This window comes from Moraxella sp. VT-16-12 (assembly GCF_002224245.2).
Lineage (GTDB): Bacteria > Pseudomonadota > Gammaproteobacteria > Pseudomonadales > Moraxellaceae > Moraxella.
This window is the reverse complement of sequence record NZ_NKHK02000003.1, coordinates 1-113,367: the sequence shown is the minus strand read 5'-3', so window position 1 is coordinate 113,367 and position 113,367 is coordinate 1. Positions and strand designations below refer to the sequence as shown.

Here is a 113,367-nt window from a genome sequence, read left to right as displayed (position 1 = left end):
TGGGAAACATGCGATGAAATCGTTTTTTATTTGTACAATCACTTTGTGCTTATTTGCCTGCAATGAGAACAAAACTCATTTAGAGACACGAGTTACCACAAGAGACGAGATGATTGCTTACTACAACAAAATGAATGATGATGAGATAAGGCGAGTTTTTATAGAACAAAATATTGGGCAATGTTTTAGTGAATTTCAAAAGCAACAAATACCAAATGCCGGTCTTGCTTGTAATTGCGTCATGAATGACATTGCAAGACAGATGTCAATCTTAGATTTAAAAACTATGCTACTGCCTGCCGAATATGTTTCAGGACATATCATACATGATATTAGTAGTCGGTCAAATATGGCAATGCTACAAGCTGTAATAAACCGCCAAAAATAAATGATAAATAAAAAACACACCAGTTAAGTGTGTTTTTTTCTTAATACAACGTTAAGCTTCTTGTGTCCAACGCTTTTGACTTCCTTTAATGACTTCTTTGGCTTCATCAATTCCAAAAAAACCCTGCACGACGGTTGTGCCTGCTTTTTTTAGGTCTTTATAGTGATTAAAATGAAATTCTAGCTGTTTGATGAGTTGTTTTGGCAAATCATCAAGGCTTTGATAAGCATTGCCGTTATTGCGGTCATCGGCAGGCACAACAATAATCTTATCATCCACTTCGCCATCATCAACAAATTTCATCACACCAATCACACGAGCCTTTAAAAACACCCCTGTCGTTAAAGGTTGCTCAGTGATGATAAGTGCGTCCAACTCATCGCCATCTTCATCTAAGGTTTGGGGAATAAAGCCATAATTGCAAGGCTTAGCAAAAGCAATCGGCTCAACACGGTCAAGCTCAAAGCACGCCAGTTTGCGATTCCACTCAATTTTGTGGTTTGAGCCCGTGGGAATCTCCACCACCACATTAATCTCGCCTGCGTCCACATCGCCTGCATCTAAGATTTTGTTAAAATCTGCCATAACATCTCCAAGTAGATTGCAAATAGGTCATTGTAATATTAAATTATCCCAAGTGCAATCGCAATTTTGTATTTTATGCCCCATGACAAGCACAAACAAATCTAGGGTCTCTTTATCGCTACCTAAAATCATCAATCATCTCAAAGAGATTTTTCCTTGGTGTCTTTTTTGAATATTTATGATAAATTTATAAATAAATTCATGAACTTGTGTGTCATTAAATTTGCCAAACTGAGCTAGTTTTACCATTGCCATGCCTGCATAACCACATGGGTTGATGGCGTTAAATGCACTCAAATCATTGATAAGATTGATTGCAATACCATGATAACTGTGCCCTTGCTTAATTTTAAAACCCAAAGAAGCGATTTTGCCCAACATATCACCTTGATGATTATAAATATACACCCCAGGGGCATCTTGGCGTGCTTTGGCGGTTAAATCAGAGGGCAGATACTCACTCACCACATCTTCTATGGCCTGCTCGGCATGACTGACCAAATCTCGCACCCCCATACCAAGATGATGTAAATCCCACAGCCAGTACACCACAAGCTGTCCTGTGCCGTGCCAAGTTACCTGCCCGCCACGGTCGGTTTTGATAATCGGAGTGTCAGTTCGGTGCAAAATATGCTCTTCTTTGCCAGCTTGCCCCAAAGTATAAACGTCTTGATGTTCCACAATCCACAGCTCATCGGCTGTTTGTACGCCCCCTTTTTTGTCATCAATGCTGTGTAACACACGACCAAGCATGGCATCATGTGTGGCATTGTATTCAGCGTTGGGGTGAATGCTTGTGTGTAGGTCATCCCATTGCAGGGCGGATAAATCTAATGTATGCAAGTTTAGGTCATTCATGATAATACGTCAGTAAAAATTTGGGATATTTTACGCCAAATTATGATTTTTCCCAATAAAATTTAACGTTTCCCATTATCTCATAAATTTGTTATCATAGTTCAAACTTTTTAAAAGAATCCCACCATGACCAACCAACCCATCATCACTTCGCTTTTGGATAATGATTTATATAAATTTACCATGCTCCAAGCCATGCTCCATCAGTTTCCCCAAACGCATGGTGTGTACCGTTTTCGCTGTCGCAATAATGATGATTTGGCATTTAATCTAGCTGACATCAAAGACGATTTAGAGCATCAGCTTGATTTGCTATGTCAGCTTAAATTCACCCAAGATGAGCTTGATTATCTGCGGTCTTTGCGGTTTATTAAGCCTGATTTTGTGGATTATATGGAGCTGTTTCAGCTAAAACGGCGTTTTATTAAAGTCTCTATTGATACCGATGGTAGGCTAGACATTGAGATTGAAGGGGCGATGATACAAGCGATGTTTTTTGAGATTTTTGTACTGTCGCTTGTCAATCAGCTTTATTATGAACGCTTAAACAGCTCAAACGCACTGACAGAAGGGCAAAAACGTCTTGATGAAAAAGTACAAATCTTAAAACATTATGAAATGTTGGAGCTGTCAGAAGTGGACAATCCCCCTTTTGTGGTGGCGGATTTTGGGACACGCAGACGCTACTCAAAAGATTGGCATTATCATGTAGTAAAGACGCTCACCCACGCTTGCCCAGCGATTTTTCGTGGAACATCCAATGTATATCTTGCCAAAGAGCTGGGCATTACCCCCATTGGCACGATGGCACACGAATTTTTACAAGCCTTTCAAGCCTTAGATGTGCGTTTGCGTGAAAGCCAAAAAGCAGCCTTGGAGTGCTGGGTGCGTGAATATCGGGGGGATTTGGGGATTGCCCTGACAGACGTGGTAGGCATGGACGCATTTTTGCGAGATTTTGATTTGTATTTTGCCAAGCTGTTTGACGGCTTACGCCATGATAGTGGCGACCCTTATGCTTGGGGTGATAAAGCCATTGCTCATTATGAAAAACTTAAAATTGACCCAAAAACCAAAAGCCTGACATTTAGCGATGGGCTAACGCTTGAAAAAGCATGGGATTTGCACCAATATTTTAAAAAGCGTATCAAAACCGCCTTTGGGATTGGTACCAATCTCACCAACGACATGGGGCTCACTCAGCTTAATATCGTGTTAAAACTGGTAGAATGCAACGGACAACCTGTCGCCAAGCTTTCAGACAGCCCTGGCAAGACAATGATTGATGACGACACTTATTTGGCCTACCTAAGACAAGTGTTTGATGTCAAATAGCACACAAATACTGGCTAATGACATCAAACTGCTGGGCTCTGGGTAAATTACAACCCTGCTTTCAAACTTGCCACGATAAACTTATCCAAATCGCCATCAAGTACCGCTTGCGTGTTGGAGTTTTCAACGCCTGTGCGTAAGTCTTTGATACGAGAGTCATCTAGCACATAAGAGCGGATTTGACTGCCCCAACCAATGTCAGATTTACTGTCTTCCAAGGCTTGCTGTTTTTCCATGCGTTTTTGCATTTCTAGCTCATAAAGTTTAGCACGGAGCATTTTCATGGCGGTGTCTTTGTTGGCGTGCTGAGAGCGTTCATTTTGACACGCCACCACAACCCCTGTGGGCTGATGGGTGATACGCACCGCAGAGTCTGTGGTATTGACGTGCTGACCACCCGCCCCACTTGACCGATAGGTATCAATGCGTAAGTCGCTTGGGTTGATGTCAATCTGCACATTATCATCAATCTCAGGTGAGACAAACACGGCTGCAAAAGACGTGTGCCGACCGTTATTACTATCAAAAGGCGACTTACGTACCAAGCGATGCACACCAATCTCGGTACGCAGCCAACCAAAAGCATAATCACCCTTGACAGCGATGGTAGCCGATTTGATGCCTGCCACACCCCCTTCGGACACTTCCATGACTTCTGCCTTAAAGCCGTGGCTTTCGCACCAACGCAAATACATGCGAAGGAGCATTTGCGACCAATCTTGAGCTTCGGTACCCCCTGAGCCTGCCTGTATGTCAAGATAGCAGTTGTTGGCGTCCATCTCACCACCAAACATCCGCTTAAACTCCAAATCTTCCACACTTTTTAGGGCTTCATCTAGCTCAGCTTGCACATCAACCAGCAAACTTTCGTCATCAGCTTCTAGTGCCAATTCAAGCATGGCTGATGCATCATCAAGACGTGCTGACAAGCCGTCCACCACACCCACAATACCATCTAGCACTGATTTTTCTTTGCTGATTTTTGTGGCAAGCTCAGGATTGTTCCAAAGCTCAGGATTTTCAAGCTCTAAATTGACTTCTTCTAGACGTTCTTTCTTGGCTTCAACGTCAAAGATACCTCCAAAGCTCATCACCACGGGTGCGTAAGTCTTTGATTTGTTCGGTATAAATTGCAATTTCCATGATTTTTCTCACAAAATAAAATGACTATTATAACAAATTTCACACCAAGACAAAATCCAACATTATAATTCAATCAACTCACCCGCTTGGTCAAAATTTGCCAGCCTTTTTAAGATTTTGATACTTTCATTCTTTTGGGTGATGATTTCATCTTTGTGAGCATGATAAGTTTTAAACGCTCATTTTCAGCTTGTAGGGCTTCATTGTTGGCATAGTGGTTATAATGATAATTAGCATGATGATTTTGGGTTTGTAGCACCACGTTTTTATCACTCACACGAATCAGTTCAAGCACGCTCACATCAAACACTTTGGCAATCTCATCAAGCCGCTCCAAACTTGGTAAACTTTCACCCCGTTCAATCTTGGCATAGCCATTTTTTGACATACCCAAACGCTCCGCCATTTGTTCTTGCGACCAGTTACGCTCTTCTCTTAATTCCTTAATAACATCATATGCAATCATAATGACCTACTGCTGGTGGGTGAATAAAACTACTGTGGGTTGGTTGATAAAGATTTGTTTCATTGTATCATGGGTGTTACAAAAACTTAATCTAATGGCAAAAACTGTTCAAATACTGCCCAAAAATAAGCAAGTTTTGTGCCATTTATTAACAAATCAAGAGGATTTCATGAAAAACGATGAAAAATAGTAGGCATAATGACAATGGTAATGTTGCTATCATCTATTGGCACATGGCTTGGTTCGGGATATTTATTATGGCAAGCCATTGATGTTAATAGTTTTGGCATGGGCATTGTTTGGTTTGTTGCTTGGGGAGTTATGGGCGGCATTGCCCAATCTTTTATTGCCCTACTAATTTCTATGGCAATCATTGCTGTTTTATCTATTTTTATAGGAAAATAATACATGATTTGGTTAATTGTTGTTATTGCGATTATTGGTTTTGTTTGGTGGGTAAATGCAACCGCAAGTAGCAGAGATGCACAAAAAGCACTTAACATCATTGGCGACAGTCATAGCCTAATCGTAGACCACTTTCCATACAGTCAATTTAAAACTGCTTGGCAAGATATTATTTGTGTAGAAAGTGCTTATTTAACGTTGATAGTTTTTATTCATGGCATGACAATAGACGGCAAAGGTAGTCAGCAAAAACAGGATATGGTTAAAATTATCGTTGAGCGATGGTGTGGCTTTATTTTGAGGGTGTCTACTTTGCCAAATACAACAACCAACATCAATATGGTTAAACAAAAATTAATGACCAAGCAAAATATTTATTTACCTTTGATTGAAAAATATTTCAAAGACATATCATCAAACCATAAATTAAAAAATAATACAGATATTATTACTTATGAAAATTATCAGTTATATGAAAATTTTATGAAATTTTGCTTAGAAAATTATCAAGACATTATGTCCAATGAGCAATCTTGCTTAACCTTTCATAGAAATAAAATAGACAGCAATCATTTTTATGCCATTCATGATAGCATAGCTGATGAAGAAAGACATGCTGGACAAAATAAACACGATTATTACCAAGATTTGAGACGAAAGGGAGAAGGGAGCGATAGAGATATAAAAATAGACGAAAGAACAAAGTTTATCCGCCATCATATTACACTACTTTTGTCTTGTTGTTATAATTACAAACAGCAAAGACGTATCAGTTAGCAATTTTTATTGTATAGGATTTTCTAGTTAATGAGTAAAAAATTTCGCACCCATTACGACAATCTAGGTGTCTCTCGTAATACCCAATCTGAAGTGATTAAGGCAGCCTACAAAGCCCTTGCTCAAAAATACCACCCTGATAGAAACCCCAATAATCCCGATGCTGAACGCATTATGAAAATCATCAATACCGCCTATCAGGTATTGATTGACCCTGTACGTCGTGCTGAACATGACCGCTGGATTGATGAGCAAGAAGCTAAAATTTATAATCAATCAACCCAAAATCAAAACAATAGTTCGGAAAATCATAAAAATCAATCCAACAACCAAGATTATTATGATAATTCTTATACAAAAAATCACCAAACGCAATCAACCACCAATCAACGTTATGATTATACAGGAAGCAACAATACACGAAATAATAATGCCAACAGACAAAATAACCATGCCAAATACCAAAACTACCAAGAAACTTATGCAAAAGAAAAACCATCATTTTGGTCTTTTGGACGTATGAGACGTACAACTTATGCCCTATTATCTATTCCTACATTATTTGTATGGATGATAATCCGCATTGGTATGGAAGGTGCTGTATCATCAATGGATGATTATGATATAGCAACATTGTTTTTTATGACAATGATAGAGTTAATACCCCTTTATTTTTTGGTATTTATTGGCATAAAAAGACTGCATGATTGTGACTATAAGGGCTGGTGGATTTTAATTCCATTTGTTATTTGTGTAATATGGTTTGTAAGACCAACACAAGGAACAAATCGTTTTGGCACCAACCCAAGAGATAGCTACGCTGATGATGAAGCAGAAACAGAGGAAGATTATTCTTTTTTTGGCGTCATTGTGGTGAGTATTTTTATAAATTTAGCAATGATTTCCAACATTAATTCACAACAAAATGAAAGCAACAATACAAACAATACAGCACGAGATGGTTATCAAAAACCAATCCAAAATTTACCACAAACATCAACCATACAAACCAGTGCACCTAATAACCCCCAACAAACGTTGGATACCGTCCAATTACTCAATCAAACAAGGTTAGATTATAAAAATGCAGTCGCCGAGATTAATCGCGTCTGGGAACAGTTACACCCAAGTGTGCAAGACTATCTAAAAGATGAACAGGTTGAATTTAACAAACAACGTGAAAGCCACTGCAAAGAGCAATCACTCACGCTTAATGTTGATAATAATGGGCGTGAAGCCTATCGCTATCATTGTGCCACACAATTACTCAATGAAAGAATAGCACATCTTAAAACCCAAATAAATACTGTCATATCCAGTCCGTTAAACAATATTCCAAGCAAAGATGAATTTATACTATCTGCAATGATGAATATTTATAATAATCCAGAGTCAGCACCACCAATAAATATTTGCCAAAGCAATATATACTGCAATGCATTTTCGGCATTATCTCAATACTGGATTGATATTCCTGATGATTATCGTTATAAAGGTCAATTCAATATCAAATATCAAGCCCAAATTGGTGACGGATATGGTCTCAACAAAGGCTTTACACTAAATCAAGAACAATCCATCTTATTAGCAGAGGGAGGTGATTTAGTTTATTACAACTCTGGTGGTGGAAGTCCTGAGCAAGAAAAAATATTTGCCGAAGGATTAGTTGTGCTATTGTACATTGAAGAGATGAATGGTTGGCTATAATTAATTTTAATAAATTAAATTTTAAGGAAATTTCATGAAAAAGTTAATTCTATCAAGTTTATTATTGGCAAGCAATCAAATGGCAATGGCAGCAAACTGGATACCATCACAATCTAGTAGCACAGAACACAAAGAAACCACCCATATAGATTGGGATAGCATTAAAGGCTATTACTTTAATAGCTATGACAAAAATAACTACTATGTCAATGCTTGGGTAAAAAAGAACTATCCAACCGCTCAAAAATTAACAAACGGCAAACTCTACCGAGAAGAAAAATCTTTTTGGTACGTGGATTGCTTAAACCAAAAAATGCAAATTAGCGAAGCTCACTTTCATACCAGCACAGGTAAATATGTTGGTAGTCAAACCAATTACGTTTCAAATTACTCTTCTAGTAATTGGAATAGGATAGTACCAGGGTCAGTTGGTGAAACAATTGCAACAGACGTTTGTCTATACTACAACTTTAAACTCTCCAATCAAACAAAATAAATAAGCATAGGGGCTAGTTATGGAAATTCTGCTGTGGACAATCGGTGCAGTTATTGCTTTTTTTTGCTTGGGCGTATTATTCTGGTTATAAGCATGAGCTTGCCTATCGCCAAGTAATTGCCGATTTACAAACACAACTTAGCCAAAATCCTGTTAAGTTTTTTCAACCACATTATCATTTTCATCCCAATAATTATATTGGTAATGATGAATTGATTGCCCTACTGATAGAAAAAGTGATTATGTTATCACTACAAAGAAATATTCGCTCCAATTTTAATGCGAATATTATTCCATCAGACATTCAAACCCTACCAGATGCCAATCAAGCCTTTCAAAGGCTTTATAGCTTGGCATATTCCATCGCCAATGACAGACACTAGCTACCAATCCACCACTTGCCACCCTTTTTCCACCGCATGAGCTTTTAACATCTCATCAGGATTGACGCACACCGCCACATCAGCATACTCTAAAAGTGGTATGTCATTTTTAGAATCCGAATAGGCAATGAGCTTATCAAAATAAGTGCCTTGGGCATTTTTTTGGGCAATCAGTTTTTCTAAATGAAAAATCTTACCTTCTTTAAAATTGGGTCTGTCTGCCACCTTGCCCGTATAGGCATTATCCACCACTTCTAATCGTGTCGCCAACGTATGCTCATTATCAATACCAAATAAAGCAGCGATTGGCACGACCACAAAATCATTGGTGGCACTAATCACTACCACCGTATCGCCTTGATTTTTATGATGATTGATTTGCTCTATGGCTTTATCTCGCATGGCAGGTTTTATCCATGTATCAAGATACTCATGACGATAAGCAACAAGCTCATTCATGGACTTAGTCTTTAAAAAACTTGCCACAAACTCATTATACTCTACCGCATCTAGCGTACCTGCCAAATAATCATGATAAAACTTATCATTCATAGCTTTATAAAACTTGCTGTCCACCAAGCCATTTTCTACCAAAAACTGCCCCCAACTGTGGTCGCTGTCCACATTTAACATGGTCATATCTAGGTCAAATAACGCCAAATTTGCCATACATTCCCCCACATAAAAAAGATAAAATTGTATCAGTTTTTATAAAAAAACAGCAATATTAAAAAACAAAAAAGAGCAAAAAGCCCTTTTTATTGTCATATCAATGAAAAATTGCCCCTAATACCACAAAAGAGATGGCACTAATGACGGCTGCTGCTGGCAGAGTAATCACCCACGCCATGCCAATTGGCTTCATCAGTTTCCAGTTGGTATTTTCATTAACCAGCCCAATCCCCAATACTGCCCCCACCAAAATGTGTGTGCTAGATACAGGAATGCCAAGGCTTGATGCTCCCATCACCACCGCAGCTGCTGCAAGTTCAGCCGAAAAACCTGATGCTGGGTGCATCTCGGTTAAATTTGTACCAACGGTTTGAATGACTTCCTTACCAATAAACCACAAGCCCACAATGAGCGACACCCCAAAGGTTACCATGACAGGCGCTGGCACAACCGCTTTGGCAGCGATGGCGTTTTCTTTGATGACGTCCATAATTGCCACAAAGGGCCCTACTGCATTAGCAATGTCGTTTGAGCCATGACTAAACGCAAAGGCACAGGCGGTAAATACCTGCATCCAGCTAAACATGATGAAAGTTGCTTTGCCCAAATCTTCTTTGTGTTTACCACGAATGGTCTTGGTATAAATAAAGGCCGTCAGCCACACCATCGCCCCAATCATACCCATCACCAACGCAGAATGCAAGGTGGATAAATCTAGCCCTGTATTTTTTAATCCTTTAAACACCACCATCGCGGTCATCACCACTGCCCCCAAGGCCGCAATGAGTGGCACCCATGTTTTTAAAGCCTTTAAGGTGTCAAGATTGCCTCGCTGATTTTCTAAGTCATAAAGCTCTTTATAGTACTCAGTTTCAAACTCATCAGCACTTGCAGCCCCTTCTTTATACAAGTCTTCATCTCGTAAAATGGCGGTTGTATAGTGCAATTTACCTTCATGACTTAAAGACTCTAAGTACGTTTTTTGTGTGGTTTTTAGACGCTTTTTTTCGGCTTTTAGATGCTTAACCTTGGTTTCCATCTCATCATTATAGGCTAGGATATTTTTCTTGATCAAACCATAAATGACATAAGACAACGCCCCACCCAGCACAGGTGATAGCACCCATGAGATGGCAATCTCACCAATTTTTGACCATTTGACTGTCTCAAAAGCAAGATTTGTTCCTCCCAAATTTATCCCCAAAACGATGGACGACCCCACAATCCCCCCAATGATGGCGTGTGTGGTAGAAACAGGCAAGCCCCGTTTGGTGGCAAATAACAGCCAAAACGCTGCGGCAATCAAGGCTGATAACATTAAATAAATAAACTGTTCAGGCGATACGCCCAAATCTGAAATGTCCACAATACCACTGCGGATAGTATCTGTAACCGCTGCCCCAGCCAGCACCGCTCCAGACACTTCAAAAATCGCCGCCACCGCCAAGGCTTGGGTAACCGTCAGCGTGCCTGCCCCAACAGACGTACCAAAAGAATTGGCGACATCATTGCCACCAATATTAAACGCCATAAAAATACCAAAAAAAGCGGCGACCAAAAATAATGCCACCTGCTGATGATTGGTATAATCCAAGCCCCAAATCACAAAATAAATGCTCATACCTGCCATCAAAAGAGCAAAAAAGACATTTGCCATCATGGGCGTGGATTGTTTTGTTGAATTTACCATAAAATCCGCCAAAAAGGGTTTGTTTTTAAAATAAAAATCTACCAAATTGCACAATCATTCATCATTGTACTTAGTGTCATATTATAAAAAGTAATTATGACAGTTATATGACAATTTTAACATATTCAGCAACATTTAGGGGAGTTATCAAACCTGCCGTCATCATGTTTAGCATTTTCATGCTTCACATCAAATTCATTACTTTTTATTATGATTAAACATTTGACCCATTCCATTAGGATATTTTTAAATGATTGTGCTGTGATGGCTTAATGTGCCTTTAATATCTCTAACACACCTTGCTCTATACGTAGCACATAATTAATGTCATTCATAATTGATGACGCTTGGGTGTTTTCTAGCTCACCTTGACCCAAACGCTGCAAAATATTGTAACGCATCTCTTCAAGCTCATCTGTTCTTTTGTCCAAATCCGACAGTTGACTGGCATCAGGCGACTGATTGAGCTGTTTTAAAAAAAAGAACAAATGTTCTCTAAGAGCTAAGTACTCATAATGAGCAGCGTTGTCAGAATCTGCCAAAAAATACGCCATGTTTTTTTGTAGGTGTTTACCATCCTTGACCATACCAAGCAAAGTAAATGCCACCAAATGCACCACCGTTAGTTCATCTTGGCGACTGTCTGCTTCATCAATATCCATTTTACTGGTAAAGTCCAAAATCTCACTATAAAGCGGTTTAATTTGCCATTCATATAATGCTTGCACATCAAGCTCAAACGGTGCAATGGGCTTATCTGGGGTGTAGCCATCTTGGTAGAGCTGTTCGTTTTTGACAAAAATGGCATGACAAATGACTTCGGTGGCAAGACTCATCAAATGACGAACTTCTTTTACCACCGCACGCATGGCAATGTCTGATGACAACAACGCATTTGGGTCAAGATAGCGTGGCATGACCGCTTGTGAGCCATCAGGCAAGGTTTTGGCTGGTTTTTTATCAGGAAGCATTTTGGTTAATACATCAGCCAATTTGTCTTGCCAACGCCAAAACACCACCACGCCAAACACGTTAAAAAGCGTATGAAATAACGCAAGCTGTATGAGTGGCGAAAAGTTGGCAGCTTGTGAAATGCTAGACACAATGGTCGTCATTGGCATCCACAACACAAAAGTTAATAATGCAGTAATGGCATTAAAAAACAGATGAGCCAACGCAAGCCGCTGTCCTGCTCGTTCACTGCCTATCGCCCCCATAAGTGCGGTCGTGGCAGATGAGCCTAGGTTTGAACCCACAGCAATGGCAAAGGCTTGTGGGAGTGTAATTTGCATACTCGCCAACGCTGTCAAGGTCAAAATTAAGGTTGCATGAGATGACTGCAACACGCAGGTCAATAAAAAACCAATGCCTGTAAAAATCAAAACTTCCATGGTGGGATTAAACTGCAAAGACGCAAAATCCATTTGCCCACCAAACGCCCCAAAGCCTTCTTTGATGGCATCAATCCCCATAAAAATCAGAGCCACCCCCACCAAAATCCGTCCAACCGCTTGGGTCTGCCCCCCAAAAAAACCCATCAAAATTCCAAAGACCAACATGGGGATTGCCACAGGCGACAAACTCACGCTTTGCCCTGCCAAAGCAAGTAGCCAAATGCCTGTGGTCGCTCCTAAGTTTGTCCCAAAAATGATGGCGATACCACCTGCCAGACCAATCATGCCTGTGCTGATAAAAGCAATGGTCAAAAGCGACACCAAGGTGCTAGATTGCAACACAAAAGTAGAGCCTACTCCAAACAAAAATCCACGAGCGGGCGTGGCAGTGCTTTTGGTCATCAGTCGTTCAAGCGTCCCGCCTGCGGTGCTACGAAGCCCTTCTTCTATACACTGCATACCAAACAAAAACAATGCCAAACCATAACACAGTTTTAACCATGCTAAGCTGTGCCAAAATGAAAACCCCAAAGCCACGATAAAAATCACAAGCAATAGGTAATTTAGGTATTTTTTTGAGCGATTGGAAAAGTTCATGGCGTGATGATAAAATTTTTAACCACAAAAACAGTGGGCTTATGTTAAATTTTGTCAAATAACAACTTTTAATTTGTGTTCATTTGTTAGTTGTCATCAAATGGTCATCATTTAAGGCGGTCATCATACCAATATTGATTTAATTTGGCAAATTGAAATTTTGTGGCAATCTGATATGCCCTAATAAACACATTCACCCATCATCTTTACCAAAACCGCCAACAAAAAACTCAAAAATGCAGACAGATTCTTGAAATCCCTTTGCACACCCCCATTAAGCGTATTTATTTGATGTAAGTACCACCATGAGCCAAATCCAGACCCTAGTAGACACCCTAAATGCCTACAAATCACTGCCCCACCATCAAAATCCCACCCTAAAATCCACACTCACCCAAATCCAACACTGGCAAAAACAACGCATCAAACACACTAATCACGCCCTGTTTAGTAACGACAAAACCGCCCCCCTAGCCAACTATTTGATAGATAGGATTTATGGTGATGATGATTTTGATTTGTTGGCTGACCAACTATTAACCGCAGGCAACAATGCCCTAAATGGCTCAGGCAAACTTGAAAAGCTCATTCCCAAAAATGCCTTAGGTGCAGGCGTTTTAGGGGTGCAATCTGCGGTACAAGCGGTCAAACTTGATTTAATGCTTGCCCAAATCCACCTAGCAGAACATCAGCACGCACCCCTAACTGATGCACTCATGCAAATACTATATCAAAAAGCCAATGCCAAAGACGCTCGTATCACTCAAATTCACGACATCAAGGACGTATGTCGCCAATCAGATAAATATTTTAACTCTTTTATCTTGCAAAACGCCTTTAAGCTTGCCAAAGGCATGGCTTATGATAATGGCTATCAACCCTTGTATGATTTTATCGGTGATGGGCTGTCTGCCATGAAACCCTTAAAAAACATTGATGATTTTGTTGCCCCTTTTGTGGCAAATGAACTTGCTGTTATTGAAAAAATCCATTTGACCTAACACACCATGAATTTATCCAACGAACTTATCCGCCTTGCCACGCAATTTTTTGCCGAACGCACCCAAAAGCCCATCACGCTTGACCCAACTGTTTTGGCGTATCGTTGGGTGGGTGGACATACAGGCACGCTTGTGCCCATTGATGTTCATTTATCGGTCAGTCTTGATGACCTGCTTGGCATTGACACCCAAAAACACAAACTCATCCAAAACACTCGCCAGTTTTTAAACAACTTACCTGCCAACCATGTGCTGATGACAGGCACTCGTGGGGCGGGCAAATCATCACTGATTCGAGCCTTATTAAACGCTTATCACCAAGATGGTCTCCGTATCATTGAAGTATCTCGTGATGATTTGATGTTTTTGGACAAAATCCGCCACGCCATCACACAAAATGGCAATAACTGTCGCTACATTGTTTATTGTGATGATTTGGCGTTTAATGGCCAAGATGAAAACTATCGCACCCTAAAAAGTGTGCTTGATGGGGCATTAGACAGCGAGCAAGAGCGTCTTTTGGTGTATGCTACCAGTAACCGCCGTCATCTATTGCCCCAACTGATGAAAGATAATGTCAATATCTACAACGGACAAACCGATGAAGTCAATCCCTTTGAGACCATTGACGAAACCGTTTCGCTGTCTGACCGCTTTGGGCTGTGGCTGTCGTTTTATCCAATGAATCAAGACTCTTATTTGGATATTGTCAGCCACTACTTACACAAAGCAAACATCCGCTTTGATGAGACCGCCAAAGCCGAAGCACTCAAATGGGCAAGCACTCGTGGTGGTCGCTCAGGGCGGATTGCCTATCAGTTTAGCCGTCATTGGGTGGGTCAAAGTCTATTGGGCTAACATTTGTATTTTATTTTATAAAACATAAATTTAATTTTTTATTAAAAAATCAATCTTTACAAACTCCTTAAATTTTTGTATGATAAAACCCTAATATATTTAGGGCTTGGGCTTGATTTTTCATTTAAAAATGAGTATCATTATCATTTAAATTCCTTATTCTAGATAAGGTATTTAAATGAAAAACTTAACCCATAAGGACCATTTATGAAACCCTTAAAAACCCTAATGCTTGGTTTTTCTTTGTGTTTGGCATTGGTAGGCTGCAACAAAACAGACACTCAAACACAGCAAACACAGCCCCAGCAAGACAAATTTACCGTCGTTACCACCTTTACTGTGATTGCTGACATCGCCCAAAATGTCGCTGGCGATGCGGCAGTGGTGGAGTCCATCACCAAGGCAGGGGCAGAGATTCATGACTATGAACCCACCCCAAAAGACATTGCCAAAGTGCAAACAGCCGATTTGATTTTATACAATGGCATGAATTTAGAGCGTTGGTTTGAAAAATTTTATCAAGATGCCAAAAACGTGCCTGCGGTGGTTGTTACAGATGGCATTACCCCCTTGCCCATCAAAGCAGGAGCTTATAAGGATTTGCCAAATCCCCATGCGTGGATGTCGCCAAGTAATGCCCTTGTTTATGTAGAAAACATCAAAAATGCTCTGGTACAGTATGACCCTGCCAACAAAGACACCTACATCAAAAACGCCCAAGAATACAGCCAAAAAATTAAAGACTTAGATGCACCTTTGCGTGCCAAACTGGACAAAATTCCCCAAGACAAACGCTGGCTGGTTACCAGTGAAGGGGCGTTTAGTTACTTAGCAAAAGATTATGGCTTACAAGAAGCCTATTTATGGGACATCAATGCCGAGCAACAAGGCTCGCCAAAGCAAGTCAAAGCCTTGATTGACATTGTGCGTACCAATAAAATCCCTGTGGTGTTTAGCGAAAGCACCATCTCTGACAAACCTGCCAAACAAGTTGCCAAAGAAACAGGGGCAAGCTATGGTGGCGTGCTGTATGTGGACAGTTTAAGTGAAAAAGACGGAGCTGTACCGACTTATCTTGACCTACTTAATGTTACTGTCAGCACAGTCGTCAAAGGTTTTGAAGACGCTCAGGCTCAAAAATAAAGCCCTTTGATACACCTGCGATAAAACCACCACATGACAGCATGGTAAAAGTGATGACTGGTTTTATCGCTAGATTTTTTATTGATTGATGTGCGATATTGGTTTTGGTATCAAGTTAAATGAAATATTCAAAATATCTGGCAATATCATCGGCTTGGATTTTTTATGTGGCTTATGGTATTTATGCTTATAGCAATTCAGATGTTGGGTTTTTTGAGCTGCTATCATCGCTTATCACAGGCATATTTTTACCATTTTATTTAATTCCCACAAGTCTTTTAGCTTTGGCTTTAATATTGGTTGCTGTACTTGTAAGCATTAAAAAATGGCGATATAAAATTTGGCTACTGGCGGTGATAAATTGGCTCTATGTGGGATTGATATTTTTTGTGGCGATGGCATTTGCTAGCGTTTGATTTAAAAAACATACAAATAATTCATATTTTTATCTTTTTTAAATTAATCACTATGGTTTTATGGAACTTTCTCAGCAATCTGTTGCCAAGATAGACGTACAAAATATCAGTGTACGTTATAATAATGGTCATACCGCCCTGTATGATGTCAATTTTACCCTAACAGGTGGGACGACGTGTGCCTTGGTGGGTGTCAATGGCTCAGGCAAATCCACACTATTTAAGGCAATCATGGGGCTAATCAAACCACAGACAGGACATATCCATCTGTGCGGACTGCCCACCAAACACGCCCTTAAACAAAATCTTGTTGCCTACGTTCCCCAAAGCGAAGAGGTGGACTGGCAGTTTCCTGTGTCGGTGTTTGATGTGGTGATGATGGGGCGTTATGGTCATATGAATTTTTTGCGTATCCCTAAACACATTGACCGTCAAAAAGTGGCAGACGCCATGGCTCGTGTGGACATCAATCATCTGGCTGACAGACAAATTAGTGAGCTGTCAGGTGGTCAAAAAAAACGAGTATTTTTGGCACGGGCTTTGGCACAAGAAAGCAAAATCATCTTGCTTGATGAGCCATTTACAGGCGTGGACGTTAAAACCGAAAAAGCGATTATGGCACTGCTTGATGAGCTTAGAGCCGATGGACATTTGATTTTGATTTCTACGCATAATCTTGGCACCATTCCTGAGTTTTGCGACCAAGTGGTAATGATAAATCGCACCGTGCTGGCTGCTGGCACCACCAAACAAACCTTTACCCAAGCCAATCTTGAAAAGGTCTTTGGTGGTGTGTTGCGTCAGATTCATTTAGCTGGTAAAGATTTGCATGATGATGATGACACGCGTGCAGTTACCATCTTGGCAGATGATGAAGTGCCTGCGGTGTTTTATGGGGTGCGTGAAGGAGAACCTGAAAGTACGCATTGTCATGAAGAGCCGTGGGCAAGTCGCACAGGACAGGTCAATATGAACAGCCCCAAACAAAAACTGACAAATCGCTCACACAGTACAACAAATGTCGTGGGTATTTTTAACCCCAAAACCCAAACTCAAACAAGCACAGCAAAGGATGACTCATGAGTGATTTTTTTATCCTGCTTGCTGAGCCATTTACTTATGATTATATGGTCAAAGCCATCGTATTATCATCTTTGGTGGGTGGCGTGTGTGCATTTTTGTCTGCTTATTTAATGCTCAAAGGCTGGTCGCTGATTGGCGATGCTCTATCACACGCTGTTGTGCCTGGGGTGGCGATTGCCTATGCTTTGGGCTTACCTTATGCACTTGGGGCATTTTTTTCAGGCATTTTGGCAAGTCTTGCGATTTTATGGATAAAATCACTCACCAAACTCAAAGAAGATGCGGTCATCGGCTTTATTTTTACCACTTTTTTTGCTTTGGGGCTGTTTATCATTTCCATCAATCCCACGTCTGTCAATGTTCAAGAGATTATTTTTGGTAATATTTTAGGCATATCAGATGGCGACATGATACAAGTGAGCATTGTCATGGCGGTATCTTTGGTGCTATTGTTAATTTTTTGGAAAGATTTACTGCTTGTGTTTTTTGATGAAATTCATGCCAAATCAGTAGGCTTATCACCCAAAGTCTATCAAGTGCTTTTTTTTAGCCTACTGAGTGCGTGCGTGGTGTCAGCACTACAAACCGTTGGAGCGATTTTGGTCATTGCCATGGTAATCACCCCAGGGGCAACCGCTTATCAACTGACAGATAAATTTCGCCCCTTGATAATGATTGCAGGTGCATTAGGCATCATCACAAGCGGACTTGGGGTGTATTTAAGCTATTATTTAGATGGGGCAACAGGTGGGGTGATTGTTTCTTTACAGACAGCATTATTTGTTTTGGCGTTTTTGTTTTCACCAAAGTTTGGTTTATTGACACAAAAAATAAAAAGCAAAAATGCTTAACAAACAATAAATTTCGCCCATCAATCATGCCCAAACAACCAAAATATTTTAGCACCCAACACAAAAAAGGAGCACATCATGAGCTGTCAAACCACCCCACTGACCAAAGTCCGTGCCGATAAATGGCTGTGGGCAGCCAGATTTTTTCGGACTCGCACACTTGCCAAAGAAGCGATAGAAGGCGGCAAAGTCCACATGAATGGTCAAAAAATCAAAACCAGCAAAGAGTTACAAGTGGGCGACACACTCACCATTCGCCAAGGACACGCCAGCGTTGCTGAACAAAAAACCATCATCATTAACGCACTGTCAGACAGTCGTGGCAATGCCACCATCGCCCAAACACTCTATACTGAGACCGAAGAGAGCATTGCCACACGAGCTTTTTTTGCTGAGCAACGCAAACTACAAAACCTAGCAAGACCTACCACCAAACCTGACAAAAAACAACGTCGTGATATTGAAAAATTTAAAAATCAATGGTGAATTTTGAATTTAAAAAACTCAATAAAAATGCTAAAATAACTCCTTTTTACCAAATCTCAGTCAAACCATGATGTTAATTTCGCCCCCTAATTCTGTGTTATTTGTTTGCCTTGGTAACATTTGTCGCAGCCCATCTGCCGAAGCGGTCATGAGACACATTGCCAAAAACAACAACCTTACCATACGATTTGATTCGGCAGGCACGGCAAATTATCATATTGGCGACAGTCCTGACACACGAGCCATACACGCCGGCAAAAGTTTGGGCTATGACTTATCCGACCTAAAAGCAAGGCAGGTAAACAAGCAAGATTTTTATGAGTTTGATGTGATTTTTGCCATGGATAACAGCAATTTAACCACACTACATCAGCTTATGCCAAACGATGCCACAGCCAAAGTTATGATGTTTGATGAAAGCGCTGTTGCCGACCCTTATTATGGCGATTTAAACGATTTTTATGCCATGTTTGAGCATATCCAAAAAGCAAGCAACTCTTGGCTTGACAAGTGGGCAATGGTACAAAAAAATGACTGATACTACAAAAATTTTAACCCATTATGACCTATCGCACGCCAACACCATGGCACTGTCTTGTGTCGCTCGTCATGCAATGATATTAGACAGCGACCAACGGCTTGCGGATGATTTGGCTGTTGCCTTGGCGTTTGCCAAAAATGCCAATTTGCCCATTTTTGTACTGTCAGGTGGCAGTAATGTCATCTTACCAAGCACATTAAACGCCCTTGTACTACTGCCCAAAACAACAGGCACTCAGCTCATCAGTCAAACCGAGCAAAGTGTAACGCTACAAGTTGCTTGCGGAGAAAACTGGCACCAATTTATCCAAACTTGCCTAAACCAAGGTTATTATGGGCTTGAAAATCTTGCCCTTATCCCTGGTCTGGTTGGGGCTTGCCCTGTTCAAAATATCGGTGCTTATGGCGTACAAGTATCTGATTTTATTGATAAAGTCATTGCTTATGATTTGCAAACTGGGCAGGCTTGCACCTTTGACAACACCGCTTGTGATTTTGGTTATCGCCACAGCTTTTTTAAGGACAACCCCAATCGCTACTTGATTAGCCATGTGGTGTTTCGCTTACAAAAAGCCCCTAACATTCTTACCAATTATGGCGATTTGGCAGATGTTTCTGGTAAGATTGCCAGTAAAAATGGACGCACCACACCCACGCCAATGGACGTGTTTGATGCAGTGGTACAAATCCGCCAAAGCAAACTGCCCGACCCTGCTGTTTTGGCTAATTGTGGTTCATTTTTTCAAAACCCCATCATTCCCATCAAACAGTTTCATGAGCTAAAAGCCAAATTTTCCGACCTGCCAAGCTATCTGGTTAATGATGATTTTATCAAACTTCCCGCAGGCTGGCTGATTGATAAAGCAGGTTTAAAAGGCAAAGGCATATTTCCGATTTTAACCCATGAAAAACAAGCCCTTGTGCTAACCAACCACCACCCACGCCATGCCAGTCAGCATGACATCAAGACTACCCAAGACTTTATCATCAACGCAGTCAAAACCATGTTTGGCGTAAGCTTGGTGCGTGAACCTGTGTGGTTAGATGAGCACATCTGATGAAGGGGTTTTTAAAAAAAATCTGGCGAATCATCAAACTGTTATGTCTTGCAAGCATCATCTCAGCCTTGCTGGTACTCACCCCGCTTTTTGCCGATATGGGCGTGATTGCTCTTAATCTATTTAGTAAAATCACCCTAAAATCCACCGCCACTCCTGCCAATGCAACGGTTGTGCTTGGTGGCGGTTTAACCAAAAAAAACGGTAAAATCCTTCTCAATCATTATAGCCGAAGCCGTGCAGACGCCGTCATTGCCCTACATGAACAAAACGCCCTACCCATCATCACCAGTGGTGCAGAATCACCGTGGCTACAAGACTATCTTAAACAGCACTTAGTCAGCCGTGGCAACCGCCCCATCATCATCAGCGACAATGCCAGCATGAACACTTGTGAAAATGCCATTTTTACCGCCAAACTGCTGTCTCACCATGAAATTGGCACAACGGTAAACCTAATCACTGACCGCTACCACATGGCAAGAGCCAGACGACAATTTGCACGAGCAGGCATTGACACCATCGCACAGCCAGCCAACCTTGATATTGCACCAAGCTGGACAGATTTTCGCAAAAATTTGGTGCATTCACGGCGAACTGCTTATGAGATGGCGGCATTGGCACGAGATATTTTTCGCCCCCAAAACAACTGCCGAAACAGCGACCAAATCACCCTAGAAGAAATCAGTACGCCCAGACGCAAAGCCAAAGTTTTCTCATTAATAACATATTGATTTTATTATAAATACTAAAATTTTAGAAAAATTTTCAAAAAACCACTTGCAATCTAATCAAATTTGTATATAATACGCACTCATTGGAAGCTTGGCAGAGCGGTTGAATGCACCGGTCTTGAAAACCGGCGTGGGTTTGTAGCCCACCGAGAGTTCGAATCTCTCAGCTTCCGCCATATAAAATCACCGTCCTATTTGGGCGGTTTTTTATTGAGTAAATTTAAATTTCACCTTGACAAAATCCCCCCAAGTCTTAAAATAGAGCTTTTAATCAGCAAAGCTCACCGCCATGACCACACAAACTTTAACCATCACCGCCCCAGATGACTGGCACATCCATTTGCGTGATAATCAAGCCTTAGACACCACTGTTCCCCATGCAGCAAGCAGCTTTCACCGTGTCATTTGCATGCCAAATTTGACCCCCCCCGTCAAAACCACCGAGCAAGCAGTTGCTTATCGCAAACGCATCTTAACCGCTCTTGCCAAAGCAAACATATCAGATGACCGCAAAGCAAATTTTGACCCACGCATGGTACTGTACTTGACTGACCATACCATGCCTGATGAGATTGCTGTTGCCAAAACATCTGGGATTGTCTCTGCCGTCAAACTCTATCCTGCCGGAGCAACCACCAACTCAGCAGACGGCGTAACGGACATTTTGGGGCGGTCATCTGTCTTTGAAGCCATGCAAAAACATGGCATACCACTACTGGTACATGGTGAAGTTACTCATGCTGATGTGGATATTTTTGACCGTGAAAAACGCTTTTTGGATGAAATTTTAAGTGTCATCATCAAAAATTTCCCCAAGCTGAAAGTTGTCATGGAGCACATCACCACTGCTGATGCTGCTGATTTTTGTTTGGCTCAGGCAGATAACATCGCAGCAACCATCACGCCACAGCATCTACTTTTTAACCGCAATCATCTGCTGGTTGGTGGTGTCAAGCCCCACTTTTATTGTTTGCCAATCTTAAAACGTGAACGCCACCAAAAGCGTCTGCTAGAAGTTGCCACATCAGGCAACCCCAAATTCTTTTTAGGCACAGACTCCGCCCCCCATGCCACCCACACCAAAGAAGCTGCTTGTGGCTGTGCTGGCTGTTACTCCGCTCCCCATGCCCTACCCTTATATGCCACCGCTTTTGAAAGCGTCAATGCTCTTGATAAACTGGAAAATTTTGCCAGTATTTTTGGGGCAAAATTTTATGAGCTACCCATCAATACCAACACAATCACTCTTGTCAAAAAAGAGCAAGTTATCGCTAATAATTATCCTTATCTTGATGGCAAAACCCTAACTCCGCTACTTGCAGGACAAACATTGGCGTGGTCATTGCATGAATGAATTAACAAAAAACGCGCAAAGTCCCCTTGCCAAACGCTTTCGTGGTTTTATGCCTGTGGTGGTGGACGTGGAGACCGCAGGTTTTAATGCCAAAACAGATGCACTTTTAGAGATTGCCTGCATTCCTATTTTGATGAATGATGATGGCAAACTGGTGCAAGGCGAAGCTCTAAACGCCCATATTGAGCCGTTTGTCGGCGCAAATTTAGAGCCGTCCGCCTTAGAGTTTACAGGCATCAAAGTAGATAGCCCGCTTCGCAAAGCCATCGCCCAAGATGAAAAAGTCGCCATTCGCAAAATTTTTAAAGCCCTAAAAGAGCTAAAAAAACAGCACGGTTGTCGCCAGTGCATTTTGGTGGGGCATAATGCTCATTTTGATTTGGCGTTTTTAAATGCCGTCATCGCTCGCACCAACTCCAAAAACCATTCGCCTTTTCATGCGTTTAGTGTGCTAGATACTGCCAGTTTGTCCGCCCTTGCTTATGGACAAACGGTACTGGCCAAAACCTGCTTACTAGCTGGGATTGAGTTTGACAACAGCCACGCCCACTCAGCACTTTATGACACCCAAAAAACTGCTGAATTGTTTTGTAAGATTTTTAATGAATTGCCCATGCTGACCACAAAATCTGATTAACTTTAATCAAAGTAAGGAAAAATCATGCCATCATTTGACATCGTCTCAGAATTAAACGTCCAAGAAGTGCGTAACGCCATTGGTAACACCGAAAAAGAAATTGCCACTCGCTTTGATTTTCGTGGCAGCAACATCACCGTAGAGCTCAACGACAAAGCCAAAACTGTTACCATCACCTGCGATAACGACCTGCAAGCAGATAATGTCTACGCCATCTTTGAAAAACAACTCATCAAACGCGGTGTGGATTTGCAATCACTTGACCCACAAGACAAAGCCCAATCAGGCAAGACCACCAAACTTATCATCAATCTAAAAGATGGGCTAGACAGCGATACCGCCAAAAAAATCAGCAAAGCCATCAAAGAGAGTGATTTAAAAGTATCCGCCAGCATTCAAGGCGATAAAATCCGTGTTAATGACAAAAAAAGAGACAATCTTCAAGCCTGTATGGCATTTTTAAAAGAAAAATCTTTTGGCATGCCATTGCAGTTTAACAACTTTAAAGACTAAAAGCAAAGCAGAATTATTTTAAACATCAATGAGTTAAAAAAATATTTAAATTTTTTTTAAAAACTTATTGACTGGCAAAAATAATCTGCTATAATAGCCCCACTTTTGAGAGATACGGTGAAAGCGTTCAAAAGTTAGTAAAACGATGTCAAATAATCAGTTTTACACCTTGTGCTCCATTCGTCTAGAGGCCTAGGACACCGCCCTTTCACGGCGGCGACAGGGGTTCGAATCCCCTATGGAGTGCCAATATTCAAAAACCATGTTGCTGACAACATGGTTTTTACTTTTTAGGTGGCTGTTGAATATGTCAGCATATTATCTGCCGAATGATACCACTAAATATCATCTCTTTTTTATCATTTTCAACAAACAATATCAACCAATTTTACCACTGGCACACTTTGAAAGTAAAAGCAAAATTTGTTTATTGGTTTTTATCTTTTGATGTCAAAAAATTTACAAAAACAATAAAGTCGGTCAAATCTGTTTTTGTTAAACTATACCCCCACCCCAAAAAGCCAATACCATGACAAGCCCCATACTTCCTACTCAATACCTGCTGTATGGCGATGATGGCTATGACAGCCATGTGGTCTGCTTGCTTTTAGAAGAAAAGGGTTTGGATTATCATTATCGCCTTATTACAGAACGTCCAGAATTTTTGGCAGATTTAAACCCCTATAACACCCTGCCCATACTCGCCACTCGGGATTTGATACTGTATGAAATCAATGTCATTTTTGAATACCTAGAAGAGCGACACAAAGCCACGCCCCTACTGCCTGACACACCCCAACAAAAAGCTCAAATCCGACTTTTGGCATGGCGGTTGCAGCAAGATTGGCTTAAACTTGGACGAATTTTGCTCACACATCCCGACAGCTTTAATACAACACAAGCTCAACACGCCAAAAAATCCTTATCAGATTCACTCATCACACTATCGCCTTTATTTGCTCGTCAGCCATTTTTTATGAGCGAACAGATTGGTTGGTGCGATATTTTGCTTGCACCCTTATTGTGGCGGTTATCTGACATGGGGCTTGATTTGCCTTGCCAACTTTGTCGTCCTTTGTTAGACTATGCACAAAGACTCTTTGATAGACCAAGTTTTATGCGTTCTATCAACCCACCCTTGCAGGAAGATGATGATGACCTCTAACCCAAAACGTCCCTACTTTGTCCGTGCCATGCACGAATGGCTAAGCGATAACGGCTTTACGCCTTATTTGATGGTGGACATCAATACCCCAAATCTGCTGGCTCCCACCGAGTACGCCCAAGATGGACGGTTGGTGCTTGCCATCTCATATCAAGCAACCAACAACCTTCTGATAGATAATGATGGCATTTCTTTTGCAGCTCGTTTTGGCGGTGTCTCCAAAGATGTGTGGATACCCATGCAAGCAGTTCTTGGTATATACGCCAAAGAAGACACCGAACACAGCTTATTTTTTGACCCCAGCGAATACGACAATCACACACCGCCCACCCCACCCAACAACGATAAACCCAAAGGCGGGCATTTAAAATTTGTCTAAACCAATCAACTCGCTGATAAAGCGAGTTTTTTATTCAAAAGCAACATTCCGATTTTCTATCGCTCTTTTTATCAAAAACAGCACGCCACCTGCCATCACCACCATGGGTAATAAAAATACAAAGCACGCAAACCACTCTTCTTTGGACATATAAACCAACGCAAACATCGCTGCAAGCAACACGCATGGGCATAAAATATACATCATCAACCAAGAAAAAACGCCCATATAATTATAAAAACCCACTGACAAATATTCTGACAACTCACCCACATCATCACCCATCATCTCATGATATTGTGCCACCTCTGCTTTGGCATTTTTTAAGGGCATTCTTGCCAAATAACACAACACAACCATCATCACCAAAAATACGCCAACGCCAATAAAATGGCTGATGGTAAACATTAAAAATGCGATGATTAAAGATAAAACTGCAAGCAATCCAAATAAAATCCGCCATGCCCAGCCACCTGCACCAAGGCGAGAGTTGATTTGTTTGGATTTTAATTTTTGAGCAAGCTGTTGTTCTTGCTGGTTGGCTTTTAATTGTTCATCGCTGATAAATGCCATATCGCGAATCACTCTTTTATTGATAAAGAAAAATGCCGCAGATGGTATGCCAAATAAAATCATTGCCCAGATAAATTGTTGCATTTTTTTATGCTGAGTGGCTTTAAATTTATCAGCTTGGTGATGAAATTCATAAATCTTTTGACCACCAACATCTATTTCATAAGCCAAACCTTCATAATGATATACGGTGGCGGTTTGACCTTTATGGGCATATGCTAGCTCACAATCATCATAATTATCATCATCACAATGCAACCGTGTGCCATTGATGGTTAAATAATAATAGCTTTTTGAATTTTTACCACTGCCACGCACATATTCATGTTCATTGGGGATAATGCCTGTCAGCACTTGGGCTTGGGATTTATCGCTAATCAGCTCAGGCTGAAACAATAGCCCTGAATTAAATATTCCTGCATATAAAAGCCCAATCAAGGGCATTAAAAATACAGTGTTGTTTTTAACGATTGGGGGATTTTTATATTTATAAACAATAATCACGCTAACAATCAACATTAGGGCAATCATAAAGACATACAATCCCCCTGCCAAAAAATACCCCAATATCAATAAAATCGTCCATGTCCCCAGATAAATCCAGAAAAATTGAGCAGGACTAATCTCATCAATAATGTCTAAAATTTCATCAAATAAAGCCATTCGTATTTCCAAAAATTTTTGGGTATCATAGCACAGCCATCGTGGCGTTAAGAGTGATTTTAGGCTATAATATCCGCCATTTATCCCAAAAGCCCATCAAAAAGGTACGCCATGACAACAAAACGCCAAATTCTTGTAACCAACGCCCTACCGTATGCCAACGGCTCAATTCATCTGGGACATTTGCTGGGCTACATTCAAGCTGATGTTTGGGTGCGAGCCATGCGCGCGATGGAACATGATGTGATTTATGTGTGTGCCGATGATGCTCATGGCACTGCCATTATGTTACGAGCCGAAGCAAATGGCATTAGCCCTGATGAGCAAATCAAAAATGTACAAGTAGAGCATGAGCGTGATTTTGCAGATTTTGGCATCTCTTTTGACCACTATGACAGCACACATTCAGACACCAACCGCCAGCTTGCAGAGTCCATTTATCTGGCAAATCACCAAGCAGGCAATATCAGCATACGCCCTGTAACACAGCTATTTGACCCCCAAAAACAAATGTTTTTGTCCGACCGTTTCATCAAAGGCACTTGCCCCAAATGTCAGTCAGGTGACCAATACGGCGACTCCTGCGAAGTATGTGGCACAACCTACAACGCCACTGAACTCATCAATCCCCGCTCCACCCTAAGTGGTGCAACACCTGTGCAAAAATCTTCTGACCATTATTTTTTTAATCTGCCAAATTTTAGCCAGTTTTTGCAAAACTGGACACGAGATAAAGGTCGCCTACCCACCTCCATCGCCAACAAATTAGATGAATGGTTTGAAGCAGGTCTGACAGATTGGGACATTAGCCGAGATGCCCCCTATTTTGGCTTTAAAATCCCCAATACTGATGATAAATATTTTTATGTGTGGGTGGATGCCCCCATTGGCTATATGGCAAGTTTTAAAAATTATCTAAACACCTGCCGTCCTGATGTCAGTTTTGATGATTATTGGCAAAAAGACAGTCAAGCCGAAGTGTATCATTTTATTGGCAAAGACATTGTTTATTTTCATGCCTTGTTCTGGCCTGCCATGCTGTCAGGAGCAAACTATCGCACACCAACATCACTGTTTGTCAATGGTTTTTTGACTATCAATGGTGAAAAGATGAGCAAATCTCGTGGCACATTCATCAAAGCCGAAACCTATCTAAAATACCTAAATCCTGAATATTTACGCTACTATTTTGCCTCCAAGCTTTCTGACAAGGTAGAAGATTCTGATTTAAATTTGGACGATTTTATCGCCAAAGTAAACTCGGATTTGGTGGGTAAAGTGGTCAATATCGCCAGTCGCTGTGCCAAATTCATCAACACCCAGTTTGACAACCAGTTATCTAACGAGTGTGCTGAGCCTGAGCTTGTAGAGCGGTTTATCAAAGCAGGCGACAGCATTATCACCCACTACGAAAACCGAGAATTTAGCAGTGCCATTCGTGAGATTATGGCACTTGCCGACCTTGCCAATCAATACATTGATGACAAAAAGCCGTGGGCTCTCGCCAAAGACCCTGCCAATGCCAAGCAAGTGCAGGCGGTATGTTCGGTTGGGCTAAACCTATTTCATAAAATCATGGTGTATCTGTCGCCTGTGCTACCAACTTTGGCACAAAAATCACAGCAGTTTTTAAATGTAGATAACTTTGATTTTAGTGCCAGATTTGACATTTTGACACATGCTATCCACGAATTTACACCACTCATGCAACGCATTGACCCCAAAAAAGTGCAGGCGATGATTGATGATTCTAAGGAAAATCTACAACCTGCCAATCCCAAATCTGGTAAAAACGATAAAAAAGAGTGCGACAAAATGGAAAACCAAAACGAATTTATTGGCATTGATGACTTTGCCAAAGTACAAATGAAAGTTGCCAAAGTACTTGAATGCAATAAAGTAGAAGGGGCGGATAAACTGTTGCAGTTCACCCTTGATGTTGGTGATGTTGATGAAAATGGCACACCCAAAACCCGCAATGTGTTTAGTGGCATTGCCAAGTTTTATCAGCCAGAAGAATTGCAAGGCAAAACGGTGATTTGTGTTAGCAACCTTGCCCCCCGCAAAATGAAATTTGGCGTGTCAGAAGGCATGATTTTATCGGCTGAAAAAGACGGGCAATTGACGGTCGTGCTACTGCCTGATAGCATGGTGGCAGGAGCGACATTCGCCTGATTAAGGCTAACTTAGGTCTGCCATCTTTTTTCCAAATCAAGTAAGGTTTGTTTGATGGTCAAACCACCCGTATAGCCACCAAGTGTCCCATCAGACGCTATCACACGATGGCAAGGGACGATGAGCGAGATAAGATTTTTGCCATTAGCATTGGCACAAGCACGAAAGGCGGTTGGTTTGCCGATTTGCTCTGCCAATGCTTTATAACTGATGGTGTCGCCATAAGGAATATTTAACAACGCTTGCCATACTTTGATTTGAAATGGCGTGCCATGTGATATGTCAAGTGGTATGGTAAAGTCTTGACGCTCACCCTTAAAATATTCGTCCAGCTCCTTGATGGTTTGTAAGGCGATTTTATGATTGTCATCATGGGGGTCAAGCTTGTCAGCAGCGACAAAAACCGCTTGTTGATTAATGTCATCAAGCAGTTTTTGGGTTTTATCATGATACCAATCCAAAACCAACAATTTGCCTGCTTTGATTGTCAGGCTTATCATGGGTAAGTTATTTGGTGGATAATAATGGGTGCTTATCATGGCTTATCCTTATACATCAAATCATCAACTAAAATAAACTGCCGTTCCACATTAACAACTTTGAAAAATCTGCAATCATTGACAAGCCCATCATCATCTACATACCAAAACGCAAGCTGATTATCCACTTACCATTACTAACAGCCCAAACTGATATCACTCTTGAAAACCGCCAAACCATACCCATTTAGTCAGATATCAGATTTTGGAGTATTATCATGAACATACCACGCACTCACATACAAAAACCTGAACTTTGGCAGTTTCCGATGGACTATCCCATGAGTATCATCGGACATGAAGGCGAACATGACAGCCTACGCCATGAAGTTACTTTGATTTTGGCAGAGATTTTTCCTGATTTTGACCACGCCAGCATACAAGTTCAACCATCTAAAACAGGGCGTTTTCACTCATTAAGAGTGCGTTTGCACCTACAAAATGCCGACGAAGTAAATCGCTTATACACAGCACTTGACCAAGCAAAAACGGTCAAAACTGTCGTATAATCCCACAACAAGGGCGTTATCATACGCCCTTTTATGACGTAGCCATCACACGCATATTGTCATTATAAAACTCACAAAAACTGGCTAACCAAATGATTGACATAACGAAAGCCCATTTTTGTAGGAGCAATGACATCAGGATGAAACACCATAAATCCTTGGTGTTGCAAAGGCAGCATTTCATTATCAATGGTGCTAATCAGTAGCCCTGTCCGCTTTTCAAAAGTATCCACGCTAACCCCATCTGCCAAACGTAAAGCATTCATCATAAACTCAAAAGGCAAATTTTCCTCTTTGATACGCTCAAAACTCACCATCTTTGGGTAAAGCTCATAACTTAGATAATCCTTGGGCGTGCGTGATTTGTAAAACCGATACACCCCATCAGCAAAACGATGGCTGTTCAACAAAGTTACCTTACCATGAGCCCCTGCCCCAATGGCTAAATAGTCGCCAAATTGCCAATAATTGACATTGTGCCGACAGACTGTGTCGTACTCCCCTACCCATGCTGACACTTCATAATTCACAAATCCCGCCTGCGTCAGACTTGCCCGCCCTGCATTTTCTATGGCTTCCAAGGTCTTCTCATCAGGCAGACTTGGTGGATTGCGATAAAAGGCAGTGTTTGGCTCCAAGGTAAGCTGATACCACGACAGATGTGTCGCCCCACACATTAAAGCTGTTTGTATGTCAGTAACTGCCAAATCAGGGGTTTGCTCAGGCAATGCGTACATCAAATCCACATTTATCCGTGTAAATCCTGCCTCTTTGGCTTGTATGATGGCGTTTTTGGCTTCATCTGCCCCATGCACTCGCCCCAACACTTGCAACGCTTTGTCATTAAAACTTTGCACGCCAATAGAAACACGATTAATGCCCAAGGATAAATATTCGGCAAATGGGGCGTGTTCTATGGTGGCAGGGTTCACCTCCAAACTAATCTCACAATCATCACTAAAATCAAACAGCTCTCTTAGTCCAGCAAAAAGCTGTTTATAATGACGCACAGGCAACAAAGATGGCGTGCCACCCCCAATAAATACTGAGCTGATGGGTCGGCGTTGCACAAATTCAAGCTGACTGCTGGCATCTGCCAACAATGCTTTGACATAATCATCAAATTGCCCATCTGCCAAAGCATCATCGCTTTTGATGGCGTGTGAATTAAAATCACAATATGGACATTTTTTGACACACCACGGCACATGAATGTATAACGCCAAAGGTATAAAGGCAGGGTCAAGGGTTAAATCGTGGTCGCTAGGGTCGCCAAATTCGCTCATGTCTATTTCCGTGTTTATGCTTGGTTATCTGATTCAAACTGCATTAAGCAAAATTTTGTGTCCAAATGTTGCTCCAAGGCAGGCAAGTTAAATGCATCATTTTCACCCACCAAGCTGATGGCAACGCCTGTTTGCCCTGCTCTGCCTGTCCGCCCAATGCGATGTACATAGTCATCAGGCAAATCAGGCAATGTGTAGTTAATCACATGACTGACATCGTCCACATGAATGCCGCGCCCTGCTACGTCGGTTGCCACCAATACTTTGACATCGCCATCTTTAAACTGCTGTAAATATCGCTCTCTTTTACTTTGAGCAACATCGCCTGACAACATGGCAACTTGTACATGACGGCGTAAATTGTCATACAAACGTTTGACTTGGTCTTTACGATTGGCAAAGATGATGGTCTTTTTTACATCTGCTTGTGCCAAAAACTGTTTAATGGCAACAAATTTTTGTTTTTCGGTCAAAAGATAAAACTGTTGCTTAATATTTTTGTTGGTGCGACTTTCTGGCATAATCTCCACAAATGTGGGGCGATACAACCAACGATAAGCCAAATTCATGACATCGGTATTAAATGTTGCTGAAAATAGCAAACTTTGGCGATGGGTATTTGGGGGCATTTTGCTAATGATGCGTTTGACATCAGGAATAAACCCCATATCAAGCATACGGTCAGCCTCATCAAGCACCAACACCTCAGTGCGGTCAAGAAACAATTTACCACGACCGACCCAATCTATCAGTCGCCCCGGTGTGGCAATCAAAATGTCAAGTGGTCGGCGATATAACTGAGCTTCTTGTTTTTCAAAATCTGCCCCACCCGTCATGCACAAAGCATATAACTTGCTAAATTTGATAAATTCTCGGCAATCAGTAAAAATCTGCTGAGCCAGCTCTCGGGTAGGTGCCAAAATCACCGCCCTAGGTTCTGCCAAATAACGTGTTTCATCTTTGGCAAAGGGGCGAGCGTGCAAAGCCTCTATGAGCGTGATTAAAAAAGTGGCGGTTTTGCCTGTGCCTGTTTGGGCTTGACCGATGGCATCTTGACCAGCTAGGGTGTGTGGCAAGATTTGGGCTTGAATGGGAGTTAATTTATCAAAACCCAATGCTTCTAAGGCTTGGTGCGTGGTGGGCGACAAAGGCAATTCACAAAATCGCTCAAATTCTAACTTATCTGCCGTTTGCATCATGCCCCCAAATCATCCAAACACGCCACCAAAGCCGTATCCACCACCTGACTGATAAAGGCTTCTTTGTCTTCTTTGGTGTTTTGTACAGGCATTGTATAGATAATATCTAGCCCCTTTTTCCAAGAATCGCCCACAAAGCCCACAAAGTTTTTATCACTAAATCGCTTGGACAGTTGCTGAATATCTCTTTCTAGCTGTCTTTGGGTTTTTTGTTTGCTGGTGCCTTTTTGATGCTCAACAGCGACATTATAAACACCACTTGTTACCACCATGCACATGGCAACTGCTTGTTCATTGACCTGTACTTGTGGGTCGTTTGCATAAGTAGGCAGTACAGACAACACCCCCAATGCCCATAAAAATCGTTTCATCTCATACTCTTTTTTGGATAAAAATAGCATTGTACCACAATTTAAAGTATGCCCGCCTTTTATAAGATATTTTACAAAAAAGAAATAATTTAGCAAAATTAAGTCGCCTTTGCTTGATTGTCAAAATACGAAATAAAACTCAATACGCCACACAAACCCCTTAAAAACACGTGTTAAATTTGTTACAATACGCCATCAATTAAGGACACCACCATGACTCAACTTAACCGACATCTGCTCATTATTAATGGGGCAAATCTGCACCTACTTGGCAAACGTGAACCCCACATCTACGGCTCAACCACCCTATCTGACATAGAACATCGCCTAAATCAAACCGCCACCGCCCACCAAGTTCGCCTAACTTTTATCCAGTCCAATCATGAAGGCGTGCTTGTAGATGCCTTAGGTGAGTTTGGACTGTTTGCTGGCAATGAGTGTGTTGATGGCGTGATTATCAATCCTGCTGGCTTTACTCATACGTCTGTGGTACTAAGAGATGCCCTGCTTGCGTGCAACAAACCTTTTATAGAAGTGCATTTATCCAACATTCATGCTCGTGAGCCATTTCGTCATCATTCTTATTTTTCAGATAAGGCGGTTGGGGTCATCTGTGGGCTGGGCGATATTGGCTATGACATGGCTTTAAAATGGTTTTTAACCCATCTATATCAATCAACACAGGATAATTAACATGACAACGATTGTGGCATATACAGATGGTGCTTGTAAAGGTAATGGCAAAGATGGTGCCAGTCAAGGCGGTTATGGGGCTCATATTCGCTACCCAAATGGCGACATTCATAACCTATGGTCAGGCGAAAAAGACACCACCAATAATCGCATGGAAATTTTGGGAGCGATACTTGCAGTTAAAAATACACCTGCCAACCAACCTTTAACGATTTTTACCGATTCAGGCTACGTTAAAAACGCCATGACCAAGTGGCTGGCAGGCTGGAAGAAAAACGGCTGGAAAAAAGCAGACAAAAATCCCCCTGAAAATCTAGACCTTTGGCAAACATTAGACACACTTTGTCAAAATCGTGATATTACTTGGCAATGGGTCAAAGGTCATGATGGGGATTTGGGCAATGAAACTGCTGACCGTTTGGCAAATTTGGGTGTATCAGACACAGGTGATGAATTTATTAAAGCGGATAATTTTAATGACCCACCGCCACCATCTGTGCCATCAACACCACATCAATTTGCCAGACACCATCAGCAAAATCCTGATTATGATGGCGATACGTCTCGGCTAAACCCTAACTTTTGGGCAGTAATTCCTGACCCCATTAACCGTGACAAGTCAGAACGTCAGCTTATCATGGATACTGAGACCACAGGACTTCATGCCGACAAGGGCGACCGCATTGTAGAAGTAGGTATCATTGAAATGGTGGGGCGTAAGTTTACAGGGGTACAACTTCATGTGTATCTTAATCCTGACAAACTTATGGACGACGAAGTCATCAAAGTTCATGGCATCAGTAATGAGTTTTTGAGTGATAAACCCAGATTTTCTGATGTTGCCAAATATTTGTATGAGTTTATGAAAGGCTCAGAGCTGATCGCTCATAATGCCACCTTTGATATGAACTTTTTGCAGATGGAGTTTCAAAAAGCAGGTTTTGATGATTTTTTGCAGACGGTGGACGTTACCGATTCACTCGTATTGGCCCGCAAACTCTATCCTGGTCAAAAAAACAGCTTAGACGCCTTGGTTCGTCGTTTAGATGTAGGCAAAAGAGACCGCACCTTTCACGGGGCATTATTGGACTCAGAGATTTTGGCAGAAGTGTATCTGGCGATGACCAGTGGTCAGATTGCTCTTGCCATAGAAGATGACAGCCAAGAAACCCAAGAAACCCAAGCGGTTCATTTTAGTGATTTGAGCAAATATGCGTCCATGTTGGTTCAATCTCAATCCGATGACAACGCTGATTTGGCTTGGCGACAAACGGTATTAAAGGCGTAAACCGACACAAAACCTTACCAAAGGTCATTTTTAACAGATAAAATTCTCGTTTTTATTATCATTAAATGATACAATAGGTCATTTACTAAATTGTTACAAAAACTTACAAGAATAGGAAAATACTTACACTATGTTAAAAATTTTTAATAATACACTTGCAGTTTTGATAAAAACCTGTTTATAATGCACACATACGTCTATTTTTTAATCAGACATTTAACAAAGGTTGCTTATGACATCACCATTACAGACGAATAGCTCCACCAACTTTGACTTTGCATCATTACACCTACTAAATCATGAAATTGACGTGGTTTTAAAAGACGCTGAGGTCAATTTAAGAGAATTTTATGATGACGCAAGTCAAGCTCCTTTATTGCTAGACTCCGCCAAAAATCTTAGCCAACTTTCTAAGGTATTTAGCCTTATCAGTTTTGATGGAGCAGACTTTTTGGCTTGCACCCTATCAAGAGCCTACGCCAAAATCAGTCAATCAGCAGAAGATGACCAAGAAGACTTTATGACTGATGTCTCTGAGGCGGTGATGGTGCTTGACCGCTATGTAGAATTTACGCTATTGACAGAACAGTTGCAGCCTGCTTTACTGCTAGACATCATCAACAAACTACGCAAGCATTTAGGTGGCAACCCCATTACCAACGACACACTTCGCCAAAAAAGTCATAGCGTGGTCATCTCCAACCCCCAAGAACAATACGCCCCTTTATCAAGTCTTGGGTTAGACACAAAGGCATTGATTTTGGCGTACCGTCAGGGTTTATTTGTGCTACTGTCTCACCAAGAAGGCACGCCATCAGCAAAGGATTTACAAAAAATCCAAGGGTTATCGCAAGTTTGTGCAACCATTGCGACACATTCAGACACGCTGTTTTGGCAAAGCGCCAAGTCTTTGACACAAGACATCGCCCAAGATTTGCCACTTAGCAACACCAAAAAACGCATTTTAATTTATCTAGAACAACAGCTGTCATATCATGCTGATGTCAATGACACACGTTTTGCTCAAATGGTCAGCATGGCGTGCCAAAAAGATGTGGAATTTGCCCTGCTTGCCACTCAAAAATACGCCCTAAATCAGATTAATGGCGATGAGTTTAAAGCAATGCAACGCTTTTTGTTTGGTCCAAACCGTGAGATTGTCTCTACAATAAATACACTGGTTCAAGAAGAGATAGAAAGCATCAAACGCCAAGTAGATACGCTTGTTCGCACTGATGGACAAGTGGCAGATGGCGAACCCATTACTCCCAAAGACATCGCTTTGCACTTGATGACACTTGCTAAAACTTTACATTTATTAAAGCTGACAGATGCTCGTGATGCTCTGATGGAAGCTAGCAAGCAGGTCAGCACTTGGGAGAGACCCACGCTTGATGAGCTAGATGCTCTACTAGATAAGCTACTTATTGCTGAGAACGCTGCCATCTTTTTGGCAAAAACACACACACCAAAAGCGATCAAATTCCAAAGACACGACCAAGACATCTCACTGCACTTATTAGATGTGGCATATGAAACCCTTGTCAAAGAAGCTCGCTATAACCTGCTTAACATCTCATCAGTATTAAGCGACTTTCTAAACAACCAGCAAAACGACAATCTACAAGCCACGCCACAGCTCATCCGCCAAGTCTCAGGAGCAACCGCCTTTTTACAAATGCCATCTGTCTCCAAACAGCTTAGCAAACTTGCTCATAAATTAGAGACAGGATTATTAAATAGACTGACTGAAATGCCAAACGACAAGCTGTCTTGGCTGACTCGCCACTGGGCAGATGTTTTGGTAACGGCAGACATAGAGCTCGAAAACTTCACCGAAAACCGCCCAACCAATCAGCAAGCCCTTTTGGTGAGTGAACGCAGTCTCAATAAACTGCTGACCGCTTGATGGCTACATGGGCATGGGTTATTGATGGGCAAAGTGTCTATTGTCAAGATGGTTTGCCCCATCGCCATTTTATCCCCACAGACAGCACAGCCATTGACCATCAAAGTGCCTTGGCACTCAACATAGATTTGTCAGCAGGTGAGTTCATCAGCTATCGTATGCTTGTTAGCTCGCTAGACATTCATCTTGCTTGTCAGCTATCGTGTGCCATACAACAGATTCATCACCAAAATACGCACAAATACTGCTCTTATTGTGGGACGGCTTTTTTAACCGCCACTTCGCACACTTGCCCAAACTGCCATCATCACAGCTACCCCATCATCTCGCCTTGTGTCATTACCGCCGTAATACGCCCAAATCCCACCACCCAAAAAACACAAATCCTACTTGCCAAACATCATCGTCATACCAGTATTTATAGCTTGATTGCAGGCTTTGTAGAAATGGGTGAGACTTTGGAGATGGCAGTATGTCGTGAAGTGGCAGAAGAAGTGGGTATAAAAATAAACACACCAAACTACTCAGGCAGTCAGGCGTGGCCTTATCCCAGCAATCTGATGGTAGGTTTTGTCGCTCGCTATCACTCAGGAGATATTGTTTTACAAGCTGATGAGCTTGCTGATGCTCGCTTTTTTGACATAGACAACTTGCCTGCCATCGCCCCAAAAGGCACCATCGCTCGCAAAATCATTGATAAAATTTGCTCATCTGATGGCTGATGGTGGTCTTTTATGCTTTAAACGCTAAAATCCTTGCCCAAGTACACTTTTTGTACCAACTCATTATTTAAAATGTCTGTTGGTGAGCCTTGGGCGATGATGTTGCCTTCAGAGACGATATAAGCTTTTTGACAAATGGACAAGGTCTCTCGCACATTATGGTCGGTGATAAGTACACCAATCCCACGCTGTTGCAAAGTGGTGATGACTTCTTTGATGTCGCCCACCGAAATGGGGTCAACGCCTGCAAATGGCTCATCAAGCAAAATAAATTTAGGATTGCTCGCCAATGCACGGGCAATCTCACACCGCCGTCTTTCGCCGCCTGAAACGCTCATACCAAGTGAAGTACGAACGTGTTCTAAATGAAATTCACTCATTAATTTTTCAAGCTCGGCAATCTGTGCTTTTTTATCCAAATCCTGACGAGTTTGCAAAATAGCCAAGATGTTTTGTTCAATGGTGAGTTTACGAAAAATAGAAGCTTCTTGGGGCAAATAACCAATCCCAAAACTTGCTCGCTCATGCATGGCTTTTTTTGAGATGTCTGTTTCACCAAAAAATACCTGCCCTTTATCCATCGGCACAAGCCCAATCACCATATAAAAACTGGTGGTTTTGCCAGCCCCATTTGGTCCTAAAATCCCTACCACTTGACCTTGTTCAATGTCAAATGACACGTCTTTGACCACCCAACGCTGTCCATAGCGTTTGCCCAAATGACGCATACTCAAAGTCAGCATCAGCGTATACCCACATGGCCATCGCCACTGCTAGGCGGAAACACCAACTCCACACGGCGACCACTACCTGCATTGGCTTCCACATCGCCCAACTTCAAACTATAACGAATGGTATTGCCTGAAAAACTCGCCCCCGCTTGGGTCAGCTTGGCGTTGCCTGTCAAAGTAATGATGCCAGTTACAGCATTATAATCAATCTTATTTGCTTGACCTTTGGCAAGCCCCTTTTCTTTGGTAACCACTTGTTGCATGGTGGCGGGACGACCTGTGGCGACAGCCGTTTTTATGCTACGTTTATCATCTAAATTTAGGGTAATGTTATCAGCAGCAATTTTTAGCGTGCCTTGCTCAATGGTAACATTGCCTGAATAAGTGGTTACCCCCGTACGCTCACTATACGTGGCACGGTCAGCCAGCAGACGAATGGGCTGATTGGCATCAGAAGGCAAAGCTTGTACCATCATGGGTACACTTGCCACCAACGTGGCGAACATCATAAAACGCTTCATGTTAATATCCAAAAAAATAATTAAAATAATGGTTTGTCTTCACGCTTGGGCGGGCTAAATTGTACTTCTATCTGAGAAAATTCATACTCACCTTGTGCCAAATCCGCCACAAAACCCTGTGCCAAAAAACGGTCTTCGCCTTGTTCTACCGTAACTGCTTCATCGCTTTTGACAGTACGTTCTTTGGTGTTGCCCATCAAAAGATTGCCTTTGATGACCATGTCAGCTTTGGTATCATCACCTTTGCGAGTTAGCACAAAGCCATCAGACAAACGCAAATCGCCTGTGGTTTGGTCTAGGCTTGCTCTGTTGGCGGTTAGGTTGTAACTTTGAGCATTGGGCGGTGTCCAGTCCATTTTTGCATTCACCATCTCATCAGAGCCTTGGGCATTTTTTACCAATGAATCGGCAGTTAGCGTGTATTCGGTTTGTCCTGTTTCAGGGCTGGTTTGTACCGCTTTAATCTCAGTAATCTCATAAGAAGTGGTGGGCACTTCTGGGGTGGCAGGCTTGACTGACACATCTTCTTTATAAAAAAACCATGCTGCCACCATCAGTGCCATCACACCCAACACCGCCAAAATCTTTGCGTTCATGCCTATTCAAACTCCGCCACAAATGCCGTATAACGCCCCTGTGATTTTAGTATCAGCTCACACGCTTCACGCACCGCTCCCATGCCGCCACACTTAGTAGTAACAAAATCTGCCACTTGACGCACTTCATCACAACCATTTGGTACGCTAATGCCCACACCTGCCGTCTTGATGGCTTTTAGGTCGGGCAAATCATCACCCATATAAGCACATTCGTTCATTTCAAGCCCTAATGACACCGCCAGCTTATCCAGTTGAGTAAATTTATCGTCCTTGCCTTGTATGACATGATGAATGCCAAGCTCTTTGGCACGGCGTTCTACCATGGGTGATGAGCGACCTGTAATGATAGCAAGGATAATACCACTATCTGCCAAACCCTTTAAACCCACGCCATCTTGCACATAAAAAGCTTTGGTTTCCACATCATATGAATTATAAATAATCCGCCCATCTGACAAAATGCCGTCCACGTCCATAGCAAACAGCTTGATTTTTTGAAGTTTTTGGGTCAAGGTAAGTGCCGTCATTATTTGTCCTTAGTTTACGCCTTTGGCTAAAATGTCATGCAATGCTATCACGCCTTGCAATTTGCCATCATCATCTAACACCAGTAACTGACTGATACTTTTTTGATTCATAAAGGTCAAAGCATCAGATGCTCGCACATTTGGCGTGGTGGTTTTGGGATTTTTTGTCATGACATCGCCAATCTTAACCGTCAAAGGCACAGCACCAGCAAGCTGTCTGCGTAAATCGCCATCGGTAAAAATTCCCACCACTTTTTTATCATCATCAACCACCACCGCAAGCCCAAGCCGCCCACCTGTCATGGCAAATAGCGCTTCATTTAAAGGAGTGTTTACACCAACTGTTGGTAAATCATCCGTATGCATGACATCTGACACACGCGTTAATAATTTACGCCCCAATGCCCCAGCAGGGTGCGACAAAGCAAAATCATCACTGGTAAAACCACGAGCATGAAGCAGTGCCACCGCCAAAGCGTCTCCCAAAGCCAGCGTTGCTGTGGTGCTAGACGTGGGAGCAAGTCCAAGCGGACAGGCTTCTTCAAACTGCCCCAAAGTCAAAGCAATGTCTGCTGATTGTGGTAAAAATCCCCGTTTATCACGACTGATACTAATCAGCGGTATGCCAAGCTGTTTGACGACAGGCAAGAGCATTTTTATCTCGTCAGACTGCCCAGAGTTTGAAATGGCAATCAGCACATCACCTGCCACCAGCATGCCCAAATCACCATGCCCTGCTTCACCAGGGTGCATAAAAAACGCCGGCGTGCCCGTGCTTGCCAATGTGGCTGAAATCTTACGTCCAATATGCCCTGATTTACCCATACCTGTAACAACCACACGACCACGACACGCCAAAATCGCACGACACGCCCGCACAAATCGCTCATCAAGCTCGTTTTTTAAAAGTTCTAGGGCGTGTTGCTCGGTATTGATGGCTTCTTTGGCAAGCCCAATAAAATCTACATCCGTCATCATTTGATTATCACACAAAATTTTTGCCGTTATGATACCATAAATCAAACGTTTTTACCCAATTTTACCACCACCCATCACAAAAAAACCCACACAAGGTGGGCTTTATCGTGCTAACAAAATTAACTGTCCGTATTAAATCTGTCTTCAAAATCTTTACTATCAAAGTTCGCTCTATCAAAGGTACGATTATCACTTTTGTCCAAACCTTTGCCATCAAAACCACGCTCTTCATAGCTTGAACGGTCAAAACCTTGACGATTATCATACACGCCTTGTGGGTAGCGGTCAAAACCCCCTTGACGCTCAAAACCTGTGTTTGGCGTGCGAGTAAACCCACCAATCGCTCGGGTGCTGCCTGTACCAAACCCTGTGCGTTCAAAGCCTTGGCTAGTAGTACTTGGATAGCTTGTGGCTGATTGATAGCCAGCACCACTCATCACACCCACCGCTCCTGCTGTGGTATATGACGCATTTGGGGTAGTACCGTCCGTGCGTGGATTGCGAGTAGGAACAACCGTTGAGATGGCGTGCTTATAAACCATTTGGCTGACGGTGTTTTTGAGTAATACAACATATTGGTCAAAAGATTCAATCTGACCTTGTAGTTTAATGCCATTTACCAAAAAAATAGAAACGGGGATGCGGTCTTTGCGAAGTGCGTTTAAGAAGGGGTCTTGTAAACTTTGCCCTTTTGACATGATATTCTCCAAATAAATCAGCAGTAAAACAAACAGCCAAACAATGTTAAATGTGCCATGATTGATGTTTTATTTGATATAAAAAGTTCATCCAAATGACCAAAATTTTGGTAAATCACACAAGCACCATAAAAGCCGAACACACGCTAAGGCAATAAATGTTTTTCTACTTCTTTTATGCAATGAAATGACACCTTAACAGGTGAATGTGTCATAAAGTCCTGATTGGTATCTGTTATTGTTGGCGTCCTAAGACGAGCAAGGCTACGTTGCCAAGTGGCTTGACGTTTGGCGAGCTGTCTTGTAGCATATAATGCCTTATTTTTCATGTCTTGGCAAGCCATATCTATACAATTTTTAAGTATTTTTTGGGGATTTTTGCTGTTTTTGGTATTTTTTTGCCAATTTTGGCGTACATCTGTGGCAAATCGCTCCCAGCTAGGCGATATGTGCATCACATCATGCCCCATTATCGCCAAAAATTCCAACACTTGCCGATAACCCACACACCGCATGGATGGCATATCAGGCTTAAGTGTTGGGTATTTGTATAACAAACCAATCACTTCATCAACCAAGCCTTGCGCCCACATCATATCAAGGCGTTTGGCGATACGCTCATGCAGCCATGCTCGCTGTGGCTCAACCGACAATGCAAGCCAATATTGATTGGGATTTTGGCTGATGGCACGTTTTGGGCTTTGTTGCCACTGACTCATTGCCGTGCCAGTTTGCAAATGCACTTCTACGGCTCTGGTAATTCTTTGGGTGTCAGACAATTTAAGACGCTCACAGATTTTGGGGTCATAAGTTTGCAGATACGCATATAACTCACCAATGCCATCGCTTTGTAACCAGTCCATGACTTTTTGGCGAATGACAGGGTCGGTGTCAGGCACGGCAGACAAACCGTCAAACAGTGCCATATAATACATCATTGTACCACCGACCAAGAGCGGTATTTTGCCACGTTCGTGGATTTGTTTAATGAGCGTTTCAACGTCCAAAACAAAACTTGCGACATTATAAGTTTGTGTTGGCGTGATGATATTGACCAAATGATGTGGGTAGCTTGCTAGCTCATCGTCAGTGGGCTTTGCTGTGCCAATATTCATGTCTTGATAAATCAAGGCACTATCCACCGAAATCAGCTCAAACTTGCCTGTATCATACAGCCGACACGCCAAATCAGTCTTGCCACTGGCGGTAGGCGCAATCAAGGATAACACGGTATTATCAGGCAGATTTTTATAAGATAAATTCATAATTAAATCAGCAAGGTGGTAACAGACAACCAAATCAAAAACGTCAAAGGCACAAGCCAAAAAATCAGCTTGTAACACTTGTGCTTTATTCCCATCATGACTTGGTAAGCAAAAAAGGTACAAAGCAATAACACCAACGCAACCAAAGAAAAATACTTTATCTTACTTTGCAATCTTTCATTAGTTGGCAAACTACTTGCTATCAATGTTTTTCCATATAACAGATGATTTTTGTCAGCAACCCTAGCAGAGACAAAATGGTAATAATATTCTGATGAAAACTCAGGATAATGATGAGTTTGCGGTGTAAAAACCCCAAAATGCATACCATCAAGTTTTTTTGCTTTTAGCATAGCAACATGGTCTATCAAAATAAAACTTTCTTGCTTATCACAAGGCAGGTTGTGTTTATTTTTTTTAAAACTTTGGTGCAAATATACTGATGGTGTGGTTTTAAAATCCACACCATTTAGGTCATCAGTCAGCCAAAATCCAACATCACAGTTGCCATCATATCGCTCATGAATCCTTAATACATAGTGTTGATTGGGCTCAATCTGATGAGTCTGCCATGTTAAAAAATGATGGTATTGGTAATCATCAGCCACACCATCGAAGATGACATACGCCATCACCAGTGTTGTTAAAAATAACTGTGGTACTTTTGCCCATATCAATGCTACCAATCCTAAGATGGAAAAAACAAAAATACCATATTTTGACCGTTTAACCGTCAAACGGTTATTGGGTGGCGTGGGTGTCATATCATTCAAGACGGATACCACTTATCTCAACTTGTCTTTTGTCGTCATCAAGACGTGTGATATTTATGGTAATATCAGGTTTTGGCAAAATCTGCTCGGCTTTACTTGCCCACTCTATGATGACCAGCGAATTTAGCTCATCAAAATATTCAAAAAAACCAATAAAATCAAGCTCATCAGGGTCATTCAGCCGATAAAGGTCAGCATGATACACCGCCCTATCACAAATGCAATATTGCTCAACCAAAGTATAAGTGGGGCTTTTGACCGCTCCTGTATGACCCAGTGCCTGTAAAAAATAACGAGTAAAAGTCGTTTTGCCCGCCCCCAAATCCCCTGACAGCCACAGACTGCCAACCGGATTGGTTCTGGCAAGGGCAGACGCCAGACGCATGGTATCGTTTTCGTCATTTAAAATCACTGTGGTCATCTGTCTTTACCTGTTTTAATGGTGATGGATTGACAAATTTTTCGCCACGTTTTAATTTATCAAACAGTTTATCATCGCTCCACTCCGCCTTGACTTGTTCACTAAATTCAAACATGTCTAGCGACAGTCTGCCCATGCGAGCGTTTTCTACATCTTCACGAAAACATTGGGCATAACCTGTGTCAGTTTCATGGACAATGACCGAGTAGATTTGTACATCTTTCTCACCGTTTTGGGTGATGGTGTTTTTTAAAACACAATCCACCCAATAAAAAATCACTCGGCTAAACTGCTCAGCAGATGGCGACACTGGCAAACTCACCCAACGTGCTGAAAACGCCTTACAAGCATTGATGTAGTCTGTGTTGTCCTTGTCCCAAAAGGTGATGGCATGGTCAAAGCTGTCAATCAGCTCTTTAATGTGTGATTTAAGTAGTCCAAAATCATAGACCATTTGTCCGTTGTCAAGAGCATGAGCTTCTAAAATCAGCTCTACTTGATAGCTATGCCCATGAATAGAGCGACTACAACGCTGTGATGTGCAGTTACGCACGATATGGGCATTTTCAAATTTAAACAGTTTTCGGATACGCATGATTTTTATATGGTTAAATTTTTAAGTGTATCACAAACGCTGGTTTATCAAAAGTATTTTTCTACAAAAATAAACCCTTACTTGTTGTAAGGGTTTGATGTGCTTTTGATTTATCCGTACTATTCATTGACAAAAGCAATCTTGGTCAATCCTGCCCCGCTGGCGGTGGCTAACACTTGGGCAACCATGTCGTATTTGCCTTCTTTATCAGCACGCAAATGCACTTGTGGGTCTTTGCCTTTGGCAGCTTCTTGGACAAAGCGAGTTTCTAGCTCTTCTAAACTCATCGGTGTTTTATCCCAAAAAATCTGACCATCAGCATCAATGCTAATTTGTAGCACATCAGGTGGCATTTCATTAACTTCGGCACTTGTTTTTGGTAAATCAAGTGGCACGGTTGGATTAAGCACCGTAGCAGTTACCAAAAAAATAATCATCAAAACCAACATAATGTCAATGAGTGGGATTAGGTTAATCTCATTCATGCCCCCATTGTCATTATCACCAAGCTCAAACGCCATATCGCCCCCTATCGCACCACATTTGCCAGAAGTTGATGAGCGGTATCATTTGCCTGATGAATGGCTCGTCTGTTCATGCGAGTGATGATATTATAAAACACCACCGCAGGAATCGCTACCGCCAAACCTAAGCCCGTCATAATCAATGCCTCACCCACAGGACCTGCCACCTGAGCCAAGCCTGCCTGACCGCTTTTAGCAATGGAGTGTAGGGCGTGAAAAATCCCCCATACCGTACCAAACAGCCCAATAAAAGGAGCGATGGCAGCAGTCGTGCCCAATATTGGCAAACCCTTTTCTAGCTCAAAACGATAATTAGCAATGTGCTTTAACAAAAATTGCTCGGTGATGGTCTTTTTTTGAGCAAAGTTAAGCCCATCCAGACCTTTGGTATCGCTGGCGATTTTTTGGCTTAGGTCGCTGGCGATGGCGGTAGTAGCTTGGCGAGATTTGAGCAAACGAGCCACACCCACAATCCACGACACCACAGATAACATAATCAGAATAAAAAATAATGTCTTACTGACCGCGTCAGTATATTGCCAATAATGTGCAAAATCCACGATAAAACCTCATTGTTAATTAAAATAACCGCTTGCCCAACAGTAATTGATGAACCATCATCAAAATACAACAGGGAAAGTTGCTGTGCCTGACAGCACTTGACCTTTGTCATTTTTAAAGGGATGAAAACTTGCCCGTCTGATGGCACTTTTAATCTGTTTGTCCAACTCTCTATCACCCGTACTTGCAAAAGATACACTGGTAATGCTACCTTTGGCGTTGATGGATACCGTTACTTGGATGGTACCACTTTTAACCGTATCTGATGTTAAGCCTTTTAATTTTGGCTTACTTTTCCAGTTGGCATTTGCTCGCCCGCTTAGGTCTTGACCTTTTATTTCACCGCCACCACCTGAGTCTTTGTCCTTGCCATTACCTTTATCGCCCTTATCGCCTTTATTGCCCTTATCATTACCATCGTTTTTATTTTTGCTCTGGTCGTCTTTGCCTTTACCACCTTGACCTTTACCTGATTCAGAACGAGCTTTTGCCTCAGCATCAGCTTTGGCTTTTGCATCCGACTCGGCTTTTGCCTTAGCACGAGCATCTGCTTCGGCTTTTGCCTTAGCACGAGCATCTGCTTCTGCCTTGGCTTTTGCATCCGACTCGGCTTTTGCACGAGCTTTCGCCTCAGCGTCAGCCTTTGCTTTTAATTCAGCATCAGCTTTGGCTTTTGCATCCGACTCGGCTTTTGCACGAGCTTTTTCTAAACGTTCTTGTTCTTCTCGCTGTTTTTGCTGTTGAATGGCAAAATCTTTTTGAGCTTGTTGTTGAGCCAGTAAATTTGCCTTAGTTGTGTCTGGCTTTATTGATTGTGGTTTTGGCTCTATCTTGGGCTCAGTTTTAGGTTCAGTTTTTTTAATATCAGGCTCTGTTTTAGGCTTAGACTCTGTTTTAGGTAACTCTTGCTTGATGGGTTCTTTTTTTGGTGGCTCTACTTTTTTTGGTTCTGCCTTAGGTGGCGGAGTAATCGCAGGAGCAGGACTTGCTTGGGTCTTAGGAGCAGGGGCAGGAGCAGGTGGTTTTGGAGTGGGAGCAGGTTTTGGTGTTACCACAGGTGCGACCACAGGTTTGGGTGGCTCAGGAGACTCTTCATGATTTGTGATGGTCAGCATTTGTATTTCAATGGGTGGGGTGTTTTTAGGCGGTTCAATGGTGAGCATTTTCATGGTTGCCAAACCCACCCCAGACAAACCATGCACCACCAACGCCACAGCAACCGCCAAAGCAGTGTATTTTGCAGAATTTTCACCCAATTGATTCATGTAAATGCCCCAAAATTGAACACACTACCATCACCAAAAAAATACCATCAGATGATGGTAATCTTTTGCTTTTAAAAACCACATTCAAAATAAAAACGATAACAATTATCAGATGTATATTATCTGTGATTTTTTGCGAAAAAACAAGGGTAAAATAAATAATTTTTAGGGTTTTGTCATATTTTGTAACATATATTTATGATTGTGTAATATTATCCCATGGCACTAAATACCACCATTAAAATCGGCGACACCACATTGGTAATAAAACCAAAACTGACCACCAAAGGCGTGATTTGAATACCGCCCGCCTGTGTCAAGGTTGGCAACGTAAAATCAAGACTGGTTACGCCACCTAAGCCTATGGCGATTGTGGGATAATACCGCATGACATAAGGAATAAATAACAACGCAATCATCTCACGCCCCAAGTCATTAAATAACGCCACGCTCCCCCAAATCACCCCATAAGCGTCCGTCATCACCGTCCCTGATAATGAATACCAACCAAAACCCGATGCCAACGCCAAGCCTTGCCACAGCGACACTTCATGAAACAACAGTGAAAACACCACGCCTCCTGCCAGTGTCGCCCCCATAAACACAAGGCTCATCATTAGGCCATAGCGATTAAACATCACCTGTTTTAGACCAACGCCCGACCCCCTAAGACAAATACCCACCAACAGCAGCAGTAGCATTAATAAAATGGTGATGGTATGTTGTGGCAGATGAATGGCAGGAAATGCTTTTGCCAGCACAAAACCCACACCAATACACGCAGGCTGTATCAGACTGGATAATACATGGTGAGATGATGAAGTTGCATTGGTGCTTTTTTGGTAGGGGTAAGTGGTTATTTTTTCAAAAATAAGCAGTCCAATACTGCCAAATCCTATCGTTAGGACAAGTAGACACCCCAGATACATCAAAATACCGCCGATTTTTTGGGAAATATTTTCCACAAAACCCAGCTCAATGCCAATTACGCCCAAAATGATAAATACCAAATAATTTAAACCTTGCTCGGCTTTTTTAGTCAGATGGGGCGTATTTGGCAAAAAAAAGCCCACAAACATCGGCAACAAAATCAGCACTAATGTAAAAAAATTTTGCATATTTATCCGTTGTTTTTGTGCATATTTTCAGCAAATTCTGCCAAACTTTGCTTAAATACTTTTGGTGTATTGTTTTTAACAACAACAGGCAGCAAAGGTGCTTTTACCAAAAAATCATCGCCTTGTTTAATCAAATGCCACGCCAAAACAGCCGTTGCTTCTTTGGGCAAATGTGCCACAGAATATTTATGAATGGTGGTATTTTCATTGTCATTAAGACGAAAAATGCCTTTTTTTGCCAAACAAAGCTTATGCTCATGAAAACTGCTGACAAAAAACAACATCTCACAAGCACAACTTGGCAGCTTAGGCAAACGCACATGAATCTCTTCTTGATGGTGCAAACTTTGCTCAAAATCCACCGCCCCCATCAACGCATCGCCCACATGAATAATGCTGTCATCATCATTGCGTAACTGACCATACCAAATGGTTTGGACTGCTTTTTTGTTGTCATCTAACACCACACAAGACAAATCCAAATCCATCTCCACCATGGTTTGCTTGACAGGGGTAAAACCTTTGATAGCGGGCAATTTACGCCCAACGCTCCCCAAAAAAGCATTCATGCCTGTTTTTTTAAAGGATGTACTCATATAAGAAATAGATGCAATCAAGCTAACACCTGCCACCCCAAGCTGTGTCAAAGTCTGTGGGGCAAAATGTTGTGGCAACGCCATTTTATCTTGCTGACTCATACTCACTCCTTAACATCATCAAATGCCTTATCTAATGCCTGCTCTACGGCTTGAATGCGAGCCAAACAAATCTTGTAGGCATCTATGGATTGCTCCACGGTCTGCACCAAACCATCAATGTCTAACACATCGCTATTTTCTATGGTTTGGGCGTTGGTTTGTAAGATTTGATAGGCTTCTTGAAAAGTGCTGGGCGTACTCATGAATTCTCCTGACATAAAAGCGGTATTGTAACATAATTGCAGTCAGTCGCCTAATTTTGCCAAAGTGTTGAAAATATGCTATTTTAACGCCTAAATCTTTGTAGGAAACCTTATGAACACACTCACCAAACTTAGTCAATACACCACCATCGTGGCTGATACGGGTGATTTGACTGCCATTGCTCGCCTAAAACCCAAAGACGCCACCACCAACCCCAGTTTGGTAACAAGTGCTCTACTGTCAGGTGAACACGAAAAACTTATCAAACAAATCAAAGACTTATCGCTTGATGATGACAAAACCATAGACCGCCTAACTGCCGAGCTTGGCAAACAAATACTCACTCACATAGACGGACGAGTTTCCACCGAAGTGGATGCACGCCACTCTTTTGATACCAACAAAACCATCAAAAACGCCCTAGAATTTATAGAACTGTACGACAAACTGGGTGTGGATACCAGCCGAATTCTCATCAAAATCGCCGCCACTTGGCAAGGCATTCAAGCTGCCAAAGAGCTAGAAAAACAAGGCATTGGCTGCAATCTTACCCTACTATTTACAGACATCCAAGCTCATGCTTGTGCAGACGCTGGCGTTACGCTCATCTCGCCTTTTGTGGGGCGAATCACCGACTGGCAAAAACAAACGCAGCAAAAGCCCACCATCGCCATCGCTGATGACATGGGCGTAAACTCTGTCAAAGCCATTTATCACTTTTATAAACAGCATGGCTACACCACCGAAATCATGGGGGCAAGTTTTCGCTGTGTTGAGCAAATTTTGGCATTGGCAGGCTGTGATTTATTGACCATCTCGCCTGCTTTGCTTGATGAGCTTGCCAGCATGAACACACCTGTATCACGCCAGCTCATTGATAACGGCAACCATACGCCAAAAACGCCAGTGATGACCATGACAGAATTTATGGACACTCAAAACAGCCACCCACTCAATCAATTACTACTATCAGGTATTGATGGGTTTGTCAAAGCCAGAGTAGCATTGGCAAACCAACTATTTACCTAATGGCTACAACTGTTCTTATAAATGGCTTTTTTGACCGATTTTTAAGTGATTAGCATCATGAAATATCCATGTATTATCAGTATTTTAATGACATCTTTTGTCATGCTCGCCCATGCCAACCCATCAAGTGTTGTTTATCAGGACGGCTTGGCAGAATACACCTGCCACAAACCCACCATCAGCGACCCCAAGTTACAAAACGCCACGGTGAGCTGTTTATTTCATGATGATGGCAACATCGCCCAAATCAAACATCAAGACAAATTTGGCTTAATCAACAAAGACGGTAAACTCATCAGCGACATTCGTTATGATGACATCAGTTTTTATGATGATGAGCACCACACCGCTTTGGTACAAATTGACAACAAATATGGGCTGATTAGCACCAAGACAGGCAAAGAGCTGACTGCTGTTCATTTTGACAAAATGCATCTGTTTAGCCAAAACCGTATGGCAGTATCCCTACGTGGCAAATCAGGCTATATTGACCCCGCAGGCAACATGGTCATCACCCCAAAATACGGCAATGCTTATCGCTTTGAAGATGGGCTTGCCATCGTCAGCAATGATGGCAATGTCAAAGACGACACATACAGAATGGGCGTGATTGATACAGCAGGCAAAGAGATTTTGCCACCCATTTATAAAAGTGTCAGCATCAATGACAATCTCATTTATTTTGCTGATGAAACAGGCTATCATGGCGTGATGGACAGCCAAGGCAACATCATCATCAAGCCAGAATATCCACACATGGACAGTTTTCATCATGGCTTTGCTGTCGTTTCTTTGACAAGAGACCTAAATGGCTATATTGATAAAACTGGTAAAGAAGTGATACCCCCACAATACCTATACGCCAAAACGCCTGTCAAAATCGGTGATAAGGTGCTGTTTATCGTCGCCAAACGCCAAGGAAACAAATGGCAATTTGGGGCGGTGGACAAAGACAATCGTGTCTTGATTGATTTTATCTATGACCACCTGATTGGCATTGAAAAAAGCAACATCATCATCGCCAATCAAGATAACCATCAGCTGATATTAAATCACGAATTTAAAGCTGTTACCCCACACCTTTATGACGCCATCATCTCTTTTGATGAAGAGATTGGCATTTATCAAAAAGACAATAAATACGGCTTTATCAAAACCGATGGCAATCAAATCACCGAGCCGACATTTGATGACATCAAACCACTATACAGCCAGCGATACACCCTATCAAAAGCACACACCACCTATTATGGCTACAAAGTGCGTGTGGGTGATAAATGGGGATTTGTTGATTTAGATGGCAAAGAGCTGCTACCTGTCGTCTATGATGAGATTGTTAATTGGAATGACAATCATTTATTCATCAAACAAAACCATCGCTACGGCAGAGCAAACAGCCAAGGCAACATCATCACACCACCTGTCTATGAGCAGTACCGACCGCTCAATGATGGCTACATCAAAACCAAAATGGATGACACTTGGTATCTGATTGACCCCACAGGCAATAACTTAGGCAAAACATCGCCACCAAAATCTGCCAACTAGCCAGCAACCAAGCTGACCAAAAAGGGCTTTACAAAAAATGAAAACGGTTGTAAACTTACGCCAATTTTTATCAATCAAAGAGCTGTCGCCATGAAAAAATATCAGTGTATCGTCTGTGGTTGGATTTATGATGAAGCGGTCGGTTGCCCCGAAGAAGGCTTGCCTGCTGGCACTCGCTGGGAAGACATTCCTGATGACTGGACGTGTCCTGAATGTGGCGTAGGCAAAGAAGATTTTGAAATGGTTGAGATTTAAACAAACCACAAACAGCCATGAGTGAGTTTAGCCCATTTACCACTTTGCCCAGTGTACCGCCTGACAGTTGGTTAAAATTTAATCAAAACTGGCAACCATCTGACCTATCGCCCCATTTATATCAAGCCATGATAGATGTGGGTGATGGCATCAAGTTGTGTGTGGAAGCTGGGGGTAACCCTGACAATCCGCCTTTGTTGTTTGTGGCAGGCTTTGGCTCACAGATGATGTTTTGGTCAGATGGCTTTTTAAAGCAGTTTATGGACGCTGGATTTTTTGTCATCAGATTTGACAACCGAGACACAGGACTTTCTAGCAAAATCAATCACCTAAGCAAACTGCCCCGCACCAATATTGTCAAAATGATTGCCAAAAACACCATTGGTCTGTCCAACGCCCGTGAAAAAGTCGCCTACACCCTACCCGACATGGCACAAGACGTTGCAGGGCTGATACAAGCGTTAAACCTACCCAAAGCCAACATCATCGGAGCAAGCATGGGGGGCATGATAGGTCAAATCTTGTCCGCCAGATATCCTGATTTGGTGGATAGACTGATATTGATATTTAGCAGTGCCAACAGTGCCTTTGCCAGACTACCAAAGCCTGTGCAGTTTTCCACCTTTTTTAGAAAACCACAAAGCCACTCCGAGCGAGACATGGTGCGTCATGCTGTGTGGTTTATGACGGCGGTCGGCTCACCGGGTCATCTTGACATCAAAGGCACGCGAGCGGTGGCTCACAGACGCTATCAACGCTGTTTTCACCCACTGGGTATGGCTCAGCAGATGAATGCCATACTTGCCACTGGCTCAATAGAGTCTTATACTCGCCAAATTACTGCCCCCACGCTCATCATTCATGGCACCAAAGATGGGCTGATTCACCAAAGCCACGGCAAACACGTCGCCAAACTCATCAAAAACAGCCAATTTGTGGCGGTGGACGGCTTGGCTCATGATTTACCTGTGTATTATCAGCCGTATTTGGTCAGTTTGGTCAAAGAGCATTGCTTGGGTGTGTAGCTACTGCAAAGCTAGGTCGCTTGCTTGCTGTCCTTGTTTGTTGATTGTCAGCCACTCGCCATCTTTTTTAACCACTGCCAAACCTTCGTTAAAGCTATCAGCAAAATCATATTGCAAAGGTATGACCACTTGACCAGTTTTATCAACAAAACCCCATTTGCCATGTTGCTTCACAGCTGCCAAACCATCACCAAAATGCCGAGCGTCATCGTATTTTAAAGAAACAGCCACTTGACCTGTTTTATCAATAAAACCAAATTTGTTATTTTGTTCAACTTTTGATAAACCACCATAAAGACAAGAAACATCATCATAACCACCAACTTGTGGCTTTTCACAGATTTTTGATGACCCCTGTGCGATAACCGACACACCTACCAAGGCAAGTATTAAGCATGATTTAGCAATAAAATGTTGGGGAAGTTTCACAAATCGCTCCTAGTGATAAATAAAGTGATGATTTTATCCTAAATAATTTTATTGGCTGTGGCAAATGCTTTTATGACAGACGTTTTTTATTGGGCTGATTTGTGCTATGATAAGATTTTTGCAAAAGTATCGCCATGCCCCAGATTACATTTACCGATGGTGTCTCTTATGCCATCAACACCATTTATTGTATCGGTCGCAGTTATGTAGAACATATTGCCGAGCTTGGCAATGCCGTACCTGATGAGCCGTTGGTATTTTTAAAACCAAACAGCAGCGTCTGTACTGGCGATACACTGCATTTACCAAAATTTTCTGACAATGTGCATTATGAAACGGAGCTGGTGCTACTGATTGGCGATGATAAACGAGTCGCAGGCTATGCGGTGGGGCTTGATTTGACCGCCCGAGACATACAAGATACTTGCAAAGCCAAAGGGCTGCCTTGGACAAAAGCCAAAGGCTTTAAAGGAGCATGCTGGCTTGGTGCGTTTCAGCCCTTTACCAATCGGTCTTATCATCTGTCTTTGACCATCAATGATGAAATCCGCCAAAATGATAGCACTGACAAAATGATGTACACTTTTGATTACCTAGTGGCGTATTTGGATGATTTGTATGGCTTACAAAAAGGCGACATCATCATGACAGGCACACCAAAAGGTGTGGGGAAATTGAATGTAGGTGATAGGCTTGTGGCGTGTGTGGACGGTCTGTGTCATACACTGCTGATAAAATAAATTAGGGCAATAAGCCCTTTTTTGTTATAATGATAAAATTTACATATCAAGGGGTCATCATGAAAATTTTAGTAACTGGCACAGGTGGGCGTGAGCACGCATTGGCGTGGGCGTGTGCCAAAGATGATAAAGTTACCACCGTATTTGTCGCCAAAGGTAATGCTGGCACAGCACACGAACCAAAGCTGTGCAATGTGGATTTGGACATCAGCGACCATAAAGCCGTGATTGACTTTTGCCAAAAAGAAGAGATTGCTTTTGTGGTGGTGGGTGCAGAAGCACCACTGGTGGCAGGCATCACCGATGATTTAACCAAAGCAGGCATCAAAGTATGGGGCTGCTCAAAATACTGCTCACAGCTAGAAGGCTCAAAAGCCTTTGCCAAAGAATTTATGCAGGCCATCAACGTACCAACCGCCTTTTATCAAGTCTTTACCCAAACAGATGGTGCCAAAGCCTTTGTCAAAGAAAAAGGAACACCAATTGTCATCAAAGCCGATGGACTGGCAGCAGGCAAAGGCGTGATTGTTGCCATGACTGAAACAGAAGCCTTTGCTGCCATTGACGACATGCTCTCTGGCAATAAATTTGGCGAAGCAGGCAGCCGTGTGGTGATTGAAGAGTTTTTGGCAGGTGAAGAAGCGTCATTTATTTGTATGATTGACGGCGATAATATCCTACCAATGGCAACCAGTCAAGACCACAAACGCATTTTTGAAGGCGATAAAGGGGCAAATACTGGCGGCATGGGTGCTTACTCGCCTGCCCCTGTGGTAACCGCTGATGTGCATGACAAAGTGATAGAGCGTGTTATCCGCCCTGTGGTGGACGAAATGAAACGCCGTGGCACACCCTACACAGGCTTTTTGTATGCAGGGCTGATGATTGATGACAATGCCGACCCTTATGTGATTGAGTTTAATTGCCGTTTTGGCGACCCTGAAACACAGCCAATTATGATGCGGTTAAAATCATCATTGGTGGATTTGATTTTGGCAGGGCTTGATGGTCATCTGCCCAAAACGGCTGATTGGCATGACGACGTGGCATTGGGCATTGTGCTTGCTAGTCGTGGCTATCCTGACAGCTCATCAAGCAATGATGTGATTACTGGTTTGCCACAGGTGGGTAGTGTAGAGAAAGTCAAAGTCTTTCACGCAGGCACCAAACAAGGCGATAACGGACAAATCCTTACCAATGGTGGACGGGTCTTGTGCGTTACCGCCCTTGGCAAAGACGTGGCAGAAGCTCAGGCTCGTGCCTTGCAAGCGTGCGGTACGATTGCTTTTGATGGTATCCAATACCGCCGTGATATTGGCTGGCGGGCGATTGGGCGTTAATATCAAAAAACCAAAAAGCCAAATGTCGTATTTGGCTTTTTTTGTCGCGTGATTAAAGTGCGATGCCATGCCTGATTGCTCAAAATACCACCTAAATTTTTATTAATGATTGACAAACATGACTGATTTACAAATATCTACAAAATTCTAACTCTATTGTGTTGTATGATGGTCAAAATTATAGACCATAAAATTTATGGACATTCATCGTTTGACACATACCCAAACAAGCAAAACCAATACAAAATTACTGTTGCTTTTTGTTATAATAGAGCTGACAATTCATCACAGTTATTTTTATTTTAATTTGTCAAAAATTTGATTATCATTATACTTTTGCAGATTTTAGATGCGCCATCATGACCGACCAACAACACCCCTTAAACACCCTAAAAACATCCACCCTAGACCGTCAGCTTTCCCTTGCCAAAACTTCCCTAACCATCGGCAAAAACTGGGCAAAAACTGGGTTGTCTGGACTGTTTTTATCCAAGGAACAAAAAGCTCAACAAAAAAACGCCTTTATGCAAGAACAAGCAGACTATCTTGCCTTTGAGCTTGGCAAACTAAAAGGGTCGGTCGTCAAAGTTGGTCAAATGTTGGCTCTATATGGTGAGCATATGCTCCCCCCACCTGTGGTGTCAGCACTGCACACCCTAGACGATAAAACCACGCCGATTGCTTGGCATTTGATTTATGAAAGCTTACAAGCACAGCTTGGGGATAAAGTGGCGGATTTTGAAATTGAACGGACACCGATTGGCACAGCAAGTCTGGCTCAGGTACACAAAGCCACCCACAAATACACAGGGCGGCAAGTGGTATTAAAGGTGCAATACCCCAATGTGGCAAATGCCATTGATGCTGATTTGGCGGTATTTAAACGACTGTTAAAAATCACCGGAGCAATCCCGCAAACCAAATCGCTGGATGATTGGTTTGATGAAATTCGTGCGTTGCTACACCGTGAAGTAGATTATCGCATGGAAGCAGACACCACCAAACGCTTTGCCAATCACCTGATGAATGATGAGCGGTATGTCGTGCCAACCATTTATGACAACTACTCTACTGACCGCTTAATCTGTATGAGCTTTGAAAGTGGCATCGCCTTAAATGACCCACAAGTACTCGCCTTATCCCAAGACAGACGAGACCGCTTGGGGCAATCAGCCATTGAGATTGTCATACGCGAGATTTTTGATTGGGGAGAAATGCAGACCGACCCCAATTTTGGCAATTATTTGGTCAGACTTGATGAAAATGGTCATGACAAACTGGTTTTATTGGATTTTGGGGCAATTAAACGGTTTGATGACAAGTTATTAACCATCGCCAAAAACTTGCTGATTGCTGGCTATCACCAAGACAAATCCATGATGAACAGCGCCATGACTGGCTATTCATTTTTTGATGACTTAACTGGCAAACCCAAAGATGATGTGTCAGACGTATTTTTGTTGGCGTGCGAGCCCTTTGCCAAAAGCGATGTCATCACACAACAGCTGCTTGATGAACGTGGTCATTACATCTGGTCAAAATCCGACCTATATAACCGTGTGATGATACGCACCAAAAATGGCATGACGTCAAAAGAATTTGCCCTACCCCCAAAAGAGATGATGTTTATCAGTCGTAAATTTATTGGGGCGTACGCCATGTTGTCCACCATAGATGCCAGAACTGACAGCAACAAGATTATTGGCAAATATGTCATCTAAAATAAACTAAAATAAACAGATGTTTTTATTGTATTTATCAAGCAACCAAACCATTTATCCATCACAAAAGAACTGATTAATATGAACATCATCATCTTGGGTGGGGGCGTGATTGGCACCACCACCGCTTATTATCTTGCTCGTGCTGGGGCATCTGTTACCGTCATAGACCGCCAGCCTGATGTGGCAATGGAAACCAGTTTTGCCAATGCAGGACAAATCTCCCCTGGCTATTCTACGCCGTGGGCTGCCCCCAAAATCCCCCAAAAGGCAATCAAATGGCTCATGCAAAAGCACGCACCCCTTGCCATCAGCCCTGACGGTTCGGGTTTTCAGCTGTCATGGATTTGGCAAATGCTTCAAAACTGTAATGCTCGCCGTTACCAAATCAACAAAGAACGCATGATGAGAGTGTCCGAATACAGCCGAGATTGTATTCGTGCTTTGCGTGATGACATTGGCATAAAATACGAACATCGCACAGGTGGCGTGTTACAACTGTTTCGTACCGATGCTCAACTTGCTGCCATGGCACTTGACACCAAAGTATTGTCAGAGCTTGGCGTGCCTTATGAAACCTTAAATAAAGATGAACTTGTCCGTGCTGAACCTGCTTTGGCATACAGCACTGCACCGCTTTTGGGGGGACTAAGGCTACCCAATGACGAAACGGGCGATTGTCATTTATTCACCAAGCGACTGGCAGAACATTGTAAGACGTTGGGTGTTAAGTTTTTGATGAACAAGCACATAGAGCAATTCACCCTAGAAAATGGCAACATCACTGGCGTGATGGTAGATGGTGAACGCCACACGGCAGACCGTTATGTGATGGCGATGGGCAGTTATTCTCGTGCCATGCTACTGCCTTTGGGACTAAACATTCCTGTTTATCCTGTCAAAGGCTACTCTTTGACCATTCCTATTGTTGATGAGAAAAAATCGCCTGTCTCTACGGTGCTTGATGAAACCTACAAAATCGCCATCACCCGTTTTGACGACCGCATTCGTGTGGGGGGCATGGCAGAATTATCAGGTTTTGATTTGTCCTTAAAACCTGCTCGCCGTGAAACTCTTGAAATGGTAACTCGTGAGCTGTTTGATGGTGGTGATTTGTCTGGTGCTAAGTTTTGGACAGGACTTCGCCCCATGACCCCAGATGGCACACCCATCATCGGCAAAACCAAATTTGACAATCTATTTATCAACACAGGACATGGCACGCTTGGCTGGACAATGGCTTGCGGTTCTGGTAAAGTAATCGCCGACATCATCACACAGACCACTCCCCAAATCAGCCTTGACGGGCTAGACATGGGGCGATATCTTTAATTTAGGAGCTTTTATGAACATTCAAAAGATTGACAGTACCGATGCCATTACCGAAATCGCCATCTATAATGGCGTGGTTTATTTGGCAGGGCAAGTGCCCAATGATGACAGTCTTGACATCACAGGACAAACTCGTGAAGTGCTTGACAATATTGATAAAGCCCTAGCAAAAGCTGGTACAGATAAATCCAAACTTCTAAGTGCACAAGTATTTATCAAAGATTTGGCAGATTTTGATAAATTTAATGCCGAATGGGTACATTGGCTAGCAGGTAACACACCACCCACTCGTGCGACCATCAAAGCAGATTTGGTCAATCCAAAATGGCTGATTGAAATTGTGGTAACAGCCGGCTTATAGTACCAACAGCACTCCCAAACAAGTAATCATTATGAAAAAATTTATCGCCTGTCTTGCTTTATTTATCAGCACACACGCCCTTGCCATCTCTGGCGGTCAGCTTGTGGTGGATGCACGCACCCAAATCGGCAAAACCATTCGCTATGACCCTGCTTATACCGCCCTTAGCTATCCTATGGGCGATGTGCCCATCAGCAAAGGTGTTTGTACTGATGTGGTCGTCAGGGCATTACGCCATCAAGGCATGGACTTACAAGAGCTGATTCACAAAGACATGAAAGCCAATTTTTCTGCTTATCCCAAAAAATGGGGGCTGAAATCTCCTGATAAAAACATTGACCATCGCCGCGTGCCAAACATCGCCACCTACTTTAAACGCCAAGGCTATGCCGTCAAAAGCACCCACAAGCCACAAGAGTTTCGTGCAGGAGATATTGTTACTTGGGATTTGGGTAAGGGTTTGGTGCATATCGGTATTGTCTCTGATAAAAAAACCTTAACTGGCATACCGCTCATCATTCACAACATCGGACAAGGCACCAAAGAAGAAAATATCCTATACCAATTTAAAATCACAGGACATTATCGCATTCGTTAATTCCATCAATCACACAAAAACAAAACCCCAATCTGGGGGTTTTGCCATTTTATCAATCATCAGTAAGCACAAAATTTAATGCTACTGCTGCCACCATTGACGCTGGCTCGGTTGATTTTAATGGTGTGATTGCCTGTTCTTTTAATGTCGTAATTAAAATTTTCAAGCCCAACTTCTTGTAATCGTTTGCCCTTTGAGTCTTTGACCACCACACCATCTACAACATCATCTATGGTGATTTCAAGTGCCTGTCCTTTTAACAGATAAATGTTAAACACACGGTTGTGATAATAACCATCAAAACTTGTGCAGTAGCTTCCTTTGGCAAATTTTAAGGTGGTGGTATTTTGTTTGGCATAGGCAGGAACTGTCGCCAATAGCACAAAAAATGCCAGTAGTAATTTTTTCATAACTGCTCCTATTGGTCATATCTTCTTGTACCATCACCAAGCCTTTATGTTGCCCATTACAGATAAAACATTAAAGCATGATGATGGTAAGGCTTATCTATTTTTTAAAGAAGGTGAACAACTAAGATACTCACGATACACCCAACCAATATCTTCTCTCGTATCAGCATCTCTTACGTATGCCCATTTTTTGTTTTTGCTGTATTTGACAATGGTAACAATAATGCCGTTATCAATGGTATATATCACTTTGCCTTTGTTGCCTGGTGCGGCACGAACATTCAGTGGTGTGTCTGTGGGGTCAGTAACCATGCAAGTCTCGGCTGCTAATGCAACATTTGGCACAGCAACTGCAACACTTAGCCCCACCGCCATCAGCAAAGATTTTAGACGTTTCATCAATCACTCCTATTTCAAGAAAGACACTTTTAAACAACTCAAAATCTACTACCACACCCACTAGGTGCATCAATCAATATTTCATCTATATTCATTGACATCTTTATCATACGCCCGCCAATTTTTATTGTCAATATCAATTATCATAATGATACATTTTTAACCATTGCACACAAACCATTACAAATACTCACCGTCTTATCATCGCTTTGTTTTGATAAAATAAAAAGCAGACACTCGTAGTATCTGCTTTTAGTCATTGATTTAAAACAAATCAGTCATTCTTTGCCATCGTTTCGGCGACACGAATCACTTGGGTGCTATATCCCATTTCGTTGTCATACCACACATATAAAGTGGCACGGCTGTCGGTGGCAATGGTGGCTTTGGCATCAAAAATCGCCACTTTTTCACAACCAACAAAGTCGGTAGAAACCGCTTCTGAGCTGTCTGAATAAGCAATCTGCTCTTGCCATTGGTCGCTTTGTGATTTATCTTTGATAAAGGCGTTTAGCTCATCGGCTGAACCAACTGGCTTTTCAAAGTTTAGGTTTAAGATGGCCAATGACACATTTGGTGTGGGTACACGAATTGCATTACCTGTCAGTTTGCCTTTTAGCCCAGGAATCGCCTTAGATACCGCAGATGCTGCCCCTGTGCTGGTCATCACCATATTTAAAGGTGCGGCACGACCACGGCGGTCAGATTTGTGGTGGTTATCTACCAGATTTTGGTCGTTGGTAAAGGCATGAACGGTTTCCATGTGTCCATTAACAATGCCGTAAGTGTCATGCAAAACTTTAAGTGTTGGCGTGATGGCATTGGTGGTGCAAGACGCTGCTGATACGATGGTGTCGCTACCGATGGTGTCATGGTTTACACCATAAACCACGTTTTTAATCTCACCTTTGGCAGGGGCGGTGAGCAATACTTTTTTGACACCTTTGCTGGCTAAGTGCTTGCCAAGTCCTGCTTCATCTTTCCATTTGCCTGTATTGTCAATAACAATGGCGTTATCAATGCCATAAGCTGTATAATCCACTTCTGATGGGTCAGATGCATAGATGAATTTGATAAAGCGACCATTCACCACGATGCCGCTATTTTTGCCATCTACCTGCACGCTGCCATCAAACCAACCATGTACACTGTCTCTCTCCAACAGACTGGCACGCTTGGCAAGGTCGCCTTCCCCTGCTGGTCTTACCACAATCGCTTTTAATTGTAAGCCCTTATCAGAAGCTGGACGGCTCATCAAAAGGCGTGCCAAAATGCGACCAATCCGCCCAAAACCATACAGCACCACATCAGTTGCGGGCACTTCTTGACCATCTGCAAAATCACCAGCTTGTTTACCTGCTTTGAGTGCCTGACCCAAATCAAGGGTAGTGTTAGACACGCTTAACGCCTTGGCAAAATCCGTGCTGTCTGCAACTGACAGACCTGCTTTGTCGTGTTTGGCAAGAACATCGGCCACCGACAAGCTCACACGCTCACCAAAAAACAGCACATTAACATTTTGGCTTGCTAGGCGAGCAAGCTGGGCGACAAGCTCCACTGCTTGACTTTCATCTGCTTGGCGTTTGGTAAGGTAGGTTTGGTAAATGCTCATGGAATTATCCTTTTATAAATAAATGGCATGGATAAACAAACTCTTAGATTGTAAAGCAAAATGGCAATATTGACAATGGTTATTTTATTTTAAAATGATGATATTTTTTATAAAAATAAATGTGCCAAATCAGCAAATGTTCATCCGCCAAAGGCTCGTATCCCCGCTACCACCACCGCTCCAAATCTCCAAGCCATCGGCAAATCATCAGGCGACAGTCCACCAAGCCCAATCACAGGCACATCTGCCATATCAGCAAGCTCCCCAAAACGCTCCCAACCCAAACAAGGCGTATCAGGGTGCGTGGCTGTTAGCTGCACAGGCGATAACAACACCGCCATGACAGGGTAGATTTTTGCTAGGGCGTTGGCTTTATTGATACTGTGTTCATCATGACAACTGGCAATGATGGGTAAATTTGGTAAATTAGGTGCGGATAAATCCAACGCCAACAGCTCATTATGGGTCAATCGGATTGCCAATATCCGTGATGTGTCAATGGTTTTGACATCTTGTAATGACAAAATAAAGCATAAATCATCTCTTTGTATGGATAGTTTTTGTATCAGTTGGGCATTGGTACTAACATCCGCCTGCGTACGAATTAAAAGCGTGCTTGCTTTTGGCAAGTGCTGATAATAATCCAACCAATCATTTTTGTGTCCAAAATGACTTAGCACATGACTGATGGTGATGGTGAGCGGTAAAGTCAGCCATGTCAAAATCATCTTATTGGCTGTTGGAAAATTATCCGTTTGAGAAAAGATGGAGCTTTTGTCATAAAAAGCGATGGCTTGACCGTCCAAACCAATATTTTTATCTTTAAAATCAAGATATTGACCATCATCAAGCCAAACTTGATGCACATAAAGCCTTACCATTTTATCGCCATAATCATGGCAAATCCGCCCCAGTTTGGTGATGGTATTGCCCGCCACATCAAGACCAAGTTCTTCTTTGACTTCTCGGATTAGGGCGGATTTGGGGCTTTCGCCCTGCTCTATTTTACCACCAACAAATTCCAATTTACCACCTTGGTGCTGATGGCTGTGGCGTGTGGCAAGCAAAAATTCATCACCAAAACGCAATACTGCGACCGCCACATCAATCATTTTACCGTTTATCGTCATAAACATACCTTTAATATTAACTTAAAAAATTTAAAAAATTTTGTGCTTAGGGCTTGCATTATTTTTAAAATCTGTTATTATACAAACAAATGATAATTGTTAGCATTTATAAACAAATATCATTATAAACGTTGGTGGACATACCAACTCTGTCAGTTCAAAGTTAAGCCAATGTGGCTCGGGAAAATACCCGTTACCCACCCATATAAGGAAAATCGCCATGACTATGACCATCGCCCGCTATTTTAGCAATCGTGAAGCCACTCGTCTGCCCACCTTGCATTCTCAAAATCTGTTCGCTTTGACCAAGGAAGTCCGTATTGAACATCAGGGCGAAGAATACCGCCTACGCCTAACTCGCAATAACCGCTTGATTTTGACCAAATAAGTCAAGCCAGATTGACAAAAAGCACCGATTTTGGTGCTTTTTTATTTGACTGTTTAAACCGATTTATTAAAATTTCCATTTGTAAATCACATCCACGGTATTTTCCACCGCTCGGGTCGCTTCTATATAGATACGGCGAGTCAGCTGATACCGCATGGAAAGCTCTGACTCGGCATTAAACACCCCCACCCCATAACGCACATACAAATCAGGGCTGATGTAGCCTGTTACGTTAATGTTGGTGTCGCTGGAATTGCCTGACGCATCCACCGTCAAACTCTCCAAGCCCAAGGCGTTACCAATTTGGTTGGTAATGCCACGAGTGCCTGACAACCCCAAACTTAGCCCTGCTGCTGCCAGACTGTTGGTAACTTGGGAGCGAAACGCCTGTTCGGACGTTTGAGCGTCGCTAGCTTCATCAATCCGCCCTGTGATAAGTGCGTTCATGGCTTGCTGTTCGGTCAAACCTGCATTGTTAAACACTGTAATGTCAGGACTACTGGCTGTGCCTTTCACTCGCACACCAACAATCTGCCCTTGAATCTCTTTTTCCCCTTCAATGGACAAACGTGGATTTAACATATCACCATTAAAACGCACTTGGGCATAATTTAGTGCCAGGTTTCGCCCTATGCCATCAACGGTCGTGCGTTCAGAGACTTGCACCACGCCACGAGCTTTCATACTGCCTTGACCGATTTGTGTCAAATGCAAGGTGCCTGCCAATGGCAATTTTGCCCCAAAACCCCTAAAACTCACATCATCGCCCAAATCAAGCCCAATATCAGCATTGATGCTCCAAGGTTTAACCTTTGCCAACACTTGTGCCACATTGCCCGTCAAACGACGGTCAATCACCAACACATCAGCAGACTGTGCCACAATATCTGCACTGGCTTCTGGTGGACGAATCACCGCAGACGGTATCAGCACAACACCTTTGATGTCCACATACTTTTGTAAAGGCTTGATGACCATTTCAAGCTCTGGGCTGATGCTGGCAGTCAATAATGGCGGACTGGATATGGTTAATTGCTCGCCTGCAATGCCGATTTTGGCTTGTAATTCATGTTGCCAATCTACCTGCCCATCCAACACGCCCTTGCCTTCGCCAGCCATAAATCTCCCATCTAGCTTGGCGTGCGCGCCATTAATGGTGGCAGTTGCATTGATGTCCGTCAAACTCAGTGGCACACCAAATACGGATACTCGCCCATCGGTTAGCTCAGCACTGCCATAAAACAACGGTTTATTTAACACACCACTAATACCACCTGCCACATTTATCGTGCCTGCCAAGGCTTGTAAATCAGGGAAAAATGGGCGTATGACTGCAAGATTAATGTCGCTTAATGCCAACGCCCCTTTGATGGGTTTGTTGGCAGCATAAGGGTCTATCAGCACATCTGCATAACCTTGACCTGCCGAACCTGCCACGTCCGCTCTGATTTTAAAGCCTGTTGGCAATGTTTGAGCAATCAGTGAGATTCGCTCATAAGGCATTTGCACATAACCTGTATCATCTTGGGTAACACCGATTTGACCATTATCAGAATACAACACCGCATTTACAAATGGGATTTTGCCCCCTTGCCAGTTGGCTTGCACTTTACCATTAAGATTAGACTGCCACATCATGTCGCTTGGCAAAACGGGTGATAACACAGATGTGTCTAAATTTTGAACAACTAAATCCACATCTCCACCCACAGACGAATAAGTCAAGGTCTTTTGTAAACATAAAGAGCCTGTTTTGTCAGATTTTGTGCCACTGGTCTGCCAACAATGCGGGGCGACTTGCAAACGATTATTGCTTAATACATAACCAAACTCGCTGGGCTGTCTTTGAGTCAAACGACCAAAACGGGTCTGCATTTGTCCTTCTGAGAGTATGCCCTGATAGCGACTGCCATCAAAGCCCCCTGTAACATTTGCTTTGACATCTAAGCTGGCATTTTTACTGGCAAAAGACAAGCGATGATTGGACTGCGTTCCTTGAAAATCCAAACGTGCCTTTTGTATCACTCGCCCCAAGGCAATGATATTGTCCGCTTCTAAATGAATATGGCTTGGTGATTGAGCCAAATTCTCAACCCGACCAAGCACGCTGGCACGCTCCACAATAATATCCGCCGTACGCACACCCTTAGCGGTCAAATCTGCATACACGGTCGGCAAAGCGTGTTTATCATTCATGATAATCAAACCGCCTTGTATCACGCCTTGTGCATCCGCCCAAAGCTGACTGAGCTCTTTGATGTCCAGCGTGGTGGTGAGTTTTTGTTCTGTGCCGTCCATTTTGGCAATATTATCACCGATTTTTATGGTCAAATCATCTGCTACCAGTGTCCGAACAATGTGCTGGGCTTGACGAGAGTTGGCTTGGATTTGTTCTTGCAAAGCAAAAAAATCATTGGGCGATTTGGGAAGTTGCGTGGCTTTTTTTAAGCGATTGAAGTACCCTTCTAAATCCTTGGGCAGACGCAGTTTCGCCAAAATACTGCCCGTGGCACTAAGTACCTGACCATTTAGCTGACCACCAATGTTCAGTTTATCCACCGCCAGCGTCTTATCTTGACCGACCCACACGCCATGCGTGGCAAACCCCCCTGTCAGCGACGAACTCATCCCCTTAACAAACGCCCCCACATTAAAGGCTTGCATATTTGCCACCAAATCCCATGACAGCTTATCAATATCCACCTTACCCTTAGCAAACAGCTCGCCTGCTTCTCCTTTGTGCGTAAAATGATTGATGGTAAATTGGTTTTGTTTACCCAGCACATCAAAAGACAGATTGCCTGTGGCGATGGTGTCATTTTTTAGATGACCTTGAAATACTGCTTGAATGTGCTGTAATTTATCATCCTGATAAGTGCCTTTGGTGCTAAGTTTACCACCAATCTTAGCAATGAGTGTATTGTCTTGGACAAATTTTTGGGTATTAAGATGTTCAATATTTGCCATCAAATCCCAAGAGACACCCTTTGTCAGTCCAAGCTTTCCTGTGATTTGGGTGGTGATATCAGGGTTATTAAGAGACAGTTTATTTATCGTAACAGCAGACAAATCTCCCGCCACATCTAAGGCAAAGGCACTTTTTGGCAAAGGGGCGTATATGCTTTGGGTAACATCGCCCTTAAAGTTTGCTTGAAAATTTTGCAACTTATTATCTGACAAAGTCAAAACGCCGCCACCTGCTCCCATCAAATGCACTTCACCTTGTGCCAATGTGGCAGTCAAATCACCATCTGTGATACTAATGTCGTGCTTGGCGGTTTTGCCCATTTGCTTCATCACGCCCTTGGCGGAAATACTGCCAAGCAGACGACTGACAGGACTGGCATTCTCTCCCAAATAAGCGTTTGGCAACAGCCCACGCCCATCAGCCAACACATCAAATTGCCATGATAAAGGCTGATTTTTGTGTGCCAATATTATCTTGCCTTTGCCCGATAATTGCCCCACATCACCATCATAAGCCATCTTTGATAGACCGATGTGTTTGTCTTGAATCTTGGCAGTAATATCATAATCCCCTTTTGGGGCGACAGATAAGGCATGGATACGCCCTTTGGCATGAATGTCTATCGTCTCACCTGCCACCACCGATACTGAGCCATAAGGGCTGTCAATGCGGTCAATATCTGGCACATGATGGCGAATGAGCTGTTTCCAATCTGCTTGGATTTGCCAAGGTTGATTTAGGCGAACTTGTGATTGGATCAATGTGGCAGATATTTGCTCACCATCTTTTTGATTTAAATCAAATGTCCATTTGGTGTCTTTATTGTCATCTAAATTAAAATATTCTATCCCCAAAGAACCTGTCAAGGTCGTTGGCAAATATGCTTGGTACTCTTGAAATTCAAGGGGCAACATCTCACGCACTTTAACGCCATCACCAGATAACACCGCACGCATATTAAACTCATCTGCCCAGCTCATATCAACTGTTGCGGTCAGCACGCCTTGTGCGGTGGTCGCCTTTAAATACGCCACATCCATACCATCATCACCAACATTGAGCATGGCACGTCCTTGATAACGTCCTTTTGGTATGTCCTTGCCCACCATATCAGCATTGATACGCAGCTCAATCTTATTAATCGTGCCGTCTGCTGTTATCGCTCCATCAGTTAATGTGATGTTTTGTTCATCTGCATAAGGCAGTACCACTTTGTCAAATAATAATCTAGCATAAAACGGCACATCATCACTTAGCCCCTGAGCGACAAATTCTCCTTGTATGGCATGACCATTATATCGGCTGGTTAATGTGCCGTGCGTGCGTTTGAGCGAACCGTTAAACTTGGCGTGTAAAGTGTCAAAATGAACCTTTTTAATGGGCTCAATCTCTACATCAGCAACAACGTCCAACGGGTAATCACCATCTAAGTCAATATCCCCCGCTACACCAGAGACTTTGACCATATGGTCATAATCCAATCGCCCGCCACTGACAAAAACTTTTGTGCCTGACCAATGGGCTTGATTGATATGAATGTCATAAAGCAGCACAGGGTCTTTGGTTGCCTGCTCGTAACGAACCGTCGTGGCAGAGACATTATAAGCATAGATAGGCACAGGTGTGCTGATGGTTGGATAATCAAACGGCTCGCCTGTTGGGGGCTTGGGGTCATGAATAATCAGCTCACCCACCTGAGCGTCCATCAAATGCACCTGTTTTAATAATAATGCTCGCCAGCCCAGTTTTAGATGTGCCTTATCGGTGCTGATGGTCATATCACCTGCCTTGACTGACACACCTGACACATCTATGCCTTGATAAAGTGTACCGCCATCATAAGTCAATGCCACTTCTGTGCGTTTGACCAAAGTGCTTAGTGCCCATTTTGTGCCTTGGGGCGTGGTCATGACATAACCAACAACCACAACCAATAAAGTCAATAACACCGCAAACAGCATAAACAACCAAAAAAACCCACGCTTAATGGGGTTTTTTGGGGTGGGCGTTGGGGAAGTAGGCGTTGTCATGGATAATTTTTATTCAAGATAAACGTGGTAAAATACAAAAATACAACATTAAAACACAAGCCAAACAATTTTGCAAATCAAAAAGGCATGCCAACAAAAAAGTGAATTTTAATGGGATTGCCCTGCTCTTTAACACCTGTGGCGACATCAATACGCACCTGACCAACAGGCGATGCCCAACGCACGCCCACGCCTGCACCAATTTTGGTGGCATTGCTAAAATCTTTATCATAGGCATTACCAACATCAGCAAACACCCCCAGTCGCAAGCCTTCTAGCACTTCATAATTATATTCCCCACTTACCACCGCTAAACTTTGACCGCCAACAAGATAACCTTTATCAGACAAAGGAGATAGGCTTTTGTAGCCATAGCCACGAATGCTCTGGTCGCCCCCTGCAAAAAATCTTAATTTATAAGGCACGGCGTTAAAATCATCTGCCCACAAATAGCCTGCTTGTACACCACCGATGAGCTGATGAGCCCTATTTTTGCCATAAGCATTATCACCAAAGCTATATATGCCACTTACGCCCGCTCTTAATATCGCCATATTGGTATCGGTCAAGATACCATTTAGCCCAGCTTCTAGCGAATAATGCTGTCTATAACCTTGCATGGGAGACAATGTATTATCTGCCACCACTTTATTCATGCCATAACCCACCAACAAAGCTTCTTGGGTGGGTTTACCATTTAAAAACCAAATGGGCAAATCTTTCCATACCGCTCGCTCAGCTCGGGTTTCTAGCTCATCTAAGTGATAACGAATGGAGTAGGTGCGATGCCAGCCTTCATCTTTGATGATGTTGCGACTAAGTCCTGTTTCTAGGCTTTTTGATGTTAGACCAAAATTACCCACGCCTTGATTAACCAGCTCATTTTCAAAAGACAAACTTGCTTTTAAAGTGTCATTTAAAGGATGCGTCATTGGTTTGGTGATATAGGTATTGACACTTTGATTTTTTTGAGACAAACCGACATCTATCCCCGCTTGCATGCCACTTTTATTGAGCAGCCTGTGTTCAAATTTGGTGTGAAGTCTTGCCCCACTATCTGACCCCCAACCCACACCAATTTGGGCGTCTTTTGGCTTGTCTGCCACCACAAAGACATATAGGGGCACTTTTTTATCTTGATATACTTGCTGGGGTGTTTTACGTCCTGACAATGTCAGTGGCTCTATTTGTTCAGACAACACGTCTGATGATTCGTCAGGCAATATGGCTTTGGCAATGGTGCTAACGGCATCACTAATACGCCCTAAGATGGTTTTGGATTTTTTGGTGGTGTCTGTGATGAGCAAACGGTCATCAGGAGCATGATAAAGTCGCTCTGCTTTTTGAGTTACCAAAGCCAATTTTTCACTTAGTGCTTGTGATGTGCCAAACTCAATGGGCGAAATGTCCACGCTCATCTCATCAAGCTGTATGTTTTGACCATCTGCTTGATTGTTTTGATTTGTGTCTGTACGCTCAAAAGCAATATCCCCACCAGCCACACGCTCAGGCAACACCATCTCAGTATTTACTCCGTTAAAATACCCTGTGGCAAGCAAGCTGTTACTTAGGTTACGAATGGCAGTGCGGTTATAGGCATCTCCCATCTCAAAGCTCATGAGTTTTTTTAACAGCTCAGGCTTGATGGGCAGTTTATTAGGGTCGGTGGTTAAAGTGCGGCTATTTTCATCATAAGTAAAAAACACCACTTCATCAAACACATACTGCTCGCCTGTGTCATACACCAAACTTACGTCCGCCATATTGTCAGGCAAGATGACATCCACCGAATTACTCAGCCAACGGCTATCAAAATAGCCTGATTCAGCACTGACTTGGTCAAGGGCGGTTTTGGTGGCTTCATAACGCCCATGATGAAACACATCGCCTTGTTTTAAGGGGGCGTTTTGTACGACTGCCTGATAAGCAGGGTCATCTACCCCATCACCACGCACGTCCAAGGCTTGGGTTTCTACTTTAACAGGCTCGCCAAGATGATGAATGATGACATTCAGCTCGCCTGACGTTGTTTTTGTAAGACTAAAATCCATCTCATAATACCCCACCGCACGACCTGCATCTTTGACAGCTTGGCGAAGTTTTGGGGCGGCTACACGAAAATCTGCCACACTTTGAGCGGTATTTTCTTCCAAAGTGGCGATGATGTTGGCATAGGGCTCTTGTTTGCGCGCTTTTTTGTCCAATAACTGTAATTGTGTCAAATCAGTACTTTTTTGGGGCATTTGGGCGTTTTGGGGAGACAGATAAATGTGGGGTTTTAGACGGTCTAATTTTTCCACACCATCATGAAACAATCGCCGATACAACCTTTGAATGAGGTTAGGTTTTGCAACAATATCCACTGGCTCATCGGCAGGTGTTGGCTCGTTTTGCGGTGCTTCAAGAGCAGGAATATAATCATTTGGGTCAATCGTATCATCTGCCCCATCATCTGTCATTGCCACAACGCTTTCTAAGGTTGGCAGGCGAGTGATGGCATTGACATCAAGCCCCAAAGGCGTCTGTGTTTGATTAATGCGTGAAATTGGTATGTCTTGGGAGTAAACGTCATCAGGATTTGGGGTGGACACAAGACTGACTGCAGACAGTTTTTGCTCAATCTCATCTGGGGTGAGTAACGCCACCGTTTGGTCTTGTTGTGCCACATTTTGTGCATAAACGCCTGTTGCAACTGTCAAAACCAGAGATGTTATGGTTGTTTTTTGAGCAATTTTAAAAAAACACGTGCTCACATTTTTCCTTAGCTGATGACCATCTGATAAATTTCTGTTATTATAGCATTTTTCTGGCAACAAAAAGTATTACATGGCGTCTCAATTTTCTTTATTTAAACACCGCCGATTTAGTGCGATGTTTTTTACCCAATTTTTGGGGGCTTTTAATGATAATGTCTTTAAGCAGGCGTTAATCTTGGTTCTCACCTACTCTGCTGCTGCCAAAATGGGCATGAAAATCAGCCTACTGAATAATCTTGCTGCCATGTTGTTTATTTTGCCCTATTTTTTGTTTTCAGCATTGGCAGGTCAAATCGCTGATAAATATGAAAAATCCCGTCTCACCCAAGCCATCAAACTGCTAGAAATCATCATCATGGCAATGGCAATGATAGGATTTATGTTTGAGATATATTGGTTGTTATTTGTGGCGTTATTTTTGATGGGAACACAGTCCACATTTTTTGGACCTGTCAAATATTCTTATCTGCCAGAAGCCATGCAAAAAGATGAGCTGGTTGGGGCAAACGGTCTGTTTCAAACAGGCACAAGTCTTGCCATTTTAACAGGCATGATGAGTGCAGGTGTGCTCACCCAAATGAACAATTCGCTTTTGTGGGTGTCATGTGTAACGCTAACGGTAGCGATTTTGGGTTTTGGTGCTTCTAAATTTGTACCTATCACACCATCGCACGCCCCCAATTTAGCAATCAATTACAACATTTTTAGCACCAGTTTTGACATCATCAAATACTTATATGGTCTGCCTTTATTGTTTTTTATCATCTTAGGCAATAGTTGGTTTTGGTTTTATGGGGCAACATTTTTAACCCAAGTGCCTGAATTTAGCAAAGTGATTTTGCACAGTGATGAGTCTGTGGTCATCTTTTTATTAACGCTATTTTCGGTCGGAACGGCATTAGGGTCGCTACTTTGCAAAACACTGACCAAAAACCAAATCAGCCTAAAACTCTTGCCCATAGGTATTTTGGGTTTGTCAGTATTTGCCATAGATTTATTTTTGGCTTTAAATGCCATACACATCAGCACCACTGATGGCAGTCTTAACATCAGTCAGCTATTGGACAAAGATGGCACAACACGAGTATTTGTAGATTTGTTTTTACTTGGCTTATCAGGTGGGGTGTATATCGTGCCACTGTATGCCTTTATGCAAGCGTACGCCCCCATCAGCCATCGCTCGCGGATTGTTGGGGCAAACAACATCTTTAATGCCATTTTTATGGTTGGTTCAGCGATATTTTCCATTGTAATTTTAAGCGTGCTTGGCACATCTTTACCTGTACTATTTGCCATTACAGGGATAATCAATCTGATTTTTGGGATTTTTTTGTACAAAAAACTCAACCAATATAAAGACACCATGACCCCCACCCAAAGCGACATCCCCATTTGACCACCAACAGATGGGTTACAAAGGTGTAACAATTTCACTTAAAATATCAGCATTTCTTTGTAGAGTTTTAAGATAAGTTTGATATGATTTTTGAGCTTTTTTAATTTTTGGATTAAACATGAAAAAAACCTTACTCGCCTGCACATTGCTGCTTAGCTTAGCAAGTTTTGCCCAAATCAATAGCAGTGTTCAAAGTAGCATCTCACCCACCATGCGTGGCGAGATTACCACCACCATCAAACATCCCAACGCCACCAATTTATTAAGCAATGCCGTCGCAGGTGTACCTGCCATCAGTGCCAGCGTCTCAAACCCCCAAACCATCAAAACCATCACTATACCTGCTGATAATAAAGGCAATACACAGATGGACGTTACGCTGATTGATGAATTTTTGGCAGATGTTGCCCCCAACGCTCGCCACTACCCACCAAACTTCCCCAATCGCACCACAGAGCATTTTACAGGGGAAAACATCAAACATTTATCTGATTGGATAGAGCCTTTTGCCACCGCTCCTAACACCCATTTTGAAGTGGTGCTACGTGCTGCCAAAATCAACGGCATGGCAAGAAACCTAAACCTTGGTGAAGCCTACTCCCTAAGAGCCAATGCTCACATGGCAAAAGCCATCAAACTAAAACCCAATCACGATGAAGCTAACTTTTTGTATGGCATGATGATTAGTGAAGCAGGGGGTTTTAATGAAGGCAAAAAATACCTAGATAAAGCCGCTTCTTTGGGATATATTGAAGCTGAACAAAGCCTTGCCCAATCTGACCTGTTAAGCGACAAAAAAGAGCTTGCCCGTTCACGCTTGGTTGCCCTGCAAACCAAACACCCCAGCAACACTCAAATCACCGAACAAATCAAAATCATTGATAACGGTGGCTATTATATTTGGAAAATCGCTGATAACAACCTATCGGTCAAACCCTTTAAACAATAAAACCTAAACCCACCCATCGGTGGGTTTTATTGTATCAGTTGCCAAATTTTAATTGCCTGTGCCATTTGTGCCACGTCATGCACACGCACGATATTTGCCCCTTTTTGAATGGCAAGTAAATGAGCAACCGTACCAAGCAAGTCTCTGTCAGTGGGCGTGTGTGCCTGCATGGCGGAAAATCCATTTAAAATCTCACCCAAAAACCGCTTACGAGACACGCCAAACAACATGGGCAAATTAAAATGATTGATGATGACGTCCAAGTGTCGCATGAGTGTGATGTGGTGAGCGTGATTTTTGGCGAAACCCATGCCCACATCTATCACAATATTTTCACGCATGACACCAGCATCAATGGCATAATCAACACGACTTTCAAGCTCATCAATCACTTGGGCAACCACATCAGTATAATCAGTAAGCCCATCCATGATTTTTGTCATCTCATCAGGCTTGCCCCGTGAGTGCATGATGACCGCAGGACAGCCCAAACTTGCCACCATTTGAGCTGCTCCTTGTCTGGTCAAGCCACGCACATCATTTACCATATCTGCCCCTGCGTATATGCCTTCTTTAATAACCACAGGGCAACTGGTATCAAGCGACAGCCACACATCATCACCAAAATTAGCTCGGATAGCCTGCACCACTGGAATCACTCGGCTTAGCTCTTCATCTGTGCTGACCTTTGGGGCGTTTGGGCGGGTGGACTCCCCACCAACATCAATAATATCCACGCCCCAATCAAGCATTTGTTGCACATGATACAGTGCATTATCTGGTGTATTAAACCGTCCACCGTCCGAAAACGAATCAGGCGTTACATTAAGCACGCCCATGATTTTGGGTGTGGATAGGTCTAAGATTTTTTGACGAAAATGTAAGGTGTGATTCATGGGTATTTTAATATGACAAAATTACCATTATAATACAAAAACATCATCTGTTATCAATTTTTTATCATGCCAATCAGCGACTTACCCACCTTAATTTCATCCATGAACCCTGTATTAAATGACGGCGTGTATTATTTTGCCACCTTAACCAAAAACATACCGCCAACTGACATCATTGCCAGCATTTATGAACAAGAAGGTCTATCGGTAGTAATAAGCGAACAAACCGCCAAACAGCACAACTTAGCCACCCAATTTAAGTCGGCGTGGATTACCTTAAATGCACATTCAGATTTATCAGCAATAGGGCTGACCGCCACTTTTGCCAAGGCATTAAGCGACGTAGGCATCAGTTGTAATGTGGTGGCAGGCAACCATCATGACCACATTTTTGTGCCATTTGACAAAAAAGAGTTGGCAATTCAGACATTACTGGCTTTACAGCAATCGGCAAACTCATCAAAACATTTAGTCTGACACATCAGCCATCCAATCAAACACATAATCCACCCAAAATCTTTGTTCATCATCTAAGCAATGATAGATGGGCTTTTGAGTTAGGGCAATCAGTTGCCGACTGATGATTTGGCAAGTGCTTTTTTGGGTCAGCCAATCATAAATTTGCTGTGTTAATAACGGTTTGGCATAGGGATTTTGATACCAACCATCTTTAAACTCATAATACAACTGAGCACATAAATTAATCAAAACATTATCTACATACAAATGCTTTATCAATAATCCAAACCATCGCTGTACATCAGCTATACCCGATAAATTTACCATCACCATCATACCAAAAATATCTAGCCAACAAAATTTCTCTTTGTCTGCTGCTACCAACTTTTGTATAAAATACAATTCACAAAACCGCTCAAAAACTGCCATTTCTTGTTTTGACCAAACACCCAAGTCCAAACGACATTTATCAAAGGTCAGCTCGGTATCATGGCGAATATACTCACCTTTTACCAACAATTCAAAAATGCGTGGGATAAAATAGCGGATTTGTGCAGACAGTGCCTCATCTGTGCCAGATTGGGCAGCATCAAGATAATCAAAAATCACTTCTTTGGACAATGCGTGTACAGGATATTGATACATTTGTTCCACATGATGTGGCATGACACAACAATAAGTACACACTTGCAAAGGCTGAGATAAGTGATGACTGCCAAACAGCACATACGCCACATCAATAAGCTCATCAATGTCATCAATTTGGGCGATATTTTTTGGGTGGATTTTTTTCATCAATGCTTTATTTTATCAAAATGCTTAAACTATGTTATCATAACATCTTTAAACTCCCTGCTTTTTTAATTTTCAAGGAAAAATTTTGCAATATTTTGAACGTCATGACGGTGGTGAAAATGCCATTTTGGTACATCTTGACATTCGTGAGATGATTGACCCTGATGATTTAGAAGAGTTTCGCCTGCTTGTGCATTCTGCTGGGGCAAACGAGCTTGGTATCATCACAGGCACACGCAACAAACCACACGCCAAATACTTTGTGGGCACAGGTAAAGCGGACGAAATCGCCCAAGCGGTAGAGCAATACGAAGCGGACATTGTGATTTTTAATCATGATTTGACCCCAAGCCAAGAGCGAAACTTAGAAGCCTTGATGAAATGCCGAGTGCTTGACCGCACGGGGTTGATTTTGGACATTTTTGCTCAGCGAGCCAGAACTTATGAAGGCAAATTGCAAGTAGAGCTTGCCCAGCTGTCTCACCTTGCCACTCGTCTTGTGCGTGGCTGGACACACCTAGAACGCCAAAAAGGTGGTATTGGTCTGCGTGGACCGGGCGAAACTCAGCTTGAAACAGACAGACGGCTTTTGCAAATCCGAGTCGGTCAGCTTAAAAACAAACTGGATAAAGTAAAACAAACCCGCTCACAAGGGCGTGCCAAACGTCAAAAATCAGACATACCCACCATATCTTTGGTGGGCTATACCAATGCTGGTAAATCCACACTTTTTAACCGCCTAGCTGATGATAACATTTACGCTGCCGACCAGCTGTTTGCCACATTAGACCCCACTTTGCGTAAAGTCAAATGGTCAGGCGTGGGCAATGTCGTACTGGCTGATACGGTGGGTTTTGTACGTCATCTGCCCCATGAGTTGGTGGAGAGTTTTCATGCCACCTTAGAAGAAACCTTAGAAGCCGACTTGCTTTTACACGTCATTGACAGTAGCAGTCCTGACATGCACGAGCAAATTCATGCGGTTAATGCAGTACTTGGTGAAATTGGTGCAAGTGCTCCTGTACTATTGGTACACAATAAAATTGACAAAACCGATGAGTTACCTACCATTCACTACAAACAGATGGGCGTACCACACCGTGTTTATGTGTCCGCTCGTGAAAACCTGGGCATGGACAAACTCATCCAAGCCGTACAAGAGCTTTTGGTGGGTAGACTGTCTGATTTTACACTTACCTTACCCCATAATGCAGGACAATTTAAAAATGCGTTGTATGAATTGGGCGTGATTACAAACAGTCAATTTGATGAGACAGGGCATGAAATCCTAACGGTACATCTTGCCAAAGACAAATTAAAAGAGTTGCTTGGCAAATATCACCTAAATCCTTTTGATGTTTTGCCACCCCATCAAGCAACCAAGTTTTTGCCACAGTTGGAAGAATTTGAAAAGGCGGACGCACCACAAGATGACAAAGATGATAAGTTAGACCCATTTTGTTGATAAATTTTTATTTAGCTCATCTATCAAACAATCAGGGTTGGTTTGCAACAAAAAGTGCGTGCCACTGACAATGTTAAACGCCATATCATCAAACAATGCTTTAAACGCCAATCCTGCATTGATACCAACCAATTTATCATGACTGGCTGACAAATAAACACAAGGGATGGATGATTTTGGTAATTCATGGGGGATTTTGGCACAGGCGATATTAGACAGACGCTTTTTAAACAGTGGCAATACATCAGGCTTATCAATGATTACCAACACTTCACGAAACAATCCAATCAATTCATCATTTGCCCAATGACGAAATAATAACCACCCCAACAGTTTATTGGGTATCCAAGCCGTCCATATTGGGTGAAATAATTTCTCCCATTTTGCCATCACAGACGGACAGGTCAAAAATCCACCGATAATATAACTCTTGTGAATGTTTAATTCATGTTTTAATAAATATGGCACCAACAATGATGAATAAGACTCAAAAACAACAATAAATGGTTCATTACCAAAATTTGTATGGATAAATTTTATGATGTTATTGGCTTGATGGCTCAAATTTTGATTATCATCGGTATTAAAATCATAAATGGCAATATGCACATCAAAAGCACATATCTCCAATTTGGTCAAAAGTGGACGAAATAAAATCCCCGTGCCATCCATGCCTGATAATAATAACAAATTGTTCATATTTTTAATCATCAACCAAATTATTACTGGGTACTAAAACCAAATTTAACTTTAACCCCATATCATAGCCATTAAATCCAATGATGTTATTGTTTTTTAATTCTCCTTTTGCCAAAAATTCACTTAATGGCATTTGATTTTTATTATTTTCCACAAAGATTGTAAATTTATCAGATATGACAATTTGCCCTGTATTTTCGTTATAAACTGTACAATAAAAAGAATAAATGTCATTAGATTTTTGACAGTGATACCATTGTCCACCATCTACATGACCATGCCAAAACGCTTCTTTTGGTATGTTTTTATGGCGAATTGGGGGCTTAATGTCGGTTTTGTTTTCCTTACAACCTAATAAAATAATGATGATAAAAGTCATCATGAACAATTTCATAAATACGCCAACCTTTTAAAATACACATCTGTCATACAAATCGCTTTTCAGATAATTTAGCACGCCATAGATTAGTTAAGACTTATTCCCTTTCACGCCCAATATCAAACAATCTTTTCCCATTCTATCACAAAATACCGAACATTTATTTGATTTGGCTTTTTGTGGCTTGACCTGATGAGCGAACAATGCTTTAATAAAAGCCCATTTACCACAAAGACAATCATGAAATCCCCCTATCTCACCAAATCGCCCACCTTTTGGCTTGGTATGCTTGCCACCATTACCCTTGTTATTGGGGTGCGTGAGCTTGCCCTTGTCATCTGCACCGCTTTGGGAATGCCTACTGCCACCAACATTGTCGGTTTGGTGTCGCTATTTGGTGTGCTTATGGGCGTGCGACTGCTTAGGGGCGGTCTGCCACATTGGCTGTCATCATCAGCAAGCACCCTACTTGTAGATAGTGGGTTTGCGTTTTTGCCCGTGTCTGCAGGAACAGGGATTTTACTGTTTGGACTTGGGGCAGATTTATGGGCGGTATCGGCGGTCATTGTGATGAGCACTGTAATACCGCTATGGGCTTTTGCCAAACTTTCCGCCAAATGGTTGGCAGATGATACCAACAAGCAAGAGAGTCATTCATGAACGCTGAGATGTCTAGCACCACCGTTTTGGTGGCTTTTGTGGTAACACTCATCGCTCATATTGGGGCAAAATATGTGCTACGTTACATCAACCGCTATTTTCGTGGCATACCGATGATTATCATCGCCATTGTACTGACCTTGATTATCTTATTTATCATACAACTGCCTTATGCCACTTACTATGCTCACGCAAAACCCATCTTTGACCGCCTGTTAGGTTATAGTACGGTGTTATTGGCTGTGCCATTGGCAGGCATGGACTTTAAGGGTCTGCCCATCAAAAAACTCTCCATAATAGTCATGATGGCAAGTCTTGTGGGGGCATTCTTACCAATGGGGCTGGCGTACCTATTTGCCCTAAATATGGAGACGATTTTAGCATTTGCCACCCGCTCTGTTACCACACCAGTGGGACTGTCTGTTGCTCAAATCATCAACGCTCCTTTGGTGATGGCAAATCTCATCATCATTGTATCGGGCATTTTGGGGGCAGGGGTGTGTCGTATATTGTTCAAAAACATCACAGATGATAGAGCCAAAGGATTGGCACTTGGCTTAGTCGCTCACGCCATCGGCACAGTAGAAGCATGGAGCATCAGCCCCACCGCAGGGCGTTATGCCGCCTTTGGTTTGGCGATTAATGGGCTGGTTACTGCTGTTTGGTTGCCGATTTTTATCATGAGTTTTATACCATAGCCACACATCAGTTTTATCCAAAATCCAGATTAGCCATTGGCATGACTGCCCATTTTTTGCACCCAAAAATCAATAAATGCTCGCACATTTGCCCTTAAAAACGCCCTATCCACATATACCGCACATAATTGTGCAGATAAAATGTCATAATCCACAAGCAACCGCACAAGCTCACCTTTTGCCAAATCTTGCTCCACCAGCCAGCTAGGAGCATAACCAATCCCCACCCCTTGCCTAATCAGCTCAGCATTCATGGGCGTGTCATTGCTCATCATCACCGCATGGGGACGTATGGTGTGCGTGGTGTTGGCTGCCAGATGACGAACGCTCAAATTATCCATCTTGACATATGTGGGTAAAATAATATGATGGTCAATCAGCTCATCAGGCGTGGTGGGTGTGCCATAGCGTGCAAGATAATCAGGACTTGCCAAAAGATAAAAATCCACCACTGCCAAAGGGCGACTGATTAAAGTAGGCTTGGGGTCATGAGCAAGCCGCAACGCCAAATCAAAACCATCTGCCACCAAATCCACCATTTGATTGGACAAAGATAAATTTAGTACCACATCAGGGTATTTTTGCTGAAACTGTACCAAAATCTGAGCAACTTTTGGGTTAGCAAACCAACGTGGCATGGTGATTTTAAGCACGCCTTGTGGTCTTTCGGTCTCCCCTGCGGCTTGTAAGGCGGCATGATTGAGTACTTGCAAAGCGTATAATGACTGCTGATAATAAGTCTGCCCTGCGTCCGTTAAATGTAAGTTGCGACTGTTTCGGTGTAAAAGTTTTGTGCCAAGCTGTTTTTCCAGATGAGCCAAATGTTTGCTTGCCATCGCCACGCTGATACTAAGTGCATCAGATGCTTTGGTAAAACTGCCTTGGGCGACAATCTGATGAAAAACCTTTATGCTAGTTAAAGTATCCATGATGATAAGTACACAAAAATCTCATTATAGCATCTTTTCTTTTTAAGAAACAATCCATTCACTAAACGGCTGTTGTTTTATTCATCATTTGTTTTATAATAGGCGTGCAATTCACCAACAAGAGAAATCTTATGTCAAAAACTACCTTACAAACAGTCGCTCAAACTCGCCGTTCTGTCTATGCTCTTAACAAAACTTTGCCTGTTAGCAAAGACGACATCAACCAAATCGTAGAGCATGCCCTACTACATACACCATCAGCATTCAACTCTCAATCCACTCGCTTGGTTGTGCTACATGGTGAAGAGCATGACAAACTGTGGGAAATCGCCAAAGCTGAACTTGCCAAAATCGTTCCTGCTGAAAACTTTGCTGCTACCGAAGCCAAACTGGACATGTTTAAAGCTGGTGCAGGTACGGTATTATTTTTTGAAGACACCAATGTGGTTAAAGGTCTACAAGACAGTTTCCCTGCCTATGCTGACAACTTCCCCATTTGGGCTGACCACGCCAGTGCCATGACCCAATACGCCATTTGGACCACTTTGGCAAGCGAAAATGTGGGGGCAAACTTACAGCATTATAACCCTGTCATTGATGCAGAAGTTGCCAAAACTTGGAATATTCCTGAGTCTTGGAAACTAAGAGCTCAGCTTGTGTTTGGTGGCATTGTTAGCCCTGCTGGCGACAAAGAATTTGCTCCTGTGGCAGACAGAATGAAAGTTCACGGCTAATCGCTTAACACCACAATAAAGGCACGTTTGTGCCTTTATTTTTTTATAATTCACCAATCCCACACCAACCACTTATCCCATAAAATCGCCCCCTTTTCCCTTATCATTCCCCAACTGGTGAATTTGTGTTATAATTTAACCAATACATTTAAATTACCAGAAGACGATGTTAAATACACCTTTTAAATCCGCTTTGTGTTTACTATTGACCGCTTATGGTTTACATTCTGTGGCGTTTGCTGAAAACATCTATGCCTACAAAACAGGCGACAATCAGCAACTATTTTTAACCAACATCAAGCAAAACCAAAGTGGCAGCGAAAAATTTACCGAAATCAGTGTAACTTATTATCCCGATACCAAACTTCATAAGGGCGACATACCCAGCACCTACAACCCCAGCACCGCTGCCACGCCTAGCCGTAGTGCCAATCGTAACGCTTATGACCATCTGATTTTGGCATCTGCCATGCGTCATGGGGTGGACCCTGCACTCATCAAAGCGATTATCCATACCGAATCAGCGTTTAATCCTAATGCTCGCTCACCTGTCGGTGCCATGGGACTGATGCAGCTTATGCCCGGAACAGCTCGTGATATGGGTGTTGGCAATCCGTGGGACCCTGCCCAAAATATTGAAGGTGGCACAAAGTACATCGCATGGCTACAAAGACAGTTTAAAAACCGTGATTTTGTGGTTGCATCTTACAACGCAGGTCTTGGTAATGTGCGTAAATATGGGGGCATTCCACCGTTTCGTGAAACCCAAAACTACGTCAAATCCGTAAACAATCGTTATAGCAGTCTATATCGTGGCACCATTGGCAACAACCACACCCATCTTGCCATGAATGCCCCTGTTGTGCAAGCCACCCCCACTGCCATACCAGCACCCACAAATGTCCAAGTGCCGACATCATCAGGCGTGCAGACAGTGCGTGTTAGCTACACACCCGAAAACACCACAAATGGTGGCTCAGGACGCATTTTTATCAGTCGTGGCAATTAACTCAAAAGTTTAAAGCAAAAACGGTACAATCACAGGGGCTAAAAACGCTGTTAAAATCCCATTTAAAATCAGCCCCACCGTTGCATATGCCACAAATCTTGACCCCATTTGCATAACTCGTACCGTTCCTAAGGCGTGAGATGCTGTCCCCATTGCCAAGCCGTGAGCCATTGGACGATACGAACGCACCCAATGCAGCAGCCAAATCCCCATGACCTGTCCCACCACACCTGCAATCAGTACTGTCGCTGATGCAATCCCCACAACGCCACCTATTTTATCGGTAACTTCAATGGCAATTGGCATGGTAACAGATTTGGCAGAAATGGATATGATTGCCTGTGCACTACCTCCAAGAAGCTTAACAAGCCATACCCCAGATACAATACCTACAAGTGAACCTAAGCCCTGAGAGACAAGAATCGGCAACCATTGTGAGCGGATTTTTTGCCACTGCATATATAAAGGCACAGCAAGTGCCACCACCGCAGGTTGTAGCCAAAAGGTCAGATAACCGCTCGCTCTTTCAAAAGATTGCCAAGGAATTTGTAAAGACGTTAATAGACCAATCATCACCACCGTTGTTATCAAAGTTGGATTAATAAGTGGTGAATGTAGCTTGGTTTTTAACCAAACACAACTTTCAAAACACCCAATTAACAAAAACAATAATAAAAAAGGGCTGTGTAATAATTCACCAAATGCCATCATGATTTTTCTCTTTGTTGGGCATGGCGTTTTTGCCAAATCCGTAGCCATTCATAAGATTTACCTGTTACCACCAGCACCAAAAATGTACTAATAAGGGTGGCAAAAATCAGCACCCACGCATCACGGCGAATAATATCCAAATACTGCATGATGGAAATACACGCAGGCACAACCATCAACACCAAATAATCCAACAGCGTCTTAGCCAACGTTTGTACAGTTTTAAGTTTTACCACGCCTGACTGTAATGCCCCAAACAATATCAATAGCCCAATCACGCTCGGTGGTAAGGGCAAGTTTGTCAAATAAATAAAAATCTGCCCCAAAAACAAACAACCAAAAATCACCAAAAATGCCTTTAAAATCATCTTTATGCTCTTATTATTAAATATATGGGATATTTTTTTGAGATAATTTATTCTCTTGGGCTTGAATTTAATAAAAATAAGTCTTATTTACAACAACACATTGACTATTTATTGGAGTTTATCATGCCACACGTTAGTGTCAGCACCACCGAAGCAGCAAGACTTGCCAAACGCTTGACCAATCATTTTCGCCATAAAGTAGAAGTTACTGAGACTGATACAGGCTATCTTGTCAAAATGGCAGGGGCGGATGTGATTTTAAGCCCAAAAGATGATGAGCTGTACATTGAGTACACTCGCAACACTGCCACTGATAACCCAGAACGCCCCTACGATGAAGGCAGGTTACGCCATGTCATCACCGACCATTTAGACCGTATGGCAAACCAAAACTTTGTCTATGACTGGCAAGATTGACCTTGCCAGCTTGATGGTTATTGGATTTTTGTTTGGTTTTCTTGCAGATTTAACTCAACGCCCTGCCCCAACCCTTTGCCAATTTGCACACCCAAACGGTCAAAAACTTTGTGCACAGGGTCAGTGTAGGTATAATTGACAGAATGCTCAACATCTAATGATTTTTCTAGGGCAAAGATACTGCCTGTTTTATCTGCAAGACCTAACTCCACCGACTGTTTACCTGACCAAAATAATCCACTAAATATCTGATTTTGTTCAGGATTTTTTAGCTTATCGCCACGACCTTCTTTGACAGCATCAATAAAGTTTTGATGAGTGATGTCTAGTACTTGTTGGACGTGCTGGCGTTCACTGTCAGTCATGGCACGGTTGATACTCAAAATGTCTTTATACTCGCCTGCCGTCATGGTATTTGCCTTAATGCCTGTCTTGTTCATCAACTCTTGTATGTTATAACTTGACAAAATGACACCGATAGAACCAACAAGGCTTGATGGATTGACCCAAATCTCATCGGCTGAGCTTGCGATATAATACGCCCCAGATGCACCAACATCACCAATGACGGCATAAAGTTTCTTGTTGGGGTGCTCTTTGCGTAATTCCATGGCAGTTTGCCAAATCTCATCTGACTGCACAGGTGAGCCACCTGGTGAATTGATGGCAAGGGCGACCGCTTTGGCTTTGGGATTTTCAAAGGCATTGGTTAATGCTTCGTTAATATCACGAGCATTGGCGGGGGTATCATTGGCGATAACTCCATTGACTTCCACCACCGCCAAATGTGGTTCGTGCAAAGAAGTTGTCTTGGTGGCAGTACTACACCCACGCCCCATGAGTAATATCACACCAATCAAATAAGCAAACGTTAATAACTTAAAAAATATCCCCCAACGGCGAGTCTTTTTTTGCTCTTCTAAACCCGCCATGACTGCTTTTTCTAAAATTTGCCATTCACGTCCTGTGGGCGGTGTGTTATTTTGGGGGGTGTTGGGCGTTTTATTAGGATTTGGTGGCCATGCCATAAGACGTCTCACTAAAATAAAAATGCTTATTGTACTTCAAAATCGCCAAAGATGGTAGAGCAAGCACAAGGGACAATCTTTGTTTACCAAAACAAATGGTATTATTTATCACATCATTTAACGCAACTGCTTGGGATCAGTTATGATGTGTTGTGGTGAAAATTGCCTTAATACATCATCACTCATCGCTGATTTGGGGTGGCTAAGCCACAGGTGGGTAGGTTTGGGAGCGATATTTGGAGCATGGCACAGCATGGCATATAACTCCCATGCTCTTTTGTGGGTAGCACCGTTGATGATAAGCCTTATGGGTGCTTCATGCTGAACTGATGGCAAACTTATCGCTTGTGTACTATCAAACTCCAAGGTACAACCCCACACCGTCTCATCAGCGATTTGATGCCAACCTGTCAAAGCCCGTACTGACAAGCCATTACCTTGCCACAACTCACCTGCTGTGCAATTTTGGGCAGGAATTTGTGAGAGCAATTTACTTGCTTGCCAATACCGATAAATGACAATGTCTTTGCTAAGTCCTTGCACCACATCATTTAACGCATTGCTCGGAGTTTGCACCACCACGCCTGTTAAATGGTGAACACGATGCTTTTTTAGGACATCAATCAGCGTATTGGTCATGGTTTGGGCTTGCTGGGGTGATAAATGACCGCCAAAATCCCCCAACACCAGCCAATTTGCCTGATGATTGACACTACCCATATCAGCACCGCTTTGACGTATGAGTAGTCCACTAATATTAGAGTCATCAAGGACTGGCAGTATGGATAAATGCTGATTTGTTGGCTTATCCATTAGCACAAACGCCAATGCCAACATAGGTATGGTAGCATATTTCTTGCGAAGCATTGGTGCAACAAAAGGCAACAGCGATAAGCCCATCAACACAAGACCCACCTTACCCATGCTTTGATACACCCAGCTTGAACCAGCCACGCCATCAATCCAGCCTAGCAAGCCATGAAGCAGTCCCAATATACCAGCCGATACTGTCCACAACACATCCGACAGCCAAGGTGTTATCACAAATAGCACACCTGCCAAAAGATTGATTGGCACAATCACCATGCCAAACAATCCCACTGCAAACAAATTAATCACAAGCCCCCACAAAGAGACCTTACCAAACAGCCATAAAGACACAGGAAGCATGGCAATGAACAGCCAGCCTTGCAGTTTAATAAGTTTGGTCATCTGTGGTTTTAGTCCATCAGCTGATGTTTCATCAACACCATACTGCATCAATAGCCACACCGCCACAAACGACAACCAAAACCCCGCTTGCCACACCACATATGGGTCAAGCCAAATCATCACAAGTGCCACCCAAAACAGTGCGCTGACATTTGATATTGGCAATGCCAAATATCGCACTAATGCTACTGTCATCAACATATACACCGTACGCACCGCAGGCACATCAAAACCTGTAAATAATGCATACAGCACGCCCACCACAATCATCACAAACAACCGAATGGACGTGCGAGAGATTTTTGCATATAAAAATGAATATTTATCAGTCAGCCACACCATCATGTTTGCCAATATCATTGCCAAAAATACCACATGGGTGCCTGATATGGCAAGCAAATGACTGATACCGCCAAACTGATACAGCTCCTTGGTTTCTTTATCAATCAGCGACCTATCACCCGTTAAAAGACTTAGGGTAATGGCTTTATTTTGGCGGTCTTGGGGGGACAAGTTTTGCCAATCTTGATAAAAATGCTCTCGCAATCGCCATCGCCAATTTTCAAGCATGGGCACAATGCCCTTTTGGGCATCATCAGGCACAAACTTCCCATCAATGGCAAGTATTTTGGCATTAGCATGAATATGGCGAGTACGCAACCAACGATAACCATCAAAACCATCACCCGTAGAATGGTGAACAGGAGAGATAAGCAGTGTCATGGTGATTTTGGTATTGGGCTTTGCCCCAGACAGCACCGCAAACTCTTTTTTGTTGCTGGCAAATGCCGTCAAAAGTACTGTCATGGTTTTGGGCAAGCTAATATTTTGTGCAACATCATCGCCACCAAAGGGATTTGCGGTCGTTTTTGCATTATCAGCATACTTGTGAACATTATCCACAAGACGCAAATCACTCAAAACCGCCTTTTGGCGATAGTGCATTCCCATCGCTTGATGATATACGCCATCACTTATCTCGCCAATATGAACGGTGGCAGTAATGGTGTGGCTGTCTTTTGGTACAACACGTTCATGTTGGTTGCGTACATCCCACGCCTTTAACATAAACAGCAGCCCAACCACCATCATGAGTATACCACCCATCAAAAAACCAAGCCATCTGCTCAATTTTTGACTGGCGTACGCCATTTGCCAACATTGACGACATAAAAAAATACACCCGACCACGAGTGTACTTATGAATATATTCGCCCAAAAACCATCCACCAAAAATGTTTGGGTATCATCAAATGATGACCAAGGAGCATCCAAAACGCCCAAGACAGCTGCCACCACCAACCCAAAAAACAGCCAGTTCATGCCTATCCCAAGAGTCGTTCAAATAGTGGCAAATCATCGTGATAAGTCAGCTTGATGTTCATCCGAGAACCCATCACCACCGCCACACTTTGACCCAGATGTTCAAAACCACTGGCTTCATCGGTAATAAATACATCATTTTGACAAACAAACTGTAACATCTGTAACAGTGATTTTAGGCGAAACATCTGTGGGGTTTGGGCTTGATAAAGATGTTCACGCCCGACCGTATGGCAAACCACACCATCTTTGGCAAATTTTAAGGTATCTGCCACAGGCATTGCCAAAATCGCACCGGCACTTTTATCCAAGTCATCAGACAAATCGCCTGCCATCTCAATCAATCTTGACAAATCTGCCATCGGCAAACATGGTCTGGCCGCATCATGGATAAGCACCCAGTCATCATCTTTTGCCCCACAAGCTTTGATGTGTTCCACACCTGATTTAACTGACAAAAAACGTTCTGCACCACCTATGGCAAAGTGGATTGGTTTATCAAAATCAAAAACAAGTGTCTGCGCCACCTTATCATCACTTGCAATGACAAGTGTTAAATCCGTAATTGATGGGTGATTTAGGCAACAAACCGCATGTTGCAAAATGGTTTTGCCAGCGATGTAAAGATATTGTTTTGGGACATCTGCCCCAAAGCGAGAACCAACGCCTGCCGCCACCATCAGTGCATGAATTTTTGGCATAAAAATCTCTAAGGCTTACTCTCACCAAACACATCAATCGGTTCAGTTGCAGGTGCGACATCTGTGTCAATCACGCTTTTTTCATCAGCATACACTTGATTGGCGGTGGATAGTTGCACAAAAGTTTCGCCTTGTTTGATAAACCCAAGATTTAAACGAGCGTGCTCTTCTACCGCACCAAATCCTGATTTTAGGTCAGCAATATCCGCCATTAACACAGCATTTAAATGCTCTTGTTCGGCATTGATTTTTTGTTGCTTAGCGACTTCTTTTTGAAGTTTGGCAAGCTCATAATAACCCGACTCGCCATACCAATAATGATACTGCAACGCTACCAACCCCACAATCCCCACTAATGTCAATATCAAATACCCCAAAAAATTTGGGCTGATAAACATGGTTTTGTGTGGGGATTTGGGTGTTTTTTTCATCTTAGCCACGCAGTCCGATAAACTCTGCACGCCCACGATAGCTGGCAGTTACTTGCTGCTCAATACGCAGTAGCTGATTGTATTTGGCGACACGGTCAGAGCGGCACAAAGAACCTGTCTTGATTTGCCCTGCTGCGGTGCCCACTGCCAAATCCGCAATGGTGCTGTCTTCGGTCTCACCTGAGCGGTGACTGATGACCGTGGCATAGCCGTTTTCTTTGGCAAGATAGATGGCATCTAAGGTCTCGGTCAAAGTACCAATTTGGTTAAATTTAATCAAAATGGCGTTGGCAATGTGCTTGTCAATACCTTCTTTTAAAATCTTAGGATTGGTAACAAATAAATCATCACCCACCAGTTGAACTTTATCACCAAGCTGCTTGGTCAAATACGCCCAGCCATCCCAGTCGCTTTCATCCAATCCATCTTCAATAGAAATAATGGGATACTGACGCACCAAATTAGCCAAATAATCAGCAAAGCCTTGACTATCAAAGGCTTTGTTGCCCTCACCTGCCAACACATATTGACCATCTTTATAAAACTCACTAGACGCACAATCTAATGCCAAATAAATGTCTTGACCTGCTTTATAACCCGCCTTTTCAATGGCTTGCATGATAACGGTGATGGCCTCTTCGTTGGAGCGTAGGTTGGGAGCAAAACCCCCTTCATCACCCACGGCAGTATTTAGACCTTGGGCTTTTAGTACAGATTTTAGGCTATGGAAAATCTCTGTGCCCGCTCTTAGGCTTTCAGAAAAACTATTAAACCCCACAGGTTCAATCATAAATTCCTGAATATCCACCGTATTGTCCGCATGAGCCCCGCCATTTAGGATATTCATCATCGGCACAGGCATGGTCAAAGCGGTTTGTCCACGCAAATTGGCAATGTACTGGTGCAAGGGCAGATTTTTGGCAACTGCCGCCGCACGAGCAATGGCAAGTGATACTGCAAGGGTGGCATTTGCTCCTAGATTGGCTTTGTTTTCTGTGCCATCAAGGTCAATCAGCACCTTGTCTAGCTCACTTTGTGCTGTTACGTCCTTATCTAATAGGGCTGAACGGATTTGGCTATTGACATTGGCAACCGCCTTTTTAACACCCTTACCCAAATAACGGCTTTGGTCGCCATCTCTAAGCTCCAATGCTTCACGAGAGCCCGTAGAAGCCCCACTTGGTGCAGCAGCACGACCAACGACACCATTTGCCAAAATCACATCAGCTTCAATGGTCGGATTGCCACGGGAGTCCAAAATCTCACGAGCGACGATGTCTTTGATTTCTATGGCGTTATTTGTGGTTTCAGCGTACATAGGTTTTCCTTTTAAATGTCAAGGTTAAAATAGCAATTATTTTAACAAAAATTTTAGCAAAATGGCGTATTATTTATAATAAAAATGGTGTATTTTATTATAGGATTGGAAAATAACTGGGGAGAAGCCAATGATTTTACCAACCATAATCAATGTGTATCCAACACATCAAATCCCTTCACCAAATTATCCAATGCTTTTAATTGTGCCAAAAACGGCTCTAATTGGGACAGTCTTAACGCACAAGGACCATCGCATTTGGCTTTATCAGGGTCAGGGTGAGCTTCCAAAAATAGCCCCGCCAGTCCTGTCGCCATACCTGCTTTTGCCAAAGTACTAATCTGATGACGGCGACCGCCTGCACTATCAGCTCTTGCACCCGGCTCTTGTAAGGCATGCGTTACATCAAAAAATACAGGCACATTCATGGCTTTCATGGTGTCAAACCCTAGCATGTCCACCACCAAATTATTATAACCAAACACGCTACCCCGCTCGCACAAAATCACCTTATCATTACCCGCTTCTAGGCATTTGTTGATGATATGTCGCATCTCATGGGGAGCAAGAAACTGAGCTTTTTTGATGTTAATCACCGCCCCTGTATGAGCAATGGCGCTAACCAAATCGGTCTGACGACTTAAAAACGCAGGCAACTGCAAAATGTCCGCCACTTTTGCCACGGGAGCGGCTTGATAAGGCTCATGAACATCAGTAATGATGGGCACGCCATATTTTTCTTTGATGTCGTTAAGCCACGTCAATCCTGTTTCAAGGCTAGGACCACGAAACGAATAAAGACTGGAACGATTGGCTTTATCAAAACTGGCTTTAAAGACATAACCAATATTTAATCGTTGGCAAATCTCAATATAACATTCAGCAATTTCAAACGCCAGCTCTCGGCTTTCTAAGACATTCATACCCCCAAACAAGACAAAGGGTAAATCATTACCAATGTGGATATTGCCTGATTGTGATGGCAGTTCAATGGTGGGTTTGGCAGTTAAAGTCATGGCTATTCCTTATAAAAAAGGATTGAGGATGGTAAGTTTGTTATCAATCACATGAGTGTGGTGCATATCTTCGGAATATAAAATATCAACATTTGATTTTAAGGCAGTAGCAATAATTAAACTGTCCCAATAAGAATATTGATGGCGATTTTTGATTGTTAAGGCATCAATCACTAAATGACTTTCTAAATCAATTATTGCAAAATACTTTTGAAAAAATTTTATTGATGATAGCAACTCATCATCTGTCATCAATTTTTTTCGAAAAACCACATTACAAAACTCATTTAATACTTGCGTACTAATAATTGCATCGGGACTTCGTAATAACCGCTCCGCAATAGGCTGTTTATGCAAATCATCACCAATAGCATGCAATAAAATATTGCTATCCATAAAATAAAGATTATGGGCGGTCATACAATTCATCTCTATTAAATTGATAATCCGATGACAATCTACCTTTCATTTTTTTAAAAAACTCATCAAATGCCAGTTGTCTATCGTCATTTTGTTTTTGATTGGGGGTGATATAAAATTGCATACCATTATGGCTTAATACCACTTGCTCACCTTGTTCTACTTTTTGCAATATTTGCACCATATCATAATTGGCAATTTCTGTTACCATAATTTCAATCATGTCATTTCCTTTTGATGGTCATAGCAAATAGGGCGAAACCGCCCCATTGACATTGTATTGCTCTATTATGCTTTTTGCAAGGTCGCCGCCCCAATAAACGCATTAAAGAGCGGATGTCCACCACGAGGAGAGCTGGTAAACTCAGGGTGATATTGTACCGCCACAAAAAATGGGTGGTCATTCAGCTCGATCGTTTCCACCAAATGCTGTTTAGCAGAGTAGCCTGAGATTTTCATACCAGCATTTTCTAAGGCTTCAATATAACGACCGTTCATCTCATAACGGTGGCGATGGCGCTCGCTGATGGTGGTTGCCCCATAAATGTGAGCCAGTTTACTGCCTGCCACAAGATTGGCTTCTTGGGCACCTAGTCGCATCGTGCCGCCCAAATCACTCTCCAAGGTGCGTACTTGCAAATCACCTTTTTCATCAAACCATTCAGTAATCAAACCAATAATGGGGTTGGGCGTTTTGCGGTCAAATTCTGTAGAATTGGCATCCAGTTTTAGCACATTTTTGGCAAATTCAATCACCGCAAGCTGCATACCCAAGCAAATGCCCAAATACGGTACGCCATTTTCACGAGCATGGCGAATTGCCATCATTTTGCCCTGTGTGCCACGCTCACCAAAACCCCCCGGCACCAGTACAGCATGGCACAACTTTAATTCATCCATCAAGCCATCATCGCTTTCTAGCTTTTCGGCATCAATATAATGGATTTTGACTTTGACTTTGTTGGCAATGCCTGCGTGGAGCAAGGCTTCATTGACTGATTTATAAGCGTCTGGCAGCTCCACATATTTACCCACCATCGCCACCACAATCTCACCTTGGGCGTTAAACAAGCCATCAATCACTTTGTCCCAATCTGACAAGTCCGCTTCTGGCAACTCAAAGCCAAAACGCTCACACACCAAATCATCAACGTTTTGTTCATAAAACGTGCGTGGGATTTCATAAATGCTGCGTGCGTCTTTACACACCGCCACAGCACGCTCTGGCACGTTGGTAAACATGGCAATCTTACGGCGAGTGTCTTCATCCACATCATGCTCAGTACGACACACCAAAATGTCAGGCTGAATGCCAATAGAAAGTAGCTCTTTGACAGAGTGCTGGGTGGGTTTGGTTTTTAGTTCTTTGGCAGAATTGATATAAGGCAATAGCGTCAAGTGCATGAGCATGGCATTTTCACGCCCCAATTTGACAAGTAGCTGACGCACCGCTTCCATAAAAGGTAGGCTCTCAATATCACCTACCGTACCGCCAATCTCAATCATGGCAACGTCATAACCTTCACCTGAGGCTAAAATGCGGTTTTGAATTTCATCGGTGATGTGAGGTACAACTTGTACCGTTTTGCCCAAATAATCACCACGGCGTTCTTTGGCAAGCACGGTTTGATAGATACGCCCAGAAGTGAAGTTGTTGGCTTTGGACATTTTCGAGCGTCTCAAAAATCGCTCATAATAGCCCAAATCAAGGTCGGTCTCTGCCCCATCTTCGGTAACAAACACTTCACCATGCTCAAAAGGGCTCATCGTACCAGGGTCAACATTGATGTACGGGTCCATTTTGGTCATGGTAACTTTAAGACCACGAGCTTCCAATACAGAAGCCAAAGAAGCAGCAGCAATGCCTTTGCCCAAAGAAGACACCACACCGCCAGTTACAAAGATAAATTTTGTCATAGTAATCATCGCTTACTGGTAAAACCGAATTTTACTAAAAATTGATGAAAAAATATAGGGGGCAAGGGAAATTTTTATTGTATGGGATGTTCTGTTTTTATCCAAATTTTGGTATTTGACAAACTCTCATTGTAACAAATCATATTTCTACATTCTATGTCATTTGAACGTCATTAAGCAGTTTGGCAAGTGCCTGTCCAGCATCATCTGTTCTCATAAACTGCTCACCGATTAAAAAATGATGAATGTTGTTGTTTTGCATCAGATGAATGTCATCTGCATGATTAATGCCACTTTCGCTCACCACCAACGTATCATCACCAAGCTTAGCAAACAGTTCTTGACACAAACGAATGCTGTGTGATAAATCCACTTTAAAAGTGTTTAAATCTCGGTTGTTAATGCCATAGATGTTATGGGGGGATTTAGGAAGCATTAAAGCACGACGCAACTCATCTTGGGTATGAATCTCAATCAGTACGTCCATGCCCAGCTCTATTGCCAAGCTGTGCAATTTACTGACGGTCCCATCATCAAGACACGCCATAATCAGCAAAATACAGTCCGCCCCCAATGCCCGACTTTGCCAAATATGATACTCATCCACCATAAAATCTTTACGTAGTACAGGCAATGCACAGGCATTTTTAGCACCGATTAAATATTCATCACAACCCTGAAAGTACTGCACGTCTGTCAATACTGATAAACACGTTGCACCTGCACGCTCATAGCTTTGGGCAGTCGCCACAGGGTCAAAATGATGGCAAATTATCCCCTTTGATGGACTGGCTTTTTTAATCTCACTAATCACACCGATTTTGCCATCTTTAACTGGCACAGCTTGCAAAGCCTTAGCAAAACCCCTTGTTTCAGAAGCATGATGGATTTTTTGTTTTAACTCATCAAGACTCACCTGAGCTTTGGCGGTAGCAATCTCTTGATGCTTGGTGGCGACTATTTTTTGTAAAATGGTTGGGGCGGTCATGATTTTCCTTAAAGATTCATCATATTTGTCAATATAAATTACCAAATCGTTCTAAAAGCCGTGTTGTTTATTTATCAACATTCACTTTTTATTGATAACGCTAAACACTGGCATAACTTTGGGTAACTTTGGCAAATTCTTGTAATTTTTCCCACGCTTTGCCACTGTTGATTGTGCTTTTGGCAAGTGCCACGCCTGCTTTAAAGCTGTCTGCCTGACCTACCAAATACAAACTTGCCCCTGCATTTAAAGCGATGATGTCTTGGGCTTTTTGGGTTTGTGGGTTATCTGATTGACCTTGTAAAGCTGACTTAATAAGGGCAAAACTCTCATCAGGTGATGACACATACAACCCATCAAGCGATTGCGTGGCGATACCCACATCATTTGGGCTAATTTTAAAGGTGGAGATTTGTCCATTTTTATATTCACACACAGTCGTGGCAACAGCAAGGCTAATCTCATCTAAGCCATCATCACTGTGCACCACCCACACATGATGAGAACCAAGCTCACCCATGACCTTAGCAAGTTTTTCACAAAGACTGACATCATACACCCCAAGCAAAGTATGTTTAGGAAATGATGGGTTGGTCAATGGTCCTAAAATATTAAAAATGGTACGAATCTTTAATGCACCACGCACCGCTTTGGCGTGTCTCATTGCGGGATGATGATTTGGAGCAAACATAAAGCACATGCCAGTTTTATCCACACATTGTGCGATTTGGGCAGGCTCTGACAACAGACTCACTCCCGCCACCATCAACAAATCAGATGCACCAGAGCGACTTGATACGCCTGTACTGCCGTGTTTGGCAACCACACCACCGCTTGCCGCCACCACAAAAGTAGCAGCAGTTGAGACATTCAGCAGATTTGCCCCATCGCCCCCTGTACCGACAATATCCACCGCTTTATCAGCATCAAGCACAACCGTCTTAGCAAGAGAGCGTATTACGCGCACAGATGCCGTCATCTCTTCTACGCTTTCACCCTTGATGCGCCAAGCGGTTAAAATGGCAGAAAGTAACACATCAGGACAACGACCTGTCATGATGATGGTCATGAGCGTGGTCGTCTCTTCATCAGACAAATCACGCCCCCTAACAAGTGTGTTTAAAATTTGTACCAAAAAGGCGTGGGTTTTTTCATCAGTCCAATCAATCATCAACAATCCTTAGGCAACTGTGGGCAAATGTTCATCATCAAGCACCGCCAAACCACAACGTTTTAAAAAGTTATTAAATAGCTGATAGCCATGTTCGCTAAGAATGGATTCTGGATGAAATTGCACCCCTTCAATATCCAGCGTTTTATGGCGAACACCCATAATCTCACCCACAGCACCATCAGCGTTTTGTGTCCAAGCGGTTATTTTTAAGCACTCAGGCAAGGTATTTTTATCTATCACCAAAGAATGATAACGCACTACTGATACAGGATTTGGCAGATTTTTAAATACGTCTGTATCATGATGATACACGCAAGAGAGCCGTCCGTGCATGACTTCATCTGCGCACACCACATCACCCCCAAAGGCTTGCCCAATCGCTTGATGTCCAAGACACACGCCCAAAATGGGAATCTGCCCACCAAAATGCGTTAAAATTGGCAAAGTAATGCCTGCTTCTGTGGGCGTGCAGGGACCAGGACCTAAGATGATGGCTTTGGGGGCAAGCTTGGTTATCTCATCAAGAGTTATCTCGTCATTACGCTTGACGATGATGTCTTGTTTTAATTCACCAAAGTACTGTACAATGTTATAAGTAAAGCTACAATAGTTATCTATCATTAAAATCATGATGTATACAACCCATTAATTTTATTCGTATTTAAAAAATCCATCAAAACGCATTTGTTTGGTTGTGGTATTTTACCACTCTTTCATTGCCTGTCAAATATTAAGAATGTGCCGTTCTAATGGCTTAGTATCAGCTCAATCAATCACTTAAAATATTTTCAAACTTGATAATAACTAAGCTGCTTTGATGTTTTGTGAACTGTTTTATCAAAATCAATATGCCTAATACCAAATATTTATTGACATCATTCCACCAAACATGACATCGCACATTATTTAAATCTTCTTTAATGATAAATCCACTAAGGTCTGTGGGTCTAGATTAATTAGGATTTCTGGGTTTTTGTACTCTTGTATCAGTCGCTCCAATAGTTCTGGTCTTTGTTCCTGATACCACTTCTCCCAATCGCCAAACCATGCTTTAACTTAAACGTTCTAATAAGTGGTATTTACCTTTTATAATATAAGCAAATTGGGTGTTTTAGATAGTTTTAAATCATCATGTGTCATTTTTTATATTAAAAAACCATTTTATAACAATCATCACTTGATTTATTTGGATGAAATACCAAATTTTAAAAACCCAGTTATTTGACTGGGTTTTATCATTAATCGTAACAACATTTTTTATGCTTTGTCATGTGGCTATTTTAAACAACATAAAACATCACACGCTGTTTTTACCAAACCGTAAAGCAAAAATTACAAGGCCGCTACCACCTTATCGCCCATATCCGCACAGCCAACCAGCGTTGTGCCATCTTCATAAATGTCTGCCGTGCGATAGCCTTGTTCTAGCACTTTTTGTACTGCTTGTTCTATCTGAACGGCTCGTGCTTCATCGTTTAGACTATAACGCACCAGCATGGCAAGCGACAAAATGGTCGCCAATGGATTAGCTTTATCTTGCCCTGCAATATCAGGGGCTGAGCCGTGGCTTGGCTCGTACAAGCCTTTGCCAGTCTCATTTAGGCTAGCTGATGGAAGCATACCAATAGAGCCTGTCAGCATGGACGCTTGGTCGGATAAAATATCACCAAAAATATTGCCTGTGGCAATCACATCAAACTGCTTGGGGTTTTTAACCAGTTGCATGGCGGCATTATCCACATACATATGGCTAAGCTCAACATCTGGATACTCTTTACCCACTTCCGTAAAAATCTCTTTCCACAACTCAGTAGTTTCTAGCACATTGGCTTTATCCACGCTGCACAGTTTTTTATTTCGCTTTTGAGCCGCTTCAAACGACACTTTGGCGATACGGCGAATCTCGCTCTCAGCATATTTCATGGTGTTAAAGCCTTCACGCTCGCCACTGTCAAGTGTGCGAATACCCCTAGGCTCACCAAAATAAATATCACCCGTCAGCTCACGCACAATCAAAATGTCCAAACCTGCGACAATTTCAGGCTTTAAGGTAGAAGCGTTGGCAAGCTCTTTGTACAAAATGGCAGGACGCAAATTAGCAAATAAATTTAAATCCTTACGAATGGCAAGCAAACCACGCTCAGGACGTAGTGAACGCTCCAAATTATCATACTGTGGCGAACCTACCGCTCCCAAAAGCACCGCATCCGCCTTTTGGCAAAGTTCTTGGGTCTGGGTGGGATATGGCGAGCCATAAGCATCGTAGGCTTCACCACCTAATTTGCCGTATTCGTAAGACACATCAAGCCCTTGTTCAATGAGCTTGTCTAGGACTTTGACGGCTTGGGCGATGATTTCAGGTCCAATGCCATCGCCGTTTAGGATTGCGATTTTTTTGGTCATGATATTTCCTTGAATTTACAAATAAATCATTTTAAAATTTTTACTACTAAACATTTAAATAAAACTTCTACACCACACACATCTTTAACAGCAGAATAATCTAGCCAAGCCAAATTCTGATTGCTTGATATTGATTTTGGCACAATAGTATCTTTCTTATAAGTGTGTAGACAATTTGTCGAACCATTCTTATAATAAAGATGAGAATTAGTCAAGAAAATAGCGTATGCTTCACTATTTTGGTTTGACCTTACAAGGTATTCCAATCTATCAATATCATGATAAAACAGTTTTTTATTATCAGTGTGAGCAGTATGATTCTTTAATTCAAAAATCTCATCATCATAAACATCTGTTTTTTTAAATTCAATTCTTGAATTTTTGGTTTTATATTTAAGCTCAATAAATATTTTTTTGCCTTGACTTTTATCAATTAAAATTAAATCAATATAACCAAATTTTTCATTAGATATGAGCAACCTTTGTTCAAGACGAATATCAAAATTCTGATATTTATCACGAATTTCCCATGCTAATGCATGTTGAAAATCCGCTTCCGAATGAAAAACAGGACGTTTTTTAGCAAGCTCTTTAAGAACTTTTTCAATATCTATCATTGGAAAGCCCTAAAATATTAAACTGTCAAATCCCTAAACACCCACGGTCTATCCACTTTCGCCTTTTCTTCAAAGGCACGGATTTTATCACTGTCTTGCAAGGTCAAACCAATATCATCTAAACCATTTAATAAGCAATGCTTTCTAAATGCGTCCACTTCAAAATGATAGGCTTTACCGCTTGGCGTAACCACTTGTTGATTTTCTAAATCCACCGTTAATTGATAGCCGATATTCTCAAAGCATTCGTTAAACAGCTCGTCTACTTCGCTCTCTGTGAGTATCACAGGGAGCATGCCATTTTTAAAGCTGTTATTATAAAAAATATCGGCAAAACTTGGGGCAATCACCGTTCTAAACCCAAATTCATTTAACGCCCAAGGGGCATGCTCACGGCTAGACCCACAGCCAAAATTACTGCGAGCCAGTAAAATGGTTGCTCCCTGATAGCGGTCTTGGTTTAGGACAAAGTCAGGATTTTTTGGGCGTTTTGAAATGTCTTGACCCAAATAACCTTCATCAAGATAACGCAATTCATCAAACAAATTATCGCCAAAGCCTGTGCGTTTGATGGATTTTAAAAACTGTTTGGGGATAATCAAATCGGTGTCCACATTGGCACGGTCAAGCGGGGCAACAATGCCAATTTCGGTGGTGTATTGTTTCATGGTTTTACTCCAATTTGTATCAAAATTAAAACTAACAATCTATCACTTGCATCAATAAAATTATCATCAGCCATCAAATCCAACGTCTTACTTTTTCACAATATCTTGCATAGTCATCGCCAAAATTTTTGGTTAATATCCGCTCTTCGGGTTTTATTTGAAATTTGGTCATATAGAGTATAAAACCAGCCACCCAAATAAGAACAGATAACTCACCCAAAAATACTGCGACACTAATCAATATGACTGCCATACCCGCATACATGGGATTACGACTTATAGCAAATATGCCTGTATTAACCATTTGGCTACTCTGATTGGGATTTAAGGGATTGACGGTAGTTTTGGCTTGCTTAAATTGCCATACCGCCATGCCAATAATACCACACCCTAATATCGCTATACCACCCGCAATCAACCATGACAACCTAAAAGGCATGATAGAAAACTGTGCCTGAATCGTCATCACGATAGCAACAATCACCACTAAAATTACAGGTGGTATTTTTAATTCAAGAGACATTTAAGACAGCCTGTTACCAATGATAATAAGTCGTCAGGCTCGCCGCTGCTAGCACTTTGCCATTAAGATTAAATCCCAAAACCGCAGGACTGATGGTCTCTGGCAAATCAAGCACATCATTTAGAGCATACAGCGTAAAAATATAACGGTGTGGTTTGTCGCCTTTGGGTGGGAACGCCCCAACAAAGCCTTTAAGTCCTGCATCATTGATAAGCTCTTTTTCGCCATCAGCAAATTTCCCAGACACGCCCTGCTTTAAAGACGTGGCATCAGCAGGAATATTAAACACATTCCAATGCCAAAAGCCACAGCCTGTCGGTGCGTCAGGGTCATACATGGTCAGCACAAAACTTTTGGTATCGCTTGGGGCGTTACTCCATTCAAGCTCTGGGCTGATGTTGCTCCCTGTATAGCCCCAAATATTAGCAACATAGTCATTGGATAAGGTACTACCTTCGGCAATATCAGCACAGGTTAAGGTCATCTCGCCTTTGGGCTGAGCGGGCTGGCGGACATCAAGATAAGGATTGCTGGCTAATTCATTCATGTCATACTCCTTTTTACCGTTTAATCACAAAATATATGAATTGCTGTCTAATTGATTGATAACAATTTTATCCATGATTTTTATAGCTGCTTGTTTATATTACTGCTCCAAAATCACAGAAATGCCAAATCGTTCAAAAGCATGGGTTAATTCTTTGATTTGTTTTTCATCATCATTAACCAATAAAAAATATGCATTTTCATTTTCGCCCAATTCAATCAAGCGTAATTGATGGGGTGCTAATTTTTTATTAAAATAATTAAAACAATATTGACGATGCAACTCACAAGCCTTAAAAAAATCCATCTCATCCATCACATCTTCATCGCCCACTTCTTGGGCATAATCATCAAAAATGTCATCGGTATTGATGGTTAATTGACGCTTTTTAATCATAAAAAAGTTATCAAAATTTAAATATGGCTCTTTCCATTCCATATATTCCATAAATTGCCCATCATCAAAACTTTGATAATCATTTTGGCTGTCCCAAGCCAATATTGGAAACAATATTTCATAAAGCAAATCATCATTATCGCCATCATAAACAATCTTATCCAATAATACTTTTGGTACTTCGGCACTTTTTGCTAATGCTTGTTTTAAAGCGGTCAATCCATTCATTGATGTCTCTTTAATGTTTATCATCAATCATCTTTTAAAAAAGATGATACCATTTGCGATATGATTTTATCCATTTTTGCTTTGTGTTTTTTGGAATAGGTAAAATCTAAATGATGTTCTTCGCCATTTTTGAGCCGATAAACCTGATAAAAAATTTTATCGTCATCTAAATAATAACCACTGGCAATATAATAATTATCTTTTTTAACTTGATAAGTAATGCGACATTGTGCTTGTTCACACACACTTTGCTGTTTTTCTTGCAATAGCTCTTCGTCAGATGCACCAATCACGCTTGGCCATAAACTGCCATAAGCCACAATGATTGCATCAGTGCCTTTGACACCAAACAGCCTGCCATCGCCATTTTGTGGCTCTATTGGCGAAATCACCACACTATCAGGAATGGCCACACAATAATCAAAGCGACCATTACAATATTGCTCATGCTTTGCCACAGCTAAATTTGATAATAACAACAAACAAAGCAATAAATAAGGTTTAAATGTCATTGTCTTATCCTAATAATGATGTAAATATCATCTAAGATTTTTATCTCATACCGCTATATTAAAAATATAGCTACATTATGCGTAGTTTAGTCAGCTCATGTCAATCATTTTTAAACATAAATTACTTTAATTTGAATCAAAACACTTATCAAGGCAAGTTAATACATAGTTTTGACAGTCATCACTACTCACAAAATATTTTAGGTCATCGCCATACAGACCTAAGCCATCAAAACGAAAACCATCATCAATAAAAAAGCTCTCACTGGCCATCCAATCTTTTTGAATGGCAAAAGTTGGTTTAATATCATAAGTATCTAGCCGCCAAAGCTGGGCAAAATAGCCTTTTTGTGCGTGTTTAAAAATCTCTATTTTAAACACCCATAATTCATCAGCCACCGCTATGGGGTCAATGATCAGGGTTTTGATGAGTTCAGAATAAGTCATTTACCAAAAACATCTCTTATAAAATTCACTAATTTTATTATCTTTACTAATTAACACATTATCATTGAGCATTGCATTAGCAACAATTAAACGGTCAAATGGGTCTCTGGTAAACTTTAATTGATTGGCAAGATTTACGACATCCAACCAAGATTTTTGACAAATTTTTAATTCCAACACTTCTTTAATATGTTGAAATATTTGTCCTGCACTAGCATTAATTCTACCAATTTCATATAAAAATTCTAATTCCAAAATCACCATTGGCGATACCAAAAATTGGTTATTGATATTTTCTAGTTTTTCAACCACGCCTTTTGATAGTTGGCTAGTTTTTGATTGATACAACCATACTAAAATATGTGTATCCAAATAAATATTATTTTGGTAAGTCATGATGCCATGCCTTTTCCCAATCCACATTCATAATACCGTCATCATCACCATTGATGGTATTTGGGTGGGCAACCAATTTTGATAAATCTCGTTTTTTTATCTTGGGTGAAATGGCAGTATCATCAATGATGATATCATTACCAAAACCTGCAATCATTTTCATAAAAACAGGCAATAACTCATCTTTAATTTGAATGGTGAACTGTTGCATACCATTTCCCCCAAGGTGTTTAACTAAAAACTTCTGACATCCACAAAATGCCCTGCAATCGCCGCCGCTGCTGCCATCGCTGGACTTACCAAGTGCGTGCGTCCGCCATTACCTTGACGGCCTTCAAAGTTGCGGTTAGACGTACTGGCACAATGCTCGCCTGCTTGCAGTTTATCAGCGTTCATCGCAAGACACATAGAACAGCCCGGCTCTCGCCATTCAAAGCCTGCGTCTGTGAAAATCTTGTCCAAACCTTCGCTTTCGGCTTGTTTTTTGACCAAACCAGAACCTGCCACCACCATCGCTTGTTTGATGGTATCAGCGACTTTTTTGCCTTTGACCACTTCGGCAGCCGCTCGTATGTCTTCTATGCGTGAGTTGGTGCATGAGCCAATAAACACACGATCAAGTTTGATGTCAGACAGCTTTTGTCCTGCGGTCAGCCCCATATACTGATAGGCTCGTGTCCAGTCGTTACGCTGCACATCATCTTTTGCCATGTCTAGCGTCGGGACGTTTTGCGAAACACTAATTACCATCTCAGGCGACGTTCCCCATGACACTTGTGGCTCAATCTCATCGCCATTTAGCACCACCACTGTATCAAAATGAGCGTCCTCATCTGAATGCAAGGTATTCCAGTAGCTTACCGCCTTTTCCCAGTTGTCGCCTGTGGGGGCATAGGGGCGACCTTTGACATAGTCAATGGTTTTGTCATCTACCGCCACAAGCCCAACCCTTGCCCCACCTTCAATCGCCATGTTGCACACTGTCATACGCCCCTCTATGGACATATCGCGAAATACCTGACCACCAAACTCAATGGCATAACCTGTACCACCTGCTGTGCCGATTTTACCGATGATGGCAAGCACCACATCTTTTGGGGTAACGCCCTTGCCAAGTTTACCGTCCACACGCACGAGCATATTTTTCATTTTTTTGGCAACCAAGCATTGCGTTGCTAAAACGTGCTCAACTTCACTTGTACCAATGCCATGAGCCAGACAGCCCAATGCCCCATGCGTGGCGGTATGACTGTCCCCACAGACCACCGTCATGCCCGGCAAAGTCAAGCCCTGCTCTGGCCCTACCACATGAACAATACCTTGACGCTCATCATTGATGGTAAATTCAGTGATGTTAAATTTTTGGCAGTTTTCATCCAAAGTCTGCACCTGTATGCGAGAAGTATCATCCTTGATGCCAGCAATGCCTTCGCTACGCTCTTTGATGGATGTGGGGACGTTATGGTCTGGGGTGGCGATGTTGGCAGACAATCGCCAAGGGGTGCGTCCTGCCAACTCCAAGCCTTCAAATGCTTGGGGGGAAGTTACTTCATGTAATAGCTGACGGTCAATATAAATCAAACTTGAACCATCATCACGACTTGCGACCAAATGGTCATCCCAAAGTTTGTCATAAAGCGTTTTGCCTGCCATTTTATGCTCCGTTTGTTTTTTAACTGTCAATGGACTGGGTGTTTTCATTTTATGCAATTATATCATATTTTAAAAATAAAAATAATTTATAATTTTTATAAATATTATAACTTTTTTCTTTATAAAATCACCAATAAACCATGTCTGCCTTTTACTTCTGGGTAAATTTTTGTTATCATACCCCAAAACCATTGCTTGTGAATGTTCATGAAAATACTGCCTGAAAAACAATTTTTAATCGCCCCATCCATCTTATCTGCCGATTTTGCTCGCCTTGGTGATGACACACAAGCGGTGCTTGATGCCGGAGCAGACGTGGTGCATTTTGACGTCATGGACAATCGTTATGTGCCCAACCTAAGCTTTGGTGCAATGGTTTGCAAGGCCTTAAAAGATTATGGCATTCATGCCCCAATTGATGTGCATTTAATGGTCAAACCCGTAGATGGCATGATAGATGCCTTTTTAAAAGCGGGGGCGGACATCATCACCTTTCACCCCGAAGCAACAGAACACATAGACCGCAGTTTACAGCTGATTAAAGACGGTGGAGCAAAGTGCGGACTGGTTTTTAACCCTGCCACGCCACTGCATTATTTGGATTATACATTAGATAAACTTGACCAAATTTTAATCATGAGTGTCAATCCTGGCTTTGGCGGTCAAAAATTTATTGATGGTACGCTTGACAAGGTGCGTGCAGTACGTCGTATGATAGATGAGCGTGGGCTTGACATTCGCTTGGAGATTGATGGCGGTGTCAATCCTGACAACATCCGCACCATTGCAGATGCGGGCGTGGATATGTTTGTGGCAGGCTCAGCCATTTTTAACCAACCTGATTATAAAACCGTCATTGATAATATGCGTGATGAGCTTGCTGGCTCAAAATTTGCCCAATAATAACCCATTCACTTTAACAACAAACACACGAACATGAGCCAACAGTCCACTTCAACCAACCAACCAACCACACCCCCAAGTCTTGTTCCTTTGGGACTAACCATCTCTTTGGCAATTTTTGCTTTGATTTTGGCGTGTGCAGGCTATGGTTTTCGCTTGCTTGCAGGGCATGATGTGGGGTCGGTATTACGTCATGCGTTGGTGGTGGTATCGTTTTTTGTGATTGTTGTGCCATGTGCATTTGTTGGTGGAGCAAAGTTGATGAACACATTTAAGCACACCAACATCCAAACCAGAAATGCCTTAACACTTGGACTTTTAATATCCTGTGTGGCGATTTTGACCATCATGGGGCGGTATAGCTGATGAAATTGACAGATATTTTGCCTGATAGCCTTGTTCCTAAGGACATTCCCAAAGGTTTAATTTTGGCTTTGATTGTCATCATCATGCTCATGAGTTTATCGGCTTATCGTTACGGGCAAGGCAATGGCGTACAAGGGATTTTACACGTTTTGGAAAACTGGGTGCTATATCTGTTTTTAATCCCAAGTTTTACCGCCCTTGTCAGCATGCCAATAAAATACCGTGATGACAGCTTTGATGTGCGTATGGCATACTATTTAGGTATGTTTGTGGGGCTACTTTTTATGATGGCAAAGCTTCGTTACTGGCGTTGAAAACCCAAAAAAATAACCCCATTAAAATGACATCTAAAATTTGATAGGAATCAGCATGACAAAACCCATTCATGACAGCTTGCAACGTGTGCTTGATGCGTCAGGTCAAAGCATGCAAGACATCGCCGTGCTACTTGGTGTGTCAGTAGCAACCGTGGTTCGTTGGTCAAAACAAGGCATTTCACAAGCAGGAGCAAATAAACTTGGTCAGCTACTGGCACTTGACCCTGCTTGGATTTTGACAGGTGAACCTGCCACCCAAAAAGTCAAAATCCAAAAGCCAAAAATCATGACCAAGGAAGCCTATTTGGAGTTTGTAGAAACAGATAAAGGGGCATTTGTTTTGCGTGAAGTTGGCGATGATAACCCTTGGGTGAGCATTGATTTTTCTGATAAAATCAAAGAAATGCTTGGTCAAGAAATGCTACAAATGATGGGACATCACATGATACAAGCAGCCATCGCAAGTTTTATGCAAAAGCAAATGAGCCAATATCACGCCCACGTCTATGATGAGACGCCCACACATTTTAGCTGATGACTTTTTACGCGCACAAATTTGCCAAAATCCGTCATACAGCACCACAATCACTAAATGCCAAATTTACGCCACAACCAAATAATTAAGCAGCTTCATGACCAAAACCCAAATCCAACACCCCAAACCTAGCAACAGACCCAAAAAAGCCCTCATCTGGATAGATCTTGAAATGACAGGGCTTGACACCCAAAAAGATGAGATTATTGAGATTGCGACCATCGTTACTGATGACCATCTTAATATCTTAGCCGAAGGTCCTGTCTTTGCCATTAAAGTGCCTGATATCATCTTAAATGGCATGGACGAATGGTGCACTCGCCAGCACCGTGAATCAGGGCTGACCGACCGTGTTCGTCGCAGTAGCATTACCCTTGCCCAAGCCGAACAAGCAACCATTGAATTTTTATCAAAATGGGTGGATAAAGGCACATCACCCATGTGTGGCAACTCCATCTGTCAAGATCGCCGATTTTTGGCACGGCAAATGCCAGCACTTGAAGCCTTTTTTCATTATCGTAATTTAGATGTATCTAGCATTAAAGAGCTGTGTTATCGCTGGCGACCTGATGTGGCTCATGGCTACCAAAAAGGTGGCACACATTTGGCATTAGATGACATTCGTGATTCTATCCGTGAGTTACGCCATTATCGTGAGCATTTTTTTAAATTACTAGATTAATACCTGTCAATGTTTAAAGCATTAAAACTCATCATCACCGTGAGCATTGTGTCGCTTGCGGTGTTTTTTGGTTATCAAACCCACACCGAACCACAAGTTCGCCACAACAGTTTGGCCCACCGCTTGACCCACCCTACTGACACACGGGTCAGGTATCGCATTGGTGATGTGGACGCACGTTTTGGGCTGACACACGATGATGTTAAACGATTGACCGCCGAAGCGGTACAAATTTGGCATGATGGCACAAATAAAGAATGGTTCATCTATGATGATGATGCCAAATTGACCATCAACCTAATTTATGATGAACGTCAAATAGAAACCAACGCCCGCCAACAAATCAAACAAAATCTTAACGATTTGCACAATCATCACCAGATGAGTTCTGAAAGCCTACAAAAAAGACACCAACAGCTCAACGCCCAGTTTCACGCCCTAGAAACCGAACTTGATTTATGGCACAGCGACTATCAAAAGACCATCAATCGCCTAAGAATCACCAGCGATGACCAAGAACGCCATGCCTTAACTCAAAAACATGAACAACTGCTCACCAAACAGCGTCTCATCAACGAAAAAATCAATGCCTATCAAACTGCCCAAAACGAATTTAATCAAGCGGTGGATAAGTTTAATGCCCAAACCAACAAACTAAACCAAAGCATAGACCAAGCCAACGCACGCCTGACTGCACGAGAATTTCACAAAGGCGAGTTTAGACATGGGGGCGATACACTCATTAATGTTTATGAATTTGAAAACACAGACGAGCTTAGATTAACCTTGGCACATGAGCTGGGTCATGCCTTATATCTTGACCATAATGACGACCCAACCGCCTTGATGTATCCTTATGCCCAAAAACAGCAATTAAAGGATTTTAAACTAAAACAAGCGGACATTGATTTGCTTGAAAATCGGCAATTTTATAAATAATCCATTTTGTCAAACTCACCTACGCTGACGAATGTAAGTGATGATGGGCAGATTGACCTGATGTGTGGCATGATGTGCCTGCATGGCTTGGGTGATGTTGGTGATGATTTGCTGTGCTTTTTGTTTATCAAAAGCACTGACATGGCCAATCACGCTTTTGTGTTTTTTATAGTAGCGACCATCATCACTAAAACTTACGTGATACAACACCACTTTATACCACGTTCTGCTAAATGCACCCAGCTCTACATGATAAATATTATCAAAACTTAGCAAAGTTTTTTGTTTGTCAGTAAATTTTAAAATACACGCCAAATGGTCTTGATGAATGATGAGCATTTTATTGTGATGTTGCCACATGATGACATGGATAAACAGCAAAAACAGCCCAAACCCAAAAATCAGCACACAAGCCACCAACACAATCAGCACGCCAAATACAGAACCTTTGCCATCAAACAGTCCAAATATGGCATTCATGATAGAAAAGGCAAATACACCACCAATAAATACAATCGGTAAATGCTGAATAAGGATTGCCCCATCATCAAAATCATAAGCCACAGGAAGCGTCAAAGGTGCCGTAGCCACGCATTCATCAAACACCGCAAAACCATCTTGGTGAATGTTGATGGTTTTGCCGTCCATGCCTGTTGGTATGTCTGTCATACAAGCTAGGCAAATAATTGCTTAATGTCGTCTGTCCCAAAACGGTATTCTTGCCCACAAAAACCACAATCAAGCACTAATGCCCCACCATGAGCATTTGCCACTTGCAAGGCTTCATCTTGCCCCAGCTGAATGATGGCTCCTTGGCTTTTTTGTAAAGAGCAAGTGCAGGCAAAATGCAGGGCATTGACATCAGGCAGCACCACATCTTCTTCATGGTACAAACGATAAAGTATCTCTTGGGCAGGCAGCTCAGTCAGCTCATCTTTTTTGATGGTGGCAGTCAGCATGGTCAGCCTGTCCCACAGGTCAGGGTCATTGTCTTTGTCTTTGTCGGACTGGGGCAAAAGTTGAATGAGTAAACCGCTTGCGGTGGTCTCGTTGGTGGCAAGTTTAATGATGGTAGGGATTTGGGCGGATTGCTTTTGATAATGAGCCAAACACTCGCCCAAATCATCACTCACACGCTCCACAATGCCCTGATAGCTCTCGCCGTGTTCAGGGTGAATGCTGATAAACAGCACGCCTTTATCCAACAGAGCAAAAGCATCTTGGGCAGTATGAGCGTTTTGCCAAATCATCTGTTCATCATCATGTATGGCACTAAATCCTGCCAAAGCACGCACCGCTCCTGTGGTGTCGCATTCTGCCATGGCAAAACGAAAAGGAGCATTAGGGTCAGAATTTTGTAGTTGAATGGACAGTTTGCCATGTATTTTTAGGGTGCTAATCAGCAAACTTGCCGAAACAAGCATTTCACCAAGCAAAGCTTTGAGTGCCTTAGGATAATCTTTTTGGGAGATGACCGTAGCAAAAGCGTCTGTCAAATGCACCACATCACCCCGCACAGGTGAGTTTTCAATAAAAAAACGTTGGCGATAATTGTCAAAATAAGTCATAAGTTACCTTTACATAAACAGATTAAACAATAAAAAGATGGACGTTTGATGGGGATTTATTCTAAAATATAAAGGTTTTTTAAGGATAAATCATGACCCCAACACAGCTAACAACCCTAGCACAGACTTGCCCTTATGATTTTTTTGGTATGATAAATGCGATGGCAGATGATGATGGATTTTTGGCGACAGGTGGCGACCTACGCCCTGCCACTTTGGTCAGTGCTTATCTTGCTGGGGCATTTCCTTGGTATGATGATGAGCCGATTTGTTGGTGGTCGCCAAACCCCAGATGTGTCATCTATCCAAAACAGTTTCGCCCAAGTAAATCACTGGTTCGCACCACCAAAAAATCTACTTGGACACTCACCACCAACCACGCCTTTGCTGACGTCATACACGCCTGCACCCAAGCACGCTCATACAGTCAGTCCACTTGGATAAACGATGACATCAAACACGCCTACACCACCCTACATCACATGGGTGTGGCGGTAAGCGTGGAGATTTGGGAAAATATGCCCCACCAAAGCCCGCTCATTGGCGGACTATATGGCTTACAAATTGGTGGGGTGTTTTGTGGAGAGAGTATGTTTCACAGACAAACGGACGCATCAAAAGTCGCCTTTTGGGGTCTGATGGTGCTGTGCCAAGAAGCTGGTATTGAGCTTGTGGATTGTCAGCTTGAAAATCCCCACTTGATGAGTTTGGGGGCAAATTTAATGCCAAGGCATGAGTTTTTAACATTACATCACACAAAAACCTGCCTAAATACCCCCATTCTTGGCTCAAAAACCACTCATATTGCCATCAAGGACATCAACACATTTCACAAACTCTTGTCTTAACTTTAAGCCAAAGTTAATGCTGGTGTCTCCATGCCTTGCTTGGCATAAAATTCATGCACAAACTCATCAAATCGCTCTTCTTCAATCGCCGTACGAATGCCTTGCATGAGATTTTGATAATAGTGCAGATTATGAATGGTGCCCAACTGAGCAGATAGCATTTCACCACACTTGTGCAGATGATGCAAATAAGCACGACTAAAATGCGCACAAGTATAACAGTTGCATTCGTCATCAAGTGGGGCAGTGTCATGGCGGTGGACGGCGTTTTTAATTTTAACCGCCCCTGTACTGGTAAATAAATGTCCATTTCTAGCGTTACGAGTGGGCATGACACAGTCAAACATATCCACCCCACGGCGTACCGCTTCTATGATGTCGCTAGGCGTGCCTACCCCCATCAGATAACGTGGCTTGTCTGATGGCATACGATTTGGCAGATAGTTGAGTACTTTTATCATCTCGTCTTTTGGCTCACCCACCGACAAGCCACCAATGGCATAACCATCAAAATTCATATCAACCAATGCATTTAAAGACTGCATACGCAACTCTTCATACATACTGCCTTGTACAATACCAAATAAGGCATTTTTATTACCAAGTTTGCTGTGCTCATTAATGCACCGTTCACCCCAACGCAAAGAAAGCTCCAAGGATTTTTGAGCTTCTATCTGTGTGGCAGGATAAGGCGTACATTCATCAAACTGCATGACGATGTCACTGTTGAGCGAATGCTGGATTTGCATAGAAATCTCAGGCGATAAAAACACCTTTGCGCCGTCCACAGGTGAACGAAAATGCACGCCTTCTTCGCTGATTTTTCGCATTGCCCCAAGACTAAATACTTGAAAACCGCCAGAGTCGGTCAAAATGGGCTTGTGCCAACCAATAAAATCATGTAAGCCACCAAACTTATCAATCACCGCCGTGGTTGGGCGTAGCCACAAATGAAAGGTATTACCAAGAATGATGTCCGCCCCAATGCCATGAATGTCTCGTGGCAACATACCCTTAACCGTACCATAAGTGCCAACAGGCATAAATGCAGGGGTCTGCACATCACCATGAGTAAGATGCACCGTGCCACGTCTTGCCCGCGTGCTGGTGTCGTTTTTGTGTAGAGTAAATTTCATACATACCACTTAATCAAATTTGGGCGTATTGTAACACAGTTTTTTAAGCAAAATCACAATTTATACCCACCACCAAATCAGCCAAACAACACATTTGACAAAACACACAAAACACCATCACACAAACAGCCAAACTATCTGTGCAGGTTTTCTATGTCTTTGGGGCTTAATTTTAGCTCACTTTCATCAACAGGTGTGGACTGTATCACAATCTCAGGCACAAAGCGAATTTGTAGCTTAATCTGACGCTGTTTAAAGGCGTCATCAGCCAATGCTTGAATGTCTTTTTCAAGCAACAATGCTTGCCTGCTATTGGGCGTGTCCACGCCTTGAATGACCGCACGCACAATGGTGGTTTTGTTTTCTTGGGTAAAACTTGTAGATAGCAGATAATTGGCTTGCTGTTCAATATGCTTTTCAATTAATTCGGTGGTTTGACGCTCAAAATTTTGTTGGTTCATGGTGTGTTTAAAATTAACCGACAAATAAGCACCAATGATGATAAGCAGTAATAACACCGCACTATTACGTTTTAAAAACGTTCCTGCCTGCCCCCATTTGTTGTCAGTCTCATCATCAAGCACTCGGCGAAAACCAGCAAACCACAACACCAACGCATTGGTAAACTGAATTGCCAGCATATTGGTAATCGCCAAAAGCAATGCACCCATCGCAAGTTCCCAATGCCCTGCTGATAACAAAATGCCACTTGCTGTTAAAGGTGGTACAAGTGCCGTTGCCACCGCCACACCGACCACCGCCACCGATAAATTTGGCGATACCATGGCATAAGCACCCGCCGCACCACCTGCCAATGCCACCATCAAATCCATCGTGGTTGGGGAAGTACGCGACATAATCTCTGCGGTGCTGACATTTTCAGGATACAAAAAACCAAGCACCATACCCACCGCATAAATGACAAGCACACCACCCACCAAAGTCATCAAAGAACGGCGTAATAAAGAAAGCCGAGCATCAATCACCGCCAAAGCTGCCCCCGTGATTGGACCTAACATCATGGCAACCAACATCGCCCCAATGACCACCGCAGGCGAATTGGCAAGCAATCCATATCCTGCAATCACAGCAGATAAGCCATTCATAATAAAAAACATTTTGGTTGGCAACGCCCCAGCTTCTATGCCGATACGCACGCTTTTGTGGTCTATGGTTTTTTCACTGTGCTTTTTGGCAATAAGCGTACGGACAATATCCGTATGTTTTTCTTTATCTTTTGTGTCATCTGTATCGCTGATGTCTTGGTCTTGGTCAGTTTTGCTGATTGACTGAGCTGATGGCTGAACAGGCGTTGTATCATCAGACTGATTAGCAGCAGCTTTTGTGCTGATGGAACTGCTCAATTCATTCAAACCAGATGGCGTATTGCTTGGTTTGTGATGAGTGGTTGTGGGCACATCGTCTGTTTTGGCAAAGTTCGCCTGATGAGACACAAACACCAAAGAGCGTACACCATCAAATGGCACAAAACTCAAATGATGGTATTGTGTGTTGGTATTTTTTAGGTTGGCATTGCTAGACAGCTCATCATGCACCGCTTGAACAATGTCATCAAGTTTGTCATCATCAATGCCATGTTTTTTAAGTTCAGCCAGCTCATCTTGGCTAAATGCCACTTCGTCTTTTTTAATATCGTCAGTCATGGTATTTTGTTTGGTTCATACGTTAAAATCATCAATCTTATGTCATTTGTCAGTTAATTGACCAAAAATTACTTATGGGCATTTATCCAACAACATCGCATCACCATAGCTAAAAAAGCGGTATTGCTGACCAATGGCATGAACATAGGCGTGTTTGATGTTGTCTGTGCCTGCAAAGGCAGAAACCAACATCAACAGTGTGGACTTGGGCAGGTGAAAATTGGTAATCAGTCTGTCCACCACCCCAAACTCATAAGGCGGATAAATAAATATCTGTGTATCGCCACGAAACTCGGTCAGCAGTCCGTTCACGCGGTGCAAATGAGCAGTCTCCAACGTGCGAGCAACGGTCGTTCCCACAGCGATGATTTTTTTGCCATTTGCTTTTGCGGCATTGATTTTATCAGCAGTTTGTTGGGGCAAATGAGCGTATTCGGCATGCATGACGTGGTCGGTCAAATCATCTGTTTTTACAGGAGCAAATGTTCCTGCTCCAACGTGCAATGTAACAAAAGCAATATCCACGCCTTTATCTTTTAAAATCTGTAAAGTTTTGTCATCAAAATGTAAACTTGCGGTAGGAGCAGCGACACTTGCTTGCTTAGCGTCATCACAAAACACCGTTTGATAACGCTCATCATCAGTCTTTGTGGCAGTGCGTTCAAAATATGGCGGAATCGGCATTTGTCCATACTTATCCAAATCAGCCAAAATCGGATTGACAAATTGCAAAATAAATAAATTTTCATCACGCCCACACATGGTGGCACTCATCGCACCATCAGCCAAGCTGACCGTTTGCCCCATCTTTAAGGCACGGCTAGACCGCACATGACAAGCGGCGATATAGCGTTCATGGTCTGTGATACGCTCCACCAAAACTTCCACCGCACCGCCTGTGTCTTTTTTACCAAAAAGTCGTGCTTTCATGACTTTGGTGTCATTTAACACCAATAAATCCCCTTGATGTAACAGACTTGGCAAATCAGTAAAGCACAAATCGCTCAGTTTATCGCCTTTGACGTGCAACAAACGAGACGCTGAACGGGTGGCTAGTGGATAACGAGCAATCAGCTCATCAGGCAAATCATAGTCAAAATCTGATGTCAATATCGGCATGGCAGTATCTTTTAAAAAATTGCGTATTTTAACAAAATTTTAACGCACCGCCTACTGTTTGTGTTGATTTGATAACGGCATCTATTTGAAAAAACGCCACAAAAAGCGTATGATATGCCAAACATAGCCCAAGGTCATCTTATGCTCATGAACATCCAAAACACTGCCAAACGCCCAACATCGCCCCACCCCATTTTAAATTTGGGTTTTCGCATATT

125 protein-coding genes and 2 tRNA genes are annotated in these 113,367 nt (G+C 42.4%); 57 read left to right on the top strand and 70 right to left on the bottom strand.

Going from position 1 to position 113,367, the window contains the following annotated elements:
* Window positions 1–13: 13 nt before the first annotated feature.
* Entirely contained in the window at window positions 14–388 is a 375-nt protein-coding gene (locus tag CEW93_RS03600; protein ID WP_089540139.1) for a hypothetical protein, read from the top strand.
* A 51-nt stretch (window positions 389–439) separates the two neighbouring features.
* On the opposite strand, the gene CEW93_RS03595 is transcribed toward CEW93_RS03600, so the two are convergent.
* A complete protein-coding gene (locus tag CEW93_RS03595; protein ID WP_089540141.1) occupies window positions 440–973 on the bottom strand; it encodes an inorganic diphosphatase in 534 nt (177 codons plus the stop codon).
* Between the two features lie 135 nt (window positions 974–1,108).
* Entirely contained in the window at window positions 1,109–1,831 is a 723-nt protein-coding gene (gene lipB, locus CEW93_RS03590; protein ID WP_089540143.1) for a lipoyl(octanoyl) transferase LipB, read from the bottom strand.
* Window positions 1,832–1,957: 126 nt separating this feature from the next.
* Here lipB and pncB point away from each other — a divergent pair, with 126 nt between their 5' ends.
* The gene (gene pncB, locus CEW93_RS03585; protein WP_089540145.1) at window positions 1,958–3,166 is read left to right on the top strand and encodes a nicotinate phosphoribosyltransferase; all 1,209 of its coding nucleotides are present in this window, start codon (window positions 1,958–1,960) and stop codon (window positions 3,164–3,166) included.
* Between the two features lie 47 nt (window positions 3,167–3,213).
* Here pncB and prfB read toward each other — a convergent pair.
* Window positions 3,214–4,309, bottom strand: a protein-coding gene (prfB, locus tag CEW93_RS03580) for a peptide chain release factor 2 (protein ID WP_255503923.1) whose coding sequence is annotated in 2 segments (ribosomal slippage) — window positions 3,214–4,236 and window positions 4,238–4,309 — 1,095 coding nt in all. Because the reading frame shifts where the segments join, the coding sequence is not laid out codon by codon here.
* Between the two features lie 109 nt (window positions 4,310–4,418).
* Entirely contained in the window at window positions 4,419–4,775 is a 357-nt protein-coding gene (locus CEW93_RS03575) for a helix-turn-helix domain-containing protein (RefSeq protein ID WP_222432714.1), read from the bottom strand.
* 204 nt (window positions 4,776–4,979) lie between these two features.
* On the opposite strand from CEW93_RS03575, the gene CEW93_RS10775 reads away from it, so the two are divergent.
* The 5 genes from CEW93_RS10775 to CEW93_RS03550 are packed head-to-tail and all read left to right on the top strand — an operon-like array spanning window position 4,980 to window position 8,543.
* A complete protein-coding gene (locus CEW93_RS10775) occupies window positions 4,980–5,180 on the top strand; it encodes a hypothetical protein (protein ID WP_089540151.1) in 201 nt (66 codons plus the stop codon).
* A 3-nt stretch (window positions 5,181–5,183) separates the two neighbouring features.
* The gene (locus tag CEW93_RS03565) at window positions 5,184–5,957 is read left to right on the top strand and encodes a hypothetical protein (RefSeq protein WP_089540153.1); all 774 of its coding nucleotides are present in this window, start codon (window positions 5,184–5,186) and stop codon (window positions 5,955–5,957) included.
* 30 nt (window positions 5,958–5,987) lie between these two features.
* A complete protein-coding gene (locus tag CEW93_RS03560) occupies window positions 5,988–7,664 on the top strand; it encodes a DnaJ domain-containing protein (RefSeq protein WP_089540155.1) in 1,677 nt (558 codons plus the stop codon).
* Between the two features lie 34 nt (window positions 7,665–7,698).
* Window positions 7,699–8,160 (top strand): surface-adhesin E family protein, encoded by a 462-nt coding sequence (locus tag CEW93_RS03555; RefSeq protein WP_089540157.1) that lies wholly within the window; start codon window positions 7,699–7,701, stop codon window positions 8,158–8,160.
* Between the two features lie 44 nt (window positions 8,161–8,204).
* The gene (locus CEW93_RS03550; protein WP_255503922.1) at window positions 8,205–8,543 is read left to right on the top strand and encodes a hypothetical protein; all 339 of its coding nucleotides are present in this window, start codon (window positions 8,205–8,207) and stop codon (window positions 8,541–8,543) included.
* Here the strand turns inward: CEW93_RS03550 and CEW93_RS03545 are convergent, their stop codons facing one another.
* The 3 genes from CEW93_RS03545 to CEW93_RS03535 all read right to left on the bottom strand — a co-directional run bounded on the left by CEW93_RS03545 (window position 8,544) and on the right by CEW93_RS03535 (window position 12,896).
* On the bottom strand, window positions 8,544–9,212 hold the full coding sequence (locus tag CEW93_RS03545; protein WP_089540159.1) for an HAD family phosphatase: 669 nt from the start codon (window positions 9,210–9,212) through the stop codon (window positions 8,544–8,546).
* A 100-nt stretch (window positions 9,213–9,312) separates the two neighbouring features.
* Window positions 9,313–10,905 (bottom strand): inorganic phosphate transporter, encoded by a 1,593-nt coding sequence (locus CEW93_RS03540; protein WP_089540250.1) that lies wholly within the window; start codon window positions 10,903–10,905, stop codon window positions 9,313–9,315.
* 269 nt (window positions 10,906–11,174) lie between these two features.
* Window positions 11,175–12,896 (bottom strand): Na/Pi cotransporter family protein, encoded by a 1,722-nt coding sequence (locus CEW93_RS03535; RefSeq protein WP_089540161.1) that lies wholly within the window; start codon window positions 12,894–12,896, stop codon window positions 11,175–11,177.
* 305 nt (window positions 12,897–13,201) lie between these two features.
* Here CEW93_RS03535 and CEW93_RS03530 point away from each other — a divergent pair, with 305 nt between their 5' ends.
* The 17 genes from CEW93_RS03530 (at window position 13,202) to CEW93_RS03450 (ending at window position 25,114) form a co-directional block, all read left to right on the top strand.
* The gene (locus tag CEW93_RS03530) at window positions 13,202–13,897 is read left to right on the top strand and encodes a hypothetical protein (RefSeq protein ID WP_089540163.1); all 696 of its coding nucleotides are present in this window, start codon (window positions 13,202–13,204) and stop codon (window positions 13,895–13,897) included.
* Window positions 13,898–13,903: 6 nt separating this feature from the next.
* Complete coding sequence (locus tag CEW93_RS03525) at window positions 13,904–14,755, top strand: ATP-binding protein (RefSeq protein WP_089540164.1); 852 nt, start codon at window positions 13,904–13,906, stop codon at window positions 14,753–14,755.
* Window positions 14,756–14,962: 207 nt separating this feature from the next.
* Window positions 14,963–15,898: a metal ABC transporter substrate-binding protein gene (locus CEW93_RS03520; protein WP_089540166.1), complete on the top strand. Its 936-nt coding sequence runs from the start codon at window positions 14,963–14,965 to the stop codon at window positions 15,896–15,898.
* 119 nt (window positions 15,899–16,017) lie between these two features.
* Window positions 16,018–16,314, top strand: coding sequence for a hypothetical protein (locus CEW93_RS03515; RefSeq protein WP_089540168.1), 297 nt, complete (start codon window positions 16,018–16,020; stop codon window positions 16,312–16,314).
* A gap of 60 nt (window positions 16,315–16,374) precedes the next feature.
* Window positions 16,375–17,397 (top strand): metal ABC transporter ATP-binding protein, encoded by a 1,023-nt coding sequence (locus CEW93_RS03510; protein WP_089540170.1) that lies wholly within the window; start codon window positions 16,375–16,377, stop codon window positions 17,395–17,397.
* On the top strand, window positions 17,394–18,248 hold the full coding sequence (locus CEW93_RS03505; protein ID WP_089540172.1) for a metal ABC transporter permease: 855 nt from the start codon (window positions 17,394–17,396) through the stop codon (window positions 18,246–18,248). The genes CEW93_RS03510 and CEW93_RS03505 overlap by 4 nt, the downstream gene beginning before the upstream one ends.
* 78 nt (window positions 18,249–18,326) lie before the next feature.
* Window positions 18,327–18,734, top strand: coding sequence for an RNA-binding S4 domain-containing protein (locus CEW93_RS03500; protein WP_089540174.1), 408 nt, complete (start codon window positions 18,327–18,329; stop codon window positions 18,732–18,734).
* Window positions 18,735–18,801: 67 nt separating this feature from the next.
* The gene (locus CEW93_RS03495; RefSeq protein ID WP_255503921.1) at window positions 18,802–19,272 is read left to right on the top strand and encodes a low molecular weight protein-tyrosine-phosphatase; all 471 of its coding nucleotides are present in this window, start codon (window positions 18,802–18,804) and stop codon (window positions 19,270–19,272) included.
* A complete protein-coding gene (gene murB / locus CEW93_RS03490; protein WP_089540176.1) occupies window positions 19,265–20,332 on the top strand; it encodes a UDP-N-acetylmuramate dehydrogenase in 1,068 nt (355 codons plus the stop codon). Before CEW93_RS03495 ends, murB begins: the two co-directional genes overlap by 8 nt.
* Window positions 20,332–21,066 carry a YdcF family protein gene (locus CEW93_RS03485; RefSeq protein WP_089540178.1) on the top strand — a complete coding sequence of 245 codons (735 nt, stop codon included), beginning with the start codon at window positions 20,332–20,334 and terminating at the stop codon, window positions 21,064–21,066. The genes murB and CEW93_RS03485 overlap by 1 nt, the downstream gene beginning before the upstream one ends.
* A gap of 85 nt (window positions 21,067–21,151) precedes the next feature.
* A tRNA-Ser gene (locus CEW93_RS03480) sits at window positions 21,152–21,242 on the top strand.
* Between the two features lie 113 nt (window positions 21,243–21,355).
* The gene (gene pyrC, locus CEW93_RS03475; protein ID WP_089540180.1) at window positions 21,356–22,420 is read left to right on the top strand and encodes a dihydroorotase; all 1,065 of its coding nucleotides are present in this window, start codon (window positions 21,356–21,358) and stop codon (window positions 22,418–22,420) included.
* The gene (gene rnt / locus CEW93_RS03470; protein WP_089540182.1) at window positions 22,413–23,057 is read left to right on the top strand and encodes a ribonuclease T; all 645 of its coding nucleotides are present in this window, start codon (window positions 22,413–22,415) and stop codon (window positions 23,055–23,057) included. Before pyrC ends, rnt begins: the two co-directional genes overlap by 8 nt.
* A 24-nt stretch (window positions 23,058–23,081) precedes the next feature.
* Entirely contained in the window at window positions 23,082–23,570 is a 489-nt protein-coding gene (locus CEW93_RS03465; RefSeq protein ID WP_089540184.1) for a YajQ family cyclic di-GMP-binding protein, read from the top strand.
* Between the two features lie 173 nt (window positions 23,571–23,743).
* A tRNA-Glu gene (locus tag CEW93_RS03460) sits at window positions 23,744–23,819 on the top strand.
* 280 nt (window positions 23,820–24,099) lie between these two features.
* Complete coding sequence (locus CEW93_RS03455) at window positions 24,100–24,735, top strand: glutathione S-transferase N-terminal domain-containing protein (protein ID WP_089540188.1); 636 nt, start codon at window positions 24,100–24,102, stop codon at window positions 24,733–24,735.
* The gene (locus CEW93_RS03450) at window positions 24,722–25,114 is read left to right on the top strand and encodes a stringent starvation protein B (RefSeq protein ID WP_255503920.1); all 393 of its coding nucleotides are present in this window, start codon (window positions 24,722–24,724) and stop codon (window positions 25,112–25,114) included. The genes CEW93_RS03455 and CEW93_RS03450 overlap by 14 nt, the downstream gene beginning before the upstream one ends.
* Window positions 25,115–25,144: 30 nt before the next feature.
* Here CEW93_RS03450 and CEW93_RS03445 read toward each other — a convergent pair whose 3' ends face one another.
* A complete protein-coding gene (locus CEW93_RS03445) occupies window positions 25,145–26,350 on the bottom strand; it encodes a hypothetical protein (protein WP_089540191.1) in 1,206 nt (401 codons plus the stop codon).
* A 111-nt stretch (window positions 26,351–26,461) separates the two neighbouring features.
* Here CEW93_RS03445 and metG point away from each other — a divergent pair, with 111 nt between their 5' ends.
* Window positions 26,462–28,525 (top strand): methionine--tRNA ligase, encoded by a 2,064-nt coding sequence (gene metG / locus CEW93_RS03440; protein ID WP_089540193.1) that lies wholly within the window; start codon window positions 26,462–26,464, stop codon window positions 28,523–28,525.
* An 11-nt stretch (window positions 28,526–28,536) separates the two neighbouring features.
* Here the strand turns inward: metG and CEW93_RS03435 are convergent, their stop codons facing one another.
* A complete protein-coding gene (locus CEW93_RS03435) occupies window positions 28,537–29,064 on the bottom strand; it encodes a methylated-DNA--[protein]-cysteine S-methyltransferase (RefSeq protein WP_089540195.1) in 528 nt (175 codons plus the stop codon).
* 218 nt (window positions 29,065–29,282) lie between these two features.
* Here CEW93_RS03435 and CEW93_RS03430 point away from each other — a divergent pair, with 218 nt between their 5' ends.
* Complete coding sequence (locus CEW93_RS03430; protein WP_089540197.1) at window positions 29,283–29,573, top strand: YbeD family protein; 291 nt, start codon at window positions 29,283–29,285, stop codon at window positions 29,571–29,573.
* A gap of 71 nt (window positions 29,574–29,644) precedes the next feature.
* Here the strand turns inward: CEW93_RS03430 and hemW are convergent, their stop codons facing one another.
* The 3 genes from hemW to CEW93_RS03415 are packed head-to-tail and all read right to left on the bottom strand — an operon-like array spanning window position 29,645 to window position 32,429.
* Window positions 29,645–30,859: a radical SAM family heme chaperone HemW gene (hemW, locus tag CEW93_RS03425; RefSeq protein ID WP_089540199.1), complete on the bottom strand. Its 1,215-nt coding sequence runs from the start codon at window positions 30,857–30,859 to the stop codon at window positions 29,645–29,647.
* 14 nt (window positions 30,860–30,873) lie between these two features.
* Window positions 30,874–32,055, bottom strand: coding sequence for a DEAD/DEAH box helicase (locus CEW93_RS03420; RefSeq protein WP_089540201.1), 1,182 nt, complete (start codon window positions 32,053–32,055; stop codon window positions 30,874–30,876).
* Window positions 32,055–32,429, bottom strand: coding sequence for a hypothetical protein (locus CEW93_RS03415; protein ID WP_143822783.1), 375 nt, complete (start codon window positions 32,427–32,429; stop codon window positions 32,055–32,057). Before CEW93_RS03415 ends, CEW93_RS03420 begins: the two co-directional genes overlap by 1 nt.
* A 213-nt stretch (window positions 32,430–32,642) precedes the next feature.
* Here CEW93_RS03415 and aroQ point away from each other — a divergent pair, with 213 nt between their 5' ends.
* The 4 genes from aroQ (at window position 32,643) to nudC (ending at window position 37,041) form a co-directional block, all read left to right on the top strand.
* Window positions 32,643–33,122, top strand: coding sequence for a type II 3-dehydroquinate dehydratase (aroQ, locus tag CEW93_RS03410; RefSeq protein ID WP_089540204.1), 480 nt, complete (start codon window positions 32,643–32,645; stop codon window positions 33,120–33,122).
* Window position 33,123: 1 nt separating this feature from the next.
* A complete protein-coding gene (dnaQ, locus tag CEW93_RS03405) occupies window positions 33,124–34,410 on the top strand; it encodes a DNA polymerase III subunit epsilon (RefSeq protein ID WP_089540206.1) in 1,287 nt (428 codons plus the stop codon).
* Between the two features lie 232 nt (window positions 34,411–34,642).
* Window positions 34,643–36,319 carry a hypothetical protein gene (locus tag CEW93_RS03400; protein ID WP_089540207.1) on the top strand — a complete coding sequence of 559 codons (1,677 nt, stop codon included), beginning with the start codon at window positions 34,643–34,645 and terminating at the stop codon, window positions 36,317–36,319.
* Entirely contained in the window at window positions 36,319–37,041 is a 723-nt protein-coding gene (gene nudC / locus CEW93_RS03395; protein WP_089540209.1) for an NAD(+) diphosphatase, read from the top strand. The genes CEW93_RS03400 and nudC overlap by 1 nt, the downstream gene beginning before the upstream one ends.
* 17 nt (window positions 37,042–37,058) lie before the next feature.
* Here the strand turns inward: nudC and lptB are convergent, their stop codons facing one another.
* The 16 genes from lptB to xseB all read right to left on the bottom strand — a co-directional run bounded on the left by lptB (window position 37,059) and on the right by xseB (window position 48,518).
* Window positions 37,059–37,787 (bottom strand): LPS export ABC transporter ATP-binding protein, encoded by a 729-nt coding sequence (lptB, locus tag CEW93_RS03390; protein WP_186727889.1) that lies wholly within the window; start codon window positions 37,785–37,787, stop codon window positions 37,059–37,061.
* Window positions 37,784–38,311, bottom strand: a complete 528-nt coding sequence (gene lptA, locus CEW93_RS03385) for a lipopolysaccharide transport periplasmic protein LptA (protein WP_370511932.1) — start codon at window positions 38,309–38,311, stop codon at window positions 37,784–37,786. Before lptA ends, lptB begins: the two co-directional genes overlap by 4 nt.
* A gap of 2 nt (window positions 38,312–38,313) precedes the next feature.
* Window positions 38,314–38,889: an LPS export ABC transporter periplasmic protein LptC gene (gene lptC / locus CEW93_RS03380; protein WP_089540214.1), complete on the bottom strand. Its 576-nt coding sequence runs from the start codon at window positions 38,887–38,889 to the stop codon at window positions 38,314–38,316.
* Between the two features lie 2 nt (window positions 38,890–38,891).
* Entirely contained in the window at window positions 38,892–39,419 is a 528-nt protein-coding gene (locus CEW93_RS03375; RefSeq protein WP_089540216.1) for an HAD family hydrolase, read from the bottom strand.
* 9 nt (window positions 39,420–39,428) lie between these two features.
* A complete protein-coding gene (locus CEW93_RS03370; RefSeq protein ID WP_089540217.1) occupies window positions 39,429–40,397 on the bottom strand; it encodes an SIS domain-containing protein in 969 nt (322 codons plus the stop codon).
* Window positions 40,398–40,516: 119 nt separating this feature from the next.
* On the bottom strand, window positions 40,517–41,095 hold the full coding sequence (gene hfq, locus CEW93_RS03365; RefSeq protein WP_089540219.1) for an RNA chaperone Hfq: 579 nt from the start codon (window positions 41,093–41,095) through the stop codon (window positions 40,517–40,519).
* 146 nt (window positions 41,096–41,241) lie between these two features.
* Window positions 41,242–42,360 carry a tRNA (adenosine(37)-N6)-dimethylallyltransferase MiaA gene (gene miaA / locus CEW93_RS03360; protein ID WP_089540221.1) on the bottom strand — a complete coding sequence of 373 codons (1,119 nt, stop codon included), beginning with the start codon at window positions 42,358–42,360 and terminating at the stop codon, window positions 41,242–41,244.
* A gap of 2 nt (window positions 42,361–42,362) precedes the next feature.
* Entirely contained in the window at window positions 42,363–43,133 is a 771-nt protein-coding gene (locus CEW93_RS03355) for a hypothetical protein (RefSeq protein ID WP_143822784.1), read from the bottom strand.
* A complete protein-coding gene (gene tsaE, locus CEW93_RS03350; RefSeq protein ID WP_089540226.1) occupies window positions 43,126–43,554 on the bottom strand; it encodes a tRNA (adenosine(37)-N6)-threonylcarbamoyltransferase complex ATPase subunit type 1 TsaE in 429 nt (142 codons plus the stop codon). Before tsaE ends, CEW93_RS03355 begins: the two co-directional genes overlap by 8 nt.
* Window positions 43,532–44,149 (bottom strand): 6-carboxytetrahydropterin synthase, encoded by a 618-nt coding sequence (locus CEW93_RS03345; protein WP_089540227.1) that lies wholly within the window; start codon window positions 44,147–44,149, stop codon window positions 43,532–43,534. The genes tsaE and CEW93_RS03345 overlap by 23 nt, the downstream gene beginning before the upstream one ends.
* 119 nt (window positions 44,150–44,268) lie before the next feature.
* Entirely contained in the window at window positions 44,269–44,670 is a 402-nt protein-coding gene (locus tag CEW93_RS03340; protein ID WP_089540229.1) for a biopolymer transporter ExbD, read from the bottom strand.
* A gap of 8 nt (window positions 44,671–44,678) precedes the next feature.
* Window positions 44,679–45,233 (bottom strand): MotA/TolQ/ExbB proton channel family protein, encoded by a 555-nt coding sequence (locus tag CEW93_RS03335; protein WP_089540231.1) that lies wholly within the window; start codon window positions 45,231–45,233, stop codon window positions 44,679–44,681.
* Between the two features lie 60 nt (window positions 45,234–45,293).
* Window positions 45,294–46,499, bottom strand: coding sequence for a cell envelope integrity protein TolA (gene tolA, locus CEW93_RS03330; RefSeq protein WP_146416635.1), 1,206 nt, complete (start codon window positions 46,497–46,499; stop codon window positions 45,294–45,296).
* Between the two features lie 212 nt (window positions 46,500–46,711).
* Complete coding sequence (locus tag CEW93_RS03325; protein WP_089540615.1) at window positions 46,712–47,617, bottom strand: lysine exporter LysO family protein; 906 nt, start codon at window positions 47,615–47,617, stop codon at window positions 46,712–46,714.
* 2 nt (window positions 47,618–47,619) lie between these two features.
* Window positions 47,620–48,315 carry a TerD family protein gene (locus tag CEW93_RS03320; protein ID WP_089540617.1) on the bottom strand — a complete coding sequence of 232 codons (696 nt, stop codon included), beginning with the start codon at window positions 48,313–48,315 and terminating at the stop codon, window positions 47,620–47,622.
* A gap of 2 nt (window positions 48,316–48,317) precedes the next feature.
* Window positions 48,318–48,518, bottom strand: a complete 201-nt coding sequence (gene xseB / locus CEW93_RS03315) for an exodeoxyribonuclease VII small subunit (protein WP_089540619.1) — start codon at window positions 48,516–48,518, stop codon at window positions 48,318–48,320.
* 112 nt (window positions 48,519–48,630) lie between these two features.
* On the opposite strand from xseB, the gene CEW93_RS03310 reads away from it, so the two are divergent.
* From CEW93_RS03310 to CEW93_RS03295, 4 genes are all read left to right on the top strand, one after another.
* Window positions 48,631–49,548 (top strand): transaldolase family protein, encoded by a 918-nt coding sequence (locus CEW93_RS03310; RefSeq protein ID WP_089540621.1) that lies wholly within the window; start codon window positions 48,631–48,633, stop codon window positions 49,546–49,548.
* A 57-nt stretch (window positions 49,549–49,605) separates the two neighbouring features.
* On the top strand, window positions 49,606–51,096 hold the full coding sequence (locus CEW93_RS03305; RefSeq protein WP_089540623.1) for a WG repeat-containing protein: 1,491 nt from the start codon (window positions 49,606–49,608) through the stop codon (window positions 51,094–51,096).
* Window positions 51,097–51,186: 90 nt separating this feature from the next.
* Window positions 51,187–51,351, top strand: coding sequence for a rubredoxin (locus tag CEW93_RS03300; protein ID WP_089540625.1), 165 nt, complete (start codon window positions 51,187–51,189; stop codon window positions 51,349–51,351).
* Between the two features lie 17 nt (window positions 51,352–51,368).
* Window positions 51,369–52,376, top strand: coding sequence for an alpha/beta fold hydrolase (locus tag CEW93_RS03295; protein WP_089540627.1), 1,008 nt, complete (start codon window positions 51,369–51,371; stop codon window positions 52,374–52,376).
* Here CEW93_RS03295 and CEW93_RS03290 read toward each other — a convergent pair whose 3' ends face one another.
* Window positions 52,377–52,805: a WG repeat-containing protein gene (locus tag CEW93_RS03290; RefSeq protein WP_089540630.1), complete on the bottom strand. Its 429-nt coding sequence runs from the start codon at window positions 52,803–52,805 to the stop codon at window positions 52,377–52,379.
* Window positions 52,806–52,939: 134 nt separating this feature from the next.
* Between CEW93_RS03290 and CEW93_RS03285 the strand changes: the two genes are divergently transcribed.
* The 6 genes from CEW93_RS03285 (at window position 52,940) to CEW93_RS03260 (ending at window position 58,897) form a co-directional block, all read left to right on the top strand.
* Window positions 52,940–53,545, top strand: coding sequence for a fumarylacetoacetate hydrolase family protein (locus CEW93_RS03285; protein ID WP_089540632.1), 606 nt, complete (start codon window positions 52,940–52,942; stop codon window positions 53,543–53,545).
* A 59-nt stretch (window positions 53,546–53,604) separates the two neighbouring features.
* A complete protein-coding gene (purD, locus tag CEW93_RS03280; protein ID WP_089540634.1) occupies window positions 53,605–54,885 on the top strand; it encodes a phosphoribosylamine--glycine ligase in 1,281 nt (426 codons plus the stop codon).
* 359 nt (window positions 54,886–55,244) lie between these two features.
* Entirely contained in the window at window positions 55,245–56,606 is a 1,362-nt protein-coding gene (locus CEW93_RS03275; RefSeq protein ID WP_089540636.1) for an AarF/ABC1/UbiB kinase family protein, read from the top strand.
* Between the two features lie 75 nt (window positions 56,607–56,681).
* On the top strand, window positions 56,682–57,938 hold the full coding sequence (locus tag CEW93_RS03270) for a D-amino acid dehydrogenase (protein ID WP_370511931.1): 1,257 nt from the start codon (window positions 56,682–56,684) through the stop codon (window positions 57,936–57,938).
* A gap of 13 nt (window positions 57,939–57,951) precedes the next feature.
* The gene (locus CEW93_RS03265; RefSeq protein WP_089540641.1) at window positions 57,952–58,299 is read left to right on the top strand and encodes a RidA family protein; all 348 of its coding nucleotides are present in this window, start codon (window positions 57,952–57,954) and stop codon (window positions 58,297–58,299) included.
* Between the two features lie 31 nt (window positions 58,300–58,330).
* The gene (locus tag CEW93_RS03260) at window positions 58,331–58,897 is read left to right on the top strand and encodes a DUF1287 domain-containing protein (protein ID WP_089540643.1); all 567 of its coding nucleotides are present in this window, start codon (window positions 58,331–58,333) and stop codon (window positions 58,895–58,897) included.
* A gap of 59 nt (window positions 58,898–58,956) precedes the next feature.
* Here the strand turns inward: CEW93_RS03260 and CEW93_RS03255 are convergent, their stop codons facing one another.
* The 4 genes from CEW93_RS03255 to CEW93_RS03240 all read right to left on the bottom strand — a co-directional run bounded on the left by CEW93_RS03255 (window position 58,957) and on the right by CEW93_RS03240 (window position 62,448).
* Entirely contained in the window at window positions 58,957–59,307 is a 351-nt protein-coding gene (locus CEW93_RS03255) for a hypothetical protein (protein ID WP_089540646.1), read from the bottom strand.
* A 93-nt stretch (window positions 59,308–59,400) separates the two neighbouring features.
* Window positions 59,401–59,706, bottom strand: coding sequence for an SH3 domain-containing protein (locus CEW93_RS03250; RefSeq protein WP_089540648.1), 306 nt, complete (start codon window positions 59,704–59,706; stop codon window positions 59,401–59,403).
* 274 nt (window positions 59,707–59,980) lie between these two features.
* The gene (locus CEW93_RS03245; RefSeq protein ID WP_089540650.1) at window positions 59,981–61,318 is read right to left on the bottom strand and encodes a glyceraldehyde-3-phosphate dehydrogenase; all 1,338 of its coding nucleotides are present in this window, start codon (window positions 61,316–61,318) and stop codon (window positions 59,981–59,983) included.
* Window positions 61,319–61,458: 140 nt separating this feature from the next.
* Window positions 61,459–62,448 (bottom strand): NUDIX domain-containing protein, encoded by a 990-nt coding sequence (locus CEW93_RS03240; RefSeq protein WP_186727881.1) that lies wholly within the window; start codon window positions 62,446–62,448, stop codon window positions 61,459–61,461.
* A 220-nt stretch (window positions 62,449–62,668) separates the two neighbouring features.
* Here CEW93_RS03240 and hemP point away from each other — a divergent pair, with 220 nt between their 5' ends.
* Window positions 62,669–62,836: a hemin uptake protein HemP gene (gene hemP, locus CEW93_RS03235; RefSeq protein ID WP_089540655.1), complete on the top strand. Its 168-nt coding sequence runs from the start codon at window positions 62,669–62,671 to the stop codon at window positions 62,834–62,836.
* A 66-nt stretch (window positions 62,837–62,902) separates the two neighbouring features.
* Here the strand turns inward: hemP and CEW93_RS03230 are convergent, their stop codons facing one another.
* Together CEW93_RS03230 and CEW93_RS03225 are read right to left on the bottom strand one after the other, a co-directional pair.
* Window positions 62,903–67,834, bottom strand: coding sequence for a translocation/assembly module TamB domain-containing protein (locus tag CEW93_RS03230; protein ID WP_089540657.1), 4,932 nt, complete (start codon window positions 67,832–67,834; stop codon window positions 62,903–62,905).
* Window positions 67,835–67,911: 77 nt separating this feature from the next.
* Entirely contained in the window at window positions 67,912–70,500 is a 2,589-nt protein-coding gene (locus tag CEW93_RS03225; RefSeq protein WP_143822795.1) for an autotransporter assembly complex family protein, read from the bottom strand.
* Window positions 70,501–70,660: 160 nt separating this feature from the next.
* Here CEW93_RS03225 and CEW93_RS03220 point away from each other — a divergent pair, with 160 nt between their 5' ends.
* Together CEW93_RS03220 and CEW93_RS03215 are read left to right on the top strand one after the other, a co-directional pair.
* Window positions 70,661–71,986 (top strand): MFS transporter, encoded by a 1,326-nt coding sequence (locus CEW93_RS03220; protein WP_089540661.1) that lies wholly within the window; start codon window positions 70,661–70,663, stop codon window positions 71,984–71,986.
* A gap of 118 nt (window positions 71,987–72,104) precedes the next feature.
* Entirely contained in the window at window positions 72,105–72,935 is an 831-nt protein-coding gene (locus CEW93_RS03215) for a M48 family metallopeptidase (protein WP_089540663.1), read from the top strand.
* A 26-nt stretch (window positions 72,936–72,961) separates the two neighbouring features.
* Here the strand turns inward: CEW93_RS03215 and folP are convergent, their stop codons facing one another.
* On the bottom strand, window positions 72,962–73,831 hold the full coding sequence (gene folP, locus CEW93_RS03210) for a dihydropteroate synthase (RefSeq protein WP_089540665.1): 870 nt from the start codon (window positions 73,829–73,831) through the stop codon (window positions 72,962–72,964).
* Between the two features lie 66 nt (window positions 73,832–73,897).
* Between folP and CEW93_RS03205 the strand changes: the two genes are divergently transcribed.
* Window positions 73,898–74,308, top strand: a complete 411-nt coding sequence (locus CEW93_RS03205; RefSeq protein ID WP_222432713.1) for an ACT domain-containing protein — start codon at window positions 73,898–73,900, stop codon at window positions 74,306–74,308.
* Here CEW93_RS03205 and CEW93_RS03200 read toward each other — a convergent pair.
* Entirely contained in the window at window positions 74,300–75,085 is a 786-nt protein-coding gene (locus CEW93_RS03200; protein WP_089540595.1) for a hypothetical protein, read from the bottom strand. The two genes, CEW93_RS03205 and CEW93_RS03200, sit on opposite strands and share 9 nt — an antisense overlap.
* A gap of 85 nt (window positions 75,086–75,170) precedes the next feature.
* Here CEW93_RS03200 and hflX point away from each other — a divergent pair, with 85 nt between their 5' ends.
* Window positions 75,171–76,550, top strand: a complete 1,380-nt coding sequence (gene hflX, locus CEW93_RS03195) for a ribosome rescue GTPase HflX (RefSeq protein WP_089540597.1) — start codon at window positions 75,171–75,173, stop codon at window positions 76,548–76,550.
* On the opposite strand, the gene CEW93_RS03190 is transcribed toward hflX, so the two are convergent.
* Window positions 76,533–77,249: an alpha/beta hydrolase gene (locus CEW93_RS03190; RefSeq protein ID WP_143822794.1), complete on the bottom strand. Its 717-nt coding sequence runs from the start codon at window positions 77,247–77,249 to the stop codon at window positions 76,533–76,535. The two genes, hflX and CEW93_RS03190, sit on opposite strands and share 18 nt — an antisense overlap.
* A 4-nt stretch (window positions 77,250–77,253) precedes the next feature.
* Entirely contained in the window at window positions 77,254–77,643 is a 390-nt protein-coding gene (locus tag CEW93_RS03185) for a hypothetical protein (protein WP_089540601.1), read from the bottom strand.
* A 225-nt stretch (window positions 77,644–77,868) separates the two neighbouring features.
* Between CEW93_RS03185 and CEW93_RS03180 the strand changes: the two genes are divergently transcribed.
* Window positions 77,869–78,288: a CidA/LrgA family protein gene (locus CEW93_RS03180; RefSeq protein WP_089540603.1), complete on the top strand. Its 420-nt coding sequence runs from the start codon at window positions 77,869–77,871 to the stop codon at window positions 78,286–78,288.
* Window positions 78,285–78,986: an LrgB family protein gene (locus CEW93_RS03175; RefSeq protein WP_255503919.1), complete on the top strand. Its 702-nt coding sequence runs from the start codon at window positions 78,285–78,287 to the stop codon at window positions 78,984–78,986. Before CEW93_RS03180 ends, CEW93_RS03175 begins: the two co-directional genes overlap by 4 nt.
* A 29-nt stretch (window positions 78,987–79,015) precedes the next feature.
* On the opposite strand, the gene CEW93_RS03170 is transcribed toward CEW93_RS03175, so the two are convergent.
* Complete coding sequence (locus CEW93_RS03170) at window positions 79,016–79,915, bottom strand: LysR family transcriptional regulator (RefSeq protein WP_089540606.1); 900 nt, start codon at window positions 79,913–79,915, stop codon at window positions 79,016–79,018.
* 131 nt (window positions 79,916–80,046) lie between these two features.
* Here CEW93_RS03170 and CEW93_RS03165 point away from each other — a divergent pair, with 131 nt between their 5' ends.
* Together CEW93_RS03165 and CEW93_RS03160 are read left to right on the top strand one after the other, a co-directional pair.
* The gene (locus CEW93_RS03165; protein ID WP_089540607.1) at window positions 80,047–80,649 is read left to right on the top strand and encodes a nitroreductase family protein; all 603 of its coding nucleotides are present in this window, start codon (window positions 80,047–80,049) and stop codon (window positions 80,647–80,649) included.
* A gap of 166 nt (window positions 80,650–80,815) precedes the next feature.
* A complete protein-coding gene (locus tag CEW93_RS03160) occupies window positions 80,816–81,658 on the top strand; it encodes a lytic transglycosylase domain-containing protein (protein ID WP_089540610.1) in 843 nt (280 codons plus the stop codon).
* A gap of 9 nt (window positions 81,659–81,667) precedes the next feature.
* Here the strand turns inward: CEW93_RS03160 and CEW93_RS03155 are convergent, their stop codons facing one another.
* Entirely contained in the window at window positions 81,668–82,369 is a 702-nt protein-coding gene (locus CEW93_RS03155; protein ID WP_089540612.1) for an LrgB family protein, read from the bottom strand.
* Window positions 82,366–82,737: a CidA/LrgA family protein gene (locus CEW93_RS03150; protein WP_089540669.1), complete on the bottom strand. Its 372-nt coding sequence runs from the start codon at window positions 82,735–82,737 to the stop codon at window positions 82,366–82,368. Before CEW93_RS03150 ends, CEW93_RS03155 begins: the two co-directional genes overlap by 4 nt.
* Window positions 82,738–82,860: 123 nt before the next feature.
* Here CEW93_RS03150 and CEW93_RS03145 point away from each other — a divergent pair, with 123 nt between their 5' ends.
* Window positions 82,861–83,154, top strand: a complete 294-nt coding sequence (locus CEW93_RS03145) for a DUF2218 domain-containing protein (RefSeq protein WP_186727880.1) — start codon at window positions 82,861–82,863, stop codon at window positions 83,152–83,154.
* A 17-nt stretch (window positions 83,155–83,171) separates the two neighbouring features.
* Here CEW93_RS03145 and sppA read toward each other — a convergent pair whose 3' ends face one another.
* The 23 genes from sppA to leuC form a co-directional block, all read right to left on the bottom strand.
* Complete coding sequence (sppA, locus tag CEW93_RS03140) at window positions 83,172–84,182, bottom strand: signal peptide peptidase SppA (RefSeq protein WP_089540673.1); 1,011 nt, start codon at window positions 84,180–84,182, stop codon at window positions 83,172–83,174.
* Between the two features lie 117 nt (window positions 84,183–84,299).
* The gene (locus CEW93_RS03135; protein ID WP_089540676.1) at window positions 84,300–86,717 is read right to left on the bottom strand and encodes a ComEC/Rec2 family competence protein; all 2,418 of its coding nucleotides are present in this window, start codon (window positions 86,715–86,717) and stop codon (window positions 84,300–84,302) included.
* A gap of 2 nt (window positions 86,718–86,719) precedes the next feature.
* The gene (ispD, locus tag CEW93_RS03130; protein WP_089540678.1) at window positions 86,720–87,418 is read right to left on the bottom strand and encodes a 2-C-methyl-D-erythritol 4-phosphate cytidylyltransferase; all 699 of its coding nucleotides are present in this window, start codon (window positions 87,416–87,418) and stop codon (window positions 86,720–86,722) included.
* Window positions 87,419–87,426: 8 nt separating this feature from the next.
* Window positions 87,427–87,849: a septum formation initiator family protein gene (locus CEW93_RS03125; RefSeq protein ID WP_222432712.1), complete on the bottom strand. Its 423-nt coding sequence runs from the start codon at window positions 87,847–87,849 to the stop codon at window positions 87,427–87,429.
* A gap of 1 nt (window position 87,850) precedes the next feature.
* On the bottom strand, window positions 87,851–89,167 hold the full coding sequence (gene eno, locus CEW93_RS03120; RefSeq protein WP_089540680.1) for a phosphopyruvate hydratase: 1,317 nt from the start codon (window positions 89,165–89,167) through the stop codon (window positions 87,851–87,853).
* A 149-nt stretch (window positions 89,168–89,316) separates the two neighbouring features.
* A complete protein-coding gene (kdsA, locus tag CEW93_RS03115; protein WP_089540681.1) occupies window positions 89,317–90,183 on the bottom strand; it encodes a 3-deoxy-8-phosphooctulonate synthase in 867 nt (288 codons plus the stop codon).
* Window positions 90,184–90,192: 9 nt separating this feature from the next.
* Window positions 90,193–90,603 carry a PIN domain-containing protein gene (locus CEW93_RS03110; protein WP_186727879.1) on the bottom strand — a complete coding sequence of 137 codons (411 nt, stop codon included), beginning with the start codon at window positions 90,601–90,603 and terminating at the stop codon, window positions 90,193–90,195.
* Complete coding sequence (locus CEW93_RS03105) at window positions 90,590–90,826, bottom strand: hypothetical protein (RefSeq protein WP_089540685.1); 237 nt, start codon at window positions 90,824–90,826, stop codon at window positions 90,590–90,592. Before CEW93_RS03105 ends, CEW93_RS03110 begins: the two co-directional genes overlap by 14 nt.
* Window positions 90,827–90,891: 65 nt before the next feature.
* Window positions 90,892–92,520 (bottom strand): CTP synthase, encoded by a 1,629-nt coding sequence (locus tag CEW93_RS03100; protein WP_146416633.1) that lies wholly within the window; start codon window positions 92,518–92,520, stop codon window positions 90,892–90,894.
* Between the two features lie 154 nt (window positions 92,521–92,674).
* Window positions 92,675–93,508 (bottom strand): indole-3-glycerol phosphate synthase TrpC, encoded by an 834-nt coding sequence (trpC, locus tag CEW93_RS03095; RefSeq protein ID WP_089538937.1) that lies wholly within the window; start codon window positions 93,506–93,508, stop codon window positions 92,675–92,677.
* A 100-nt stretch (window positions 93,509–93,608) separates the two neighbouring features.
* On the bottom strand, window positions 93,609–94,679 hold the full coding sequence (gene trpD, locus CEW93_RS03090; protein ID WP_089538938.1) for an anthranilate phosphoribosyltransferase: 1,071 nt from the start codon (window positions 94,677–94,679) through the stop codon (window positions 93,609–93,611).
* Between the two features lie 9 nt (window positions 94,680–94,688).
* Window positions 94,689–95,312: an aminodeoxychorismate/anthranilate synthase component II gene (locus tag CEW93_RS03085; protein ID WP_089538939.1), complete on the bottom strand. Its 624-nt coding sequence runs from the start codon at window positions 95,310–95,312 to the stop codon at window positions 94,689–94,691.
* A gap of 702 nt (window positions 95,313–96,014) precedes the next feature.
* A complete protein-coding gene (leuB, locus tag CEW93_RS03080; protein WP_089538940.1) occupies window positions 96,015–97,085 on the bottom strand; it encodes a 3-isopropylmalate dehydrogenase in 1,071 nt (356 codons plus the stop codon).
* 26 nt (window positions 97,086–97,111) lie between these two features.
* Window positions 97,112–97,702 (bottom strand): hypothetical protein, encoded by a 591-nt coding sequence (locus tag CEW93_RS03075; protein ID WP_089538941.1) that lies wholly within the window; start codon window positions 97,700–97,702, stop codon window positions 97,112–97,114.
* A 17-nt stretch (window positions 97,703–97,719) separates the two neighbouring features.
* Window positions 97,720–98,370 carry a 3-isopropylmalate dehydratase small subunit gene (leuD, locus tag CEW93_RS03070; RefSeq protein WP_089538942.1) on the bottom strand — a complete coding sequence of 217 codons (651 nt, stop codon included), beginning with the start codon at window positions 98,368–98,370 and terminating at the stop codon, window positions 97,720–97,722.
* A gap of 73 nt (window positions 98,371–98,443) precedes the next feature.
* Complete coding sequence (locus CEW93_RS03065) at window positions 98,444–98,893, bottom strand: isoprenylcysteine carboxylmethyltransferase family protein (protein ID WP_089538943.1); 450 nt, start codon at window positions 98,891–98,893, stop codon at window positions 98,444–98,446.
* 13 nt (window positions 98,894–98,906) lie between these two features.
* Complete coding sequence (locus tag CEW93_RS03060; protein WP_089538944.1) at window positions 98,907–99,440, bottom strand: YbhB/YbcL family Raf kinase inhibitor-like protein; 534 nt, start codon at window positions 99,438–99,440, stop codon at window positions 98,907–98,909.
* Between the two features lie 99 nt (window positions 99,441–99,539).
* On the bottom strand, window positions 99,540–100,088 hold the full coding sequence (locus CEW93_RS03055) for a hypothetical protein (protein WP_143822747.1): 549 nt from the start codon (window positions 100,086–100,088) through the stop codon (window positions 99,540–99,542).
* Complete coding sequence (locus tag CEW93_RS03050) at window positions 100,088–100,576, bottom strand: hypothetical protein (protein ID WP_089538946.1); 489 nt, start codon at window positions 100,574–100,576, stop codon at window positions 100,088–100,090. Before CEW93_RS03050 ends, CEW93_RS03055 begins: the two co-directional genes overlap by 1 nt.
* A 126-nt stretch (window positions 100,577–100,702) precedes the next feature.
* Window positions 100,703–101,023 (bottom strand): hypothetical protein, encoded by a 321-nt coding sequence (locus tag CEW93_RS03045; protein ID WP_089538947.1) that lies wholly within the window; start codon window positions 101,021–101,023, stop codon window positions 100,703–100,705.
* Window positions 101,024–101,419: a type II toxin-antitoxin system VapC family toxin gene (locus CEW93_RS03040; RefSeq protein ID WP_089538948.1), complete on the bottom strand. Its 396-nt coding sequence runs from the start codon at window positions 101,417–101,419 to the stop codon at window positions 101,024–101,026.
* Window positions 101,403–101,630, bottom strand: coding sequence for a hypothetical protein (locus CEW93_RS03035; RefSeq protein WP_089538949.1), 228 nt, complete (start codon window positions 101,628–101,630; stop codon window positions 101,403–101,405). The genes CEW93_RS03040 and CEW93_RS03035 overlap by 17 nt, the downstream gene beginning before the upstream one ends.
* A gap of 23 nt (window positions 101,631–101,653) precedes the next feature.
* Window positions 101,654–103,072: a 3-isopropylmalate dehydratase large subunit gene (gene leuC, locus CEW93_RS03030; RefSeq protein ID WP_089538954.1), complete on the bottom strand. Its 1,419-nt coding sequence runs from the start codon at window positions 103,070–103,072 to the stop codon at window positions 101,654–101,656.
* A 207-nt stretch (window positions 103,073–103,279) separates the two neighbouring features.
* On the opposite strand from leuC, the gene rpe reads away from it, so the two are divergent.
* The 6 genes from rpe to CEW93_RS03000 all read left to right on the top strand — a co-directional run bounded on the left by rpe (window position 103,280) and on the right by CEW93_RS03000 (window position 106,814).
* Window positions 103,280–103,975, top strand: a complete 696-nt coding sequence (gene rpe, locus CEW93_RS03025; protein WP_089538950.1) for a ribulose-phosphate 3-epimerase — start codon at window positions 103,280–103,282, stop codon at window positions 103,973–103,975.
* A 33-nt stretch (window positions 103,976–104,008) separates the two neighbouring features.
* Window positions 104,009–104,341 (top strand): hypothetical protein, encoded by a 333-nt coding sequence (locus CEW93_RS03020; RefSeq protein WP_089538951.1) that lies wholly within the window; start codon window positions 104,009–104,011, stop codon window positions 104,339–104,341.
* Window positions 104,341–104,655: a hypothetical protein gene (locus tag CEW93_RS03015; protein WP_089538952.1), complete on the top strand. Its 315-nt coding sequence runs from the start codon at window positions 104,341–104,343 to the stop codon at window positions 104,653–104,655. Before CEW93_RS03020 ends, CEW93_RS03015 begins: the two co-directional genes overlap by 1 nt.
* 55 nt (window positions 104,656–104,710) lie before the next feature.
* Window positions 104,711–105,193 (top strand): hypothetical protein, encoded by a 483-nt coding sequence (locus tag CEW93_RS10970; protein WP_255503918.1) that lies wholly within the window; start codon window positions 104,711–104,713, stop codon window positions 105,191–105,193.
* A gap of 97 nt (window positions 105,194–105,290) precedes the next feature.
* A complete protein-coding gene (gene orn, locus CEW93_RS03005) occupies window positions 105,291–105,875 on the top strand; it encodes an oligoribonuclease (RefSeq protein ID WP_089538953.1) in 585 nt (194 codons plus the stop codon).
* A 9-nt stretch (window positions 105,876–105,884) separates the two neighbouring features.
* Entirely contained in the window at window positions 105,885–106,814 is a 930-nt protein-coding gene (locus CEW93_RS03000; RefSeq protein WP_146416632.1) for a matrixin family metalloprotease, read from the top strand.
* A gap of 15 nt (window positions 106,815–106,829) precedes the next feature.
* Here the strand turns inward: CEW93_RS03000 and CEW93_RS02995 are convergent, their stop codons facing one another.
* Together CEW93_RS02995 and CEW93_RS02990 are read right to left on the bottom strand one after the other, a co-directional pair.
* Window positions 106,830–107,483 (bottom strand): hypothetical protein, encoded by a 654-nt coding sequence (locus CEW93_RS02995; protein ID WP_089540722.1) that lies wholly within the window; start codon window positions 107,481–107,483, stop codon window positions 106,830–106,832.
* Between the two features lie 5 nt (window positions 107,484–107,488).
* Entirely contained in the window at window positions 107,489–108,382 is an 894-nt protein-coding gene (locus CEW93_RS02990; protein WP_089540720.1) for an Hsp33 family molecular chaperone HslO, read from the bottom strand.
* A gap of 92 nt (window positions 108,383–108,474) precedes the next feature.
* Here CEW93_RS02990 and aat point away from each other — a divergent pair, with 92 nt between their 5' ends.
* A complete protein-coding gene (gene aat / locus CEW93_RS02985) occupies window positions 108,475–109,230 on the top strand; it encodes a leucyl/phenylalanyl-tRNA--protein transferase (protein ID WP_089540718.1) in 756 nt (251 codons plus the stop codon).
* A gap of 2 nt (window positions 109,231–109,232) precedes the next feature.
* On the opposite strand, the gene tgt is transcribed toward aat, so the two are convergent.
* The 3 genes from tgt to queA all read right to left on the bottom strand — a co-directional run bounded on the left by tgt (window position 109,233) and on the right by queA (window position 113,149).
* Window positions 109,233–110,366: a tRNA guanosine(34) transglycosylase Tgt gene (gene tgt, locus CEW93_RS02980; RefSeq protein ID WP_089540716.1), complete on the bottom strand. Its 1,134-nt coding sequence runs from the start codon at window positions 110,364–110,366 to the stop codon at window positions 109,233–109,235.
* Window positions 110,367–110,500: 134 nt separating this feature from the next.
* Window positions 110,501–112,030: a DUF389 domain-containing protein gene (locus CEW93_RS02975; protein WP_089540714.1), complete on the bottom strand. Its 1,530-nt coding sequence runs from the start codon at window positions 112,028–112,030 to the stop codon at window positions 110,501–110,503.
* Window positions 112,031–112,102: 72 nt separating this feature from the next.
* Complete coding sequence (queA, locus tag CEW93_RS02970; protein WP_089540712.1) at window positions 112,103–113,149, bottom strand: tRNA preQ1(34) S-adenosylmethionine ribosyltransferase-isomerase QueA; 1,047 nt, start codon at window positions 113,147–113,149, stop codon at window positions 112,103–112,105.
* Between the last annotated feature and the right edge of the window lie 218 nt (window positions 113,150–113,367).

What these genes read in the sequence shown, in the direction of transcription:
- CEW93_RS03600 (WP_089540139.1), top strand. Translation starts at nt 14, where the DNA reads ATGAAATCGTTTTTTATTTGTACAATCACTTTGTGCTTATTTGCCTGC.
- CEW93_RS03595 (WP_089540141.1), bottom strand. Translation starts at nt 973, where the DNA reads ATGGCAGATTTTAACAAAATCTTAGATGCAGGCGATGTGGACGCAGGC.
- lipB (WP_089540143.1), bottom strand. Translation starts at nt 1,831, where the DNA reads ATGAATGACCTAAACTTGCATACATTAGATTTATCCGCCCTGCAATGG.
- pncB (WP_089540145.1), top strand. Translation starts at nt 1,958, where the DNA reads ATGACCAACCAACCCATCATCACTTCGCTTTTGGATAATGATTTATAT.
- CEW93_RS03575 (WP_222432714.1), bottom strand. Translation starts at nt 4,775, where the DNA reads ATGATTGCATATGATGTTATTAAGGAATTAAGAGAAGAGCGTAACTGG.
- CEW93_RS10775 (WP_089540151.1), top strand. Translation starts at nt 4,980, where the DNA reads ATGGTAATGTTGCTATCATCTATTGGCACATGGCTTGGTTCGGGATAT.
- CEW93_RS03565 (WP_089540153.1), top strand. Translation starts at nt 5,184, where the DNA reads ATGATTTGGTTAATTGTTGTTATTGCGATTATTGGTTTTGTTTGGTGG.
- CEW93_RS03560 (WP_089540155.1), top strand. Translation starts at nt 5,988, where the DNA reads ATGAGTAAAAAATTTCGCACCCATTACGACAATCTAGGTGTCTCTCGT.
- CEW93_RS03555 (WP_089540157.1), top strand. Translation starts at nt 7,699, where the DNA reads ATGAAAAAGTTAATTCTATCAAGTTTATTATTGGCAAGCAATCAAATG.
- CEW93_RS03545 (WP_089540159.1), bottom strand. Translation starts at nt 9,212, where the DNA reads ATGGCAAATTTGGCGTTATTTGACCTAGATATGACCATGTTAAATGTG.
- CEW93_RS03540 (WP_089540250.1), bottom strand. Translation starts at nt 10,905, where the DNA reads ATGGTAAATTCAACAAAACAATCCACGCCCATGATGGCAAATGTCTTT.
- CEW93_RS03535 (WP_089540161.1), bottom strand. Translation starts at nt 12,896, where the DNA reads ATGAACTTTTCCAATCGCTCAAAAAAATACCTAAATTACCTATTGCTT.
- CEW93_RS03530 (WP_089540163.1), top strand. Translation starts at nt 13,202, where the DNA reads ATGAGCCAAATCCAGACCCTAGTAGACACCCTAAATGCCTACAAATCA.
- CEW93_RS03525 (WP_089540164.1), top strand. Translation starts at nt 13,904, where the DNA reads ATGAATTTATCCAACGAACTTATCCGCCTTGCCACGCAATTTTTTGCC.
- CEW93_RS03520 (WP_089540166.1), top strand. Translation starts at nt 14,963, where the DNA reads ATGAAACCCTTAAAAACCCTAATGCTTGGTTTTTCTTTGTGTTTGGCA.
- CEW93_RS03515 (WP_089540168.1), top strand. Translation starts at nt 16,018, where the DNA reads ATGAAATATTCAAAATATCTGGCAATATCATCGGCTTGGATTTTTTAT.
- CEW93_RS03510 (WP_089540170.1), top strand. Translation starts at nt 16,375, where the DNA reads ATGGAACTTTCTCAGCAATCTGTTGCCAAGATAGACGTACAAAATATC.
- CEW93_RS03505 (WP_089540172.1), top strand. Translation starts at nt 17,394, where the DNA reads ATGAGTGATTTTTTTATCCTGCTTGCTGAGCCATTTACTTATGATTAT.
- CEW93_RS03500 (WP_089540174.1), top strand. Translation starts at nt 18,327, where the DNA reads ATGAGCTGTCAAACCACCCCACTGACCAAAGTCCGTGCCGATAAATGG.
- CEW93_RS03495 (WP_255503921.1), top strand. Translation starts at nt 18,802, where the DNA reads ATGATGTTAATTTCGCCCCCTAATTCTGTGTTATTTGTTTGCCTTGGT.
- murB (WP_089540176.1), top strand. Translation starts at nt 19,265, where the DNA reads ATGACTGATACTACAAAAATTTTAACCCATTATGACCTATCGCACGCC.
- CEW93_RS03485 (WP_089540178.1), top strand. Translation starts at nt 20,332, where the DNA reads ATGAAGGGGTTTTTAAAAAAAATCTGGCGAATCATCAAACTGTTATGT.
- pyrC (WP_089540180.1), top strand. Translation starts at nt 21,356, where the DNA reads ATGACCACACAAACTTTAACCATCACCGCCCCAGATGACTGGCACATC.
- rnt (WP_089540182.1), top strand. Translation starts at nt 22,413, where the DNA reads ATGAATGAATTAACAAAAAACGCGCAAAGTCCCCTTGCCAAACGCTTT.
- CEW93_RS03465 (WP_089540184.1), top strand. Translation starts at nt 23,082, where the DNA reads ATGCCATCATTTGACATCGTCTCAGAATTAAACGTCCAAGAAGTGCGT.
- CEW93_RS03455 (WP_089540188.1), top strand. Translation starts at nt 24,100, where the DNA reads ATGACAAGCCCCATACTTCCTACTCAATACCTGCTGTATGGCGATGAT.
- CEW93_RS03450 (WP_255503920.1), top strand. Translation starts at nt 24,722, where the DNA reads ATGATGACCTCTAACCCAAAACGTCCCTACTTTGTCCGTGCCATGCAC.
- CEW93_RS03445 (WP_089540191.1), bottom strand. Translation starts at nt 26,350, where the DNA reads ATGGCTTTATTTGATGAAATTTTAGACATTATTGATGAGATTAGTCCT.
- metG (WP_089540193.1), top strand. Translation starts at nt 26,462, where the DNA reads ATGACAACAAAACGCCAAATTCTTGTAACCAACGCCCTACCGTATGCC.
- CEW93_RS03435 (WP_089540195.1), bottom strand. Translation starts at nt 29,064, where the DNA reads ATGATAAGCACCCATTATTATCCACCAAATAACTTACCCATGATAAGC.
- CEW93_RS03430 (WP_089540197.1), top strand. Translation starts at nt 29,283, where the DNA reads ATGAACATACCACGCACTCACATACAAAAACCTGAACTTTGGCAGTTT.
- hemW (WP_089540199.1), bottom strand. Translation starts at nt 30,859, where the DNA reads ATGAGCGAATTTGGCGACCCTAGCGACCACGATTTAACCCTTGACCCT.
- CEW93_RS03420 (WP_089540201.1), bottom strand. Translation starts at nt 32,055, where the DNA reads ATGCAAACGGCAGATAAGTTAGAATTTGAGCGATTTTGTGAATTGCCT.
- CEW93_RS03415 (WP_143822783.1), bottom strand. Translation starts at nt 32,429, where the DNA reads ATGAAACGATTTTTATGGGCATTGGGGGTGTTGTCTGTACTGCCTACT.
- aroQ (WP_089540204.1), top strand. Translation starts at nt 32,643, where the DNA reads ATGACTCAACTTAACCGACATCTGCTCATTATTAATGGGGCAAATCTG.
- dnaQ (WP_089540206.1), top strand. Translation starts at nt 33,124, where the DNA reads ATGACAACGATTGTGGCATATACAGATGGTGCTTGTAAAGGTAATGGC.
- CEW93_RS03400 (WP_089540207.1), top strand. Translation starts at nt 34,643, where the DNA reads ATGACATCACCATTACAGACGAATAGCTCCACCAACTTTGACTTTGCA.
- nudC (WP_089540209.1), top strand. Translation starts at nt 36,319, where the DNA reads ATGGCTACATGGGCATGGGTTATTGATGGGCAAAGTGTCTATTGTCAA.
- lptC (WP_089540214.1), bottom strand. Translation starts at nt 38,889, where the DNA reads ATGAACGCAAAGATTTTGGCGGTGTTGGGTGTGATGGCACTGATGGTG.
- CEW93_RS03375 (WP_089540216.1), bottom strand. Translation starts at nt 39,419, where the DNA reads ATGACGGCACTTACCTTGACCCAAAAACTTCAAAAAATCAAGCTGTTT.
- CEW93_RS03370 (WP_089540217.1), bottom strand. Translation starts at nt 40,397, where the DNA reads ATGATGACGGATGTAGATTTTATTGGGCTTGCCAAAGAAGCCATCAAT.
- hfq (WP_089540219.1), bottom strand. Translation starts at nt 41,095, where the DNA reads ATGTCAAAAGGGCAAAGTTTACAAGACCCCTTCTTAAACGCACTTCGC.
- miaA (WP_089540221.1), bottom strand. Translation starts at nt 42,360, where the DNA reads ATGAATTTATCTTATAAAAATCTGCCTGATAATACCGTGTTATCCTTG.
- tsaE (WP_089540226.1), bottom strand. Translation starts at nt 43,554, where the DNA reads ATGACCACAGTGATTTTAAATGACGAAAACGATACCATGCGTCTGGCG.
- CEW93_RS03345 (WP_089540227.1), bottom strand. Translation starts at nt 44,149, where the DNA reads ATGCGTATCCGAAAACTGTTTAAATTTGAAAATGCCCATATCGTGCGT.
- CEW93_RS03340 (WP_089540229.1), bottom strand. Translation starts at nt 44,670, where the DNA reads ATGGCGTTTGAGCTTGGTGATAATGACAATGGGGGCATGAATGAGATT.
- tolA (WP_146416635.1), bottom strand. Translation starts at nt 46,499, where the DNA reads ATGAATCAATTGGGTGAAAATTCTGCAAAATACACTGCTTTGGCGGTT.
- CEW93_RS03325 (WP_089540615.1), bottom strand. Translation starts at nt 47,617, where the DNA reads ATGCAAAATTTTTTTACATTAGTGCTGATTTTGTTGCCGATGTTTGTG.
- CEW93_RS03320 (WP_089540617.1), bottom strand. Translation starts at nt 48,315, where the DNA reads ATGAGTCAGCAAGATAAAATGGCGTTGCCACAACATTTTGCCCCACAG.
- xseB (WP_089540619.1), bottom strand. Translation starts at nt 48,518, where the DNA reads ATGAGTACGCCCAGCACTTTTCAAGAAGCCTATCAAATCTTACAAACC.
- CEW93_RS03310 (WP_089540621.1), top strand. Translation starts at nt 48,631, where the DNA reads ATGAACACACTCACCAAACTTAGTCAATACACCACCATCGTGGCTGAT.
- CEW93_RS03305 (WP_089540623.1), top strand. Translation starts at nt 49,606, where the DNA reads ATGAAATATCCATGTATTATCAGTATTTTAATGACATCTTTTGTCATG.
- CEW93_RS03300 (WP_089540625.1), top strand. Translation starts at nt 51,187, where the DNA reads ATGAAAAAATATCAGTGTATCGTCTGTGGTTGGATTTATGATGAAGCG.
- CEW93_RS03295 (WP_089540627.1), top strand. Translation starts at nt 51,369, where the DNA reads ATGAGTGAGTTTAGCCCATTTACCACTTTGCCCAGTGTACCGCCTGAC.
- CEW93_RS03285 (WP_089540632.1), top strand. Translation starts at nt 52,940, where the DNA reads ATGCCCCAGATTACATTTACCGATGGTGTCTCTTATGCCATCAACACC.
- purD (WP_089540634.1), top strand. Translation starts at nt 53,605, where the DNA reads ATGAAAATTTTAGTAACTGGCACAGGTGGGCGTGAGCACGCATTGGCG.
- CEW93_RS03275 (WP_089540636.1), top strand. Translation starts at nt 55,245, where the DNA reads ATGACCGACCAACAACACCCCTTAAACACCCTAAAAACATCCACCCTA.
- CEW93_RS03265 (WP_089540641.1), top strand. Translation starts at nt 57,952, where the DNA reads ATGAACATTCAAAAGATTGACAGTACCGATGCCATTACCGAAATCGCC.
- CEW93_RS03260 (WP_089540643.1), top strand. Translation starts at nt 58,331, where the DNA reads ATGAAAAAATTTATCGCCTGTCTTGCTTTATTTATCAGCACACACGCC.
- CEW93_RS03255 (WP_089540646.1), bottom strand. Translation starts at nt 59,307, where the DNA reads ATGAAAAAATTACTACTGGCATTTTTTGTGCTATTGGCGACAGTTCCT.
- CEW93_RS03250 (WP_089540648.1), bottom strand. Translation starts at nt 59,706, where the DNA reads ATGAAACGTCTAAAATCTTTGCTGATGGCGGTGGGGCTAAGTGTTGCA.
- CEW93_RS03245 (WP_089540650.1), bottom strand. Translation starts at nt 61,318, where the DNA reads ATGAGCATTTACCAAACCTACCTTACCAAACGCCAAGCAGATGAAAGT.
- CEW93_RS03240 (WP_186727881.1), bottom strand. Translation starts at nt 62,448, where the DNA reads ATGACGATAAACGGTAAAATGATTGATGTGGCGGTCGCAGTATTGCGT.
- hemP (WP_089540655.1), top strand. Translation starts at nt 62,669, where the DNA reads ATGACTATGACCATCGCCCGCTATTTTAGCAATCGTGAAGCCACTCGT.
- CEW93_RS03230 (WP_089540657.1), bottom strand. Translation starts at nt 67,834, where the DNA reads ATGACAACGCCTACTTCCCCAACGCCCACCCCAAAAAACCCCATTAAG.
- CEW93_RS03220 (WP_089540661.1), top strand. Translation starts at nt 70,661, where the DNA reads ATGGCGTCTCAATTTTCTTTATTTAAACACCGCCGATTTAGTGCGATG.
- CEW93_RS03215 (WP_089540663.1), top strand. Translation starts at nt 72,105, where the DNA reads ATGAAAAAAACCTTACTCGCCTGCACATTGCTGCTTAGCTTAGCAAGT.
- folP (WP_089540665.1), bottom strand. Translation starts at nt 73,831, where the DNA reads ATGAATCACACCTTACATTTTCGTCAAAAAATCTTAGACCTATCCACA.
- CEW93_RS03205 (WP_222432713.1), top strand. Translation starts at nt 73,898, where the DNA reads ATGCCAATCAGCGACTTACCCACCTTAATTTCATCCATGAACCCTGTA.
- CEW93_RS03200 (WP_089540595.1), bottom strand. Translation starts at nt 75,085, where the DNA reads ATGAAAAAAATCCACCCAAAAAATATCGCCCAAATTGATGACATTGAT.
- CEW93_RS03190 (WP_143822794.1), bottom strand. Translation starts at nt 77,249, where the DNA reads ATGAACAATTTGTTATTATTATCAGGCATGGATGGCACGGGGATTTTA.
- CEW93_RS03185 (WP_089540601.1), bottom strand. Translation starts at nt 77,643, where the DNA reads ATGAAATTGTTCATGATGACTTTTATCATCATTATTTTATTAGGTTGT.
- CEW93_RS03180 (WP_089540603.1), top strand. Translation starts at nt 77,869, where the DNA reads ATGAAATCCCCCTATCTCACCAAATCGCCCACCTTTTGGCTTGGTATG.
- CEW93_RS03175 (WP_255503919.1), top strand. Translation starts at nt 78,285, where the DNA reads ATGAACGCTGAGATGTCTAGCACCACCGTTTTGGTGGCTTTTGTGGTA.
- CEW93_RS03170 (WP_089540606.1), bottom strand. Translation starts at nt 79,915, where the DNA reads ATGGATACTTTAACTAGCATAAAGGTTTTTCATCAGATTGTCGCCCAA.
- CEW93_RS03165 (WP_089540607.1), top strand. Translation starts at nt 80,047, where the DNA reads ATGTCAAAAACTACCTTACAAACAGTCGCTCAAACTCGCCGTTCTGTC.
- CEW93_RS03160 (WP_089540610.1), top strand. Translation starts at nt 80,816, where the DNA reads ATGTTAAATACACCTTTTAAATCCGCTTTGTGTTTACTATTGACCGCT.
- CEW93_RS03155 (WP_089540612.1), bottom strand. Translation starts at nt 82,369, where the DNA reads ATGATGGCATTTGGTGAATTATTACACAGCCCTTTTTTATTATTGTTT.
- CEW93_RS03150 (WP_089540669.1), bottom strand. Translation starts at nt 82,737, where the DNA reads ATGATTTTAAAGGCATTTTTGGTGATTTTTGGTTGTTTGTTTTTGGGG.
- CEW93_RS03145 (WP_186727880.1), top strand. Translation starts at nt 82,861, where the DNA reads ATGCCACACGTTAGTGTCAGCACCACCGAAGCAGCAAGACTTGCCAAA.
- sppA (WP_089540673.1), bottom strand. Translation starts at nt 84,182, where the DNA reads ATGGCATGGCCACCAAATCCTAATAAAACGCCCAACACCCCCCAAAAT.
- CEW93_RS03135 (WP_089540676.1), bottom strand. Translation starts at nt 86,717, where the DNA reads ATGAACTGGCTGTTTTTTGGGTTGGTGGTGGCAGCTGTCTTGGGCGTT.
- ispD (WP_089540678.1), bottom strand. Translation starts at nt 87,418, where the DNA reads ATGCCAAAAATTCATGCACTGATGGTGGCGGCAGGCGTTGGTTCTCGC.
- CEW93_RS03125 (WP_222432712.1), bottom strand. Translation starts at nt 87,849, where the DNA reads ATGAAAAAAACACCCAAATCCCCACACAAAACCATGTTTATCAGCCCA.
- eno (WP_089540680.1), bottom strand. Translation starts at nt 89,167, where the DNA reads ATGTACGCTGAAACCACAAATAACGCCATAGAAATCAAAGACATCGTC.
- kdsA (WP_089540681.1), bottom strand. Translation starts at nt 90,183, where the DNA reads ATGACTTTAACTGCCAAACCCACCATTGAACTGCCATCACAATCAGGC.
- CEW93_RS03110 (WP_186727879.1), bottom strand. Translation starts at nt 90,603, where the DNA reads ATGACCGCCCATAATCTTTATTTTATGGATAGCAATATTTTATTGCAT.
- CEW93_RS03105 (WP_089540685.1), bottom strand. Translation starts at nt 90,826, where the DNA reads ATGATTGAAATTATGGTAACAGAAATTGCCAATTATGATATGGTGCAA.
- CEW93_RS03100 (WP_146416633.1), bottom strand. Translation starts at nt 92,520, where the DNA reads ATGACAAAATTTATCTTTGTAACTGGCGGTGTGGTGTCTTCTTTGGGC.
- trpC (WP_089538937.1), bottom strand. Translation starts at nt 93,508, where the DNA reads ATGACCGCCCCAACCATTTTACAAAAAATAGTCGCCACCAAGCATCAA.
- trpD (WP_089538938.1), bottom strand. Translation starts at nt 94,679, where the DNA reads ATGATTGATTGGACTGATGAAAAAACCCACGCCTTTTTGGTACAAATT.
- CEW93_RS03085 (WP_089538939.1), bottom strand. Translation starts at nt 95,312, where the DNA reads ATGATTTTAATGATAGATAACTATTGTAGCTTTACTTATAACATTGTA.
- leuB (WP_089538940.1), bottom strand. Translation starts at nt 97,085, where the DNA reads ATGACCAAAAAAATCGCAATCCTAAACGGCGATGGCATTGGACCTGAA.
- CEW93_RS03075 (WP_089538941.1), bottom strand. Translation starts at nt 97,702, where the DNA reads ATGATAGATATTGAAAAAGTTCTTAAAGAGCTTGCTAAAAAACGTCCT.
- leuD (WP_089538942.1), bottom strand. Translation starts at nt 98,370, where the DNA reads ATGAAACAATACACCACCGAAATTGGCATTGTTGCCCCGCTTGACCGT.
- CEW93_RS03065 (WP_089538943.1), bottom strand. Translation starts at nt 98,893, where the DNA reads ATGTCTCTTGAATTAAAAATACCACCTGTAATTTTAGTGGTGATTGTT.
- CEW93_RS03060 (WP_089538944.1), bottom strand. Translation starts at nt 99,440, where the DNA reads ATGAATGAATTAGCCAGCAATCCTTATCTTGATGTCCGCCAGCCCGCT.
- CEW93_RS03055 (WP_143822747.1), bottom strand. Translation starts at nt 100,088, where the DNA reads ATGATAAACATTAAAGAGACATCAATGAATGGATTGACCGCTTTAAAA.
- CEW93_RS03050 (WP_089538946.1), bottom strand. Translation starts at nt 100,576, where the DNA reads ATGACATTTAAACCTTATTTATTGCTTTGTTTGTTGTTATTATCAAAT.
- CEW93_RS03045 (WP_089538947.1), bottom strand. Translation starts at nt 101,023, where the DNA reads ATGACTTATTCTGAACTCATCAAAACCCTGATCATTGACCCCATAGCG.
- CEW93_RS03040 (WP_089538948.1), bottom strand. Translation starts at nt 101,419, where the DNA reads ATGACTTACCAAAATAATATTTATTTGGATACACATATTTTAGTATGG.
- CEW93_RS03035 (WP_089538949.1), bottom strand. Translation starts at nt 101,630, where the DNA reads ATGCAACAGTTCACCATTCAAATTAAAGATGAGTTATTGCCTGTTTTT.
- leuC (WP_089538954.1), bottom strand. Translation starts at nt 103,072, where the DNA reads ATGGCAGGCAAAACGCTTTATGACAAACTTTGGGATGACCATTTGGTC.
- rpe (WP_089538950.1), top strand. Translation starts at nt 103,280, where the DNA reads ATGAAAATACTGCCTGAAAAACAATTTTTAATCGCCCCATCCATCTTA.
- CEW93_RS03020 (WP_089538951.1), top strand. Translation starts at nt 104,009, where the DNA reads ATGAGCCAACAGTCCACTTCAACCAACCAACCAACCACACCCCCAAGT.
- CEW93_RS03015 (WP_089538952.1), top strand. Translation starts at nt 104,341, where the DNA reads ATGAAATTGACAGATATTTTGCCTGATAGCCTTGTTCCTAAGGACATT.
- CEW93_RS10970 (WP_255503918.1), top strand. Translation starts at nt 104,711, where the DNA reads ATGACAAAACCCATTCATGACAGCTTGCAACGTGTGCTTGATGCGTCA.
- orn (WP_089538953.1), top strand. Translation starts at nt 105,291, where the DNA reads ATGACCAAAACCCAAATCCAACACCCCAAACCTAGCAACAGACCCAAA.
- CEW93_RS03000 (WP_146416632.1), top strand. Translation starts at nt 105,885, where the DNA reads ATGTTTAAAGCATTAAAACTCATCATCACCGTGAGCATTGTGTCGCTT.
- CEW93_RS02995 (WP_089540722.1), bottom strand. Translation starts at nt 107,483, where the DNA reads ATGACAGACATACCAACAGGCATGGACGGCAAAACCATCAACATTCAC.
- CEW93_RS02990 (WP_089540720.1), bottom strand. Translation starts at nt 108,382, where the DNA reads ATGACTTATTTTGACAATTATCGCCAACGTTTTTTTATTGAAAACTCA.
- aat (WP_089540718.1), top strand. Translation starts at nt 108,475, where the DNA reads ATGACCCCAACACAGCTAACAACCCTAGCACAGACTTGCCCTTATGAT.
- tgt (WP_089540716.1), bottom strand. Translation starts at nt 110,366, where the DNA reads ATGAAATTTACTCTACACAAAAACGACACCAGCACGCGGGCAAGACGT.
- CEW93_RS02975 (WP_089540714.1), bottom strand. Translation starts at nt 112,030, where the DNA reads ATGACTGACGATATTAAAAAAGACGAAGTGGCATTTAGCCAAGATGAG.
- queA (WP_089540712.1), bottom strand. Translation starts at nt 113,149, where the DNA reads ATGCCGATATTGACATCAGATTTTGACTATGATTTGCCTGATGAGCTG.